The 112203-nt window shown below is 74.1% G+C and carries 109 protein-coding genes and 1 pseudogene (2 of these 110 only partly in view); 62 read left to right on the top strand and 48 right to left on the bottom strand.

Annotated features, from left to right (window positions below; translation table 11 throughout):
• The 3 genes from hflX to BLS70_RS03155 all read left to right on the top strand — a co-directional run.
• Positions 1–1202 carry the 3' portion of a GTPase HflX gene (gene hflX / locus BLS70_RS03165; RefSeq protein ID WP_091764008.1) on the top strand. Its footprint begins 262 nt before the window's first position, so only the last 1202 of its 1464 coding nucleotides appear in the window; the start codon falls outside the window, past its left edge; the stop codon is at positions 1200–1202.
• A gap of 64 nt (positions 1203–1266) precedes the next feature.
• Entirely contained in the window at positions 1267–1989 is a 723-nt protein-coding gene (locus BLS70_RS03160) for a phosphatase PAP2 family protein (RefSeq protein WP_255362200.1), read from the top strand.
• A complete protein-coding gene (locus tag BLS70_RS03155; RefSeq protein WP_255362199.1) occupies positions 1961–3031 on the top strand; it encodes a hypothetical protein in 1071 nt (356 codons plus the stop codon). The genes BLS70_RS03160 and BLS70_RS03155 overlap by 29 nt, the downstream gene beginning before the upstream one ends.
• Before the next feature lie 94 nt (positions 3032–3125).
• Here the strand turns inward: BLS70_RS03155 and lexA are convergent, their stop codons facing one another.
• Positions 3126–3893, bottom strand: a complete 768-nt coding sequence (lexA, locus tag BLS70_RS03150) for a transcriptional repressor LexA (RefSeq protein WP_091764006.1) — start codon at positions 3891–3893, stop codon at positions 3126–3128.
• 187 nt (positions 3894–4080) lie between these two features.
• On the opposite strand from lexA, the gene BLS70_RS03145 reads away from it, so the two are divergent.
• The 4 genes from BLS70_RS03145 to BLS70_RS03130 all read left to right on the top strand — a co-directional run bounded on the left by BLS70_RS03145 (position 4081) and on the right by BLS70_RS03130 (position 9603).
• The gene (locus BLS70_RS03145; protein WP_218122249.1) at positions 4081–4680 is read left to right on the top strand and encodes a LysM peptidoglycan-binding domain-containing protein; all 600 of its coding nucleotides are present in this window, start codon (positions 4081–4083) and stop codon (positions 4678–4680) included.
• Positions 4681–4811: 131 nt separating this feature from the next.
• Positions 4812–5630 carry a hypothetical protein gene (locus BLS70_RS03140; protein WP_143030329.1) on the top strand — a complete coding sequence of 273 codons (819 nt, stop codon included), beginning with the start codon at positions 4812–4814 and terminating at the stop codon, positions 5628–5630.
• Between the two features lie 457 nt (positions 5631–6087).
• The gene (gene nrdR / locus BLS70_RS03135; protein WP_091764004.1) at positions 6088–6576 is read left to right on the top strand and encodes a transcriptional regulator NrdR; all 489 of its coding nucleotides are present in this window, start codon (positions 6088–6090) and stop codon (positions 6574–6576) included.
• A gap of 144 nt (positions 6577–6720) precedes the next feature.
• Positions 6721–9603 carry a vitamin B12-dependent ribonucleotide reductase gene (locus tag BLS70_RS03130; RefSeq protein ID WP_091764003.1) on the top strand — a complete coding sequence of 961 codons (2883 nt, stop codon included), beginning with the start codon at positions 6721–6723 and terminating at the stop codon, positions 9601–9603.
• A gap of 112 nt (positions 9604–9715) precedes the next feature.
• Here the strand turns inward: BLS70_RS03130 and BLS70_RS21185 are convergent, their stop codons facing one another.
• Together BLS70_RS21185 and BLS70_RS21180 are read right to left on the bottom strand one after the other, a co-directional pair.
• On the bottom strand, positions 9716–10279 hold the full coding sequence (locus BLS70_RS21185) for an MmyB family transcriptional regulator (RefSeq protein ID WP_255362198.1): 564 nt from the start codon (positions 10277–10279) through the stop codon (positions 9716–9718).
• Positions 10280–10394: 115 nt separating this feature from the next.
• Positions 10395–10571 (bottom strand): annotated as a pseudogene (locus BLS70_RS21180) (helix-turn-helix domain-containing protein); the annotation flags it as partial.
• Between the two features lie 230 nt (positions 10572–10801).
• Here BLS70_RS21180 and BLS70_RS03120 point away from each other — a divergent pair.
• Positions 10802–11806 carry an SDR family oxidoreductase gene (locus BLS70_RS03120; protein ID WP_091764002.1) on the top strand — a complete coding sequence of 335 codons (1005 nt, stop codon included), beginning with the start codon at positions 10802–10804 and terminating at the stop codon, positions 11804–11806.
• Positions 11807–11815: 9 nt separating this feature from the next.
• Here the strand turns inward: BLS70_RS03120 and BLS70_RS03115 are convergent, their stop codons facing one another.
• Positions 11816–12781 carry a quinone oxidoreductase family protein gene (locus tag BLS70_RS03115; RefSeq protein ID WP_091764001.1) on the bottom strand — a complete coding sequence of 322 codons (966 nt, stop codon included), beginning with the start codon at positions 12779–12781 and terminating at the stop codon, positions 11816–11818.
• A gap of 56 nt (positions 12782–12837) precedes the next feature.
• Positions 12838–14607: an acyclic terpene utilization AtuA family protein gene (locus tag BLS70_RS03110; protein WP_091764000.1), complete on the bottom strand. Its 1770-nt coding sequence runs from the start codon at positions 14605–14607 to the stop codon at positions 12838–12840.
• 119 nt (positions 14608–14726) lie between these two features.
• On the opposite strand from BLS70_RS03110, the gene BLS70_RS03105 reads away from it, so the two are divergent.
• The 3 genes from BLS70_RS03105 to BLS70_RS03095 all read left to right on the top strand — a co-directional run bounded on the left by BLS70_RS03105 (position 14727) and on the right by BLS70_RS03095 (position 19175).
• Positions 14727–15392: a peptidoglycan-binding protein gene (locus tag BLS70_RS03105; protein ID WP_091763999.1), complete on the top strand. Its 666-nt coding sequence runs from the start codon at positions 14727–14729 to the stop codon at positions 15390–15392.
• A gap of 10 nt (positions 15393–15402) precedes the next feature.
• Positions 15403–17832, top strand: a complete 2430-nt coding sequence (locus BLS70_RS03100) for a hypothetical protein (protein WP_091763998.1) — start codon at positions 15403–15405, stop codon at positions 17830–17832.
• Positions 17833–17921: 89 nt separating this feature from the next.
• Positions 17922–19175 (top strand): amidohydrolase, encoded by a 1254-nt coding sequence (locus tag BLS70_RS03095; RefSeq protein ID WP_091763997.1) that lies wholly within the window; start codon positions 17922–17924, stop codon positions 19173–19175.
• A 90-nt stretch (positions 19176–19265) separates the two neighbouring features.
• Here BLS70_RS03095 and BLS70_RS03090 read toward each other — a convergent pair whose 3' ends face one another.
• Positions 19266–19964 carry a hypothetical protein gene (locus BLS70_RS03090; RefSeq protein WP_091763996.1) on the bottom strand — a complete coding sequence of 233 codons (699 nt, stop codon included), beginning with the start codon at positions 19962–19964 and terminating at the stop codon, positions 19266–19268.
• A gap of 251 nt (positions 19965–20215) precedes the next feature.
• On the opposite strand from BLS70_RS03090, the gene BLS70_RS03085 reads away from it, so the two are divergent.
• On the top strand, positions 20216–20920 hold the full coding sequence (locus BLS70_RS03085; protein ID WP_218122248.1) for a class I SAM-dependent methyltransferase: 705 nt from the start codon (positions 20216–20218) through the stop codon (positions 20918–20920).
• Positions 20921–20922: 2 nt separating this feature from the next.
• Positions 20923–21978, top strand: a complete 1056-nt coding sequence (locus BLS70_RS03080; protein WP_091763994.1) for an NAD-dependent epimerase/dehydratase family protein — start codon at positions 20923–20925, stop codon at positions 21976–21978.
• Positions 21979–21982: 4 nt separating this feature from the next.
• Here the strand turns inward: BLS70_RS03080 and BLS70_RS03075 are convergent, their stop codons facing one another.
• Positions 21983–23350 carry a hypothetical protein gene (locus BLS70_RS03075; protein WP_143030328.1) on the bottom strand — a complete coding sequence of 456 codons (1368 nt, stop codon included), beginning with the start codon at positions 23348–23350 and terminating at the stop codon, positions 21983–21985.
• Positions 23351–23425: 75 nt separating this feature from the next.
• On the opposite strand from BLS70_RS03075, the gene BLS70_RS03070 reads away from it, so the two are divergent.
• From BLS70_RS03070 to BLS70_RS03055, 4 genes are read left to right on the top strand one after another with little or no spacing between them, the layout of a single operon-like run.
• Positions 23426–24100 (top strand): glycosyltransferase family 2 protein, encoded by a 675-nt coding sequence (locus tag BLS70_RS03070; protein ID WP_091763992.1) that lies wholly within the window; start codon positions 23426–23428, stop codon positions 24098–24100.
• On the top strand, positions 24097–24771 hold the full coding sequence (locus BLS70_RS03065; protein ID WP_091763991.1) for a TIGR04282 family arsenosugar biosynthesis glycosyltransferase: 675 nt from the start codon (positions 24097–24099) through the stop codon (positions 24769–24771). The genes BLS70_RS03070 and BLS70_RS03065 overlap by 4 nt, the downstream gene beginning before the upstream one ends.
• Positions 24768–26000, top strand: a complete 1233-nt coding sequence (locus BLS70_RS03060) for a molybdopterin-dependent oxidoreductase (RefSeq protein WP_091763990.1) — start codon at positions 24768–24770, stop codon at positions 25998–26000. Before BLS70_RS03065 ends, BLS70_RS03060 begins: the two co-directional genes overlap by 4 nt.
• Positions 25997–26521 (top strand): hypothetical protein, encoded by a 525-nt coding sequence (locus BLS70_RS03055; protein WP_091763989.1) that lies wholly within the window; start codon positions 25997–25999, stop codon positions 26519–26521. Before BLS70_RS03060 ends, BLS70_RS03055 begins: the two co-directional genes overlap by 4 nt.
• Position 26522: 1 nt before the next feature.
• On the opposite strand, the gene BLS70_RS03050 is transcribed toward BLS70_RS03055, so the two are convergent.
• From BLS70_RS03050 to BLS70_RS03040, 3 genes are read right to left on the bottom strand one after another with little or no spacing between them, the layout of a single operon-like run.
• Positions 26523–27653, bottom strand: coding sequence for a phosphotransferase family protein (locus tag BLS70_RS03050; RefSeq protein ID WP_255362197.1), 1131 nt, complete (start codon positions 27651–27653; stop codon positions 26523–26525).
• Entirely contained in the window at positions 27650–28396 is a 747-nt protein-coding gene (locus tag BLS70_RS03045; RefSeq protein ID WP_091763988.1) for an SDR family oxidoreductase, read from the bottom strand. Before BLS70_RS03045 ends, BLS70_RS03050 begins: the two co-directional genes overlap by 4 nt.
• Positions 28393–29217: an SDR family NAD(P)-dependent oxidoreductase gene (locus BLS70_RS03040; protein WP_091763987.1), complete on the bottom strand. Its 825-nt coding sequence runs from the start codon at positions 29215–29217 to the stop codon at positions 28393–28395. Before BLS70_RS03040 ends, BLS70_RS03045 begins: the two co-directional genes overlap by 4 nt.
• 130 nt (positions 29218–29347) lie before the next feature.
• Here BLS70_RS03040 and BLS70_RS03035 point away from each other — a divergent pair, with 130 nt between their 5' ends.
• The gene (locus BLS70_RS03035) at positions 29348–29776 is read left to right on the top strand and encodes a VOC family protein (protein WP_218122247.1); all 429 of its coding nucleotides are present in this window, start codon (positions 29348–29350) and stop codon (positions 29774–29776) included.
• 53 nt (positions 29777–29829) lie between these two features.
• Here the strand turns inward: BLS70_RS03035 and BLS70_RS03030 are convergent, their stop codons facing one another.
• On the bottom strand, positions 29830–31206 hold the full coding sequence (locus BLS70_RS03030; RefSeq protein WP_091763986.1) for a serine hydrolase domain-containing protein: 1377 nt from the start codon (positions 31204–31206) through the stop codon (positions 29830–29832).
• Between the two features lie 152 nt (positions 31207–31358).
• Between BLS70_RS03030 and BLS70_RS03025 the strand changes: the two genes are divergently transcribed.
• Complete coding sequence (locus BLS70_RS03025) at positions 31359–32708, top strand: ammonium transporter (protein ID WP_218122246.1); 1350 nt, start codon at positions 31359–31361, stop codon at positions 32706–32708.
• Between the two features lie 81 nt (positions 32709–32789).
• Here the strand turns inward: BLS70_RS03025 and BLS70_RS03020 are convergent, their stop codons facing one another.
• Positions 32790–33410 carry a helix-turn-helix domain-containing protein gene (locus BLS70_RS03020; RefSeq protein WP_255362196.1) on the bottom strand — a complete coding sequence of 207 codons (621 nt, stop codon included), beginning with the start codon at positions 33408–33410 and terminating at the stop codon, positions 32790–32792.
• A gap of 131 nt (positions 33411–33541) precedes the next feature.
• On the opposite strand from BLS70_RS03020, the gene BLS70_RS03015 reads away from it, so the two are divergent.
• Genes BLS70_RS03015 through BLS70_RS03000 form a run of 4 tightly spaced genes read left to right on the top strand, consistent with a single transcriptional unit; the run spans position 33542 to position 36355 of the window.
• Positions 33542–33901: a cupin domain-containing protein gene (locus BLS70_RS03015; protein WP_091763984.1), complete on the top strand. Its 360-nt coding sequence runs from the start codon at positions 33542–33544 to the stop codon at positions 33899–33901.
• A 5-nt stretch (positions 33902–33906) separates the two neighbouring features.
• The gene (locus BLS70_RS03010; protein WP_091763983.1) at positions 33907–34419 is read left to right on the top strand and encodes a dimethylamine monooxygenase subunit DmmA family protein; all 513 of its coding nucleotides are present in this window, start codon (positions 33907–33909) and stop codon (positions 34417–34419) included.
• Entirely contained in the window at positions 34416–35387 is a 972-nt protein-coding gene (locus BLS70_RS03005; protein ID WP_091763982.1) for a PDR/VanB family oxidoreductase, read from the top strand. The genes BLS70_RS03010 and BLS70_RS03005 overlap by 4 nt, the downstream gene beginning before the upstream one ends.
• A complete protein-coding gene (locus tag BLS70_RS03000; RefSeq protein ID WP_091763981.1) occupies positions 35384–36355 on the top strand; it encodes a heme-dependent oxidative N-demethylase family protein in 972 nt (323 codons plus the stop codon). Before BLS70_RS03005 ends, BLS70_RS03000 begins: the two co-directional genes overlap by 4 nt.
• A 24-nt stretch (positions 36356–36379) precedes the next feature.
• On the opposite strand, the gene BLS70_RS02995 is transcribed toward BLS70_RS03000, so the two are convergent.
• From BLS70_RS02995 to BLS70_RS02985, 3 genes are all read right to left on the bottom strand, one after another.
• Complete coding sequence (locus tag BLS70_RS02995) at positions 36380–36610, bottom strand: hypothetical protein (protein ID WP_091763980.1); 231 nt, start codon at positions 36608–36610, stop codon at positions 36380–36382.
• 186 nt (positions 36611–36796) lie between these two features.
• Positions 36797–37408 carry a hypothetical protein gene (locus BLS70_RS02990; RefSeq protein WP_091763979.1) on the bottom strand — a complete coding sequence of 204 codons (612 nt, stop codon included), beginning with the start codon at positions 37406–37408 and terminating at the stop codon, positions 36797–36799.
• Positions 37409–37490: 82 nt separating this feature from the next.
• The gene (locus BLS70_RS02985) at positions 37491–39086 is read right to left on the bottom strand and encodes an HNH endonuclease signature motif containing protein (protein WP_091763978.1); all 1596 of its coding nucleotides are present in this window, start codon (positions 39084–39086) and stop codon (positions 37491–37493) included.
• A 235-nt stretch (positions 39087–39321) separates the two neighbouring features.
• Here BLS70_RS02985 and glnT point away from each other — a divergent pair, with 235 nt between their 5' ends.
• From glnT to BLS70_RS20675, 6 genes are read left to right on the top strand one after another with little or no spacing between them, the layout of a single operon-like run.
• Complete coding sequence (glnT, locus tag BLS70_RS02980) at positions 39322–40716, top strand: type III glutamate--ammonia ligase (RefSeq protein WP_218122245.1); 1395 nt, start codon at positions 39322–39324, stop codon at positions 40714–40716.
• A gap of 35 nt (positions 40717–40751) precedes the next feature.
• The gene (locus BLS70_RS02975; RefSeq protein WP_091763977.1) at positions 40752–41645 is read left to right on the top strand and encodes a class II glutamine amidotransferase domain-containing protein; all 894 of its coding nucleotides are present in this window, start codon (positions 40752–40754) and stop codon (positions 41643–41645) included.
• Positions 41633–42367, top strand: a complete 735-nt coding sequence (locus BLS70_RS02970) for a GltB/FmdC/FwdC-like GXGXG domain-containing protein (protein WP_091763976.1) — start codon at positions 41633–41635, stop codon at positions 42365–42367. The genes BLS70_RS02975 and BLS70_RS02970 overlap by 13 nt, the downstream gene beginning before the upstream one ends.
• A gap of 13 nt (positions 42368–42380) precedes the next feature.
• Complete coding sequence (locus BLS70_RS02965) at positions 42381–43682, top strand: FMN-binding glutamate synthase family protein (RefSeq protein WP_091763975.1); 1302 nt, start codon at positions 42381–42383, stop codon at positions 43680–43682.
• Entirely contained in the window at positions 43679–44875 is a 1197-nt protein-coding gene (locus tag BLS70_RS02960; protein ID WP_091763974.1) for an NAD(P)/FAD-dependent oxidoreductase, read from the top strand. The genes BLS70_RS02965 and BLS70_RS02960 overlap by 4 nt, the downstream gene beginning before the upstream one ends.
• 41 nt (positions 44876–44916) lie before the next feature.
• Positions 44917–45084, top strand: a complete 168-nt coding sequence (locus BLS70_RS20675) for a hypothetical protein (protein ID WP_176946257.1) — start codon at positions 44917–44919, stop codon at positions 45082–45084.
• A 4-nt stretch (positions 45085–45088) separates the two neighbouring features.
• Here the strand turns inward: BLS70_RS20675 and BLS70_RS20670 are convergent, their stop codons facing one another.
• Entirely contained in the window at positions 45089–45259 is a 171-nt protein-coding gene (locus BLS70_RS20670) for a hypothetical protein (protein WP_176946256.1), read from the bottom strand.
• Positions 45260–45391: 132 nt separating this feature from the next.
• Here BLS70_RS20670 and BLS70_RS02955 point away from each other — a divergent pair, with 132 nt between their 5' ends.
• The 5 genes from BLS70_RS02955 (at position 45392) to BLS70_RS02935 (ending at position 49692) form a co-directional block, all read left to right on the top strand.
• Positions 45392–46558, top strand: coding sequence for a glycoside hydrolase family 26 protein (locus BLS70_RS02955; RefSeq protein ID WP_091763973.1), 1167 nt, complete (start codon positions 45392–45394; stop codon positions 46556–46558).
• A gap of 76 nt (positions 46559–46634) precedes the next feature.
• Positions 46635–47915 carry an esterase/lipase family protein gene (locus BLS70_RS02950; RefSeq protein ID WP_091763972.1) on the top strand — a complete coding sequence of 427 codons (1281 nt, stop codon included), beginning with the start codon at positions 46635–46637 and terminating at the stop codon, positions 47913–47915.
• 93 nt (positions 47916–48008) lie between these two features.
• Positions 48009–48878: a lysophospholipid acyltransferase family protein gene (locus BLS70_RS02945; protein ID WP_091763971.1), complete on the top strand. Its 870-nt coding sequence runs from the start codon at positions 48009–48011 to the stop codon at positions 48876–48878.
• Positions 48879–48935: 57 nt separating this feature from the next.
• The gene (locus BLS70_RS02940; RefSeq protein WP_091763970.1) at positions 48936–49145 is read left to right on the top strand and encodes a DUF4177 domain-containing protein; all 210 of its coding nucleotides are present in this window, start codon (positions 48936–48938) and stop codon (positions 49143–49145) included.
• 10 nt (positions 49146–49155) lie between these two features.
• On the top strand, positions 49156–49692 hold the full coding sequence (locus BLS70_RS02935) for a DUF4334 domain-containing protein (RefSeq protein WP_091763969.1): 537 nt from the start codon (positions 49156–49158) through the stop codon (positions 49690–49692).
• Here BLS70_RS02935 and BLS70_RS02930 read toward each other — a convergent pair.
• The 4 genes from BLS70_RS02930 to BLS70_RS02915 are packed head-to-tail and all read right to left on the bottom strand — an operon-like array spanning position 49676 to position 52222.
• On the bottom strand, positions 49676–50089 hold the full coding sequence (locus BLS70_RS02930; RefSeq protein WP_091763968.1) for an arsenate reductase ArsC: 414 nt from the start codon (positions 50087–50089) through the stop codon (positions 49676–49678). The two genes, BLS70_RS02935 and BLS70_RS02930, sit on opposite strands and share 17 nt — an antisense overlap.
• A 20-nt stretch (positions 50090–50109) precedes the next feature.
• On the bottom strand, positions 50110–50760 hold the full coding sequence (locus tag BLS70_RS02925; protein ID WP_091763967.1) for an arsenate reductase ArsC: 651 nt from the start codon (positions 50758–50760) through the stop codon (positions 50110–50112).
• The gene (gene arsB, locus BLS70_RS02920) at positions 50757–51881 is read right to left on the bottom strand and encodes an ACR3 family arsenite efflux transporter (protein ID WP_091763966.1); all 1125 of its coding nucleotides are present in this window, start codon (positions 51879–51881) and stop codon (positions 50757–50759) included. Before arsB ends, BLS70_RS02925 begins: the two co-directional genes overlap by 4 nt.
• Positions 51878–52222, bottom strand: coding sequence for an ArsR/SmtB family transcription factor (locus BLS70_RS02915; protein ID WP_255362194.1), 345 nt, complete (start codon positions 52220–52222; stop codon positions 51878–51880). The genes arsB and BLS70_RS02915 overlap by 4 nt, the downstream gene beginning before the upstream one ends.
• A gap of 132 nt (positions 52223–52354) precedes the next feature.
• Between BLS70_RS02915 and BLS70_RS02910 the strand changes: the two genes are divergently transcribed.
• Positions 52355–52837 (top strand): ArsI/CadI family heavy metal resistance metalloenzyme, encoded by a 483-nt coding sequence (locus tag BLS70_RS02910; protein ID WP_091763964.1) that lies wholly within the window; start codon positions 52355–52357, stop codon positions 52835–52837.
• Positions 52838–52902: 65 nt separating this feature from the next.
• On the top strand, positions 52903–53856 hold the full coding sequence (locus tag BLS70_RS02905) for a hypothetical protein (protein ID WP_091763963.1): 954 nt from the start codon (positions 52903–52905) through the stop codon (positions 53854–53856).
• 8 nt (positions 53857–53864) lie between these two features.
• Here BLS70_RS02905 and BLS70_RS02900 read toward each other — a convergent pair whose 3' ends face one another.
• Positions 53865–54386 carry a DinB family protein gene (locus tag BLS70_RS02900; RefSeq protein ID WP_091763962.1) on the bottom strand — a complete coding sequence of 174 codons (522 nt, stop codon included), beginning with the start codon at positions 54384–54386 and terminating at the stop codon, positions 53865–53867.
• A gap of 90 nt (positions 54387–54476) precedes the next feature.
• On the opposite strand from BLS70_RS02900, the gene BLS70_RS02895 reads away from it, so the two are divergent.
• A complete protein-coding gene (locus BLS70_RS02895; protein WP_091763961.1) occupies positions 54477–55487 on the top strand; it encodes a helix-turn-helix transcriptional regulator in 1011 nt (336 codons plus the stop codon).
• On the opposite strand, the gene BLS70_RS02890 is transcribed toward BLS70_RS02895, so the two are convergent.
• The gene (locus tag BLS70_RS02890) at positions 55441–56301 is read right to left on the bottom strand and encodes a YihY/virulence factor BrkB family protein (RefSeq protein WP_091763960.1); all 861 of its coding nucleotides are present in this window, start codon (positions 56299–56301) and stop codon (positions 55441–55443) included. The two genes, BLS70_RS02895 and BLS70_RS02890, sit on opposite strands and share 47 nt — an antisense overlap.
• Positions 56302–56465: 164 nt before the next feature.
• On the opposite strand from BLS70_RS02890, the gene BLS70_RS02885 reads away from it, so the two are divergent.
• Positions 56466–56597, top strand: coding sequence for a hypothetical protein (locus BLS70_RS02885; RefSeq protein ID WP_439645377.1), 132 nt, complete (start codon positions 56466–56468; stop codon positions 56595–56597).
• A gap of 7 nt (positions 56598–56604) precedes the next feature.
• Here the strand turns inward: BLS70_RS02885 and BLS70_RS02880 are convergent, their stop codons facing one another.
• Positions 56605–57540, bottom strand: coding sequence for a GGDEF domain-containing protein (locus BLS70_RS02880; protein WP_176946255.1), 936 nt, complete (start codon positions 57538–57540; stop codon positions 56605–56607).
• A 185-nt stretch (positions 57541–57725) separates the two neighbouring features.
• Between BLS70_RS02880 and BLS70_RS02875 the strand changes: the two genes are divergently transcribed.
• A complete protein-coding gene (locus tag BLS70_RS02875) occupies positions 57726–59027 on the top strand; it encodes an erythromycin esterase family protein (RefSeq protein ID WP_091763958.1) in 1302 nt (433 codons plus the stop codon).
• A 127-nt stretch (positions 59028–59154) separates the two neighbouring features.
• On the opposite strand, the gene BLS70_RS02870 is transcribed toward BLS70_RS02875, so the two are convergent.
• Positions 59155–60480, bottom strand: a complete 1326-nt coding sequence (locus BLS70_RS02870) for a DUF2254 domain-containing protein (RefSeq protein WP_255362193.1) — start codon at positions 60478–60480, stop codon at positions 59155–59157.
• An 83-nt stretch (positions 60481–60563) separates the two neighbouring features.
• Positions 60564–61991 carry an NAD(P)/FAD-dependent oxidoreductase gene (locus tag BLS70_RS02865; RefSeq protein WP_091763956.1) on the bottom strand — a complete coding sequence of 476 codons (1428 nt, stop codon included), beginning with the start codon at positions 61989–61991 and terminating at the stop codon, positions 60564–60566.
• A gap of 114 nt (positions 61992–62105) precedes the next feature.
• On the opposite strand from BLS70_RS02865, the gene BLS70_RS02860 reads away from it, so the two are divergent.
• Positions 62106–62753, top strand: coding sequence for an alpha/beta fold hydrolase (locus tag BLS70_RS02860; RefSeq protein WP_091763955.1), 648 nt, complete (start codon positions 62106–62108; stop codon positions 62751–62753).
• A gap of 62 nt (positions 62754–62815) precedes the next feature.
• Here the strand turns inward: BLS70_RS02860 and BLS70_RS02855 are convergent, their stop codons facing one another.
• Positions 62816–64246, bottom strand: a complete 1431-nt coding sequence (locus BLS70_RS02855) for a xylulokinase (RefSeq protein WP_091763954.1) — start codon at positions 64244–64246, stop codon at positions 62816–62818.
• Between the two features lie 124 nt (positions 64247–64370).
• Here BLS70_RS02855 and BLS70_RS02850 point away from each other — a divergent pair, with 124 nt between their 5' ends.
• The 8 genes from BLS70_RS02850 to BLS70_RS02815 all read left to right on the top strand — a co-directional run bounded on the left by BLS70_RS02850 (position 64371) and on the right by BLS70_RS02815 (position 74596).
• The gene (locus tag BLS70_RS02850) at positions 64371–65663 is read left to right on the top strand and encodes an ROK family transcriptional regulator (RefSeq protein ID WP_218122244.1); all 1293 of its coding nucleotides are present in this window, start codon (positions 64371–64373) and stop codon (positions 65661–65663) included.
• 38 nt (positions 65664–65701) lie between these two features.
• Positions 65702–66862, top strand: coding sequence for a xylose isomerase (gene xylA, locus BLS70_RS02845; RefSeq protein WP_091763953.1), 1161 nt, complete (start codon positions 65702–65704; stop codon positions 66860–66862).
• A gap of 69 nt (positions 66863–66931) precedes the next feature.
• Positions 66932–68101, top strand: a complete 1170-nt coding sequence (locus BLS70_RS02840) for an ROK family protein (RefSeq protein WP_091763952.1) — start codon at positions 66932–66934, stop codon at positions 68099–68101.
• A 192-nt stretch (positions 68102–68293) separates the two neighbouring features.
• Entirely contained in the window at positions 68294–69874 is a 1581-nt protein-coding gene (locus BLS70_RS02835) for a sugar ABC transporter ATP-binding protein (RefSeq protein WP_255362192.1), read from the top strand.
• Positions 69871–71043, top strand: coding sequence for an ABC transporter permease (locus tag BLS70_RS02830; RefSeq protein WP_091763951.1), 1173 nt, complete (start codon positions 69871–69873; stop codon positions 71041–71043). Before BLS70_RS02835 ends, BLS70_RS02830 begins: the two co-directional genes overlap by 4 nt.
• Before the next feature lie 153 nt (positions 71044–71196).
• Complete coding sequence (locus BLS70_RS02825) at positions 71197–72246, top strand: substrate-binding domain-containing protein (RefSeq protein ID WP_091763950.1); 1050 nt, start codon at positions 71197–71199, stop codon at positions 72244–72246.
• A 70-nt stretch (positions 72247–72316) separates the two neighbouring features.
• Complete coding sequence (locus tag BLS70_RS02820; RefSeq protein WP_091763949.1) at positions 72317–73501, top strand: Gfo/Idh/MocA family protein; 1185 nt, start codon at positions 72317–72319, stop codon at positions 73499–73501.
• Between the two features lie 87 nt (positions 73502–73588).
• Positions 73589–74596 carry a sugar phosphate isomerase/epimerase family protein gene (locus BLS70_RS02815; RefSeq protein WP_091763948.1) on the top strand — a complete coding sequence of 336 codons (1008 nt, stop codon included), beginning with the start codon at positions 73589–73591 and terminating at the stop codon, positions 74594–74596.
• Positions 74597–74641: 45 nt separating this feature from the next.
• Here the strand turns inward: BLS70_RS02815 and BLS70_RS02810 are convergent, their stop codons facing one another.
• From BLS70_RS02810 to BLS70_RS02790, 5 genes are all read right to left on the bottom strand, one after another.
• Positions 74642–75061: a hypothetical protein gene (locus BLS70_RS02810; protein ID WP_091763947.1), complete on the bottom strand. Its 420-nt coding sequence runs from the start codon at positions 75059–75061 to the stop codon at positions 74642–74644.
• Positions 75061–75549, bottom strand: coding sequence for a cupredoxin domain-containing protein (locus tag BLS70_RS02805; protein WP_091763946.1), 489 nt, complete (start codon positions 75547–75549; stop codon positions 75061–75063). Before BLS70_RS02805 ends, BLS70_RS02810 begins: the two co-directional genes overlap by 1 nt.
• A gap of 158 nt (positions 75550–75707) precedes the next feature.
• The gene (locus BLS70_RS02800) at positions 75708–76055 is read right to left on the bottom strand and encodes a hypothetical protein (protein ID WP_091763945.1); all 348 of its coding nucleotides are present in this window, start codon (positions 76053–76055) and stop codon (positions 75708–75710) included.
• Between the two features lie 46 nt (positions 76056–76101).
• Positions 76102–76614, bottom strand: coding sequence for a hypothetical protein (locus BLS70_RS02795; protein ID WP_255362191.1), 513 nt, complete (start codon positions 76612–76614; stop codon positions 76102–76104).
• A 41-nt stretch (positions 76615–76655) separates the two neighbouring features.
• Positions 76656–78266 (bottom strand): DEAD/DEAH box helicase, encoded by a 1611-nt coding sequence (locus BLS70_RS02790; RefSeq protein WP_255362190.1) that lies wholly within the window; start codon positions 78264–78266, stop codon positions 76656–76658.
• Positions 78267–78626: 360 nt separating this feature from the next.
• Between BLS70_RS02790 and BLS70_RS02785 the strand changes: the two genes are divergently transcribed.
• Entirely contained in the window at positions 78627–79943 is a 1317-nt protein-coding gene (locus tag BLS70_RS02785) for an MFS transporter (RefSeq protein ID WP_255362189.1), read from the top strand.
• Positions 79944–79997: 54 nt separating this feature from the next.
• On the opposite strand, the gene BLS70_RS02780 is transcribed toward BLS70_RS02785, so the two are convergent.
• Positions 79998–80825: a helix-turn-helix transcriptional regulator gene (locus BLS70_RS02780; RefSeq protein WP_091763942.1), complete on the bottom strand. Its 828-nt coding sequence runs from the start codon at positions 80823–80825 to the stop codon at positions 79998–80000.
• Between the two features lie 37 nt (positions 80826–80862).
• Here BLS70_RS02780 and BLS70_RS02775 point away from each other — a divergent pair, with 37 nt between their 5' ends.
• Complete coding sequence (locus BLS70_RS02775; protein ID WP_091764225.1) at positions 80863–81408, top strand: maleylpyruvate isomerase family mycothiol-dependent enzyme; 546 nt, start codon at positions 80863–80865, stop codon at positions 81406–81408.
• A 92-nt stretch (positions 81409–81500) separates the two neighbouring features.
• Here BLS70_RS02775 and BLS70_RS02770 read toward each other — a convergent pair whose 3' ends face one another.
• From BLS70_RS02770 to BLS70_RS02760, 3 genes are read right to left on the bottom strand one after another with little or no spacing between them, the layout of a single operon-like run.
• Positions 81501–83120, bottom strand: coding sequence for a GMC family oxidoreductase (locus BLS70_RS02770; protein ID WP_091763941.1), 1620 nt, complete (start codon positions 83118–83120; stop codon positions 81501–81503).
• Complete coding sequence (locus BLS70_RS02765; RefSeq protein WP_091763940.1) at positions 83120–84673, bottom strand: aldehyde dehydrogenase family protein; 1554 nt, start codon at positions 84671–84673, stop codon at positions 83120–83122. Before BLS70_RS02765 ends, BLS70_RS02770 begins: the two co-directional genes overlap by 1 nt.
• A 44-nt stretch (positions 84674–84717) precedes the next feature.
• The gene (locus BLS70_RS02760) at positions 84718–85200 is read right to left on the bottom strand and encodes an ATP-binding protein (RefSeq protein WP_255362188.1); all 483 of its coding nucleotides are present in this window, start codon (positions 85198–85200) and stop codon (positions 84718–84720) included.
• Positions 85201–85275: 75 nt separating this feature from the next.
• Between BLS70_RS02760 and BLS70_RS02755 the strand changes: the two genes are divergently transcribed.
• Positions 85276–88263 (top strand): sacsin N-terminal ATP-binding-like domain-containing protein, encoded by a 2988-nt coding sequence (locus BLS70_RS02755; RefSeq protein WP_091763939.1) that lies wholly within the window; start codon positions 85276–85278, stop codon positions 88261–88263.
• Between the two features lie 59 nt (positions 88264–88322).
• On the opposite strand, the gene BLS70_RS02750 is transcribed toward BLS70_RS02755, so the two are convergent.
• Together BLS70_RS02750 and BLS70_RS20665 are read right to left on the bottom strand one after the other, a co-directional pair.
• Complete coding sequence (locus tag BLS70_RS02750; RefSeq protein WP_091763938.1) at positions 88323–88691, bottom strand: hypothetical protein; 369 nt, start codon at positions 88689–88691, stop codon at positions 88323–88325.
• Positions 88692–88941: 250 nt separating this feature from the next.
• Positions 88942–89265 carry a hypothetical protein gene (locus BLS70_RS20665; protein WP_176946253.1) on the bottom strand — a complete coding sequence of 108 codons (324 nt, stop codon included), beginning with the start codon at positions 89263–89265 and terminating at the stop codon, positions 88942–88944.
• Between the two features lie 205 nt (positions 89266–89470).
• Between BLS70_RS20665 and BLS70_RS20660 the strand changes: the two genes are divergently transcribed.
• The 3 genes from BLS70_RS20660 (at position 89471) to fabG (ending at position 92007) form a co-directional block, all read left to right on the top strand.
• Positions 89471–89848, top strand: a complete 378-nt coding sequence (locus tag BLS70_RS20660) for an STAS domain-containing protein (RefSeq protein WP_176946252.1) — start codon at positions 89471–89473, stop codon at positions 89846–89848.
• Between the two features lie 166 nt (positions 89849–90014).
• A complete protein-coding gene (locus BLS70_RS02735; protein ID WP_091763935.1) occupies positions 90015–91229 on the top strand; it encodes an acetyl-CoA C-acetyltransferase in 1215 nt (404 codons plus the stop codon).
• A gap of 28 nt (positions 91230–91257) precedes the next feature.
• Positions 91258–92007 carry a 3-oxoacyl-ACP reductase FabG gene (fabG, locus tag BLS70_RS02730; protein WP_091763934.1) on the top strand — a complete coding sequence of 250 codons (750 nt, stop codon included), beginning with the start codon at positions 91258–91260 and terminating at the stop codon, positions 92005–92007.
• 66 nt (positions 92008–92073) lie between these two features.
• Here fabG and BLS70_RS02725 read toward each other — a convergent pair whose 3' ends face one another.
• Together BLS70_RS02725 and BLS70_RS02720 are read right to left on the bottom strand one after the other, a co-directional pair.
• The gene (locus BLS70_RS02725; RefSeq protein ID WP_091764221.1) at positions 92074–92940 is read right to left on the bottom strand and encodes a DUF1206 domain-containing protein; all 867 of its coding nucleotides are present in this window, start codon (positions 92938–92940) and stop codon (positions 92074–92076) included.
• Positions 92941–93007: 67 nt separating this feature from the next.
• Positions 93008–93844 carry a DUF1206 domain-containing protein gene (locus tag BLS70_RS02720; RefSeq protein WP_091763933.1) on the bottom strand — a complete coding sequence of 279 codons (837 nt, stop codon included), beginning with the start codon at positions 93842–93844 and terminating at the stop codon, positions 93008–93010.
• Positions 93845–93944: 100 nt separating this feature from the next.
• Between BLS70_RS02720 and BLS70_RS02715 the strand changes: the two genes are divergently transcribed.
• The 3 genes from BLS70_RS02715 to BLS70_RS02705 all read left to right on the top strand — a co-directional run bounded on the left by BLS70_RS02715 (position 93945) and on the right by BLS70_RS02705 (position 97441).
• Positions 93945–94589 (top strand): hypothetical protein, encoded by a 645-nt coding sequence (locus BLS70_RS02715; protein WP_091763932.1) that lies wholly within the window; start codon positions 93945–93947, stop codon positions 94587–94589.
• Positions 94590–94650: 61 nt separating this feature from the next.
• The gene (locus tag BLS70_RS02710; RefSeq protein ID WP_091763931.1) at positions 94651–96183 is read left to right on the top strand and encodes an SIR2 family NAD-dependent protein deacylase; all 1533 of its coding nucleotides are present in this window, start codon (positions 94651–94653) and stop codon (positions 96181–96183) included.
• Positions 96184–96223: 40 nt separating this feature from the next.
• Entirely contained in the window at positions 96224–97441 is a 1218-nt protein-coding gene (locus tag BLS70_RS02705; RefSeq protein WP_091763930.1) for a cytochrome P450, read from the top strand.
• Here the strand turns inward: BLS70_RS02705 and BLS70_RS02700 are convergent.
• Positions 97438–99750 (bottom strand): helicase domain-containing protein, encoded by a 2313-nt coding sequence (locus BLS70_RS02700; RefSeq protein ID WP_255362187.1) that lies wholly within the window; start codon positions 99748–99750, stop codon positions 97438–97440. The two genes, BLS70_RS02705 and BLS70_RS02700, sit on opposite strands and share 4 nt — an antisense overlap.
• Positions 99751–99833: 83 nt before the next feature.
• Positions 99834–100487 carry an alpha/beta fold hydrolase gene (locus BLS70_RS02695; RefSeq protein ID WP_091763929.1) on the bottom strand — a complete coding sequence of 218 codons (654 nt, stop codon included), beginning with the start codon at positions 100485–100487 and terminating at the stop codon, positions 99834–99836.
• Between the two features lie 125 nt (positions 100488–100612).
• On the opposite strand from BLS70_RS02695, the gene BLS70_RS20655 reads away from it, so the two are divergent.
• A complete protein-coding gene (locus tag BLS70_RS20655; RefSeq protein ID WP_176946251.1) occupies positions 100613–100777 on the top strand; it encodes a hypothetical protein in 165 nt (54 codons plus the stop codon).
• A 10-nt stretch (positions 100778–100787) separates the two neighbouring features.
• Here BLS70_RS20655 and BLS70_RS02690 read toward each other — a convergent pair whose 3' ends face one another.
• Positions 100788–101546 (bottom strand): hemerythrin domain-containing protein, encoded by a 759-nt coding sequence (locus BLS70_RS02690; RefSeq protein ID WP_091763928.1) that lies wholly within the window; start codon positions 101544–101546, stop codon positions 100788–100790.
• Between the two features lie 236 nt (positions 101547–101782).
• Here BLS70_RS02690 and BLS70_RS02685 point away from each other — a divergent pair, with 236 nt between their 5' ends.
• The 4 genes from BLS70_RS02685 to BLS70_RS02670 all read left to right on the top strand — a co-directional run bounded on the left by BLS70_RS02685 (position 101783) and on the right by BLS70_RS02670 (position 107202).
• Positions 101783–102583, top strand: coding sequence for an alpha/beta fold hydrolase (locus BLS70_RS02685; RefSeq protein WP_255362186.1), 801 nt, complete (start codon positions 101783–101785; stop codon positions 102581–102583).
• The gene (locus tag BLS70_RS02680) at positions 102580–104844 is read left to right on the top strand and encodes a SpoIIE family protein phosphatase (RefSeq protein WP_091763927.1); all 2265 of its coding nucleotides are present in this window, start codon (positions 102580–102582) and stop codon (positions 104842–104844) included. The genes BLS70_RS02685 and BLS70_RS02680 overlap by 4 nt, the downstream gene beginning before the upstream one ends.
• 65 nt (positions 104845–104909) lie before the next feature.
• On the top strand, positions 104910–106070 hold the full coding sequence (locus BLS70_RS02675) for an acyl-CoA dehydrogenase family protein (RefSeq protein ID WP_091763926.1): 1161 nt from the start codon (positions 104910–104912) through the stop codon (positions 106068–106070).
• A gap of 79 nt (positions 106071–106149) precedes the next feature.
• Positions 106150–107202 carry an acyl-CoA dehydrogenase family protein gene (locus BLS70_RS02670; protein WP_091763925.1) on the top strand — a complete coding sequence of 351 codons (1053 nt, stop codon included), beginning with the start codon at positions 106150–106152 and terminating at the stop codon, positions 107200–107202.
• Between the two features lie 92 nt (positions 107203–107294).
• Here BLS70_RS02670 and BLS70_RS02665 read toward each other — a convergent pair whose 3' ends face one another.
• The 6 genes from BLS70_RS02665 to BLS70_RS02640 all read right to left on the bottom strand — a co-directional run.
• Positions 107295–108386, bottom strand: coding sequence for a hypothetical protein (locus BLS70_RS02665; protein ID WP_091763924.1), 1092 nt, complete (start codon positions 108384–108386; stop codon positions 107295–107297).
• The gene (locus BLS70_RS02660) at positions 108383–109003 is read right to left on the bottom strand and encodes a hypothetical protein (RefSeq protein WP_091763923.1); all 621 of its coding nucleotides are present in this window, start codon (positions 109001–109003) and stop codon (positions 108383–108385) included. The genes BLS70_RS02665 and BLS70_RS02660 overlap by 4 nt, the downstream gene beginning before the upstream one ends.
• Positions 109004–109103: 100 nt before the next feature.
• The gene (locus BLS70_RS02655) at positions 109104–109835 is read right to left on the bottom strand and encodes an acyl-CoA thioesterase domain-containing protein (RefSeq protein WP_091763922.1); all 732 of its coding nucleotides are present in this window, start codon (positions 109833–109835) and stop codon (positions 109104–109106) included.
• Positions 109835–110572 carry an acyl-CoA thioesterase domain-containing protein gene (locus tag BLS70_RS02650; protein WP_218122243.1) on the bottom strand — a complete coding sequence of 246 codons (738 nt, stop codon included), beginning with the start codon at positions 110570–110572 and terminating at the stop codon, positions 109835–109837. The genes BLS70_RS02655 and BLS70_RS02650 overlap by 1 nt, the downstream gene beginning before the upstream one ends.
• A 94-nt stretch (positions 110573–110666) precedes the next feature.
• Entirely contained in the window at positions 110667–111317 is a 651-nt protein-coding gene (locus tag BLS70_RS02645) for an AAA family ATPase (RefSeq protein WP_218122242.1), read from the bottom strand.
• Positions 111318–111450: 133 nt separating this feature from the next.
• A protein-coding gene (locus tag BLS70_RS02640) for a glutathione S-transferase family protein (protein ID WP_091764207.1) crosses the window boundary here: on the bottom strand, positions 111451–112203 show its 3' portion. 285 nt of this gene lie beyond the right edge of the window; the window shows 753 of its 1038 coding nt (coding positions 286–1038); its start codon lies beyond the right edge, outside the window — the gene reads right to left on this strand; the stop codon is at positions 111451–111453.

Genomic DNA, 112203 nt, shown 5'->3' with positions numbered 1-112203 from the left:
TCGCCGAGCTCGCGGCGCTGGCCGAGACCGCCGGTTCCGAGGTCCTCGAGGCCGTGAGCCAGCGACGGGACAAGCCGGACGCCGCCACCTACGTCGGCTCGGGCAAGGCCAACGAGATCCGCGACATCGTCGCCGCGACCGGCGCCGACACCGTGATCTGCGACGGGGAGCTCACCCCCGGCCAGCTCAACCAGCTGGAGAAGGTGCTCAAGGTCAAGGTCGTCGACCGGACCGCGCTGATCTTGGACATCTTCGCCCAGCACGCCACCAGCCGGGAGGGCAAGGCCCAGGTCGAGCTGGCGCAGATGCAGTACATGCTGCCTCGACTGCGTGGCTGGGGTGAGTCGCTGTCCCGGCAGGCCGGTGGTCGTGTGGCCGGCGGTGGCGGTATCGGTACCCGTGGCCCCGGTGAGACCAAGATCGAGACCGACCGGCGGCGCATCCGGACCCGGGTCAGCAAGCTGCGCCGCGAGATCGCCGGCATGGCGACGGCCCGCGCGACCCAGCGCAACAGCCGGGACCGCAACGCGACGCCGTCCGTGGCGATCGCCGGGTACACCAACGCCGGCAAGTCCAGCCTGCTCAACCAGCTCACCGGCGCAGGGGTCCTGGTGGAGAACGCGCTGTTCGCCACCCTGGACCCCACCGTCCGCCGGGCCGAGGGCCCCGACGGCCGCGAGTACACGCTGACCGACACCGTCGGGTTCGTCCGGCACCTGCCGCACCAGCTGGTCGACGCGTTCCGGTCGACGCTGGAGGAGGTGGCCGCCGCCGATCTGCTGCTGCACGTCGTCGACGGTTCCGACCCCGACCCGCTCGGTCAGATCAACGCCGTCCACGTCGTCCTGCAGGACATCGACGCCTCGTCGGTGCCCGAGGTGATCGTCGTGAACAAGGTCGACGCCATGGACGAGGAGTCGATCCTCACCCTGCGCCAGGCCCTGCCCAAGGCCGTGTGGGTCTCGGCGCGGACGGGTGCGGGCATGGACGAGCTGCGCGAGCTGATCGCGGCCCGGCTCCCGCACCCCGACGTCGACGTCGACGTGCTGGTGCCCTACGACCGCGGGGACCTCGTGGCCCGGGTGCACCGGGACGGCGAAGTGCTCGCCGAGGCGCACGAGGCCGGCGGCACCCGGCTCACCGCCCGCGTGGACGGCGCACTGGCCGCGGCGCTCGAGGAGTTCGGGGCGCCGGTCGGCTGACCGGTCCGCGCGGCGCCCGGCTCGGCCGGATCACAGGCAGGTCACGGACCGGTACGGTGACCCGGTGACGAGCGGCGTGGTGCACGACGCCGGCCCCCGAGGGAGCACCTCGGGGACGCCGGTGGGCCGGCCGTCGTGGTGGGCGATGCTCGCCGCCCTGGTCGTCGGTGGGCTCGTGACCCTGGACCTGCTCACCTACGGCGCCACCGAGCGTTTCGACGTGCGGGTGTCCGACGTCGTCAAGGGCTGGGGTCTCGCCGACTCGGCGGCCTACCCGCTGGTCTGGCTCGTGACCCAGCTCGGTGGGCGGGTCACCATCCTGGTGGTCCTCGCGGGCCTGGTCGGCTACCTGGCCTGGACCCGGCGGACCGTGCTGCCGCTGCTCCGCGTGCTGGTGGCCGTGGTGCTGCTGACCGGAGCGGTGTACGCGCTCAAGTACGGGACCGGCCGCACCGCCCCCCGCTATCCCGGCAGCTACTTCTTCCACGACGACGGCGCGTCGTTCCCGTCGGGGCACGTCGCCAACGCCGTGCTCATGTGGGGCGTGGCCCGGTGGCAGGCCGTGGAGTACGGACTGCCCGCCCGGGTGCAGCGCCTCTTCTGGTGGCTGAGCGTCGTGGGGCCGGTGCTCACCGGGCTGTCGATGATCTCGCTGGACTTCCACTGGGTCACCGACGCCGTGGTGGGCGCGGCCGTGGGCATCCTGCTGCTGGGCGTGGTTCACGCACTGGACGCATTCGTTCTGTCACGCTGGGTCCGTGCCCGAGCAGGCCGGCAGACCGCGTAGCGGCATCGCAGGACGGCGTGCCACCCGGGCGTTCCCCCTCGGCGTGGCGGTCCTCCTCGGCGTCGTGCTGCCCGTCGGTGCTGCCGGTGTCGCGGCCGCCGAGGAGCCGGCTGCACCGGCGGTCCGCTGCTCGATCACCGAGCCGGCGCTGGCCGAGATCTCCGGCCTCGTCGACCTCGGGGAGCGCATGCTCGTCATGAACGACGGCGGCGATCGGGTGAGCGTCACCGTGCTCGACGGCGGGTGCCAGGTGCTGGAGACGCGCACCGCCGATGTCGACCCCTACGACCCCGAGGACCTCGCGCTCGGGGCCGACGGCACCATCTGGCTGGCCGACGCCGGCGACAACAACGCCACCCGCGCGACCGTCGCGCTGATCGCGCTGCGACCGAACGGCTCGGCCGTGGTGCACCGGCTCAGCTACCCCGACGGTGCCCACGACTCGGAAGCGCTGCTGCTGGCCCCGGACGGCACGCCGTACCTGGTCACCAAGGAGGTGCTCGGGTCCAGTGGCGTCTACCGGCCCACCGCTCCTGTCTCGGCCGAGGCGACCGTGCCCATGGAGCGGGTGGCGACGGTCAACATGACGCTCACCGGCACCGCTGGCGGCCCGGTCGGCCGGGCGGGGCAGTTGCTCGTCACCGGGGGAGCGGTGGCGGGGGACGGGCACGCCCTGGCGCTGCGCACGTACACCGACGCCTACGTGTGGCCGCTGGTCGGCTCCGACGTCGTGGGGGCACTGGCCGGCACGCCGGTGCGGACGGCGCTGCCCGACTCGCCGCAGGGCGAGGCGATCAGCTTCACCGCGGACAACGCCCAGCTCCTGGTCGCCAGCGAGGGCGTGCCGGGGGACGTCGTCGTGGTGCCGATCCCGGCCGGCTCGGCGTCGCCGGCGGCCGAGCCGTCGGACGGCCCGGTGCCCAGCCTCAGCGACCTGACCAGCTCGGGTCGGTCACCGGTGACCTCGGCGCTGATCGCAGCCGCGGTGGCGACCGTCGTGGTGTGGCTGGGCGCGAAGTTCCGCAGGCGACCCAAGCCGTGAGTCCTGTGCTGGACGGGCCTGCGACCGGTCCTGGACACCGGTGCCACCGGAGCCCCGTCCGGACGACGGACGGGACTCCGGCAGCTCAAGAGCCCTAGACCCTGCGCAGCACCGAGACGACGCGGCCGAGGACCGTGGCGTCGTCGCCGGGGATCGGCTCGTAGGCCGGGTTGTGCGGCAGCAGCCAGACGTGCCCGTCCCGGCGCTTGTAGGTCTTGACCGTCGCCTCGCCGTCGATCATGGCGGCGACGATCTCACCGTTCTCCGCGGTGGGCTGCTGGCGCACGACCACCCAGTCGCCGTCGCAGATGGCGGCCTCGACCATCGAGTCGCCGACGACCTTCAGCATGAAGAGCGTCCCCTCGCCGACCAGCTCGCGGGGGAGGGGGAAGACGTCCTCCACCGCCTGCTCGGCGAGCACCGGGCCACCGGCGGCGATCCGGCCGACCAGCGGCACGTAGGTCGGGGCCGCGAGCGGCTCGTCGGTGCCGGCCACCGGCTCCGCGAGGGGCGCCGTCGGGCGCGAGGTGTCGCCCGGGAGCCGGACGTCCAGCGCGCGGGGGCGGTTCGGGTCGCGCCGCAGCCACCCCTTCTTCTGCAGCACGGAGAGCTGGTGGGCCACCGACGAGGCCGAGGAGAGACCGACCGCCTCGCCGATCTCGCGCACCGACGGGGGGTACCCGCGCCGGTCGATGGAGTCGCGGATGACCTCCAGGACCCGGCGCTGCCGCTGGGTCAGCCCGTCGCCGTCGGTGCCGCGGTCGGGGAAGGAGCGCACGGACGCGGTGCCGTTCTCCCGGTCCGGTTCCGTCGCCGTGCTGCGCGTCCGCCGGCCACCCGACGTCCCGCTGGTCTCCGCCACGTCTCCTCCTCGCGGGCTGCCGGTGCAGCCGTGCTGGTCGCGTCCCCGGAACCGTAGCGCTGATCACCGCACCTTTCAAACACCTGTTCGAAACCGGGACGCCGTGTCGGGTCGCTTCTGTCGGTGGTCTCCGGTAGACATCGCACAGACGTTCGATTCGAACAGCCGTTCGAAGACGGTGACGACGGTGCAGGTCGGAGGAGTGGTCATGGGTGGCGTGGCGCAGGCCGTGGTGGAGTTCGACGAGGCGGTCCAGGCTCCGTGGCGGCCGCCGCTTGCGAGTGGGTCCGGTCGTGTGCGGACGCTGCGGGCGGTGCCGGACCTGGCACCTCGCACCCCCGCCGCGTCCGCGCGCGCCGGCCGGATGGCGGCGGACGCCGCGGCCTCCCGCCCGCGGCCGTCGGGGAACCAGCTGCGCCGCCCCCTCCCGGCGGGCACGGCGAGCCCCCGCCGCCCGGCCGTCCCCGGTCGCGCCGTCGACGAGCGCAGCGTCCCGGGCGTCCGGCTCACGCGCCGCGCGCGCCGGCTCGGCGTGGTGCTCGGTCTGGCCGTGGGGATCGCGGTGGGGTCCTGCGTGGGGTCCGCCGTCGCCGGGGACGACGAGGGTGGCCTGCGCCTGGCGGGGGAGAGCAGCGTCGTCGTGCACCCGGGCGACACGCTCTGGTCCATCGCAGCAGCCGTCGCCGGCGAGGGGGACGACGTCCGGGACGTCGTCGCCGACATCCGCGAGCTGAACGAGCTGCCGGACGCCGTCGTGGTCCCGGGTCAGGTCCTCCTCCTCCCGTGAGCGAGGGCAGCACGCCTCCCGCCCGGCCGGGCGACAGGGCAACACCTGGCCAAGCTGAGGCGGCGAGTTCGTCAATCATCAGCCCGGGCGTCTTCACCCACAGTGGCCGGTCGAGCGCATACGGTCGTCGCGTGTCAGGTTCCATGGACAGCCGAGCCGCTGTGTTCACCAGTTCCCCCCAGGCCGTCGAGGTCTACCAGGCGGGGACGTGGTGGCGCGGCGAGCTGCTCGGCTGGCGGCACGACGCCTCCGGGACCTGCCAGATGTGGGTGCGGGTGGTCGTCGGCGGTGTCGAGGAGACGGCGTGGATCGATCTCGCCGCCCTCCGCCTGCCGGAACAGCAGGTCTCCCCGGTCACGGCGCCCAACCGGATCGACTCCCGGGTGAAGCAGGAGCTCCCGCCCGCCCAGGCGATCTCCGCCATGCGGGGCCGCCCCCTCACGATCGATGCGGCGACGACCGCTGCGCTGCCGATGATCCGGGACGAGGCCCCGGCGCCCTCGGTGGCAGGTGCCGCCGCCGTGGCGCCCACCGTCTCCGTGTCGCGCCCCGCCGGGCGCCGGCGGGCTCCCGAGGACACCGACGTCCAGGTCGCCGTCGCTGCCGAGGTCGCGGTCCCGCCCGGCCGGCACCGCGCAGACCGTGACGAGGGCCGGCACCGGGCGGCGGACACGGAGATCTTCGCGGCGATCGCCGACCAGGGCGACCGGGACCTTGTGGAGTCGGCGACGACAGCGGAGTCGCGCCGCGCGGCGCGGCCGCACGTCGGCGCCGGGTGGTCGGTCCCGCAGGCGCGCAGCGCCCGGCCCGAGGAGTCCTACGGGCGGTCCGAGGTCTGCGCCGGCCGCGTCGACGCCGAGGCCGACCTGCTGACCCGCCCCATGCGGCTCGGTGACCTGTCCGCGAGCTCGCGCCGGCCCCGGGTCGGCAACTCCGTCTTCGGGGCCTGAGGCCCGCCGCTCCGTCTGCGGGCGCGCTCACTGGTCGCGTCGTCCGCCGGCCCGGCACCCCCGTCGCTCACCGCTGAGGGAAGGGCGGCGTCCGCACCACGCTGACGGGTCAGCACGGCCCTGAGGTGCCGCGTCCGGCACCGGCAGGGGTGGTCGTGAGCGCGCAGCGTCGACGTCCCGGTACACCCTCCGGCGCGCCGTGCGGGCGTGTCGTGTGACGGGTGGGATGCCGTGTTCCTGCGGGTGACAGCCGGGTCAGGGCGGAACACGCCGACCGGTAGATGTCTTGCACATCTAGTGGGGCCAGGCATAGGGTTCCACTAGATCTAGTAGTTACAGAGCTGTAAGACTCGTCCACAGGCCGGTCCTCAGGTTCTCCCCGCGACGTCCACCGGATGTCCCCAGGAGGGTCCACAGGACGTCCCGGACGAGGAGTCGCTGAGGGAGGTGGACCGCGATGCGTTGCCCGTTCTGCCACAACCCGGACAGTCGGGTGATCGACTCGCGGGAGGCCGACGAGGGGGCGACCACGCGTCGCCGCCGTTCCTGCCCGCAGTGCGGTCGGCGGTTCACCACCGTCGAGGAGGCCGTCCTCGCCGTCGTCAAGCGCAGCGGCGTCAGCGAGCCGTTCAACCGCTCCAAGGTCGTCGCCGGTGTCCGCCGGGCCTGCCAGGGCCGGCCGGTCGACGAGGACCAGCTGGCCAAGCTCGCCCAGCAGGTCGAGGACACGATCCGCGCCAGCGGCGCGGCGGAGGTCCCCGCCCACGAGGTGGGGCTCGCCATCCTCGGTCCGCTGCGCGAGCTCGACGAGGTCGCCTACCTGCGCTTCGCCAGCGTCTACCGCGCCTTCACCTCGGTGGCCGACTTCGAGAAGGAGATCGCCGAGCTGAAGGCCCGCCCCACCGGTGCGGCCGCCCCCGCCGCCGGCCCGTCCGACGGCCCCTGAGAACTGTCACTACCCACGGCTAGACAGCACGTCGAGCACTTCGATCGCGGCTCTTCCCCAGCCCTCCGATCCGTCACCGCGCGGCTCCACGGCGCGCGCCGAGCACCACACCGAGCACCACACGACCAGGGAGAGCTCCACACCATGACCGAGACCGACGACCGCTTGGCAAGCAGCCGCGCACGGCGCACCCCCAAGGCGCCCAGCCGGAAGGGCCTCAAGATCAAGCGCGTCTTCACCACCGCCGGTGTGCACCCCTACGACGACGTGACGTGGGAGCGCCGCGACGTCGTCATGACCAACTGGCGCGACGGCTCGATCAACTTCGAGCAGCGCGGTGTCGAGTTCCCCTCCGAGTGGAGCATCAACGCCACCAACATCGTCACGACAAAGTACTTCCGCGGTGCCGTGGGCACCCCGCAGCGCGAGACGAGCCTGCGCCAGCTCATCGACCGGGTGGTGCTCACCTACGGCGCGGCCGGTCGCGAGCACGGCTACTTCGCCAGCGAGGGCGACGCCGAGATCTTCGAGCACGAGCTGACCTGGATGCTCATGCACCAGTACTTCAGCTTCAACTCGCCCGTGTGGTTCAACGTCGGCACGAGCTCTCCCCAGCAGGTCAGCGCCTGCTTCATCCTCGCCGTCGACGACGAGATGGACTCGATCCTCAACTGGTACCGCGAGGAGGGCCTGATCTTCAAGGGCGGCTCCGGTGCAGGCCTCAACCTCTCCCGCATCCGCTCCTCCAAGGAGCTGCTCTCCTCCGGCGGCACCGCGTCCGGCCCGGTCAGCTTCATGCGCGGCGCCGACGCCTCGGCCGGGACCATCAAGTCCGGTGGCGCCACCCGCCGTGCGGCGAAGATGGTCGTCCTCGACATCGACCACCCCGACATCGAGGAGTTCATCGAGACCAAGGCGCGCGAGGAGGACAAGATCCGCGCGCTGCGCGACGCCGGCTACGACATGGACCTCGGTGGCAAGGACATCACCAGCGTCCAGTACCAGAACGCCAACAACTCGGTGCGCGTCTCCGACGAGTTCATGCGCGCCGTGGAGGAGGGCACCGAGTTCGGCCTCCGTGCCCGCATGGACGGCTCGGTCATCGAGACCGTCGACGCCAAGACCCTGTTCCGCAAGGTCACCCAGGCGGCCTGGGAGTGCGCCGACCCGGGCATCCAGTACGACGACACGATCAACGACTGGCACACCAACCCCGAGACCGGCCGCATCAACGCGTCCAACCCCTGCTCGGAGTACATGAGCCTGGACAACAGCTCGTGCAACCTGGCGTCGCTGAACCTCATGAAGTTCCTCAAGGCCGACGGCACATTCGACTCGAAGAACTTCGTCAAGGCCGTCGAGCTGGTCATCACCGCGATGGACATCTCGATCTGCTTCGCCGACTTCCCGACCGAGCCGATCGGCGAGACCACCCGGGCCTACCGCCAGCTGGGCATCGGCTACGCCAACCTGGGCGCCCTGCTCATGGCGACCGGCCACGCCTACGACTCGCGCGGTGGCCAGAGCCTGGCCGCCGCCATCACCTCGCTGATGACCGGCACCGCCTACCGCCGCTCGGCCGAGCTGGCCGGCATCGTCGGCGCCTACGAGGGCTTCGCCCGCAACGCCGACGCCCACGCCCGGGTCATGCGCAAGCACTCCGCGGCCAACGACGCGATCCGCCCGGTAGGTGCCGACGACGCCGACGTGCTCCGCGCGGCTACCAAGGAGTGGCAGGACTGCCTCGAGATCGGCGCCGAGAACGGCTGGCGCAACGCGCAGGCCTCGGTGCTGGCCCCGACCGGCACGATCGGCTTCATGATGGACTGCGACACGACCGGCATCGAGCCGGACTTCTCGCTGGTCAAGTTCAAGAAGCTCGTCGGTGGCGGCTCGATGCAGATCGTCAACCAGACGGTGCCGCGGGCGCTGCGCAGCCTGGGCTACCAGGAGGAGCAGATCGAGGCGATCGTCGAGTACATCGCCGAGCACGGCCACGTCGTGGACGCGCCGACCCTGCGCCCCGAGCACTACGAGGTCTTCGACTGCGCCATGGGCGAGCGCGCCATCCAGCCCATGGGCCACGTCCGCATGATGGCCGCGGTGCAGCCGTTCATCTCCGGCGCGATCAGCAAGACGGTCAACATGCCGGAGACCGCCACCATCGAGGACGTCGAGAAGATCTACTTCGAGGGCTGGAAGCTCGGCCTCAAGGCGCTGGCGATCTACCGCGACAACTGCAAGGTCGGCCAGCCGCTGTCCGGCGGCAAGGGCAAGAACGACGGCACCAAGGACGAGGTCAAGGTCGAGGCGACCGCCCCGGCCGCGCTCTCGCACCCCGTGCGCAAGCGCCTGCCCAAGAAGCGGACGAGCGTCACCACCTCGTTCAGCGTCGCCGGCGCCGAGGGCTACATGACCGCGGGCATGTACGAGGACGGCAGCCTCGGTGAGGTGTTCCTGAAGCTCGGCAAGCAGGGCTCGACCCTGGCCGGTGTCATGGACGCCTTCTCGATCGGCATCTCGCTGGCGCTGCAGCACGGTGTGCCGCTGGAGACCTACATCTCCAAGTTCACCAACATGCGCTTCGAGCCGGCCGGCATGACCGACGACCCGGACATCCGGATCGCCCAGTCGGTGATGGACTACATCTTCCGTCGCCTGGCCCTGGACCACCTGCCCGTCGACAAGCGGGCCGGTCTCGGCATCTTCACCGCCGAGGAGCGGGCCGCCCAGGTCGCCGGCTCCTACGGCTCGTCGGCCAGCACCCCGGCCGTCACCGAGGAGGACGAGGTCGACCTGGAGCAGCTGCGCGGCTCCGCGCCGATCGAGACCGCCAAGGTGGAGGAGAAGGTCACCCCGGCGGGCCCGAAGTCGGTCAAGGAGGCCCACTCCTCGGCCGAGCTGCTGGAGCTGGTCACCGGCACCGCCACCGACGCGCCGCTGTGCATGACCTGCGGCACGAAGATGCGTCCCGCCGGCAGCTGCTACGTCTGCGAGGGCTGCGGCTCCACCAGCGGCTGCAGCTGATGTAGCCCGGGCGAGCGCGGTACCGCTCCGCTCGCCCGGTCCGTCCACCGGCCCGGTCCCTCATCGAGGGGCCGGGCCGGTGGCGTTCCCAGGTGCCCGCGTCGCACGCGCGTCACCGATCCGGGGATGCTCCGGTACCGCTGCCCGACGGCGAGAGAGCGAGGGACTGGGCGCCGATCACCGCGAGCATCTCGAGCCGGTCGTGGCTCTCCGTACCAGGGAGGGCGGTGTAGACCATCAGATGGTGGGCCTGGTGGGGGTCGATCAGCGTCTGGCAGTTGAGTTCCATCCGGCCCACCTCGGGGTGCTGGTACCGCTTCACCTCATCCGGGTGGACGCCGACCTCGTGCGCTCCCCACAAGGTCCTGAACTCGTCGCTCCGCTCCAGCAGCAGGTCGGTCAGCTGCGCCGCCCGGGATCCGGGCCCCCGGAGCGTGACGATGGAGCGGAGCCCGGCGACGTACATGCGCGAGAGGAAGGCGTGGTCCTCCGGCACGTGGCGCGCTCGGGCCGCCGCGTCGGTGAACCACCGGTAACCCCTGCTGCGCGCGGGGCCGGTGAACCGCGTCGTGTCGCCGGTGAGGGCGACGGCGAGCGGAGTCTGCCGGAGCGTCTCGCCGAGTTCGGTGACGATCTCGGCAGCGGTGTCCCCGAGCCGGTCGAAGATCCGCAGCAACCCCGTGCTCGCTGCTCGGCCCGCGGGGCGGGGGCTGCTGGCCGGCCAGCCGGAACAGGTGGTCCCGCTCGTCGAGTGACAGGTGCAGCCCCTGGGCCATCGAGGCCAGCATCTGCTCGGACGGCTGAGGGCCCCGCTCCCGCTCCAGCCGCGAGTAGTAGTCGGTCGACATGTGGCAGAGGACGGCCACTTCCTCGCGGCGCAGCCCCGCGGTGCGACGGCGGGGCCCACGGGGCAGGCCGACGTCCTCGGGCTGGAGCGACTCCCGGCGGCGCCGGAGGAACTCCGCCATCCCGGCTCGATCGACGGCCACGTGTCTCCTCCGGATGCGGTGCGCTGCGCCGGCCTGGTGCAGCGCGTCGAGGACGTGTCTACCGGTGCGCTCACGGCGCAGCCACGGCCCGCCGATCCCCCTCTCGAGCGTCGGCAGAGGGGGATCGACGGGTCCTGCCTCGTGTCGATCGGCGGGGAGACGGTGGTGTCACCGCGCACCGAGCGCCTCGACGACACAGGAGTCCGACGATGGCCAGCACCACGATCGACATCCCCGTTCCCGACCTATCGGGCAAGCGAGCAGTGCTCACCGGAGGCAGCGACGGCATCGGCTTGGTCCTCGCCCGGCGCCTGGCGGCCGCCGGCGCCGACCTGGTCCTCCCGGTCCGCAACCACGGGAAGGGGGAAGCGGCACTCGCCGAGATCCGGTCACGCGTCCCGGGCGCGCGCCTCACCCTCCACCCGCTCGACCTGTCCTCGCTGGAGTCGGTCGCCCGCCTCTCCGACGTCCTGCTCGGCGAGGGCCGGCCGATCGACGTCCTGGTCAACAACGCCGGCGTCATGACGCCGCCGCAGCGGCGGACGACGGTCGACGGGCACGAGCTGCAGTTCGGCACCAACCACCTCGGGCACGTCGCGCTCGTGGCCGGCCTCCTGCCGCTACTGCGCGCCGGCCGGGCGCGTGTCACGTCGCAGGTGAGCATCGCCGCCAACAGAAACGCCATCAACTGGGACGACCTGCAGTGGCAGCGCTCGTACGACCCGTTCCGGGCCTACAGCCAGTCGAAGATCGCTCTGGGCCTGTTCGGCCTCGAGCTCGACCGGCGCAGCACGGCCGGCGGGTGGGGGATCACCAGCAACATCTCGCACCCGGGGGTGGCTCCCACGAACCTGCTCGCTGCCCGGCCCGAGATCGGCCGGGCCGAGGAGACGCGGAACATCCGCGTGATCCGGCGGCTGTCGGCGTTGGGCATCGCGGGGACGCCCGAGACCGCCGCCCTCCCCGCCCTGCTCGCCGCGACGTCGCCGGACGCGTCCGGCGGCCGGTTCTACGGCCCGCGCCGGTGGGGGCACATCAGTGGGCCGCCGGCCGAGCAGACTGCCTACCGTCGGCTGCGGAGCTTCGAGGACGCCCGGAGGGTCTGGGAGCTGTCCGAGGAGCTGACCGGCGTGCCCTTCCCGACCGACCGGCCGGAGGGCGACGCCCAGGCGCCTGCCGTCCGGCCGGCCGTCGAGCGGCCGGCGCCCGCCTGACAGGCCGGGTCAGGGGGTGAGGACGACGCGCCCGATCGCCCGGCGGCTCTCGATGTACTCGTGCGCGGCGGCGGCCTCGGCGAGCGGGAAGGTGCGGTCGACCAGGACGGTCAGCCGGCCGGCGGCGACGTCGTCCACCAGTACCTGCACCATCGCCTGCACCCGCGGGGTGGTGATCTCGCCACCCAGGTAGACGCCGGTCAGCGACTGGTTCTGCCGGCCCAGCACGCCGGCGTTGAACGGCGAGAAGTCCCGCCCGGCGTTCCCGACGGTGATGGCGCGGCCGCGGCGGCCCAGGCAGGCGACGGACTGCTGCAGGGTAGAGCCGCCCACCGAGTCGACGACGAGGTCGACGCCGCGTCCACGGTCGGAGAGGCTCCGCACCTCCTCGACCCAGCCGCTCTGCGAGTAGTCGACGGCGTGGTCGAGGCCGAGCGCGGCGAGGGGCTCGAGCCGGGCGAGGGACGACGCGGTCGCGATGACCGTCGCCCCGGCCCGCTTGGCGAGCTGGATCGCGGCCACGCCCACCCCGCCGGCGCCGGCCTGGATGAGGACCGTCTCGCCCTCCTGCAGCCGCCCGAACTCGAACAGGCAGTCGTGCGCGGTGCCGAACGGGATCGGCACGCAGGCGACGGACGCGACGTCGGCGCCCTCGGGGATCTTCCAGGTGGTCCTGGCGGACACGGCCCAGAGCTCGGCGTGCGAACCGTGGCTATTGGTGGCCACGACCCGGTCGCCGACGGCCCGGTCGGTCACGTCGTCGGCGACCGCCACGATCGTCCCGGCCGCCTGGTAGCCCACGATGTGCGGCTGCGAGAGCAGCGGGCCACCCAGCCGGTTGAGGGTGTCCCCGCCCTCGATCGAGACGGCCTCGACCTGGATGACGACGCCTCCCGGCGCGACGACCGGATCGGGGACCTCCTCGTACTGGAGGACCTCCGGGGGACCGTTGCGGTGGTAGACGGCAGCCTTCATGCATGCGCTCCTGGGCGTCGGGTGGTCTGGGTCACCTGGACCGTACGGGGGCCCGGTCAGAGGTCGGAGGGCGCCGTGACGGTCTTGGAGCGCAGGTACTCGCCGACCGACTTCCCGATCTGGTCCACCCGCAGGTTGGACGAGCCGCCGGTACCGAGCAGTCCCTGCAGCACGAAGTGCACCGCCCGCAGGTGCGGGAACTCGTGCCGCACCACCCCGAGGTCCGCGACCTCCGGCAGGAGCGCCCGGAGTCCGTCGCTCGACAGCGTCGTCCGCAGCCACTCCCAGTGCGCCGGGTCGCTCACCCAGATCCCGACGTTGGAGTTGCCGCCCTTGTCGCCGGCCCGCGCGTGCGCCAGGTCCCCGAGCGGGACCTGCCGACCGCCCGACGGTGCAGCGCAGGCGGCGGGCTCGGGGTGCCGCGGCTGGGCGATCTCGTCGTCGGTCGCCGTCCGGGACGGCGTCGGCGCGTCCAGGACCGTGCCGTCCTCCAGCACCGCCCGGTGCACCAGCACCTCGGCGGGGACCAGCGCCGGCCAGTAGTCGATGCGTGGCCACGGCTCCCGGGCGGCCTGCGCGTGCCCGTCGTGGTGGAAGCCCGGGAAGCCCTGCAGGTACAGGCTGCCCACGGCCGCGTGGAAGCCGCGCAGCCGCTCGCGGTCCCGCGCGGTGGCGATGACGCGGATCGGCACGGTCGCCTCCCACTGGGTGGCCGGGTCCGGGGCAGCGGTGCCGAGCGCGGTCACGTCCAGCTCGTCGACGACGCCGTCCAGCAGCAACCCGAGCTGCTCGCGCAGCAGGGCCACCTTCTCCGGCACGTGCGGCGACGTGCAGAACAGCATCGTGGAGATCTCGAAGCCGATCGGCGCGAAGACGGCGACCTTCGCGGTGACCGGCGGGGGAGACCCGGTCACCGGGCCGATGGCCACCCGGTCCTGGCCGACCTGCGTCAGGTGCACCGTCTCCAGGTGCACCGTGGCGTCCGGGTTGAGGTAGCGCGGCCCCTGGATCTCGTACACCAGCTGGGCGGTGACCGTGTCGACGGTGACCATCCCGCCGTCCCGCGCGTGCTTGGTGATCACGCTGCTGCCGTCGGCGGCGATCTCGGCGATCGGAAAGCCGGGCCGGGCCATGCCGGGCACGGTCAGGAAGCCGGAGAAGTTGCCGCCGGTGGCGTGCGCGCCGCACTCGATGATGTGCCCGGCGGTCACCGCGCCGGCGAGGGCGTCCCAGTCGTCCGGCGTCCACCCGTGCCACCAGGCGGCGGGCCCGACGGTGAGCGAGGCGTCGGTGACCCTGCCGGTGATGACGATGTCGGCGCCGGCCCGCAGCGCCTCGGCGATGCCGAAGCCGCCGAGGTAGGCGTTCGCCGCGATGGGTTCCACGCCCCAGTCCTTGAGCGGGGCGGAGGTGTCCAGGTTCTCCAGGGCGAAGCCGTCGGCGTGGAACTCGTCCAGCCGGCCCAGCAGGTTGTCGCCCTCCACGTGCGCCACCCGCAGCGCGACGCCCGCGTCGCCGACCAGGCCGCGCACCGCGGCGGCCATCCCGGCAGGGTCGAACCCACCGGCGTTGGTGACCACCTTGATCCCGCGCTCGGCGATCACCGGCAGGTGCGGCGCCAGCTGGCGGAGGAAGGAGGGCGCGTACCCGCCCCGCTCCGGGTTCTGCCGGTGCGCGGTCGCCATCCCGGCGAGCGTCACCTCGGCCAGGTAGTCGCCCATGAGGACGTCGACCGGGTCCCCGGCCAGCGCCTCCTCGATGGCGCTGAAGCGGTCACCGAGGTAGCCGGAGAAGTTCCCGATGCGGATCGGGGAGCGATCGGTCATGACCGGACGCTAGGCCACCGGTAACTCGGGGGAGTGACAGCTCGCCCGGGATCCCTGCCTGCGCGTTTGTCCCAGGTCCGACCGGGAAGCCAGCGGGCCGGTCCCACGAAGGAGGAGCTGTGAGCCAGGACGACGCACGCCGACCGCTCTCGCCGGAGGAGCTCGCCGCCGAGACGGGAGCGGCGCTGCCCGACAAGGAGGTCATCTCCCTCCTCGACCTCAACGCCGATCTCGACATCGCTCTCGACGCCGCGGCCCCGATCGACCTCGCGGTGGCTGCGAACGCCAACGTGGCGGCACCCATCGACGCCGCCGTCGGCGCCAACGTGCTGTCGACCGGGTCGACCGCTCAGGCGCTGTCCGACCAGGGCGTGCTCATCGACCAGGGCATCACCGGCGAGGCGGTGGCGAACGCCCCGCAGGACAGCACCATCGACCAGTCCGACGACACGGTGGGGACGTCGGAGCCGGCACCCGCTCCCGACGCGACCACCGGTGGCACCGACGTCGGCGCTGTGCCGACCACGACCGGGGGCATGCTGGACGGCAACCTGCTCAACGTCGACGTCGACCTGGCCGCCGACCTCGACCTGGCGTCGCCGATCGCCGGGGCCGTCGCGGCGAACGCCAACGTCGCCGCACCGATCGACGCCGCGGTGGCGGCCAACGTCGGTTCGGTCGACTCCGCGGCCACGGCCGTCGCGCAGCAGGACGCGATCATCACGCAGGACATCGACGCGAACGCGGAGGCGACCGCCGACCAGCAGTCCACCGTCACCCAGTGACCGGCGCCGCGTGAGCACGCAGGCGGCCGCGCCGGGCGGTCAGCCGTCGGTCGGGGCCGGCATCGAGGTGCCGGCCCGGGCCGACGGCGTTCAGCTCCTCGGCGAGGTGCAGGGCTCGGGCTACCGTCGACCCCCGGCACTGGCCCGTCGCCAGGACGGCCAGGTCGTGCAGCTGACGCCCCTGCTGCACCAGGTGCTCGTCGCCGTCGACGGGCGGCGGACGGTGCCCGAGATCGCCGAGGCGGTCAGCGACTCGTCCGGCCGGCTCGTGGCCCCCGACGACGTGCAGCAGCTGGTCGACTCCTCGCTGCGCCCGCTCGGCCTGCTGCGCCGAGCCGACGGCACCGAGCCGGAGCTCCGCCGCTCGGACCCGTTGCTCGCGCTGCGCTTCCGGCGGGTGGTCACCGATCCGGAGGTCACCCGCCGGCTCACGACGCCGTTCGCCGCGCTCTTCCACCCACTGGTGGTCGTGCCGGTCGTGCTCGCCTTCGTCGCCGTCGCCGGCTGGGTGCTGTTCAGCCAGGGGCTGGCCGCGGCCACCGCCCAGGCGTTCGGCAATCCCGCGCTCTTCCTCGCCGTCGTCGGCGTGACCGTGCTGTCGGCGGGCTTCCACGAGTTCGGGCACGCGGCCGGCGCCCGCTACGGCGGCTCGACCCCGGGCGCCATGGGCTTCGGGATCTACCTGTTCTGGCCGGCTTTCTACACCGACGTCACCGACAGCTACCGGCTCGGCCGGGCGGGCCGGGTGCGGACCGACCTGGGCGGGCTCTACTTCAACGCGCTGGTCGTGCTGGCCTCCTTCCTGGTGTGGTGGCTGACCGGGTGGGACGCCGTCCTGCTGCTCGTGGCCACCCAGGTGCTGCAGATGGTGCGGCAGCTCGCGCCGCTGCTTCGGTTCGACGGCTACCACGTCCTCGCCGACCTCACCGGTGTCCCGGACCTCTACCAGCGCATCGGGCCGGTCCTGTCCGGTCTCGTGCCCGGGCGGTCGCGACCCGAGGCGACCGCGCTGAAGACGTGGGCCCGCGTCGTCGTCGTCGCGTGGGTCCTCGTCGTGGTGCCGCTGATGGTGGTCTCGCTGCTGCTGATCGTCTGGACGCTGCCGCGGCTGCTGGCCACGGCCTGGGCGTCGCTGACCGAGCACGGGCAGCTGCTCGGGGCCGCGTTCGGCGACGGCGACATCCTCGGGGTGCTGGTCCGGCTGCTGGCGATCGTCGCCGTGGTCATCCCGCTGCTCGGCATCGGCTACGTGCTGGCCAGCCTGGTCCGCCGGACCGCCGCCGCGGTGTGGCGGCGCACGGAGGACCGGCCGGTCCGGCGAGGTGTCGCCGTCGTGCTCGTCGCGCTGCTCGTGGCCGGCCTCGGCTGGGCTTGGTGGCCCGACGGTGACCGGTACCGGCCGGTGCGCGCGTGGGAGGACGGGACGCTCCTGGACGTGGTGCCGGCGAGCGCCGGCACGAGCCCGGAGCGCGGCTCCCTGGGCTCGACCCTCACGGTCTGGCCGGCGGAGTCCGGGCCTCTCCCGACGGCGGACGAGCCGTCCCTGGCGCTGGTGCTCACCCCCACGTCGCAGCAGACCGGGGCCGCGACCGACGGGGAGGACGGAGCGTCGACCGCGGGGGAGGAGGGCGCCGGAACGGCGGACCCCCCCACCTGGGTCTTCCCCTTCGACGCGCCCCTGCCTCCGGGCGAGGGCGACAACCAGGCCCTGGCGGTCAACACCACGGACGGGTCGGTGGCCTACGACGTCTCGTTCGCGCTCGTCTGGGTCGAGGACGACACCGCGGTCAACCGCAACGAGGCCTACGCGCTGGCCAGCTGCCGGGACTGCCGGACGGTCGCGGTGGCCTTCCAGATCGTCCTGCTCGTCGGATCGGTCGACGTCGTCGTGCCGGAGAATGTCGCGGTCGCGGTCAATTACGCCTGCGTGGAGTGCGTGACCCAGGCGCTCGCCACCCAGCTCGTCGTCACCCTGCCCGGGGAGCTGAGCCGGTCCGGCACCGACGAGCTCGCGGAGATCTGGGCGGAGCTGCAGTCCTTCGGCGAGGATCTCGAGGGGCTGCCGCTCTCCCAACTCCGCGACCGGCTGACCGACTTCGAGGTTCGCATCCTCGACGTCGTCCAGCGGGACGGGGCGGACGAGCCGGACCCCACGGAGGACGGCGCCACCACAGGGGACAGCGTGACCGATCCCGGGACGGACGGCACCGGGCCCGACGGCGAGGACCCCGCCGAGCCGTCGGACGGCAGCGGTGTCGCGGAGCCGACGACCTCGGCCGGCCCGACCGGGTCCCCGGCGACGAACGACCCTGCCGCGGGCACGACCGGGTCCGCACCGACGACGACGGCCGAGCCGACGTCCGAGGCACCCGCGTCGGAGGAGCCCACGTCCGGTTCTGGCGCGGCCACCTCGTCGGCGACGGCGAGCCCGGCCGGCTGACCGGACGCCCGCGGCCGGGTGCGGTGACGCGCGCAACAGCGCGGGATACGGTCGCCTCCCGCCCGCCGACCACGCTTGGAGCCGCCGCCGTGAGCCCTGCCGACGTTCTCGCCGATCTCGAGAACATCTACCGGGACCTGCACCAGCACCCGGAACTCGCCTTCGCCGAGCACCGCACCGCGGGCATCGTCGCGGAGCGGCTCGAGGCGCTCGGCTACGAGACGGCCACCGGGGTCGGGGGCACCGGCGTCGTCGGCATCCTGCGCAACGGACCCGGCCCGACCGCCCTGCTGCGCGCCGACATGGACGCCCTGCCGGTGCTCGAGGAGACCGGCCTGCCCTACAGCAGCACGGCCACGGGCACCGGCGCCGACGGCGTCGAGACCCCGGTCATGCACGCCTGCGGGCACGACGTCCACGTCACCTGCCTGCTCGGTGCGGCCGCCACGCTGGCCGCCGAGCGGGACACCTGGAGCGGGACCGTGCAGCTGGTCTTCCAGCCCGCCGAGGAGGTCGGCGGCGGCGCCCAGTCGATGATCGACGACGGCATCTTCGACCGCTTCGGCCGCCCGGACGTGGTGCTCGGCCAGCACGTCGGGCCGCTGCCCGCCGGGCTCCTGGGCCTGCGGAAGGGCCCGGCCTTCGCGGGCGCCGACATGCTGCACATCGTGCTGCACGGGCGCGGTGGCCACGGCTCCCGGCCCGAGACGACCGTCGACCCCGTCGTGATGGCCGCAGCCACGGTCATGCGGTTGCAGACCGTGGTCTCCCGCGAGGTGGCCGGTGGCGAGTCCGCCGTCGTCACCGTCGGGGCGCTGCACGCGGGCAACGCCGGCAACGTCATCCCGGAGCGCGCCGAGATGCGGGTCAGCCTGCGCTCCTACGACGCCGAGGTCCGCGAGCGGCTGATGACCTCCATCGACCGGATCGTGCGTGCCGAGGCGGCCGCCTCCGGCGCGCCGGAGGAGCCCGAGGTGAACCTCAAGGAGTCCTTCCCGGTCCTGGTCAACGACCCGGACGCCAGCGCCCGCACGCAGGCCGGCTTCGACCGCGACCTCGGTCCGGGGCTCACGGTCGACCCGGGGCAGGTCACCGGCAGCGAGGACGTCGGCATGCTGGCCACCGCCGCCGGGGTGCCGCTGGTCTACTGGCTGCTCGGCGGTGCGGACCCGGCTGCGTTCGCGGGCGTGACCGACCGGGACGGACTCGCCCGGGTGGTGCGCGAGCTGCCCTCGAACCACTCCCCGCAGTTCGCGCCCGTCATCGAGCCCACCCTGACCACGGGCGTCGCGGCCCTCGTCTCGGCTGCGCGCACCTGGCTGCCCGTCGAGGGCCGGGGCTGAACCGCCCCTCGCACGACGCAGGAGGGGTGGAGCCGTGTGGCTCCACCCCTCCTGTGCGTGCGCGGCCGCGGGGCCGCCGGTACTACGCGATCAGCTGGTCGGCACGGTGATGGTGGCGGTGCCGATCAGGAAGTCGCCCGCGAGGGCATCGGTCATGAACGTCGAGTTCAGCAGCTCGGCGGCCTCGGCGCTGAGCAGCACCTCGGTGCCCTGCAGGACTGCCTCGCCACCCTCGATGGTCGGCGGGTTCAGCGTGCTGCCGTCCAGGTCGAACAGCGGGGCGCTGGGAGCGGCCAGCTGGCCGTTCACGCTGACGTCACCGAACAGGCGCGACGGGGTGCCCGGGTCGATGGTGAAGTTGGTCAGCTCGACCGTGGTGCCGCCGGCGGTCAGGCTCAGGCCGCTGCCCTGGTGGAACAGGGTGCCCTGCACGTAGGGCTTGTAGCCGGACTCCTTGTCGAACACCGTCACGGTGCCGCCGGTGATCGGGAAGCTCACGGAGCCGTCGGCCAGCGTGGCCTCGCCGATGGTGCCGGGGGTCAGGCCGAGGGTGCCGAGGGCGTCGACGAAGCCCTGGTCGAGGGCGACGGCGGTGCTGCCACCAGCGGGGATAGCGGGGAGCGAGGCGACCGGCTCCGGGCGGGCGAACTCCGGGCTCGAGGACGAGGAGGAGGAGCTCGACGAGCCTGCGGCCGCCGAGTCGTCGCTGCCACAGGCGCTGAGGCCGAGGGCCGCGCTGAGGGCGATGCCGGCGACCAGGAGCTTCGCGGGGCGGGAGGAGGTGTTCATGGGAACTCCTTGCGTCGATCGGTCGATGTCACGAGGTCTTCGGCCCCATGCGTCCGATTGGATTGCGTCCTACCGAATCTTTTTTCGGCGGCGGGTTGTGGGTGGTCGGCAGCGGGCACCCGACGACGACCGGAGCCGCGGGTGCGAGCAGGGGACGACATGAACCGATCCGGCGCGCCCGCACGAACGCCACCCGTGAGCCGAAACCGATGCGTCGTCGCCCTCAGCCCCCTGTTCCCGGGCGCCGGTCGATGAGCCTCGCGATCGCCGATCCGGCGCCGGCCGACCTCTACGACACCGCGTTGCGGTCGGCCGGCCGTCCGGAGGAGCGGTGGCGGTGGTTCGCCCGCTACGAGGGCGGCCCGCGGCACTCCCTCGCGGGGGCGCTGGGCCAGTGGGTCGGCCGTGCCGACGACGCCGACCGCCATCTGCTCGCCCGCGCCAGGGGCGCCGTCCTCGACGCCGGCTGCGGTCCCGGCCGGCTCGTCGCCGAGCTCGCCGCCCAGGGCCGTGAGGCCGTCGGCATCGACACCTCCCGGGTCGCCATCGCGCTGACCCGGGCCCTCGGAGCCGCCGCCGTGCGCCGGTCGATCTTCCAGCCGCTCCCGGGGGAGGGCGGCTGGGACACCGTGCTGCTCGCCGACGGCAACATCGGCATCGGCGGCGACCCGGTCGCCCTGCTGACCCGGTGCCGCGACCTCCTGGCCCCGGACGGGCGCGTCCTCGCCGAGCTCGACCGCCCGGGCACCGGGCTGCGCTCCGCCCGGGTGCGCCTGGAGCGCGGCGCAGAGCGGGGGAGCTGGTTCCCGTGGGCGCACGTCGGGGCCGACGCCGTTGCCGGACCGGCCGCCGCCGCCGGGCTCGAGGTGACTGCGACCTGGGAGCAGGACGGGCGCTGGTTCGCCGCCCTGGCCGCCGGCGAACGGCCGGTGGTCCGGCTGGACCGGATGTCCTGACCGTGCGCGTCCTGGTCACCGGCGGCGCCGGGTTCATCGGCTCGCACGTGGTGGAGGCGTTCGTCGACGCCGGCCACGACGTCCGGGTGCTCGACGCGCTGCTGCCGGCCGTGCACCCCGCGGGCACCGTGCCCCGATTGCCCGCAGGGGTCGAGTTCCTCCACGGCGACGTCCGCGACGCGGCGATGGTCGACCGCGCGTTGCGCGGGGTGGACGCCGTCTGCCACCAGGCCGCCATGGTCGGCCTGGGCGTCGACGTCCAGGACATGCCCGAGTACGCCGGCATCAACGGGCTCGGCACCGCGGTGCTGCTGGCGGGGATGGCGCGCGCCGACGTCGGTCGGCTGGTGCTGGCCAGCTCGATGGTCGTCTACGGCGAGGGCCGCTACGAGTGCCCGGTCGACGGCGTCGTCCCGGCCGCCGCACGACGCCGGGCAGACCTCGACGACGGTCGCTTCGAGCCCCCGTGCCCGCGGTGCGGCCGGCAGCTCGCATGGCGGACGGTGCCCGAGGATGCCCCGCTGGACCCGCGCAACACCTACGCGGCGACCAAGCTCGACCAGGAGCACCTCTCGGCCGCCTGGGCCTCCTCGACCGGCGGTGGCGGCGTCGCCCTGCGGTACCACAACGTCTACGGCCCCCACATGCCACGCGACACCCCCTACTCGGGGGTGGCGGCCATCTTCCGCAGCTCGCTGGAGGCCGGCCGGGCACCGCGGGTGTTCGAGGACGGCGGCCAGCAGCGGGACTTCGTGCACGTCACCGACGTCGCGCGGGCCAACCTCGCGGCGCTGACCGCCGACCCGCCGGATGCCGCCCTGCGGGCGTGCAACGTCGCCTCCGGGCACCCGCACACCGTCGGCGACATGGCCCGGGCACTGGCCGACGCCTTCGGCGGCCCGGACCCCGAGGTCACCGGGCAGTACCGGATCGGCGACGTGCGGCACGTCGTGGCCGGCCCCGGGCGCGCTGCCGAGGAGCTCGGGTTCCGCGCGCAGGTCTCCTTCGCCGACGGCATGCGCGCCTTCGCGACGGACCCGCTGCGCCCCGCCCCCTGAGGTCTCACCACGGGGTGCGGACGGTCACCTCCACGGCGATCGCCAGCAGGGCGGACAGCGTCAGCCAGAACCGGTGCGAGCGGGCGGGCAACGAGGCCGTCGCCGGCAGCAACCAGACGACGAAGGGCAGCCAGATGCGCTCCGTCTCGCCCAGGACGAAGCCGGAGAGATCGCTGCCCAGCATCCCCGCCAGTGCCGCCGGCGGGAGCAGGGCGAGCCGCCCGCGGATGCCGGCCAGCCCGGCGACGACCGCCGGCCCGGCCGCCAGGGCACCGGCGGCGAGGTTGCCGGCCAGGAACCAGGTCGACTGCTCCTCCCGGTCGGCGTAGGCGGCGCCGTCGCGCACCCGCTGGGTGACCACCTCGATGCCCTCGAACCACCAGTAGCCGCCCACCGTGTACACCGCCGCGACCAGCGCCACGCCGACGGCAGCCACCGCGAGCACGCGCACCACACCGGCCCAGCCGAGCCGTGACCGCTGCACCAGCACGACGGTCAGCGCCAGCAGCCCGGCGGCGGTCAGCCCGAAGGACAGGTACAGGCTCAGGCCGAGCACGACGCCGCCGGCCAGCGCATGCGCCCAACCGGTCCCGGACGGCGCCCGCGCGGCGGCGAGCGCCAGCAGCGCCACCCCCCACGCGGTCACCCCGGCGAACAGGGCGTCCGCGCTGGTGGCGATCCAGACCGCGCCCGGGAGGAGGACGGCGAAGGGCGCCACGGCGCGGGCGGCCGCCTCGTCCGCGACCACCCGGACGGCGACCAGCACGGCCGGCACGGCGAGCGCGCCACCGGCGATGCAGAGCGCCGCCGCCCACCCCGCGCCGCCGAGGCCGATCCGGTCCAGGAACACGAACGCCAGCAGGGCGCCTGGCGGATGCCCGGACACGTGGGTCACCCACGGGTCGGCCGAGCCCACCGGCACCGAGTCGACGTAGGTGGACAGGAACGTGCCCAGGTCGCCGACCCGGCCGACGTCCGCCACGTACTCGTACTCGGTGGCCATGGGTGCGGCGAGCGCGTCCCATCCGCCGTTCACCGCCAGCGCGACCGCCCACCCGGCGGCCCCGGCGGTGCTCGCGGCGAGCAGCCCCCGCCAGCCCAGCCGCCGGGCCAGCGCCGGACCCCACAGCACGACCGCGGCGGCGAGCGCCACGGGCAGCAGCACCCGCGCCGACAGCACGACGTCGAACGGGCCGACGACGACGTACCCCTCGCGCAGGTGCAGGTCGCCGCCGTCCCGGGTGATCTGCCGCCCCCACAGCCAGACGGCCAGCACGCCTGCCGCGACCACCGCGACGGCGAGCCCGCGGACCACGCGACCCCGCGCGGAGGTCGTCGGCGCGGCAGCGGCCTGGGGAGGGGCGGAGGTCACCCGCCGGAGAGTAGGTGGCCGGGACGGGCGGTGCCCGGCAGTGAACCGGTTCGGCGTCGGGCACGAACACCGTGCGTGGACGACTCTGCCTACGCCCCGACGGTCGACGTCGTCCTGCCCTGCCTGGACGAGGCCGCCTCGCTGCCGTGGGTCCTCTCGCGGCTCCCCGCCGGCTACCGCGCGATCGTCGCGGACAACGGCTCGACCGACGGCTCCGCGACGATCGCCGCGGAGCTCGGCGCGACCGTCGTGGGCGTGCCGCAGCGCGGGTTCGGTGCCGCCGCGCACGCCGGGCTGCTGGCCGCCGACGCGGACGTGGTCTGCTTCTGCGACGCCGACGGCTCGATGGACCCGGCCCAGCTGCCGCGCGTCGCCGACCCGGTCCTGGCCGATCAGGCCGATCTGGTGCTCGGCCGGCGCCGCCCGGCGCGCGGTGCGTGGCCGGTGCACGCCCGGGTCGCCAACATCGCGCTGGCACGCATGCTGCGCCGCCGCACCGGCCTGCGGTTGCACGACCTGGGCCCCATGCGCGCGGCCCGGCGTCACGAGCTCGTCGCGCTGGGGCTCACCGACCGGCGGTTCGGCTACCCGCTCGAGATGGTGACCGCCGCGGCCGACGACGGCTGGCGCGTCCGGGAGGTCGACGTGGACTACTCGCTGCGCACCGAGGGATCGAAATCGAAGGTGACCGGCACCGTCCTGGGCACCGTGCGCACGATCCGCGACATGCGCGGGGTGCTGGCCCGATGACCGGCCTCCTGCGCACCCAGGTTCTGGTCATCACCAAGGCGCCGGTGCCCGGCCGGAGCAAGACCCGGCTCACCCCGCCCTGCAGCCCGGAGCAGGCGGCCGGCATCGCCGCCGCCGCGGTGGGCGACACCCTCGACGCGGTGCGGGCCGCCCCGGTCTCCCGCCGGGTCGTGGCCCTCGACGGCGCGCCGGGCAGCCTGGACCTCGACGGCTTCACCGTGGTGCCCCAGGTCGAGGGTGACCTCGGCACCCGGCTGGCGGCCGCGTTCGCCGATGCCATGTCCGGCACCGTTCCGCCCACGCTGCTCATCGGCATGGACACCCCTCAGGTGACCGCCGACCTGCTCGTCCGGTGCGCGGAGCGGCTCGAGTTCGGGGGTCCGGGCACCGCCGTCCTCGGCACGGCCCCGGACGGTGGCTGGTGGGCGCTGGGCCTGCACTCCGCCGACGGCGCGGCGGTGCTGGCGACCGTTCCCATGTCCCGCGAGGACACCGCCGTCCGCACCCGGGCGGCGCTGGAGGCGATCGGGTTGCTGGTGCTCGACCTGCCCGAGCTGACCGACATCGACCACTTCCCCGACGCCCTCGCCGTCGCCGCGCAGTGCCCACCGGACAGCCGGACGGCCCGTGTCGTCGCGTCGGTGGCCGCGGCCGTGGGGAGCCCGGCGTGAGCAGCGCGCTGGACCGGCTGCTGGGCGCCCGCGTGCCCGGGCCGCCCGAGGCGTTGCGCCGGGGCCCGTTCCGCGCCGGGAAGTTTCCCAGCCCGCTGCACTCCGAACGCCGGTCGGCCCGCGTCGGGCTGTGGCTCGGCGTCGCGTTCGCCATCTGCTTCGTCACCGGGCTGATCAGCCACCTGATCCAGAACCCGTCCGGCTGGTTCGTCTGGCCGGCGTCCCCGGCCTGGCTCTACCGGTTCACCCAGGGGCTGCACGTGGCCGCCGGCCTGGCCGCGATCCCGCTGTTGCTGGTCAAGCTCTGGGCGGTCTACCCGAAGCTCTTCGAGTGGCCGCCGGCAGGCTCGGTCTCCCGGGTGGTCAGCCGGCTGTCGATCCTCGTGCTGGTGGGGGCGGCGGCGATGCAGCTGGTCACCGGCGTCATCAACACCGCGCAGTGGTACCCGTTCGGCTTCTTCTTCACGACGGCGCACTACTGGACCGGTTGGATCGCGATCGGCGCCGTCGCGGTGCACGTCGGCGCCAAGGCGCCGGAGATCCGCCGCGGGCTGGCCCGCCGGGGCACCCCGGGCGCCGCCGCCGGGCTGACCGCGGAGCAGGCCACCGAGCGCGAGGCCGTGGACGAGGCCGCCGAGACCGGCAGCGTGCCGCGCCGTGCCTTCGTGCTGGCCGCGGGGCTGGGCGTCGGCGCGGTCACCCTCACCACCGTGGGGCAGAGCTTCTCCCCGCTGGGGCAGGTGTCGGTGCTGGCCCCCCGGCAGCCCGGCGTCGGCCCGCAGGCGCTCCCGGTCCGGCAGACCGCGCGCGCCGCCCGGGTCACCGACGTCGGCCCGGAGTACCGGCTCGTGATCGAGGGCCCGAACCGGCTCGAGCTCACCCTGGACGAGCTGGCGCAGTTCACCCAGCGCACCGAGCGGCTGCCGATCGCCTGCGTCGAGGGCTGGAGCGCCGACGCGACCTGGACCGGCGTCCGGCTCGGTGACCTGCTCGAGGAGGCGGGGCTCGCGCGGGACACCGAGGTCGCCGTCGAGTCGCTGCAGGAGGGCGGGCTCTACCGGCGGTCGATCGTGGCACCGCCGCACGCGCGCAGCCCGCGCACGCTGCTGGCCACCGGGCTGAACGGATCGCCCCTGGTACCCGACCACGGTTACCCCGTCCGGCTGATCGCGCCCAACCGCCCCGGCGTGATGCAGACCAAGTGGGTCACCAAGGTGACGCCGGTATGAGCCTCGCCGACGAGTCCGACCGGGTGGTCGACGACCGCGCCGCGGCGCTGGTGCCCGGTGATCCCTACGCCTCCGACCCGGCCCGCCCGGCGACGTCGGCGCGCGGCCCGTGGTGGCGCTGGCTGTTCCTGCTGCCGGGCCTGCTGGCGGTCGGCTACGGCGCCTACGGCCTGCTCACCGCCGGCGAGCGGGTGCCGCTGCCCGCCTGGGCGACCTGGTTCGTGGGCAGCGCGCTGCTCAACGACCTGGTCGTCGCGCCGCTCTGGATCGGCCTGGGCTGGCTGTCCGCGAAGATCCTCCCGCGACCGGCGCGGCCGGCCGCCGTCGTCGGCGTCGCGGTGGCGGGCGTGCTCACCCTGATCGCCCTGCCCTACGTGCTGGGCCCGGGCGCCAGGTCGGACAACTCCTCGTTCCTGCCGCACGACATCGGCCGCAACGTGCTGCTGATCGACCTCGCGGTGCTGCTCGCCGCCGCCGTCTGGGGCACGGTCGCGACCGTGCGCGCGCGCCGGGCCGACTGACTCAGGAGGCGCTCCCGACGGGTGCGGCAGCGCGCTCCGCGCTCATCCGGCGGGTGCGGGCGATGATCCGGCGGCAGCGCAGCTCGAGGACGACGACGGCGACGCCGAACAGCCGGAACTGCGGATTCGTCGTCTGCTTCGCCAGGTAGCGCGCGTAGACCTGCTGGGCGATGACGGCGACGCGGAACAGGCCGAAGACCTCGTACCACGCCCACTCGCGGTTGGTCACCGACGTGCCGGTGCGCGCGCAGTAGTGGGCGACCACCTGCTCGCGGGTGAGCATGCCCGGGAGGTGGGTCGGCTGCCGGCGGAAGGCCTGCATGAGGCGGCCGTCGTCGGCCTGCACCCAGTAGCCGAGCGCGCCGGCGAGATCCATCAGCGGGTCGCCGACGGTGGCCAGCTCCCAGTCGAGCAGCCCGATCGGGCGGGTGGGGTCGGCCGGGTCGAGGACGACGTTGTCGAAGCGGAAGTCGTTGTGGACCAGGGTGTGCCGGCGGTCGGCGGGCTGGTTCTCGTCGAGCCAGGCCATCACCGACCCGAACGTGCCGACGTTCCAGGTACGGGCGCGGCGGTAGCGCTGCGACCAGCCGTCGACCTGGCGGCGCACGTAGCCCGGGCCCTTGCCGAGGTCGGCCAGGCCGGTGCCCGCGACGTCGACAGCGTGCAGGCCGACGAGCAGGTCCAGCACGTTGCGGCACAGCGCGGCCACCTGGTCGCGGTCCAGGTCCACGCCGGGCGGCAGCTCCTTGCGGGGGATGGGTCCGGCCAGCCGCTGCATGACGTAGAACGGCGTGCCGATGACGCCGGCGTCCTCGCACAGGGCGACGGTGCGAGGGACGTAGGGCAGGACCCGGCCCAGCTCGGTCTGGATGCGGTGCTCGCGCGCCATGTCGTGCGCGCCCCCGGCGTGGGTGCCCTTCGGCGGGCGCCGCAGGATCAGGTCGCCGTCGGGGAAGCGCAGCAGGTAGGTCAGGTTGGAGACGCCCCCGGAGAACTGCCGCACCTCGGGGACGGCGGTCAGGTCCATGCCGGCGTCCTGCGCGTGGGTGGCCAGCCAGGCAGCCATCGCCTCGACGTCGAAGGCGTCCTCGGACCGGACGTCGCGGGCGCCCCCGGAGTCCGGTGCGGTCACGTCAGCTTCCGGACGACCGACAGGGGCAGCACCTTCATGAGCACGCCGATCGGCACCCACGGCCAGGCGGGGACGTAGGCCTTGGGACGGCGCTTCTCGATGGCCTCGACCATGCTGCGCACGCCGGTCGGGGTGTCGACCATGAAGCGCACCTTCTGCTCGACGTGCGCGTTCATCTCCGACCGGATGTAGCCCGGGTAGATCACCGAGACGTCCAGGCCCGGGATGCGTTCGGACCGCAGCCCCTCGGCCAGCGCGGCGACACCGGCCTTGGTCGCGGCGTAGGTGGTCATGGCCTTGCGCATGCCGCGCAGCGCGGACATCGAGGAGATCAGCACGAGGTGGCCACGCTGCTGGCGCCGGAAGATCTCCAGCGCCGCCTCGGTCTGGGCCAGCGCGCCGACGAAGTTGGTCATGGCGGTCGCCCGGTTCGCGTCCGCGCGGCCGGTGCCCAGGGCGGCGCCCTTGCCGATCCCGGCGTTGACGACCACCCGGTCGATCGAACCGAACGCATCGGCGAACCGGCCGAACACCGCGGGGACGGCGTCGGCGTCGGTCACGTCGAGCGCCGCGGTCTCCACCCTGCGGCCGGTGCGCGCGGTGATCTCCGCGGCCAGGGCGTCGAGCCGTTCGGTGCGCCGGGCGCACAGGGCGAGGTCGTAGCCCAGGTCGGCGAACTGCCGGGCCATCTCCTCGCCGAGGCCGGCGCTGGCGCCGGTGATCAGGACGACGCCGCGGCTCACGCCGTCGCCCCGTCCTGCTGCTCGGCGCCGTGGATGCGGGCACCCATCCGCAGCATCTGCCGGTCGTAGAGCGGCCGGGCCAGCCGCTTGGTCCAGTAGGCGATGCGGGCGTTGCGGTCGGGGAGGATCAGGAAGCGGCCGGCGTCGACGGCGCCCACGACGCGCTCGGCGATCTGCTCGGCGCCCAGCTTCGAGCCCTCGATGAGCCGGGTGGCGACCGTCTCCATCATCGGGTCGTCGCCGCCGAGGGAGGCCGCGAGGTTGGTGCGGAAGAAGGAGGGGCAGACGACCGAGACGTCGATCCCCCACGGGGCCAGCTCCCACCGCAGGCTCTCCGACAGCGCGACGACGGCGGCCTTGCCCGCGTCGTAGGAGGTCATCGCCGGCGGGTGCACCAGCCCGGCCGCGGAGGCGACGTTGACGATCCGGCCCGAGCCCTGCTCCTTGAGCAGCGGGACGAAGGTGCGGCAGCCGGTCACCGCGCCGAGGACGTTGACGTCCAGCACGCGGCGCCAGTGGTCGGCGCCCAGCCGGTCGATCCGGCCGCCGGCGGCGATGCCGGCGTTGTTGACCAGGACGTCCAGCCCGCCGAACCCGGTGCGCACGCGCTCGAGCGCGGCGGACCAGTCCTCCTGCGACGTGATGTCGAGGTGCTGGTAGACCGCACCGTCGGGCACGTCCGCGTCCGGTGCCAGATCGGTCACCAGCACGCGGTCCCCACGGGCGGCGAACCGGGCTGCGAGCGCGGCTCCCAGGCCGGAGGCGCCACCGGTCACCAGGACGCGACGAGGGATTCCGGGCGTGCTGGGGTTGCTGGGCATTCCCCGGACACTAGGAGCGCGCGGGGATCCCCGCGCGAGCGGGTCACTCGCAGCCGACGCCGGTGTCCTCCGAGGTGCGTGGAGGCGCGCGGCACGATCACCCGAAGGCGTCGGGCACGATGATGAGCCGGTGACCGAGTCGCCCGACGTGCGCATCGACTGCCTGACCATCGGGTCCGACGATCCCGTGGGCCTCGCGACCTTCTGGTGCGCTCTGCTGGGCTACCAGCGCCAGGAGAACTTCACGGCGTCCGTACGCATCGGACCGCGTTCCGGCGCCGGCCCGGTCCTGCTGTTCGCGCCGAACGCGACACCGACGAGGGAGAAGAGCAGGTTGCATCTCGATCTCCGTCCTGCGGACCGGGCGGCCACGGTCGAGCGAGCGATCGCGCTGGGCGCGCGGCGTGCACCGTGGGGGAGGGCCGAGTCGCGATGGACCGTGCTCGAGGATCCGGAAGGGAACGAGTTCTGCGTTCTGCAGTCCGAGCACGACTACGCCGACTTCGCGGCCCGGGCACGCGGGGAGTCGAGTCGCCGCCGTGGTGACTCCGGGAGCTGACCCGTCCACCGGGCACGTGCTGGGCCCGCGAGGTCGGCGCGTCGGCGGAGGAGCTACTCGATCGATCGGTGGGTGACCCCGGCCAGCCGGAGGGAGCGCACGCTCCCGTCGGGGGCCCGCTCGAGGTGGACGGCTTCGCCGGTGCCGCCGAACCCCGGCTCGGGGGCCACGCGCAGCGTGTCGGCGGCGACGATCTGCAGCTCCTCCATCCCGGGCAGCGGATCGGGCGCGGTCGGGCGGACCAGCACCAGCCGGCCGCCGAGCTCGACGACGTCGAGCACGCCCCACAGCCCGGCGAACCGGCCGGTGAACGAGTGCGGCGGCGGCGCGTCCACCGGCGGCGACGGCACCGTGGCGCGTGGCTGCAACGCCGCGTCGACCAGCTTCACCAGGCCGTGCGCGAGTTCCTGGGCGGGACCGTCGATGGCGTTGGTGAGCACGCTGACGACCAGTCCCGCGGCCGGGTCGGCGAGCGTCAGGGTGATGTGCCCGGGCCAGCCGCCGCTGTGCCCGACCAGCTTCCGGTCACCGACGGTGCTCAGGTCCACGCCGAGCCCGTACCTGCCGATCTCCGTGCCGTAGGCGGTCACCTCCGACTCGAGCCGCTGCATGATCCGCTGGGCGACGGTGGAGAGCAGCCGCTCGTCCCCGTGCACGAGGGCGGCCTCGGCGAAGGCGCTGAGCTCCTCGGCGGTGGAGAAGAAGCCGGTCGCCGGTGCGTAGGCGCCGGTGCGCGCGTGCCCGAGGGGTCGGCGGGTCCGCTCGCCCAGCAGCAGTGCGGTGTGGCCGGCGGCGTACTCCCCGGCCCGCCCGGGGTCGTGGTCGGCGCCGGTACGGGTCAGGCCCAGCGGCTCGAGGACGGCGCGACGGACGTGCTCGGCGTACGGGACGCCCGTGACGGCCTCGACGGCCAGGCCGACCAGCGCGTAGCCGACGTTGGAGTACTTGAAGCGCTCGTTGCGCCCGTGGACGGCACCGCCCCCGAGCACCGCGGCCACCAGCGCGGCGCGGTCGGGGAACGGCGCCTCCAGCTGCCAGAAGTCGGCGTGCGTGCCGTCGCGGGTGACGCCGGCCTGGTGCCCGAGCAGTTCGCGCACGGTGGCCTGCGCCAGCGGCGATCCGCCGTCGGCGAGCTCGGGGACGTGAACGCCGATCGGGTCGTCGAGCCGCATCCGGCCGGCCTCGACCAGCTGCAGGACGACGGTGGCGGTGAACGTCTTGGAGTGCGACGCGACGTGGAAGAGGTGCTCGGGCGTCAGGGGAGTGCCGGCGGCGTCCGCGACCCCGACCGCGGCGGAGAGCACCGGCTCGCCACCCGAGCGGACGGCGACCTGGACGCCGGGCACCCGCCGGTGCGCCGCCTGCGACTCCAGCCACGTGCGCAGGTAGGTCGCGGCGTCGCGGATGGTCGCGGTGGGGTCGGTCGTCACGGGACCGAGAGTTGCACGGGCGCCCTGGCGCCGCGGACGCGCCGGGCGGACACCGATGTCACCTGAACGTCACGTGGATGGACAGCCGGGGCAACAGAGGAACCGTCTACTCCCGCAGGACAGCGACCACTCTCAGTAGACGAAGGGCTCCCGTGGACGTCGGCAGCACTGCATTCATCCTCGCGGCGACGATGGCCGTCGCGCTCATGATCCCTGGCCTGGCGCTGTTCTACGGCGGCATGGTCTCCTCCCGCGGCATCCTCAACATGATCATGATGGTGTTCGGCGCCGTCGCGGTCGTGGGCGTGCTGTGGACCCTCTTCGGTTTCTCCGCCGTCTTCGGCGACTCCTACGGCGGAGTGGGGCTGCTCGGCAACCTCACCGAGTACGCCGGCCTCGGGTCGCTGGTCGCCGGGGACGAGGAGGCGGCGCTCCCACCGGCGCTGGTGGCGGTGTTCCAGGCGCTGTTCGCGGTGATCACCACCGCGCTGATCGCCGGAGCCGTCTCCGACCGGGTGCGCTTCGGCCCGTGGCTGGTGTTCGCGGGGCTGTGGGCGGCGCTGGTCTACTTCCCGGTCGCCCACTGGGTCTTCGCGTTCGACTCCGCCGACGGCAGCGTCTCCGGTGGCTGGATCGCCAACAAGCTGGCCGCCGTCGACTTCGCCGGTGGCACCGCGGTGCACATCAACGCCGGCATCGGCGCGCTCGCCCTGGTCCTCGTCGTCGGCAAGCGGACCGGCTGGCCGCGGCAGGCCCGCCCCAACAACCTCCCGCTGGTCGCCCTGGGCGCCGGCATCCTCTGGTTCGGGTGGTTCGGCTTCAACGGCGGCTCCGCGCTGGCCGCGGGCAACAGCGCCTCGGTCGTCATGCTCAACACCTTCAACGCCACCTGCGCCGCGATCCTCGCGTGGCTGGTCGTCGAGAAGCTGCGCGACGGGCACGCCACCACGCTGGGCGGGATGTCCGGCGCCATCGCCGGCCTGGTCGCCATCACCCCGGCGTGCGGCGCGGTGACCCCGCTCGGTGCGCTCGCGGTGGGCGCCGTCGCCGGCGTCGTCTGCCCGCTGGCCATCGCGCTGAAGTACCGCTTCGGCTACGACGACTCGCTCGACGTCGTCGGCGTCCACCTGGTCGGCGGCGTCGTCGGCACCCTGCTTGTCGGGTTCCTCGGGTCCGCCGAGGCGCCCAGCGGCCGGGACGGCCTGTTCTACGGCGGTGGCCTGGAGCTGCTCGGCGTGCAGGCGACGGCCACGGCCGCCGTTGTCGGGTACGGGTTCGTCGTCTCGCTGCTCATCGCCCTCGCGGTGCACAAGACGATGGGCCTGCGGCTGACGCCGGAGTCGGAGTCCACGGGCGTCGACCTCGACCAGCACGCGGAGGTCGCCTACGACCTCGAGGGCACGGTGCACACGCCGGGCACCTCGCCGACGCCGCAGGCGGTCATCGCCTCGGCCGAGCGGCTGGTGGCGTCGTCCGCCGCCGAGGGCCGGCCGACGACCTGATCCACCCGCGACGACGTGGGGGCCGGCACCGCGAGGTGCCGGCCCCTGTGTCGTGGAAGGGCTGTCGTGCGGTGCTGCGCGTCAGGCCACGTGGCCGTAGGCGGTGACGGCGAGGAAGCGGATCGGCAGCTCGACCAGCTCGGCCGGGCCGTGCGGGCCCTCCCCGTCGAAGACCAGGGAGTCGCCCGGGTGCATCTCGTAGCGCGCCTGCCCGTGGCCGTAGACCATCACGCCGTCGAGCATGTAGAGGAACTCGGTGCCCGGGTGCTGGAACAGCGGGAAGACCTCGCTGGCCTCCGTGAGCGTCACCAGGAGCGGCTCGAGGCGCTTGTGCTCACCGCGGAGCGCGCCCAGCAGCTGGTAGAGGTGGCCGACGTTGCTGCCGCGACGGGCGATCTGGGCGCCGTGACCGGCCGGCGTGTGCACGGCCTCGCGCTCGGCGTCCAGACCGCGGAAGAGCGCGGTGACCGGGACGGCGAGCGCCTCGGCGAGCCGGGCGAGGCTGGACAGGCTGCACGAGGTCTGCGCGTTCTCGATCTTCGACAGCATCGCCTTGCTCATGCCGGTCAGCCGCGCCAGCTCGGCCAGCGAGATGCCCTTGGCCAGCCGCAGCTCGCGGACCCGCATGGCGATGACGTCCTCGAGATGACCGCTCGGGGTCTCCTCCCGGGGGGTGCCCTCGGGCACCGGCAGAGCCTCCACGCGGCCCAGCTTAGGTGCGGTGAAGGGTCCCGAACGGCGATGCCGCGAGAACGTAACTGCCGGGTAACCCGTCCGGGGGTCCACCCTCCATACCGTCTGTCCACCACCAGTGGACGACCTCCGGAGCGGACATGACCACCAGCGCGACCCGTATCGGACACGTGAGCGGAGCCTTCCGCAACCTGCCGCGGATGGCGGACCCGGGCACCCGCGCCTACATCGGTGACGCCCTCGCCAACCCCGGCGGAGCCGAGATCTGCAGCGGCTTCTTCGAGTTGTTCGCCGGCGCTCCGCTGGACTACGAGTACACGTACGACGAGATGAAGGTCGTCGTCGAGGGCGAGTTCCACCTGACCGACCTCGACAGCGGCCAGCAGGTCGTCGCCGGCCCGAAGGACGTGCTGTTCTTCCCGAAGGGCTCGCGGATCCGGTTCGAGACGCCGGACCGGGCGCTGGGTTTCTACACCGGCCACCGCTCGTTCGCGCCCTGACCGCCGTGGGCGCAGAGCACACCAGCGTGCCGCGCTGGGGCACCGAGCGGCCGGCGCCGGACCCATCGGCCCGCGCACTGCTGCTGGTCGGCTTCGGCGCGCGGGGCTGCGCAATCACCACCGCCTGGGCCGCCGACGTCCCGGCCGGCCGCGCGGTCGAGGTGCTGGCCGCGGACGACGCCGACGAGGCCGTGCTCGCCGTCCTGACCGCCCGGATCGCCGGGGCCCGCGTGGGCTGGCGGCTGATGCTGGCCGGTCCGGAGGCCGACGTGCTGGCCGCCCGCGCCGTCGCGCTGCGGGCGGGGGTGCTGGACGCGGAGATCCGCTGCGCGGTGACCAGCACCGAGCGCAAGCGGGTGTACTGCCCGCACTGCCGCACCACGACGGCGACGACGGCGCCCGTGGCGGGGGAGACCCCGTGCGACGGGTGCGGTCGCCGGCTGCACGTCTACGCCCACGTCTCGCGCCGAGCGGGTGCGTACCTGGGCTTCATGGCCGACGCCGAGGAGGTCGCGTGACCGCCACCCTCCCGGCGCGGACTGCCGCACGCACCGGCGTCCTCGTGCTCGCGGTGGCCGCGGTGGCCGACGACGTCCCCGGGATCCGGACGCTGACCCTCCGCCGGTCCGAGGGCGGACCGCTCCCCGCCTACCCGGCGGGCAGCCACCTCGTCATGGACTGCGGGGACCGGCGCAACGCCTACTCGCTGACCGGCGACGGCTCGCCGGCCGAGGAGTACCGGGTGTCGGTGCTGCTGTGCCCCGACGGGGACGGCGGCTCGGCGTTCGTGCACCGCCTGGCGGTGGGCGACGTCGTCACCGCCTCCCGGCCGCGGAGCGCGTTCGCCCCGGTGTCGACGGCGCGGCACCACCTGCTGGTCGCGGGGGGTATCGGGATCACGCCGATGCTGTCGCATGCGCGCGCCGCGGTGCGCTGGAAGCGCTCGTTCGAGCTGCTCTACGGGCACCGACCGGGTGCCGGCGCCCACCTGGACGAACTCCGGGACCTGTGCGGCGACCGGCTGGCCGCCTACGGGTCGACGCCGGAAATGCTGGCAGCGGTGCGGGCGGCGCTGGCCGACCGGCCGCTGGGCACCCACGTGTACGTGTGCGGCCCGGCGCCGTTGATCGCCTTCGTCGAGGAGACCGCCGCGGAGCTGGGCTGGCCGGCGGAGCGGGTGCACGCGGAGCGGTTCTCGGCGGCCGACCTCGACCCGGGCGAGCCGTTCACCGCCCGGCTGGCGCGCTCCGGCACGCGGGTGCCGGTGCCGTCGGGCACCAGCCTGCTCAGCGCGCTGGAGGAGGCGGGGGTGGCGGTGCCGAACCTGTGCCGGCAGGGCGTGTGCGGGGAGTGCCGCGTGCCGGTGCGCAGCGGGCGGCCGCTGCACCGCGACCTGTACCTGTCCGAGGCCGAGCGCGCCGCCGGCGACGCGGTCATGTGCTGCGTCTCCCGCAGCGTCGACGACGAGCTGGAGCTGGACCTGTGACCACTGCACTCTCTTCCCGGGTTGCCCGCTTCCCGTTCCCGTTCGCGACGGACAGCTACCGGTACTCGACCAACGTCGAGCCCGCGCGCCGGCCGGTCACGACGGCGGCCGGCGGCTGGGGGGCCGGCGTGCTCGACGTGGACGACGACTACGCCGCGGAGCTGGCGGAGCGCCGCGCCGTCCTTGCCGCGGACCCGACCCGCTGCCAGGAGCTGCCGCACATGCGGGTGGCCTCGTGGGACGCGCTGACCACGCTGCTGCCCGAGCTGGCCGACACCTTGCCGGGTACGACGTCGCTGGACCGGGTCGGCGACCGCTGGACGTGGCGCAACGACCGGCTCGGCACCGCGCGCACGTTCACCGTCGGCGACGACGACTCGCTGCCGGAGGGGCCGCTGGCGTTCCTGGGCAGCCAGATCCAGGACGACGTGGTGCTGCTCGACCAGCGCGAGGGCGCGCTGTGGGCCGACGCCGGGCTGGTGACCTTCGCGGCCGACTGGTCGATGGGCTTCGACGTCGGGATGCGGTTCCTGGAGGTGCACGGCCCGGTGCCGCGGGTGCACGAGGCGGGGGTGGTGCAGCGGGCCGAGCAGTTCCTCATGCGGCTGCAGCCGGGGGAGGAGTACCGGCGGACCAACTGGACGATGACCGTCGACCGGCGGTTGGACACCTCCACCGAGACCTACGCCGACTGGGGCCGCGACCGGCGGCTGGTGGTCGACGATCCGGCACTGCCCGACCGGCTGCACCTGCGGGTCGAGGTGCAGCACCTGATCCGGCTCGGCGTCTCGAACGCCGTCTGCTTCCTGGTGCGCACGCACGTGCTGTCGCTGCGCGAGCTGGCCACCGTGCCGGAGTGGCGGCAGCGCTTCGCCGCCGTCCTCGCCGAACTGCCCGATGACATGGCGGACTACAAGGGCCTGACCCGCTTCCGCGGAGCCGCTGTCGACTGGCTGACCTCGCGCTGACCGTTCGCCTGTGGGGAGGCCTGCTCAGAGCCGGAGGGTGCCGAGGACCACCAGGACGACACCGACTCCGAGGATGAGTGCGCCGACGCCCACGATGTAGCGGGGGTAGCCGTCGTTCGGGTCGCTGACCTGAGTTTTGTGCCTGCTCCGCATGGCGTCGGCTCCACGCGCGTTCCATGCGGTCAGCGGGCGGCGGAAGAGGAGCAACCCCGTGCCCAGCGCAACGGCGAACCCGCCCACCCACAGAAGCGTCATGCAGCTCTCCCCGGGTCCATGTCGCCATCCTCCGGGCGGGCTGACTCAGTCGCGAGCCACATTGCCGGGCAGCGGTCGCGGGATGATCTGCGGGCCTGGAACGGGGAGGCTGACTGGGGACGGCCGCGGCACGGTGCGCCGTTGCGTGCCAGGGGTGGCGCCCTCATCGCGGCTGTAGCCGGCCATCTACTGACTCCGGCTACGACCCTTGAGTATCGCGGTCGCCTCGTTGGCGAGGACGGGGTCGGCTGCGACAGATTCGATGACTGCTCGGCCCTGTCCAGCCTCGATCCGATTGCCGATCCTGTTGATCGGACGCAAGAAGTAGATGCGGCACTGGCCGAGGCCGTCATCCCGGATGAAGCCCAGCAGCTCCTCGTAGTGCCCACGGGTCGCGCAGTTGCTCAGCGCCGCTGACAGTCGATCCCGTACGACGTCTCTTTCGGTGTCGAGCATCATGTCGCGGAGGTCACCCCACCATGCGCGAGCCGAGGGGTGGTCGAGTCCCTGGCCGATGCCTTCAAGGACCCGTTCCGGGTAGTCGAGTGCAAGGTGCCGGAGAAGGACCGGTATGGCCTGCGGACGCGAGTCCGGAATCTTGTACAGGTCCCAGACGGAATCCAGGTCGAGACCGAGGGCCTTGAGGTCCGCTACGACGGGTTGCTCAGCAATCCTGTTGAGCCGTGCGCGCTCAGCGCGTTCTGATTCCACGCGCTCCAGTTCGGCGCGGTAGGCAGGGTCCTCGCGCTTTCTCCGCTCGAGTTCCGCCTTCACCTCGGTGGCTGACTTCGCGACCACGCCACGCACCCTAACCGCGCCGTCGGCACGTGATACCTGAGGCATGACAGCGTTGGCGACCTGGGAGGACAGGGCACAGCCATCAGAACGGGGGCGAGTCGTCGAGCGTCGGTGTGGCAACCCGGTGTGCCAGCTCGTCCGCGTGCGCCCGCCAGCCGGGTGGGCGGGTCATCCGGGTGACTCCGCTGGGAGTGGTCACCGAGAGCACGCCGTCCGTGGTCATCGCGTAGCGCCAGCCGCGGGCGTGGGTCTTCAGACGGTGGTGCCGGCGGCACAGGCAGCAGAGGTTGCCGCAGTCGGTGGGTCCGCCGTCGTCGTGCGGGACGACGTGGTCGAGATCTGTCCAGGCTGCGCGGCCGGTGCAGCCGGGTTGGCGACAGGTCCGGTCGCGGGTCCGGGTGAAGCGTTCCTGGGCGGGGGAGTGGCGGTACCGGTCGACCGGCGCGGGGCGGTCGAGGACCGGGCACCCGCAATCGCCGTCGGGGTGGGTAGGGCACCCGCGGCGGACGAGCCGCTCGAGCTCGGCGCGGCTGACGGTGGCGCGCAGGGCTCCGGTCGCGGGATCGGTGAGGGCGATGCCGAGGCTCCCGCCGGTCGGCGCCTGCAGGCCGCCCGGGCAGAGCGAGTCGAGCTGGGTCAGCAGGTCGCGGAGCTGGCCGGCGGTGATGGGGTGCCCGTCCACCTCGCCGGGCTCTACCGGTGCGGGACGGGCGCCCCGCGGCAGGACCTCCGCCGGGTGGTCGCAGCTCGGCCCGCCGAGCGTGGGCAGCGGCGCGATCACAGTGACGTGCGCGCTGACCGTCGACTCGCCGCTGTCCCCGGGCCGGAGCACGGCGTCGGTGAGGAAGGCGGCGCGCAGCATCCCGATCGGGCGCACGTCACCGGCGAGCTTGGCCTCGCGGGCCAGGGCGTCGACGGCGGCGTGCACGGCCGCCGCCTCGGGGGCCGGCAGGAACGCGCGCAGCTCGGCCATGCCGTCCTCGGCTGAGTGCACCGTGACGTCGGCGGAGCGCTCGGCCCGCTTGCGGCGCCGCTCGGCTGCGGACGCGTCGCGGCTGATCAGCTCGCGGCGGAGGAACGCCCGCAGCTTCGTCACCGAGAGCTCCGCGGCCCGCGAGAGCGCCGCGGTTTCCACCTCCGCGACCACCTCGGGGTCGGTGTTCCGGGCCGGCCAGCCGAGCTCCGCGGCGAAGGCCCGTGCGCGGGGACAGTCGAGCGCGCCGTCGGCGAGCGCGGCCCAGGTGGAGGGCAGCCGCTCGACCAGCGTGTGCGCGTGTTCGGCGAGCACCGTCGCGCCGGTGCGCGAGCAGTTGAGGACCAGCGCCAGCTCGTCGGCGAAGAACTCGCTCACCTCGGGCAGCGGCTCGTCGACCTCCTCACGCGCCCACCGCGGCGAGGGGGCGCCAACAGTGCCTGGACGCGGATCGTCGTGGCGGCCTCGGTCGCGAGCCAGGGAGACGACCAGCTCGGCCTTGTAGGCGGCCAGTCGGGCCTCCACCTCGACGACCCGCTCGAGTTCCCGGGCCTTCTCCTGCGGTGTGCGGCGGGCGGCCGGCATCAGACGACCCAGGGGAACGGGGCGTCCGTCGAGATCCGGCGGGGGCATCTCCACGGCGAACGGCAGGGCCACGACCGGGGCGGCCGTGACCGTGACGCCGTAGGAGCCTCCGTCGGACATGCCTCGAAACTAGCTGGGGGGTACGACAGCTTCCGCAGGTCAGCGGCCCGTCGGTAGCAGGAGCGCGCCGGCCCGGCTGTCGACGGCCGGCCCGCCGGCGAGCAGCGACGGGGCGGCCCCGCGGGACTCGCGGCAACACGAACTCAGCGCCGCGGTAACGCCGGCGAAACCGGAGCCCCGTCTACTCACATGCGACAGAGGTTCACGACAGTGAACAGCTACTCCGGAGGTCCCCGTGTCGCTCACCGCCGCCCGTCCCGACGCCCCGCCGGTCCCCGAACAGGTGCCCACCCCCGGCCGTGCAGCGCTCGATGTCGAAGGCCAGCCCACGCCCGACCTGGTGACGAAGGCCCGCGCCGACGGCATCGAGTTCATCCTCGCCCTGTTCGTCGACCTGACCGGCAAGCCGTGCGCCAAGCTCGTCCCGATCGAGGCCGTCGAGGAGCTGCAGACCGACGGGGTCGGCTTCGCCGGCTACGCCGTCGGCGCCATGGGCCAGGAGCCGAAGGACCCCGACCTCATCGCCATCCCCGACCCGTCGTCCTACATGCCGGTGCCCTTCCTCCGGCCGGGGCTGGCGATCGTGCACTGCGACCCGCACGTCGAGGGAACGCCGTGGCCCTACGCCCCGCGCGTCATCCTCCGCGAGCAGCTCGCGAGAGCCGCCGAGCTCGGCCTCGAGCTCAAGGTGGGCGCCGAGGTCGAGTACTTCCTCGTCGAGCGCGCCCCCGACGGCGCACTGCGGCCCGCTGACGCCAAGGACACCGCCGAGCGCCCCTGCTACGACGCCCGCGGCCTGACCCGCATGTACGAGCACCTGACCGCCGTCTCCAAGGCGATCAACTCCCTGGGCTGGGGCAACTACGCCAACGACCACGAGGACGGCAACGGCCAGTTCGAGCAGAACTTCGCCTACGCCGACGCGCTGACCACCGCCGACCGCGTCGTCACCCTCCGGTACCTGCTCTCGGTCATGGCCGAGGAGCGCGGCATGACCGCGACCTTCATGCCCAAGCCGTTCACCGACCGCACCGGCAGCGGCCTGCACATGCACCTCTCGCTGTGGCGCGACGGCGCGCCGGCCTTCCCGGACGCCGACGACGCCCGCGGCCTCGGGCTGAGCCCCCTGGCCTACTCCTTCGTCGCGGGGCTGCTCGACCACGCGTGCGGGATGCAGGCCGTGCTCGCGCCCACGGTCAACTCCTACAAGCGCACCGGCGCCACCTCGACCCGCTCGGGCGCCACCTGGTCCCCGCGGCAGGCGACCTACGGCGGCAACGACCGCACCCACCTGCTGCGCGTCCCCGACGGCAACCGCGTCGAGCTGCGCGGCGGCGACGGCTCGGCCAACCCCTACCTCGCGGCGGCCGCCGCGCTCGCCGCCGGCCTGGACGGCATCCGCCGCAACCTCGACCCGGGCGACCCCGGCGCCAACCGCAGCGACCCGCTGCCGCCGACCCTCCTGCACGCCGTCGAGCAGCTGGAGGCCGACCCGGTCGTCACCGGCGCGCTCGACGCCGCCGGCGCCGGCGTCAGCAGCTACTTCGCCGGCCTCAAGCGCGACGAGTTCTTCGAGTGGCACGGCCAGGTCTCCAGCTGGGAGGTCGACCGCTACGTGACCGCCTTCTGACCCGCCGAGAAGACCGACCGAGAAAGGAACCACCCATGTGCGGGATCGTCGGGCTCCACCTGCGGGAGCCCTCCCTGTACCCCCGGCTCGGCGAGCTGCTGACCGGGATGCTCTGCCAGGTCACCGAGCGCGGCCCCGACTCCGCCGGCGTCGCCGTCTACGGCGACCCCCGATGGTCACCGCCCGGGCACGCCTCGGTCTCCCTGCTCCCGGGGACGACGACGCCGGACGAGGTGGCGACGGCGCTTCGTGCCGCCGTCCCCGGGGTCGCGGTCGTCGACGCCGGTCAGACGCTGGTCGTGCACGCGCCGGTCGACGTCGACACCCTCGTCGCCGCCGTCCGCACCGCGCTGCCCGACCTGCTCGTCATCGGCTCGGGCGAGGAGGTCGCCGTCCTCAAGGGCGTCGGCCACCCGCAGTTGCTGGCCGCCGAGTTCGACCTGGCGCAGGCGCAGGGCTGGCAGGGGGTCGCCCACACCCGGATGGCCACCGAGTCGGCCGTCACCCCGGCGCACTGCCACCCGTTCTCCGTCGGCACCGACCAGTGCCTCGTGCACAACGGCTCCTTCGCCAACCACGCCACCATCCGCCGCGAGCTGGTCGCCGGCGGCGCCGTCTTCGACTCCGACAACGACTCCGAGGTCGGCGCCCGCTTCGTCGCCGCGCAGCTGGCCGCCGGCTACGACCTGGAGAAGTCGCTGAAGCTCCTCTGCGAGCGGTTCGACGGCTTCTACACGCTGCTCGTCTCCACCAAGGACAGCTTCGCGATCGTCCGCGATGCCATCGCCTGCAAGCCCGCCGTCGTCGCCGAGACCCCGGAGTGGGTCGCGATGGCGTCCGAGTACCGCGCCCTCGCCGGCCTGCCCGGCGTCGAGCACGCCCGCATCTTCGAACCCGAGCCGGAGGAGGTCTACGCATGGCAGCGCTGAGCACGCCCCTGGACGTGCACGAGCCCAACAGCACGACCGAGGCGGTGGTCGACCTCTCGGTCTCCGACGTCCGGCAGCTGAACGCCGCGCTGCACGCGCCCGACGTGGCGGAGAAAGTGCCATCGTGGCGGGTCACCCACCCCGACGGGCGGCACAGCATCGCCGTCGGCCTGGACGCCGAGGTGTCGGTCGAGATCGACGGCCACGTCGGCTACTACTGCGCCGGCATGAACAAGAGCGCCACGGTGACCGTCCACGGCAACGCCGGCGTCGGGGTGGCCGAGAACATGATGAGCGGCACGGTGCGCGTGCGTGGCAACGCCAGCCAGTCCGCCGGCGCCACCGCCCACGGCGGCCTGCTGGTCGTGGAGGGGTCCGCCGCCGCGCGGTGCGGCATCTCCATGAAGGGTGTGGACATCGTCGTCGGCGGCGACGTCGGGCACATGAGCGCGTTCATGGGCCAGGCCGGCCGGCTCGTCGTCTGCGGCGACGCGGGGGACGCGCTCGGTGACTCCCTCTACGAGGCCCGCATCTACGTGCAGGGCTCGGTGAAGTCCTTGGGCGCCGACTGCATCGAGAAGGAGATGCGCGCCGAGCACCTGGCCGAGCTCGCCGAGCTGCTCGCCGCCGCCGGCATGTCCGCCGACCCGGCCGGCTTCCGCCGCTACGGCTCGGCCCGCCAGCTCTACAACTTCCACGTCGACAACGCCTCGGCGTACTGAGGGGACGACCCAGATGCTCCGCGAATCAGCCACCTTCGACCGGGCCACCATCGCCGACATCCAGCGCGCGGCCGAGACCGGCATCTACGACATCCGCGGTGGCGGGGCCAAGCGCCGCGTCCCGCACTTCGACGACCTGCTCTTCCTCGGCGCGAGCATGTCCCGCTACCCGCTCGAGGGGTACCGGGAGCGGTGCGACACCGACGTCGTCCTCGGGGACCGCAACGCCAGCTACCCGCTGCACCTCTCCACCCCGGTCACCATCGCCGGGATGAGCTTCGGCGCGCTGTCCGGCCGCGCCAAAGAGGCCCTCGGCCGCGGCGCCAGCGAGGTCGGCACCAGCACCACCACCGGGGACGGCGGGATGACGCCGGAGGAGCGCGGCCAGTCCAAGCACCTCGTCTACCAGTACCTGCCGTCGCGCTACGGGATGAACCCCGACCACCTGCGCATGGCCGACGCCATCGAGATCGTCCTCGGCCAGGGCGCCAAGCCCGGCGGTGGCGGCATGCTGCTCGGCCAGAAGATCACCGAGCGGGTCGCCGGGATGCGAACCCTGCCGATGGGCGTCGACCAGCGCAGCGCCTGCCGGCACCCGGACTGGACCGGGCCCGACGACCTGGAGATCAAGATCCGCGAGCTGCGCGAGATCACCGACTGGGAGAAGCCGGTCTACGTCAAGATCGGCGCCAGCCGCACCTACTACGACGTCAAGCTCGCGGCCAAGGCCGGCGCCGACGTCATCGTGCTCGACGGCATGCAGGGCGGCACCGCCGCGACGCAGGACGTGTTCATCGAGCACGTCGGCATCCCGACGCTGGCCGCGCTGCCCCAGGCCGTGCAGGCGCTGCAGGAGGAGGGCCTGCACCGGCATGTGCAGCTGGTGGTCTCCGGCGGCATCCGGAACGGTGCCGACCTCGCCAAGTGCATGGCCCTGGGTGCCGACGCCGTGGCGATCGGCACCGCCGCGCTCATCGCGCTCGGCGACAACGCGCCGCACCTCGACGAGGAGTATCGGAAGCTCGGCTCCGCGGCCGGCTTCTACGACGACTGGCAGGCCGGCCGGGACCCCGCGGGCATCACCACGCAGGACCCGGAGCTCGCCGACCGCCTCGACCCCGTCGTCGGCGGCCGGCGGCTGGCCAACTTCATCCGCGTCATGACCATGGAGGCTCAGGTCATCGCCCGCGCCTGCGGCAAGGCGCACCTGCACTCGCTGGAGCCCGAGGACCTCGTCGCACTCAGCATCGAGGCCGCCGCCATGGCCCGGGTGCCGCTGGCCGGCACGTCGTGGATCCCGGGGCAGCCGCTGTGACGCCGGGGGGCACCAGCGCGGACGTCGTGATCGTCGGCGGTGGGCTCGAGGGCGCCGCCACCGCCTGGGCCCTGGCGCAGCGGGGAGTCACCGACGTACTCGTCTGCGAGCGGGACACCGTCGGCTCCGGCGGCACCGGCAAGTCCAGCGGGGTGGTGCGCTGCCACTACGGCGTCTCCTCGCTCGCCGCGATGGCCAACGCCGGGCTCGAGGTCTTCGAGCACGCCGCCGACGTGCTGGGGGAGGACGTCGGCTTCACTTCTACCGGCTACGTCGTCGGCGTGGGCCCCGAGAACGTCGACGCACTGCGGGCCAGCCTGGCCAACCAGCGCGCGCTGGGCGTGCAGACGCAGGAGATCGACCGCGACGAGGTCGCCCGCCTCTGGCCGGCGGCGGACCTCGACGACTTCGCCGCCTTCGGCTGGGAGCCGCGCGGCGGCTACGGCGACGCCTACCGGACCGCGCAGGCCTTCGCCGCCGTCGCCCGCCGGGCGGGGGTGCAGATCCGGCAGGGGACGCCGGTCACCGAGGTGCTGGTCGACGGCGGCCGGGCGACCGGCGTGCGACTGGCCGACGGCGCCACCGTCGCGGCGGGCACCGTCGTCGTGGCGGCCGGCCCCTGGTCGGTCGCGCTGCTGGCCCCGCTCGGCATCGACCTGCCCGTCCGGGTGCACCGCGAGGCGATCGTGCTGCTCGACCCGGGCACCGACCTCGGCGCGGTCCCGGTCTTCTCCGACCTGGTCTCGCTGCAGTACATCCGCGCCGAGGGCGGGGGGCAGCTGCTGTTCGGCAACAGCGACCTCTCGGTGCCCGAGCCCGCCGACCCCGACCGCTACCTCAACCGGGCCACCGACGACTTCCTCGAGATGGCGGTCGGGAAGGTCGCGCACCGCTTCCCGGGGCTGGAGAACGCCTCGGTCAGCGGCACCTACGCTGGCTGCTACGACGTGACGCCGGACTTCAACCCCGTCATCTCCGAGACGCCGGTCGAGGGGCTGGTGGTCGCGGCCGGGTTCAGCGGCCACGGCTTCAAGATCTCGCCCGCCGTCGGCCGGCTGGTGGCCGACCTCGTCGTCGACGGGAAGAGCTCGGACCCCGACGTCCCGGAGTCGGACTTCCGGCTCTCCCGGTTCGCCGAGGGGCACCTGCTCACCAGCCCGTTCCCCTACGTCGGGGCGGGGGAGATGCGCTGAGGGGGTGGACGGTCGCGCCGGGAAGCGGCAGGCTCCCGGGCATGGTCGATCCCCGGTACGCCATCCCGCTGGAGGAGTTCGTCGCCGGGGCGCAGGTCGCCCGCGACGAGCAGATCGAGGTCCAGGCGGAGCCTGCCGTCCCTGCGCCCGCCTACGGGGACGGGCTGCGGTACGCCGACGGGATGTCCGGGGACGCCGACGGCGACTGACGCCTCACCAGCGGCGGGGCAGTTCCTTCCGGTCGCGCTTGGTCCAGCCGAGCGCCACGGTCGCGCCGGCGAGCAGCAGCGCGAGGACGGTCAGCCAGAACAGCCCCTTGATGACCGCGCCCAGGATGCTGAGCGCCAGCCAGATCACCAGCAGCCAGCCGAGCAGACGCAGCACGGGAACTCCAGGGGTCGGTGGGCGGGTCCGCCCCGAGCCTAGGCCCGCCGGCAGTCACTCCAGCGGATGAGGACCGCGGTTCCGGGCCGGCTCTCCGCTGCACCCCGGTCCGGTCGCGGCCGAAGAGAGGACGTGCGACGACGGCTGCTGCTCGCCCCGCTGATCACCTCGCTCGTGGCCGCCGGCTGCGGCGCCGCGGCCGAACCCGGATCCCGGCCGACCGCGGAAGCCGGCTGCGCCGCCGGAGCGACGGCCCCCGGCGACGGCGTCTACCTGGGCGTGTACCCGGACTGGGCGGTGGAGCCGCTCGCGGACCTCGCCTCCTCGCTGGGGTCCCGGCCCGCCGTCGTGGGCACCTTCATGCCCTTCCCCCTCGGCCCCGACGACGAGCGGAACCTCGACCTCGCGGTGGAGCAGGTCCGGGCCGAGGGCGGGATGCTGCTGCTCACCCTGCAACCGGACCGGGGCCTCGACGTCGTCACCGACGAGCTCGCCCGTGACCTGGCCGACCGGCTGGCCGGCTACAACGAGTCCGGCGTGCCGGTGATCGTCCGCTTTGCGCACGAGATGAACGGTGCCTGGTACCCGTGGGGCCAGCAGCCGGAGGCCTACGTCGCCGCGTTCCGGCGGCTGGCCGACGCCGTCCACGCCGGAGCTCCGGGCTCGGCGATGATGTGGGCGCCCCACTACGGCGGTGGCTACCCGTATGCGGGCCAGCAGTACGCCGCCGTCGCGGGCGGGGCCGACGCGGCGGTGCTCGACACCGACGGGGACGGCGCGGTGACCGCGGCCGACGATCCCTACGCGCCGTACTGGCCGGGCGCCTCCGCCGTCGACTGGGTCGGCCTGTCGCTCTACCACTGGGGGCACAGCTATCCCTGGGGCGAGAACGAGGTGCCCGAGGAGGGAAAGTTCCTCGCGCAGATGACCGGGGAGTACGCGGGCCAGGGCGGCGACGAGCGGGCGGTGCCGGACTTCCACGCCGTCTACGGGGAGGGCCACGACAAGCCGGTGGCGCTGGCCGAGACCGCGGCGCTGTGGGCGCCGGGGCGCGGTGGAGCCGGCGAGCTGGCCGTCAAGCAGGCGTGGTGGCGTCAGCTGCTGGACCCGGGGGTGCACGACCGGCTGCCGCGGCTGGCGATGGTCTCGTGGTTCGAGTTCGACCGGGCCGAGCCGGAGATCGGTGGCGACCCGGTGGACTGGCGGCTCGCCGCTTCGCCCGAGGTGCGCGACGCCTTCCGGGCGGACCTGCCCGGCAGCGTGCGCTGGGCCGACGACGTGCCCGGCTGCACCGACTGACCCGAGCCCGCTCCGGTTGCCCGCCGGGGGCGTGGCAGGGACCCTCGTCCCGCGGTCGGCAATCGGGGGGAGACGCATGCGGACGGACGAGGTCCAGGGCGCGGCGGAGCTGGCCCGGCTGACGCTGCGGGGCGGCACCGCGCGGGTGCGCGAGGTGCACCAGAGCATCGCCGGACGGGTGTTCCGCACCGTCGGACCGATCGGGCGCCCGGTGCAGCTGTGGCACGACGCCGTCGCCGGGCTGGCCTACGCGAGCGTGGGAGTGGCGCTCGGCCTGGGCGCGCGCGCGGTGGGCCGGGCCGCTGCCGCGCGGGCCAGCGGCCGGGACCTGGACGAGGACCGCCGGGGCCGGATGGTTCTCGGCGTGCTCAACGGCGCCCACGGCGACCTCGTGCAGCGCGCCGCTCCCGGGCTGGACCTGGGCATGACCGTGCGGGTGGCCGGCCGGGCCGTGCCCCTGCACCCACGTTCGCTGGAGGAGGCGTTCCCCGCGGCGAGCGGCCGGATCGTCGCCTTCCTGCACGGGCTGACCGAGACCGAGGACTCCTGGGGCTACGGGGCGGAGAAGCACTTCGGCCGGGCCGATGTCACCTACGGGACCCTGCTGCAGGCCGACCTCGGGCTGACCCCGGTGTACCTGCGCTACAACACCGGGCTGCACATCTCCGAGAACGGCCGGGAGCTAGCCGGGCTGCTCGCCGAGCTGGTCGCCGCCTGGCCGCAGGAGGTGCAGGACCTCGTCCTGGTCGGCCACTCCATGGGCGGGCTGGTCGCCCGCAGCGCCCTCCACCAGGCGCAGGACGGGACGACCGACGCGCTGGCCTGGACGCAGCTGGTGCGCGACACCGTCACCCTCGGCTCGCCGCACACCGGCGCCCCGCTGGAGCGCGGCGTGCACAAGCTCGGCCTGCAGCTGTCCCGGCTTCCGGAGACCCGTCCGCTGGCCCGTGTGCTGTCGCTGCGCAGCGTGGGCATCAAGGACCTCCGCCACGGCACCCTGGTCGAGGAGGATTGGGCCGACCGGGACCTCGACGGCCCCGCGAGCGGCACCCGCACCCACGTGCCGCTGCACGAGGGGGCCCGGCACTTCGTCATCGTGGCGACGCTGAGCACCGATCCCGACGGGCCGCTGGCGGACCTGCTCGGTGATCTGCTCGTCTCTCCGCGCAGCGCCCTCGGCGACACCGGCGACGACGACCGGCTCGCGTTCCCGGCCGACCACGTCGAGCGGGTCGGCGGGCTGCACCACTTCGGGCTGCTCGCCCACCCACGGGTCTACGCGCACATCCGGCGCTGGCTCCTGGACCGGCCCGAGGGTCCGCGGCCCGCTGCTCCCGAGGTGCCGACGGGGGCCTGACCAGGCAGTGTGACGCAGGCCACGTCACCTGGGCGGGGTCCGGCCGTTGTCCTGCACGGAACAGCCGTCGTCCTTCAGAGCCGAGGGAGCAGCATGGCCGAGCACCAGCAGAACCTCCTTCAGCGACTCATCAGCTGGCGCGTGGGCGCCGCGATGGAGCCGCACCCGCCGAACGAGACCCTCATGCGGCTCCAGCAGCCGCTCTGGGACCTCCTCGACAAGTGGTACTTCCGGCTCGAGATCGACGGCTGGGAGAACGTGCCGGACCGCACCAGCCTGGTCGTCGGGGTCCACTCGGGCGGCGCCCTGACGATGGACGCCTGGACCCTGGTCAACGCCTGGCACCACCACTTCGAGGGCCGCCGTCCGCTGCACGGCAGCGCGCACGACGTGCTCATGGCCGCACCGGGACTGGGCGACTACTTCCGCGCCGTCGGTGTCATCGCGGCGAACCGGACGAGCGTCGGCGCAGCCCTGGAGCAGGGCGAGGACGTCGTCGTGTGGCCCGGCGGTGAGGTGGACGCCATGCGCAGCTGGCGCAAACGCGACGTCGCCACCCTCGGTGGGCGGAAGGGCTTCGTGAAGCAGGCCATCCGGTCAGGGGTGCCGATCGTGCCGGTGGCGACCGTCGGCGGGCACGACACAGTCTTCGTGCTCTCCGAGGGAAAGTGGCTGGCCGACGCCGTGGACAAGGTCACCGGCCTGAAGTCCACGCTGCGCGGGGCGAACCTGCCGATCATCGCCGGGTTCCCGTTCCCGCTGGCGGTCGAGATCCTGCCGGCGCACGTCCCGCTGCCGGCCAAGATCCGCACCGAGCTGCTCGAGCCGATCGAGGTCGACGACGACCCCGAGCGGGTCGACGACGAGGCCTACGTCCAGAAGATCTACGACCAGGTCGAGGCCCGGATCCAGGCCGGCATGGACCGGCTGGCGGCCAAGCGGACCCTGCCCGTGCTCGGCTGACCCCTCGACGGGGGACGGCGGTCCGGGCAGTCTGGGCGCTTCCACGAGGAGGCTGGCATGGCGGCACGGTTCGAGTACAAGGTCGAGGAGATCCGCGAGGGGATGGTCGGCGGCAAGATGTCCGGCGGCAAGCTCGAGAAGGTGCTCAACGAGCACGCCCGGGAGGGCTGGCAGCTCAAGGCCGTCACGTCCGTCGAGGTGAAGGGCCGCATCGGGCCCGGCGGTGTGGAGGGCGTGCTGGTGACCTTCGAGCGGCCGGTGGCGTGAGGCCGGTCGCATGAGCACCGACCAGTGGCTGGTCGAGCACGGGGCCGGCGCCTCCTCGGAGGAGGCGCTGGCCTTGTTCGACGGGCTCGACCCCGTGGAGTCCGGGGAGATGCTCGGCCGGTGGCGGGGGAGCGGGCTGCCGACCGGGTCGCCGCTGGACGGTCTGCTCGAGGCCCACGGCTGGTACGGCAAGGAGTTCCTCGACGCGGAGACCGTGCACCCGCTGCTGTTCAGCACCCGCTCCGGGCCCCGGCCGGTGGACCCGGCTTTCGTGCCGATGGCGGTCCTGCGCGACCGGCCCGGCCTGGCGCACTCCCAGGCGGCCCGTGCCGTGTTCCGGCTGGCACGCCCGCTGGTGACGACGCCGCGACCGCGGGCGCGGCTGCGGTCGGTGGAGCACCGCGGCGTGCAGACGGCGGCCATGGTCTACGACGCGCTGCCCATCATCGACGTCTTCCGCCGGGTGTCCGACGACGTCCGGCTCGGGCTCATGGACCTACGCGGCCTGCCCGACCCGTTCTTCTTCCTGCTCACGCGGGAGCGCTGACTCCGAGCTCCGCCAGCAGCCCGCGGATCCGACGCTCGATCTCGTCGCGGATGGGGCGGACCGCATCCACTCCCTGGCCGGCCGGGTCGTCGAGCTGCCAGTCCAGGTAGCGCTTGCCCGGGAAGATCGGGCAGGCGTCGCCGCAGCCCATGGTGATGACGACGTCGGAGGCCTCGACGGCGTCGGTGGTGAGCACCTTCGGCCGCTGGTCGGAGATGTCGATGCCCACCTCGGCCATCGCCTCGACCGCCGCCGGGTTCACCTGGTCGCCGGGCAGCGAGCCGGCCGACCGGACCTCGACGCCGTCCCCGGCCAGGTGCCGCAGCCAGCCGGCGGCCATCTGCGAGCGGCCGGCGTTGTGCACGCAGACGAACAGGACACTGGGCTTGTCGGGCACGGGTTCCCTCTCGATCAGGTTCAGGCGTGGGTCGGCTGGAGTTCGGCGAACAGTGCGCGCACCCGGGAGTGGATGTCGTCGCGGATGGCTCGTACCTCGCCGAGGGTCAGGCCGGCGGGGTCGCGCACCTGCCAGTCGAGGTACCGCTTGCCGGGGTACACCGGGCAGGCGTCACCGCACCCCATCGTGACGACGACGTCGGCGGCACGGACGACGTCGTCGGTCAGCGGCTTGGGGAACTCCGCCGCGAGGTCGACGCCCACCTCTGCCATGGCCGTGACCACCGCCTCGTCGATGGACGCGGCGGGCTGCGACCCGGCCGAGCGCACGTGCACCCGGTCGGCGCCGAGGAGCTGCAGGAGGCCGGCGGCCATCTGCGAGCGCCCGGCGTTCTGGACGCAGACGAACAAGACCTCCGGCACGTCGTGCGCGACGGCGCCCTTCGCCTGGGCCAGTGCGGTGAGCCGTTCGGAGGCGAACCGGGCGGTGAGCGCCGGGAGGTGAGCGGTGACCCGCGCGGTGCGCGCCAGTGCCGTGTAGGACTCGAAGACGTAGCGGTCGACCGTCTCCCGCGCGAAGACGCCGGTGAAGCGGGCCGCGAGGTCGTCGGCGAGCCGGTGCAGCGAGGCCTCGGGGGTCAGCAGGCCGGGCAGGGACTTCTCGGTGGTCATCGGGTCCTCCGGACGAGGTCGGGGACGGTCGGGTCGCCGGGGAACCAGCGGCGGGCCGCCCACAGGGAGACGTAGACGAGACCGACCAGCACCGGCACCTCGATGAGCGGGCCGACGACGCCGGCCAGCGCCTGACCACTGGTCACGCCGAAGGTGCCGATGGCGACGGCGATGGCGAGCTCGAAGTTGTTGCCCGCGGCGGTGAACGCCAGCGTCGCCGTCTTCGCGTAGCCCAGCCCCAGGCGCATGCCGAGGAGGAACGAGCCGCCGAACATCAGGGCGAAGTAGGCCAGGAGCGGCAGCGCGATGCGGGCGACGTCCCACGGGTTCGAGGTGATCGCGTCGCCCTGCAGCGCGAAGAGCATGACGATGGTGAAGAGCAGGCCGTAGAGCGCGATCGGGCCGATGCGCGGCAGGAACCGCTCCTCGTACCAGGCGCGGCCGCGGCGGCGCTCGCCGATCGTGCGGGTGAGGAAGCCGGCGAGCAGCGGGATGCCGAGGAACACCAGCACGCTGAGCAGGATCGCCCAGACGCTGAACTCCGCCGACGTCGTCGACAGGCCCAGCCAGCCGGGCAGCACCTGCAGGTAGAACCAGCCCAGCGCGGCGAAGGCGGCGATCTGGAACACCGAGTTGATCGCGACCAGCACCGCGGCGGCCTCGCGGTCGCCGCAGGACAGGTCGTTCCAGATCAGCACCATCGCGATGCAGCGGGCCAGGCCCACGATGATCAGGCCGGTCCGGTACTCCGGGAGGTCGGGCAGCAGCAGCCAGGCCAGGGCGAACATCAGCGCGGGCCCGAGCAGCCAGTTCAGCGCCAGGCTGGCGAGCAGGAGTTTCCGGTCGCCGGTGACCCGGTCGAGTTCGGAGTACCGGACCTTGGCCAGCACCGGGTACATCATCAGCAGCAGCCCGATCGCGATCGGCAGGCTGACGTCGCCGACCTCGACGGCGGACAGGGCGTCGTCCAGACCCGGCACCCAGCGGCCCAGCGCGAGGCCCAGCGCCATCGCGGCGACGATCCACACCGGCAGGAACCGGTCGAGCGTCGAGAGCTTCTGCAGCACCGGTGCGTCGGCGGGGACGTCGGTGCGGGCGGTCTCGCGGACGGCGTCGCTCATGCCGGGGCCAGCGCGGAGGTGGAGAAGAGGCTGGCGACGGCGGACAGCGCCTCGGGGCGGACGGAGTAGTAGACCCAGACCCCGCGCTTGTCGCGGTCCAGCAGGCCGGCGGAGTGCAGCACCTTGAGGTGGTGGCTGATCGTGGCCTGGGTGAGGTCGAAGGCGTCGTTGAGGTCGCAGACGCAGGCCTCACGGGTCGCGCTGGAGGCGATCAGGCTGACCAGCCGCAGCCGGACGGGGTCGGCCAGCGCCTTGAGCAGCGGGGCGACCTGCTCGGCCTGCTCGGCGGACATCGCCGTACCGGACAGCGGCGTGCAGCACGCCAGGCCTGGGTCGCTCATCGTCGTCTCCTCGTTCGCGAACATCGGTGCCCATCGTAACGACGTCCATCGTATTGACAAGCATCGATGTCAGGTGTTCATTCGGCGTACAGACATCGACGTCCGTCGATGTCCTGTCCTCAGGAGGTCCCCGTGTCCCGTATCCAGCTCGCCCTCCGCGTCGCCGACCTCGACGCCGCCGTCGCGTTCTACTCGCGGCTCTTCGACACCGAGCCGGCCAAGCGCCGTCCCGGGTACGCCAACTTCGCCGTCGCCGAGCCGCCCCTGAAGCTCGTGCTGCTCGAGGGCGAGGCCGGCGAGCCCACCCGCATGGACCACCTCGGCGTCGAGGTGGCCACGACCGACGAGGTCACGGCGGCGACGAACCGGCTCGCCGACGCCGGCCTGGCGACGCGGCCGGAGGAGAACACCACCTGCTGCTACGCCGTCCAGGACAAGGTGTGGGTGACCGGCCCCGGCGGCGAGCCGTGGGAGGTCTACACCGTGAAGGCGGACGCCCGCCCCGACCTCGAGGGGAAGACCGACGCCGCGCCGGCCGCCCTCTCCGGCGACGGCAACTGCTGCACGCCCGAGGGGTCCGCCACCGACGCGCCGCTTGCCGCCTCCTGCTGCTGAGTGCGCCGCCCCGAGGGCCAGGATGGCCATGTCGGCCCTCGGGGTGGACGTGACAGGCTCGGCGCGTGGACCTGGACGAGGTGGCCGACGAGCTGTACGAGGTGCCGCCCGAGGAGTTCGTCGCGCTGCGGACGACCCGACAGGACGAGGCCAAGGCGGAGGGGGACAAGGCGCTGGCCAAGGAGATCGGCGCGCTGCCCAAGCCCTCGGCCGCTGCCTGGGCCTGCAACCTGCTGGTCCGCGAGCACCGCGAGGAGATCGAGAACCTCGTCGAGCTGGGCGACCTGCTCCGGGAGGCCCAGGAGAACCTGGCCGGTGACCAGCTGCGCGCCCTCGACGTCCAGCGGCGGCAGCTGGTCACCGCCCTGACCCGGCAGGCGCGGGGGCTGGCCGCCGCCCGCGAGCACCCGGTGAGCGCGGGCGTCGCGACCCAGGTCGAGGAGACGCTGCGCGCGGCCATGGCCGACCCGGACGCCGGCCGGGCGCTGCTGACCGGCCGGCTCACCTCGCCGATGTCCTACAGCGGCCTCGGGACGACGGTGTCCAAGCCCGACCTCCGGCTCGTCCACCCGGCACCCCGGCCGGAACGCACGACCGAGCGCACCGGGAAGCCGGCGCGGTCGCCGGCCCCCGAGAAGCAGGCGGGGGAGTCGGCGGCCGATCGCCGGGCCCGCGAGCAGGAGGAGCGCCGGCGGGCCGCGGAGGAGAGGCGCCTCCGCGAGCTGGCGGAGGCCCACGCGGCGGAGGAGGAGGCCGCCGCTGCCGCGGACGAGGCCGCCGCCGTCCTCGAGGAACACCGGCAGAAGACCGAGGAGCTCGCTGGGCGCCGGTCGGAGCTGCAGGCGCGGGTGGACGAGCTCGCCGACCAGCTGGCCGAGGCCGAACGGGAGGTCGCCGATGCCGCGGCGGCGCTCAAGCGCGAGGAGCGCCGCCGCGCGGCCGCCGAGCGCGAGGCGGCCGACGCGGCGGAGGCGCGGGACCGCGCCGCCGCGCACGTGGCGTCCCTGAGCGGGGACTGACCCGGACCTCAGCCCATCGTCTTCTGGCCGTCGAGGGACTCCCGCAGGATGTCGGCGTGCCCGGCGTGCTGGCCGGTCTCCGCGGCGATGTGCAGGAACGTGCGGCGCACGGAGCGCTGCGCACCGGGCGGGAACCACGGCGCCTCCGGCAGCGGGAAGGAGGCGTCCAGGTCGAGGGTGCGGACGAGCTCGTCGGTGCGGGCGGCCACCGCCTCGTACTCGGCCAGCGCCCCCTCGAGCGTCTCCCCGGGGAGCAGCCGGTGGCCGTCGGCCCAGTCGGCGTAGCCGGCCTCGTCCTGCGGCGCGGCGACCGCTTCGGGCCCCTCGATGGCGAAGCGTGCCCAGCCGGCCTCGATGCGCGCGACGTGCTTGATCAGGCCGCCGAGGGTGAGCTCGCTGGCCGTCGTCCGCTGCCGGGCCTGCTCGTCGGTGAGCCCCTGGACGGTGAATCGGAGGAAGTGCCGCGAGGTCTGCAGCAGCTCCAGCAGGTCGGCGCGCTCGGCGGTCAGGGTGGGGCTGGTCGTGGTCATCGTGGTGCCTTCCGTCCGGTGGATCGGTCACCCATGACGCTAGGGACCATCGGTGACAGATCCTGACCGCAATGGGGAAGAATCTGAGTCGTGACCAGTCCGGGGAACCGCACGCTGCGGCTGCTCTCGCTGCTGCAGCAGCGCCGGCACTGGCCCGGCGGCGACCTCGCCGAGCGGCTGGGCATCTCGCTGCGCACCCTCCGGCGCGACGTCGAGCGCCTGCGCGAGATCGGCTACCCGGTGGACGCGCAGCCAGGGGTGGACGGCGGCTACCGGCTGGCGCCCGGCGCGGTGCTCCCTCCGCTGGTGCTGGACGACGACGAGGCGGTGGCGCTGACCGTCGGCCTCCAGGCCGCCGCCCAGAGCGCCGTCGCCGGGATGGCCGAGGCGTCGGTGCGCGCGCTGACCACGGTGACGCAGGTGCTGCCGCCCCGTCTCCGGCGCCGGGCGGATGCGCTGCGCGCGGTCACGGTGCCTGCGGCGTGGGGTGCGACCGGCGCCGTGGTCGATCCGCAGGTGCTCGTCGCCGTCGCCGGGGCGTGCCGCGACTCCGAGCGGCTGGAGTTCGCCTACGTCGCGGCCGACGGCGCCCGCACCGCGCGGCTGACCGAGCCGTTCCGGCTCGTCGCGCTGGGCCGGCGGTGGTACCTCGTCGCCTACGACCTCGGCCGCGGTGACTGGCGCAGCTTCCGCCTCGACCGGCTCAGCGCACCCCGGGTCACCGGCCAGCGCTTCGCCCTGCGGACCCTGCCCGCCGAGGACGCCGCGGCGTTCGTCCGCCGGGGGACCGACGCACGCTCGGCGGCACACGTCGTGGAGGCGCTGGTCGAGGCCCCTGCCGACGACGTCCGTCACCGGATCGGCCCCTGGGCGACGGTGACGGAGGAGCCGGGAGCGCGGTGCCGGCTGCGCATGGAGACCCACGACCTGAACTGGGCGGCCCTGGCACTGGGCAGCGTCGAGGCGGAGTTCACCGTGCTGCGCCCGCCCGCGCTGCGCGACCTCCTGGCCGACTGGGCGGGCCGTTTCGACCGCGCCGCGTCGGCGCCGGACGTCAGCGGGTCGCGTGCCCGGAGCGGCGGTCGGCCCGCCGCGACATGAGCCGGTACCCGGCGAGCACGGACGCGTTGGCCAGCAGCAGCCAGAGGCCGAGGAGCACCGCGGTGGCCAGCGCGGTGGGGCCGTAGCGCCGGCTGAAGTCGGCGACCTCGAGGTAGACCAGGTAGCCGGCGGTGACGACGGTGATGAGGCCGACGGCGGTGGCGGCGCCGACGGCGATGTCGTGCCAGCGGGTCTCGCGCAGCTCGAAGAGGCCGTAGACCAGCGCGATGAGCAGCCCGAGCAGCCCTACTGCGCCCACCCCGAGCGTCGCCTGCAGCCAGCCGCCGGCACCCAGCAGGCGCGGGACCAGGTAGAGCGTGGCCAGGCCGGAGAAGATTGCGAAGGGCAACGCGGCGATGATCACGAGGGCCAGGAGCCGGCCCTTCCAGCCACGGATGCGCCGGTCGGCCGCCGGCGCGATGTCGCTGAACGCCCGGGCGAGAGCGGCACCGTAGGTCGTGGCCGGCCAGATGGCGGCCACCGCCGCCAACGGGCCCGTCTGCGCGGCGACGTCGATGAGTTCACGCAGCACATCGGCGATCGGCAGCTGGTCGGGCGCCCGGCTGGTCACCTGGACACCGAGGTCCTGCAGGCTGGCAGCGTCCACGAACAACCCGGCGATCCAGAAGCCGAGCAGCACCATCGGCGGCAGCGAAATCATCGCGTAGAACGCGAGGCTGGAGCTCGTGGTCACGAACTCCGGACTGCGGACCCAGTCGAGCAGCCTTCGCGCCGGCTCGGGCACCCGGCCGTAGCCGCGGTGCATGCGGTCGCGGATCCGCAGGACCCGTCGTCGCAGCCGGTTGTCAGCCATCCGCCCGGGCGCTACCCCGGGCCGCAGGTCCGGTAACCGTGGCGGTCAACCGCAGGAAGGGCCGTCCTCCTCCGGCGAGCGCATCCGGCCCACGCGACCGGTCGCAGTCCCCGGGCCTCGCATTCGGCGCTGACCCGGCCGGGTCCGCCCGGGAGGTCGCCGCCGTGGTGGCGTTCCTCGCCTCGCCCGCGGCCGGCTACGTCACCGGGGCGTCGTGGCCGGTGGACGGCGGCATGCTGGAGATGGGTGCGATGGCCGGTTCCCACCTGACGAGCGACGACTGGCGGCGCGGCTGAGCCGCGGTCAGCGGGTCTGGCGGCCGGCGCGCTTGCGCTGGTAGAGGTCCTCGTCGGCCCGGGCAAGCACGCCGGTCAGGGTGTCGCCCGGCCGGACGGTCGCCAGTCCCACCGACCAGCGGAAGTCGTGGCTCTCCTCGAGGCGGGCGAGCAGCTCCTGCGCTCCCCGCTCGTCCGTGGCCGGCAGGCACAGGACGAACTCGTCCCCGCCGTAGCGGCCGAGCAGGTCGGCGGAACGCAGCCGCTGCGCCCAGCTCGCGGTGAGCTCGCGCAGCAGGGCGTCGCCGGCGCCGTGGCCGTCCCGGTCGTTGACCTGCTTGAAGTCGTCCAGATCGAGGATGGCCACGCTCAGCGGGTCCCCGGTGCGCAGCGCACCGGCGAGGTGGCGCGAGGCGTCGACCTCCCACGACCGCCGGTTGGCCACCCCCGTGAGCGGGTCGGTGTCGGCGGCCTCCCGCAGGCGGCGGGCCAGGCGTCCCTGCGCCTCGGCCAGCACGAGGACGGTCACGGACAGGGCCAGCCATGCGTTGAGGAAGCCCGATGGCTCCGCGGCCGCGGCGCCCGCGCTGGCCGCGGCGACGACGAAGGCGGTGTGCGCGCGGGCCGACGGTAGCGGGAGCACGTGCGCGGCGTAGAGCGCCACGGCGGTCATGGCCGGGCCGAGGCCCACGATCCCCACCGGTGTCGCCGACCGCCAGGCCAGCACGCCGACGAGCACGGAGACCAGGGCCAGAGCGGCGTGGAGGGCCCACGAGGGGAGCCGCTGCCCGAACGCGAGCAGTGCGGCCCCGATGCCGACGCCGGCGACGCCCAGGCCCCAGAGCAGGTCCACCGGGGTCTCGGGAGCCATCGGTGACGCCGCGCCGGCGAAGCACAGCGCCCCGCCGACGAGGTAGACGACGGCCAGCAGCGTGGCTGCCGGTGCGCTCCGATGGCCGTCCATGCCGTGCATCCTCCCGGTGTCGGCCGCCTCCCCGGTACCACCTGGCCACCGGCGTGCCCCGGCGGGGGGAGGCCTCGTGCATCGGCGGGCTCCTACCGGGACGAACGCGCGAGGCCCGCTCGAGGATGCGGCCCATCCCGTCCGGGGTAGGTGTGCCGCCTCACGATGACGGCGAGGGGGCGGCGATGACCGACGGGGAGGACCGACGAGAGGTGCGCGCCCTGGCGCGGCCGTTGCGGCGTGCGGGGGACCTGGACCCGTTGCTGGAGCGGATCGGCGACGCGCGGATCGTCGCGGTGGGCGAGGCGAGCCACGGCACGCACGAGTACTACGCCTGGCGCGCCGCCCTCACCCGCCGCCTCATCGAGGAACGCGGGTTCACCGTCGTCGCGGTCGAGGGCGACTGGCCCGACTGCTTCCGGGTGAACCGGAGCGTGCGGTTGCGGCCGGGTGCCGACGAGGACCCCCGGGACGCCCTCGACGCCATCGCCCGCTGGCCGACCTGGATGTGGGGCAACGACGACGTCGTCGACTTCTGCCGGTGGCTGCGCCGGCACAACGCCGACCGGAGCGAGGAGGACCGGGCCGGGTTCTACGGCCTGGACGTCTACAGCCTGTGGGACTCGATGCACGAGCTCATCGCCTGGCTGGAGGCCAACGAGCCGGAGCACGTCGGCCAGGCGCGGCGCGCGCTGGCCTGCTTCGAGCCCTACGGCGAGGACGGCGCCGAGTACGCCTTCGCGCACCGGCTCTCGCCCACGAGCTGCGAGGACGCGGCGGTCGAGGTCCTGCGCTCGCTGTGCGCGGACCGGGGACGGCGGGAGGCTCGGGCGGAGGACGCGGAGGCCCGCTTCTCCGCCGAGCAGAACGCCGCGGTGGTGGTCGACGCGGAGCGCTACCACCGGGCGATGGTGCAGGGGTCGGCGGCGTCCTGGAACGTCCGGGACGTGCACATGGTCGACGTCCTCGACCGGCTGCTCGAGCACACCGGCGGCAAGGTCGTGGTGTGGGAGCACAACACCCACATCGGCGACGCCCGGGCCACGGACATGGCTCCCGGCGGCATGGTCACGGTGGGTCAGCTGCTGCGCGAACGGCACGGGCGCGGCGACGTGGTCCTGGTCGGCTTCGGCGGGCACCGGGGCAGCGTCATCGCCGGTGCCGAGTGGGGCGCCCAGATGACCCGCATGTCCGTGCCCCCGGCCCGCGCGGGCAGCCTGGAGGCGCTGCTGCACGATGCCGTGGGGGAGGACTCGCTGTTCGTCTTCCCCCGCACGGAACAACCCGGCTGGCTGGACCGGCGGCTGGACCACCGCGCCATCGGCGTGGTGTACCGGCCCGAGCGGGAGCGGTGGGGGAACTACGTGCCCACCGTGCTCGGCGAGCGCTACGACGCGTTCCTCCACCTGGAGCAGACCTCACCGCTGCAGCCGCTGCACCTGGAGCGGGCCGACGAGCACGTGCCGCTGGCCTCGGAGGCGGTCTGAGGTTGCCGCCGCCCGCCGCCCGCCCCCCGCACAACCTCGACGTCGTGGGCGGCCTCGTGATCCGGTCGGGCGTGCTCGTCCTGGCACCGATCACGGCCCGGTGGCGGGATGAGGACACGACCGCCGCTCACATGGACCGCGTCTCCCCCGCCCGGTCGCCGAAGGCCGCCTCCAACCGTCCTTCCAGGGCGGCGCCGACCCGGTCGCGGTGGTCCTGCACCGCTGAGGTGTCGACGTCGTTGCGCTCGGGGGAGAGCTCACCCGCGACCAGGTCGGCAGCCCGCGCGACCTCGGCCCGCTGTTGGTCGTCGCGGCAAGCCACGGCCACGTCCCGGAGCATGCGCAGCAGCGCCATGAGAACGGTGGGTTCGTCGGCACCGAACCGGGACAGCTGGCCACAGGACAGGTCGAGGTAGTAGCGCAGATCGCGGTCGGGCACGATTGCGCGACCGGTCCCGTCCTCGTCCTCGTGCAGGGTCGCGCCGAGCCGTCGGCCGGTCAACCGGACGAGCAGATCGGCCATGTGCCCGGCCGCGGTCGCCGCAGTCACCGGGTCGTTGACCGACGGTGACATGGCCTTCACGGCGATGTCCTCGAGCTGGCGGAACCCGAAGCCGGCGTCCTGGTCGATGGTGCGCTCGTTGTTGAGCACCACCGCCGCGCGGACGGCGTCCGTCAGCTCGTCGCCGGCTCGGCTCCAGACGGTGGCGATCGGCGTGCCCTGGGTGACCTGGTCGCCGGGCCGCACCTGGACGCGGACGACGGCGTCGTGCTGCCGGGCGCTGTCGACCAGCGTGCCAACGTCCACCACCTCCACGAACCCGCTGTCGTGCGCGGTGACCAACGAGCCGGTGGAGGCGTCGAGCTCCAGCTCGTCGGGGGACCGCTGCTGGTCGTCGTCGTAAGGGGGGTAGAACTGCTCGATGGCGCGGCGGGCGTCGGTGTGGACGCGGGTCATCATCGTGTCGACTCGGAGCATGCGCACCATGTGACTGATGAAGACCAGCAGCGCGCCGAGGGACGCGATGCCGAGCAGCGCTGCCGTCAGCAGCACCAAACTGGGTACCGGCTGAGCCGAGTTGAGCCCGCGCAGTCCGGTGATCGAGAAGACGAACGTCGCGGAGAGGATCGACAGCACCCGCTTGGTGACCGGGTCGCGGACGAAGTCGCGGAGCAGCCGGGGCGAGAACTGCTGCGAGGCCAGCTGGAGCGCGACGATCGTGATGCTGAACGTGAGCGTGGTGATGGTGACCGCGGCCGTCGCCACGAGTTGGAGGAGACTTCCCGCTGCGCTGGTGTCACTCGGCCACAGGTCCGCGAGGATGCCGCTGCGAGGTTTCACGTCGCTGAGCAGCAGACCCAGCCCGGCGGCGACCGCTGCTGTCACCGCCGGCCAGACCCACAGTGGTGACTGCGAACGGGCGGCGCTGCGTTGACCCCTGGCACTCGGCACGCCGGGCGGCCTACCCGGGCCGGCGCACCGCAATCGGCGTGCCAGGAAGCATGCGTCAGGCCGCCGTGGCCCGGCGGGACGGGTCAGGCGGAGTCGCGGTTGGTCATGTCCTGGTCGTCGGCGGTCGGGTCCTTGGGGCCGCCGGTCTTGGAGACCTCCCACCCGGCACCCAGCTGCTCGAGCGCCAGCCGGCCGTACACCTGCTGCTGGGTGGCCACGCGCTGCGAGCGGCCCCGGCCGAGGAAGCTGATCAGCCAGTGGAACACCGTGGTGAAGCGGCTCTTGAAGCCCACGATGTACATGAGGTGGACGACCAGCCACAGCACCCAGGCGATGAAGCCCTCGAACTTGAACTTCCCGATGTCGGCGACCGCGGAGAACCGCGAGATCGTCGCCATGGAGCCCTTGTCCTTGTACTTGAACGGGCCCTTCGGCTGCTTTCCGTCAAGCTTGCGCTTGATGGCGTCGGCGGCGTAGCGGCCGCCCTGGATGGCGACCTGGGCGACTCCCGGCAGCTTGGTCAGCGCCATCATGTCGCCGACGACGTGCACCTCGGGGTGCCCGGGCAGCGTGAGGTCGGGCTGCACCGAGATGCGGCCGGCCCGGTCGACCTCGGCGCCGGACTGCTCGCCGAGGAGCCGGCCCAGCCCGGAGGCCTGGACCCCGGCCGCCCAGATCTTGGTGGCGGCGTTGATCCGGCGGACCGTGCCGTCGGCGTCCTTGACGTCGAGGCCGTCGGCGTCCACGTCGGTGACCATGGCGTCCAGCTGCACCTCGACGCCGATCCGGTTGAGGTGCCGGCGAGCGGCGTCGCCGAGCTTCTCGCCGAAGGACGGCAGCACGATCGGGGCGGCGTCCAGCAGGATGATCCGCGCCTGCGTCGGGTCGATGTTGCGGAAGTCCCGCTTCAGGGTGCGCCGGGCGAGCTCGGCGATCTGGCCGGCCATCTCGACCCCGGTCGGGCCGGCGCCCACGACGACGAAGGTCATCAGCCGGTCGATCTCGGCCTGGTCGGTGGCCAGCTCGGCGAGCTCGAAGGCGCCGAAGATGCGGCCGCGCAGCTCGAGGGCGTCGTCGATGCTCTTCATGCCGGGTGCGAACTCGGCGAACTGGTCGTTGCCGAAGTAGGACTGCCCGGCACCCGCGGCGACGATCAGCTCGTCGTAGGGGTGCACCGTGGTGCGGCCCAGGATCGTCGAGGTGACCGTGCGGGCGGTCAGGTCGATGTCGGTGACCTCGCCCAGCACGACTCGCGTGTTGTCCTGGTGCTTGAGGATCTCGCGGGTCGCGGGGGCGATCTCGCCCTCGGAGAGGATCCCCGTGGCCACCTGGTAGAGCAGCGGCTGGAACAGGTGGTTGGCGGTCTTGCCGATCAGCGTCACGTCGAGGGGGGCGCGCTTGAGCGCCTTGGCGGCGAAGAGCCCGCCGAATCCGGACCCGATGATGACGACGCGGGGCCGGCCGCTGTCGGTCTCGCGTCCGGCGGACGTACGCGTCGCTGGTGTCGTCATGCTCACGATTCTCCCACTCCGAGCCCCGTCGGCCCCCCGCGACCCCGGGCGATACGGACCACAGTCCCGGGCTCCGGCTGGCCCGCGGGAGGCCGGTCGGGTAGACCGCTGAGGATGTCCACCGCGCCCGCCCGGGTCGTCGTCGTCCCGGGTCTGGGGCTGGACGAGCGGTCCTGGTCGGGCGTGCTGGACCGGTTGCCGGCGTCGGTGCCGGCAACCGTCCTCCACCTGCCCGGGATGGGCCGGAGGAAACCGGTTCCCGCGCTGGAGACGCTGGCCGGCGAGGTCCGGTCGCGGCTGGGCGACGGGCCGGTCGTGCTGGTCGGGCACTCGCAGAGCTGCCAGGTCGTGGTGGCCGTGGCCCAGCGGGACGAGCGCGTGGCCGCGGTCGTGCTGCTCGGGCCGACCACGGACCCGCGGCTGCGCCGGCTGCCCGGGCTGGTCGCGGCCTGGGTGCGGACGGCGGTGGGGGAGCCGTGGTGGCAGGTGCCGCGCATCCTCGCCCAGTGGCTGCACACCGGGCCGCGGGCGATGCGTGCGCTGTGGCGCCGGACGGCGCCGGACCGGATCGAGCTGCGGCTGCCGGGGGTCGCCGTCCCGGTCACGGTGGTGCGCGGCACCCGGGACGCGCTGTGCCCCGCGGACTGGGCGACGTCGCTGGCGCGCGCCGCGCCCCGGGGCCGGCTGGTCGAGCTACCCGGTGCGGCGCACATGACGCCGCAGACCCACCCCGCCGAGGTCGTTGCCCTCCTGGTGAGGTGATGGAACGGCCTCGTCCAGGGTCCCGCCCCGAGCGGGCGAAGGTGGGGGGCGAGGAAGTCCTCCTACTGGCCGTCGGTGCGGCCGCGCACCTCGGCGTAGCGCTCGCGCACCCAGGGGGCCGGCGGTGCCTCGAACGACCGCAGCCCCGGCTGCGCCCAGTCCGGCGGCGCGTCGGCACCGGACAGCACCCAGGCGGCCTGCCGCGCCGCGCCGTCGGCCACGTACTCGCCCAGCGGCGGCACCAGCACCCGGTGCCCGAGGATTCCCGGGGCCAGCTGCTGCACGGCGGGGGAGCGGGCGGCGCCGCCCACCAGGAGCACCCGTTCGATCCGGACGCCCTGCGCCGCCACCGCCTCGATGCCGTCGGCCAGCCCGCAGAGCAGGCCCTCGACGGCCGCGCGGGCGAGGTGCGCGGGAGTGGAGGTGCGCAGCGTGAGCCCGTGCACCGCACCGGTGGCGTGCGGCAGGTTCGGGGTCCGCTCGCCCTCCAGGTAGGGAACCAGGACCAGCCCGTCGGCGCCCGAGGGGGCGGCCAGGGCCAGGTCGGAGAGGGTGGCGTGGTCGACGCCGAGCATCCGCGCCGCGGCGTCCAGCACCCGGGCGGCGTTGAGGGTGGCGACCAGCGGCAGGTGGTTGCCGGTCGCGTCGGCGAACCCCGCGACGGTGCCGGTGACGTCGGCGACGGCGGTGGGCGTGACGGCCGAGACGACGCCCGAGGTCCCGATGGAGACGACGACATCGCCGGGGCGGGCGGCCAGCCCGAGCGCGGCCGCCGCGTTGTCGCCGGTGCCGGGCCCCAACGCCGCACCGGAGCCCGCGAGCGTGCCGACCCGCTCGGCGGGACCCGCGACCCGGGGCACGGCGGGGCGGCGTCCGCGCATCGCCCGTTCCAGCAGGTCGGGGCGGTACTGCCCGGTGCGCGCCGACCAGTAGGCGGTGCCGCTCGCGTCGCCCCGGTCGGTGGTCAGCGTGCCGAGTGCACGCCCCTCGGAGAGCCGCCAGGTCAGCCAGTCGTGGGGGAGGCAGACCGCGGCGGTGCGATCGGCGTGCGCGGGTTCCGCGTCGGCCAGCCAGCGCAGCTTGGTCGCGGTGAAGGAGGCGACGGGCACCAGGCCCACCGCGTCCGCCCACGCCTGCCGGCCGGCCGCCTCGTCGCCGTCGCCGAGTTCGAGGACCAGGTCGCGCGCGGCGGCGGCCGAGCGGACGTCGTTCCACAGCAGCGCGTCACGGACCACCTCGCCGTCCTCGTCCAGGCAGACCATGCCGTGCTGCTGGCCGCCGACGGCGAGGGCCGCGACGTCGTCCAGGCCGCCGGCCTCAGCCGCGGCCGCCGCGAAGGCCGTCTCCCACGCGCTGGGTGGCACCTCGGTGCCCGGAGGGTGGGGCGCCCGGCCGCTGCGGACGAGCTCCCCGGTCCCGGCGTCGCGGACGACGACCTTGCAGGCCTGGGTGGAGGTGTCGACGCCCGCGACGAGGCGCCGGGCGCCGGTCATCGGGGCCGCCGGGAGGACATCACGGGCGGACTGTAGCGCCGGTGACCTTGACCACACAGGGGTCGGAGCCTAATTTGTTGACCCGACCGACGAATACGCACGACGAGGTGACAGGGGGACGGCCGTGACGGCTCCACGTCCCCTTTCCGACGGCGCCGCCGGCCGCGGAGCGCCCGCCGACCAGGCCGCCGTCCGCCGGGGCAACCTCGGCCGGGTGCTGCGCCTGCTGCGCGACGAGGGTCCGCGCTCCCGGGCGCGGATCGCCGAGGAGACCGGCCTGAACAAGGCCACCGTGTCCAGCCTGGTGGCCGAGCTCGCCGACCGCGGCCTCGTCACCGCCGGCGACGTCCACCGGGGCGGTTCCGTCGGCCGGCCGGGGCTGCTCGTCCAGCTCGACGGCCGGGCGGTCTGCGCGATCGGGGTGGAGCTCAACGTCGATTTCGTCGCCGTCCTGGTGCTCGACCTGCCCGGCGACGTCCTGTTCGAGCAGCGGGTGGCCCTCGACGTCCCCGCCCTCGGTGCCGAGGCCACGCTCGACGAGGTGGCCCGGCTCGTGGAGCAGGGCCGCGCCGCCACGTCCCACGCCGTCCCGGTCGGGCTCACCGTCGCCGTCCCGGGGCTGGTCCGCAGCGTCGACGGCGTCGTCACCCTCGCGCCCAACCTCGGGTGGCACGACGTGCCGGTGCTCGCGGGCCTGACCGCCCGCATCGGGCCGGGCTGCCCGGTCCGCGTGGAGAACGACGCGAACCTGTCCGCCATCGCGGAGTGGGCCACGGGGCCCGAGGCACGCACGCCAGACCTGGTCTACCTGACCGGCGAGGTCGGCGTCGGCGGGGGAGTGATCGTCGACGGTCGGCTGCTGCGGGGGACCGCCGGGTTCGCCGGGGAGGTCGGGCACAACCCGCTGGGCGACCCCGCGGTCGTCTGCGGCTGCGGCCGGCGCGGCTGCTGGGAGACGGTCGTCGGCCTGGGCGCCCTGCTGCGGGCCGCCGCCGACCCGGGGGACCCCGTGCGCGACTCGAGCCGGGACCTCGAGACCCGGCTGGCCGAGATCGCCGCACGTGCCGACGCCGGCGACCGGCGGACCCTCGACGCACTCGCGGGGGTCGGCGCCGCCCTCGGCACCGGCGCGGCCGTGCTGATCAACTTCGTCGACCCGCAGGTCGTCCTGCTGGGCGGTTACTTCGCCGTCCTGGGCCGGTTCCTCGTGGAGCCGATGACCGCGGCGCTCCGCAGGCGGGTGTTCGCCGCCGACCGCGCCGGCGCGCGGGTCGTGCTCTCCACCCTGGGCTTCACCGCCGCCGTCCGCGGTGGCGCACACGTCGCCCTGGAGTCGGTGCTCGACGACCCGGCACTCGTGCCGGTCCGCGAGCCCCGCACCCCTGAGCCCCGCACCCCTGAGCCGTCGCACCCCTGACCCCAGATTCCGAGCAACCCCCCGGACGGAGATCCCGCATGACGCACTACAGCCCGACCAAGGACGACAAGTTCAGCTTCGGCCTCTGGACCGTCGGCTGGCAGGGCGTCGACGTGTTCGGCGGAGCGGTGCGCCCGCTCCTCGACCCGGTCGAGGCCGTGCACCGGCTGGCCGAGCTGGGTGCCGCCGCGGTCACCTTCCACGACGACGACCTGGTGCCCGACGACGCGACCCGCGACGCCACGCTGCAGCGGTTCAAGGCGGCCCTGGACGAGACCGGCATGGGCGTGGAGATGGCCACCACGAACCTGTTCGGTGCGCCGGTGTTCAAAGACGGCGGCTTCACGGCCAACGACCGCGCCGTCCGGCGCTACGCGATCGCCAAGGTGCTGCGCAACATCGACCTGGCCGCCGAGCTGGGCGCGAAGACCTACGTGCTGTGGGGCGGCCGCGAGGGCGCGGAGTCCGGCGGCAGCAAGGACGTCGCCGCCGCCCTGGACCGCTACAAGGAGGGCATGGACGTCCTCTGCGCCTACGTCCGGGACAAGGGCTACGACATCCGCTTCGCGCTGGAGCCCAAGCCGAACGAGCCGCGCGGCGACATCCTGCTGCCCTCCATCGGCCACGCGCTCGCCTTCATCAACGAGCTGGACGAGCCGTCCCGGGTGGGGCTCAACCCCGAGGTCGGGCACGAGGAGATGGCGGGGCTGAACTTCGCGCAGGGCATCGCCCAGGCGCTGTGGCACGACAAGCTGTTCCACATCGACCTGAACGGGCAGCACGGCCCGCGCTTCGACCAGGACCTTCGGTTCGGGGCGGGCAACCTGCGCGGCGCCTTCTGGACAGTCGACACGATGCTCGGCTCCGGCACGGGCAAGGCCTACGACGGCTACGTCCACTTCGACTACAAGCCCCCGCGGACCGAGGACATCGAGGGCGTCTGGGAGACGGCGCGGGCCTGCATGCGCAACTACCTGATCCTGCGCGACAAGGTGCGGGCCTTCCGCGCCGATCCGGAGGTCGCCGAGGCCCTGGAGGCCGCCAAGGTGGGCGAGCTCGCCGTCCCGACCCTGGGGGAGGGGGAGTCCCTCGACGCGCTCCGGAACGAGGCGCACGACCCGGTCGCCCTCGGCGAGCGCGGCCTGCAGTTCGAGCGGCTGGACCAGCTGGCGATGGAGCACCTGCTCGGCGTCCGCTGAGGGAGGACCCCCTGCCCCGATCGGGCGCGAAGCATCTGCGGGGACGCCGCTCCGTGCCACTATGACCGCGTGGCGTCCACCTCCGCGTCGGCCGGCGCACTGCTGCGGCACGTGCGGACCGGGCGTGCGCGGAGCCGGGCCGACCTCGTGGCGCTCACCGGGGCCTCCCGCAACACCGTCAGCGCGCGGGTGGACCAGCTCATCGCCGCCAACCTCCTGAAGGAGGGCGGCCGGGGCGGGAGCACCGGGGGCCGGCCCCCGACGTTGCTGCAGTTCAACAGCCGGGCCGGGTGCGTCCTGGCCGTCGATCTGGGCGCCAGCAGCGTCGACGTCGCCGTCACCGACCTCTCGGCGCAGATCCTGGCCACCGTCGGGCACCCCATCGACATCGCCGACGGGCCGCGGGCGGTGCTGGCCGAGGTCGACCAGCTGGCGCAGAAGGTGCTTGCCGAGGCCGGGCTGGCCCCCGCCGACGTCTGCGCCGTGGGCGTCGGCGTGCCCGGGCCCGTGGAGTTCTCGACCGGCCGGCCGTCGTACCCGCCGATCATGCCGGGCTGGCACGACTTCCCGATCCCCAGCGCCTTCGGCCGGTACGAGTGCCCGGTCTATGTCGACAACGACGTCAACGTCATGGCCCTCGGCGAGATCGGCGTCGCGGGGTCGGTGCAGGACCTGCTCGTGGTCAAGGTGGGCACCGGCATCGGCTGCGGCGTCATCGTCGAGGGCCGGGTCTACCGCGGGGCCCAGGGCAGCGCCGGGGACATCGGGCACATCTACGTCGGCCAGCCTGGCGGCCGCACCGTCAGTTGCCGCTGCGGCCAGGAGAACTGCCTGGAGGCCATCGCCGGCGGGCAGGCGCTGCTGCGCGACGCCCGTGCGGCGGGGCTGCGCGTCGAGACCGTCCGGGACGTCGTCCAGCTCGCCGCCCACGGCGACGGCGCCGCGCTGGAGCTGGTCCGGGACGCCGGCCGCACCATCGGCACGGTGCTCGCGGCCCTGGTCAACTTCTTCAACCCGCACCGCATCGTCATGACCGGTGGCGTGGCGCGGGCCGGGGTGCCGCTGCTCGCGGGCATCCGGGAGGCGGTCTACCAGCGGTCGATGCCGCTCGCGGCCCGCGCGCTGGAGATCACCGTCAGCGAGGCGCCCGACCTGTCCGGCCGCGTCGGTGCGGCGCGCATGGCGATCGAGGAGTTCCTCGACGAGGACTCCGTCGCGGAGCTCGCCGCCGAGCGCTGACCGTCCCGCCGGTCATCTCCCACCCGGAGGGACGCCTCCGGACGTCGTGCGCTCCGGGGCGTCCGTGTTGCGCCCGTATCTCGGTTCGGTAACCACGGCGGCCGTCGCCCTTGACCGCTTGTGACCGCCCTCATATGTTGCTGCCTCAACCGACTAATGATCAATGGTGAGCAAAAGTCTGGAGAACGACGCGTGACCGAACCGGATCGACCGGCCGTGGGGGGCACCCCGCTGCTGGAGATGCACGGCATCGTCAAGACGTTCCCGGGAGTGCGCGCCCTCGACGGCGTCGACCTGGACGTGCGCGCCGGTGAGGTCCACTGCCTGCTCGGCCAGAACGGCGCCGGCAAGTCGACGCTGATCAAGGTGCTGGCCGGTGCCCACCAGCCCGACGCCGGCCGGATCACCTGGCGCGGCGAGGAGGTCACCCTCGGCAGCCCGCAGGCGGCGATGAGCCTGGGCATCGCCACGATCTACCAGGAGCTCGACCTGGTCTCCGGCCTCACGGTGGCCGACAACATCTTCCTGGGCCGCGAGCAGTCGCGGTTCGGCATCACCCGCCCGGCCGCGGCCAACAAGGCGGCGTCCCGGCTGCTCGCCCGGCTCGGCCACCCCGAGATCCGGCCCACCGCCGAGGTGGGCTCGCTCCCGGCCGCCTCGCAGCAGATGGTCAGCATCGCCCGGGCGCTGTCGCAGGACGCCAAGCTCATCGTCATGGACGAGCCGTCCGCCGTCCTCGACAACGAGGAGGTGGAGCGGCTCTTCGCCGTCGTCCGCGACCTCACCGCCAACGACGTCGCCGTCGTCTACATCTCCCACCGGCTGGAGGAGATCCGCCAGGTCGGCGACCGCATCACCGTCCTCAAGGACGGCCGCACGGTCGCCACCGGGCTGCCCGCCCGCGAGACGCCGACCCGCGAGGTCATCACGCTGATGACCGGCCGCGACATCGAGTACGTCTTCCCGGAGCGGCGGGCCGAGGTCGGCCGCGACGAGGCGCCGCTGCTCGAGGTCGAGGGCCTGGGCCTGCGCGGCAGCTTCGCCGACGTCTCCTTCAGCGTCCGCCCCGGCGAGATCCTCGGCCTGGCCGGCCTGGTGGGAGCGGGGCGCTCGGAGATCCTCGAGACCGTCTTCGGCGCCCGTCGGGCGACCACCGGCACCGTCCGCGTCGGCGGCAAGAAGCTGCGCAACGGCGACGTCGGCAGCACGGTCGCCGCCGGGGTCGGGCTGGCGCCGGAGGAGCGCAAGAGCCAGGCGCTGCTGCTCGGGGACTCGGTCTACCGGAACATCAGCATCTCCAGCCTGGCCCGCTTCGCCCGTGGCGGCTTCCTCGCCCGCGGCGCCGAGCGCTCCGCGGCCCAGGAGCTGACCCGCTCCCTGGACGTGCGCCCCGCCGACGTCGACCGCGAGGTCCGCACCCTGTCCGGCGGCAACCAGCAGAAGGTCGTCCTGGCCCGCTGGCTGCTGCGCGACTGCCGGGTGCTGCTCCTCGACGAGCCCACCCGCGGTGTCGACGTCGGTGCCCGCTCGGAGATCTACGCGCTGGTGCGCGATCTGGCCGACCGCGGCGTCGCCGTGGTGGTGGTCTCCAGCGAGATCCCCGAGGTCCTGGGGCTGGCCGACCGCGTGCTGGTGATCGCCGACGGCGCGGTCGTCGCCGAGGAGCGGGCCGACGCGCTCGACGAGCACCGGGTGCTCGACCTGGTCATGGAGGGGACCGCCCACCGGGGCACCCCGGTCGCAACGATGCAGCACGAAGGGGACGTGGCATGAGCAGCAGCACCACGGCGACGACCGGAGGCGCGACGGACGTGTCCGCGGCTCCGGTCGGCGACGGCCGGGACGCCGGCAAGGGGCCGGGCTTCATGTCCGGACCGGTCGGCCGCAACCTCGGCCTCGTCGTCGCGCTGGCCATCCTGTGCGCCGTCGGACTGATCACCGCCGGTGACCGCTTCGCCGACCTCGACAACATCACGACGATCCTGCGCGGAGCGTCGATCGTCGGCGTGGTCAGCATCGGCATGACCTTCGTGATCATCGGCGGCGGGATCGATCTGTCGGTCGGCGCCATCGCGGCGCTGTCGTCGGTGTGGGCCACCACCTTGGCCACGCAGCAGCTCGCCGAGGACGTGCACTGGATCGTCATGGTGTTCACCGCACTCGCCGTCGGCGCGATCGCGGGCCTGGTCAACGGCCTGGTGATCGCCTACGGCAAGCTGGCCGCCTTCATCGCCACGCTGGCCATGCTCACCGCGGCCCGGGGCCTCGCCGAGATCATCGCCAACCGCCGGACGCAGATCGTCCGGGACAGCGCGTTCCTCGACTTCTTCTCCGGCGACGTGCTGGGCATCCCGACGCTGGTGATCATCTTCGCGCTGGTCGCCATCGCGGGCTGGATCCTGCTGAACCGCACCACGTTCGGCCGGCGCACCTTCGCCGTCGGCGGGAACGCCGAGGCCGCCCGGCTCGCCGGCATCCGGGTGCAGCGGCACACCGTGAAGCTCTACGTCCTCTCCGGCATCACCTGCGGCATCGCGGCCGTGATGATCATGGGCCGGACGACGACCGGCAGCTCCACGCACGGCACGCTGTGGGAGCTGGAGGCCATCGCCGCGGTCGTCATCGGCGGCACGCTGCTGATCGGCGGGCGGGGCACGATCGTCGGCACCGTCCTCGGCGTGATCATCTTCTTCACGCTCGGCAACGTCTTCACGCTCAACGACCTGTCGAGCTCCGCGCAGGCCGTGGCGCGCGGCGTCATCATCGTCGCCGCCGTCCTGCTCCAGCAGCGCCTGGCCACCGGCAGCTTCACCTTCCGCCGACCAGGCGACGGCCCCGCCGGTGGCGGCCTCGTCCAGGGCAGCCCCGCCGGCGCGGTCTCCGGCGGCACGAGCGACCCGGGTGGCCCCGGCGGCGCCCGACCCGGCGTCCCCACGACCTGACCGGGGTGCGGTGACCTCTCACCGCCGCACCCCGGCCAGCACCACCCGGCGGGCTCCCGCTCGCCGGACCCCGCACCTCTCCACCCGCACGTCCGACAAGCCCGACGACCTGGCGGTCCAGCCAGGGAGGCGAACACCCCCGAGGAGATCCCCATGTCTGCAGCGAGGCAGCGTCCCTTCCGCCGGATGACCTTCACCGCGGTCGCCCTGATGAGCGCCGGTGCCCTGGTCGCCGGGTGCACCGGCAACGAGCCGGAGAACTCGGGCGGCGGCGGCAACAACGCCGCCAGCAACAACGACGAAGAGGGCGACAGCGTCGTCATCGGCTTCTCGGCCCCGGCGGCCGACCACGGCTGGATGGCCGGCATCACCGAGGCCGCCCGCGCCGTCGACGACGAGTACGACGACGTCGAGCTCCGCGTCGCCGAGGGCACCAACGACGTCGGCGCCCAGATCACCCAGGTCGAGACGTTCATCAACGACGGCGTGGACGCCATCGTCCTGCTGCCCTTCGACGGCGACGCCCTGACCCCCGTGGCGCTCCGGGCGATGGAGGCCGGCATCCCGGTCATCAACGTCGACCGCGAGTTCAACAGCCCCTTCGCCGCCCGCACCACGATCCTCGGCGACAACTACGGCATGGGCGTCTCGGCCGGCACCTACATCTGCGAGGAGCTCGGCGACCAGCCCGACGCCGTCATCGCCGAGATCGCCGGCATCGACTCGCTGCCCCTGACCCAGGACCGCAGCCAGGGCTTCGCCGACGCGCTGGCCGACTGCGGCCTCGAGGTGAGCAACCGCGTCGCGGCCGAGTTCACCGTCGAGTCCGGCGAGGCCGAGGCGGCCAACCTCCTCCAGGCCGCCCCGCAGATCGACGCCATCTGGAACCACGACGACGACCAGGGCGTCGGCGTCCTGGCCGCCATCGAGAACGCCGGCCGCGACGAGTTCTTCATGGTCGGTGGCGCCGGCTCGGCGAACGCGATGCGGGCGATCCAGGAGGGCGACTCCGTCCTCCGGGCGACCGTCATCTACCCGCACACCCAGGCGGCCGACGGCGTCCGGCTGGCCCGCCTCATCGCCCAGGGCAAGGGCGTGGCCGACCTGAACTCCCAGGGCGTGCCGCGCGAGATCGTGCTCAACGCGCCGGTGGTCACCGCCGACAACGTCGACGAGTTCCTCGACGCCGCGTTCGAGTCCTGATCGACTGATCCGGAGCCGCCGGGTGGGTGCACCCACCCGCCCGGCGGCTCCGCTCCACCCAGGAGCCCCCATGACCCGCACGCTCGGCACGCCGGCCCTGAACGTGGCCCTGATCGGCTACGCCTTCATGGGCGCGGCCCACTCCCACGCCTGGCGCACCGCCCCCCACTTCTTCGACCTGCCGCTCCGCCCGGACCTGACCGTGCTCGCCGGCCGCAACCAGGCCGCGGTCACCGAAGCCGCCGCCAAGCTGGGCTGGTCGAGCACCGAGACCGACTGGCGCCGGGTGCTCGAGCGCGACGACGTCGACCTGGTCGACGTCTGCACCCCCGGTGACACGCACGCCGAGATCGCGATCGCCGCGCTCGAGGCCGGCAAGCACGTCCTGTGCGAGAAGCCGCTGGCCAACAACGTGGCCGAGGCCGAGGCGATGGCCGACGCCGCGGCGAAGGCCGCCGCCCGCGGTGTGCGCTCGATGGTCGGCTTCACCTACCGCCGGGTGCCCGCCATCGGGCTGGCCCGGCAGCTGGTCGCCGAGGGCCGGCTCGGGCAGATCCGCCACGTGCGGGCCCAGTACCTGCAGGACTGGATCGCCGACCCCTCCGCCCCGATGTCCTGGCGGCTGGACAAGCAGAAGGCCGGCTCCGGCGCGCTGGGCGACATCGGCGCGCACATCGTCGACCTGACCCAGCACATCACCGGCCAGACGCTCACCGGTGTCAGCGCGCTGCTCGAGACCTTCGTCAAGGAGCGCCCTCTGCCGGCGGCCGCCGGTTCGCTGTCCGGCGTCGCGGGCGAGGGGACCGGCACGGTCACCGTCGACGACGCCGCGGTGTTCCTCGGCCGGTTCTCCGGCGGTGCGCTGGCCAGCTTCGAGGCCACCCGCTTCGCCCTCGGCCGGAAGAACGCCATCCGGATCGAGATCAACGGCTCGCGGGGCAGCCTGGCCTTCGACTTCGAGGACATGAACGTCCTGCACTTCTTCGACGGCGACGAGCCCGACGAGACCGCCGGTTTCCGCCGCATCGTCGTCACCGAGCCCGGCCACCCCTACGTCGGTGCCTGGTGGCCGGCCGGGCACGGGCTGGGCTACGAGCACGGCTTCACCCACCAGGTCGTCGACCTGGTGACCGCCATCGCGGCGGAGGAAGACCCGACGCCGTCCTTCGCCGACGGGCTGCAGGTGCAGCGGGTGCTCGACGCCGTCGAGCGCAGCGCCGCCGCCAACTCTGCCTACACCGAGATCAAGGCATAAGGACCTCGTCCCACCCACCGCTCGCACGCTCGCGGCGGTGCCCTGGACGAGGCCGAACCGCACACCCGAACGAGAGGACCATCGCTGATGCCCCGTCCCGTCACGCTGTTCACCGGCCAGTGGGCCGACCTGCCGTTCGAGGAGGTGGCCCGGCTCGCCTCGGAGTGGGGCTACGACGGCCTGGAGATCGCCTGCTGGGGCGACCACCTCGACGTCGAGCGCGCCGCGAACGACGAGTCCTACGTGCAGGAGAAGCTCGACCTGCTGAAGCGCTACGGCCTGCAGGTCTTCGCGATCTCCAACCACCTCAACGGCCAGGCCGTGTGCGACGACCCGATCGATGAGCGGCACCGCGGCATGGTGCACCCGCGCGTGTGGGGCGACGGCGACCCCGAGGGCGTCCGGCAGCGGGCGGCCGAGGAGATGAAGCTGACCGCCCGCGCGGCGCGCAAGCTGGGGGTCGACGTCGTCGTCGGATTCACCGGGTCGAAGATCTGGAAGACCGTGGCGATGTTCCCGCCGGTGTCCGAGTCGATGATCGAGGACGGCTACCGCGACTTCGCCGACCGCTGGAACCCCATCCTCGACGTCTTCGACGAGGTCGGCGTGAAGTTCGCGCACGAGGTGCACCCGTCGGAGATCGCCTACGACTACTGGACGACGGTGCGCACGATGGAGGCGATCGGGCACCGGGAGGCTTTCGGTCTGAACTGGGACCCGTCGCACTTCGTGTGGCAGGACCTGGACCCGGTGTCCTTCATCTGGGACTTCAAGGACCGGATCTACCACGTCGACTGCAAGGACGCGAAGAAGCAGGTGGGCAACGGCCGCAACGGCCGGATGGGCTCGCACCTGCCGTGGGCCGACCCGCGCCGCGGCTGGGACTTCGTCTCCACCGGGCACGGCGACGTCCCGTGGGAGGCCTGCTTCCGGATGCTCAACACCATCGGCTACGACGGGCCGATCTCGGTGGAGTGGGAGGACGCCGGCATGGACCGCCTGGTCGGCGCCCCCGAGGCGCTGGAGTTCGTGCGCCGGCTGGCGTTCGACCCGCCGGCCGCGGCGTTCGACGCCGCCTTCGCCAGCGGCAACTGACGGCGAGCGGAGTGGGAGGGCGGAGCGCCGGCCCTCCCACTCCGGTCAGGAGGTCCGTCCCCGCCAGGCCAGGGCGGCGAGCGCGGTGAGGACGACGGTGGCCGCGATCTCCACCCAGAACGACTCCCACCAGTACTGCGCCAGGGTCGACTCGACGAACCCGAACAGCCCGACGGTCGTGGACAGCAGCAGCGCGGCCAGGCTGCCCAGCGCGAAGGCGGCGCCCGCCGCGGCGGCCCAGGGCAGCAGCCGGCGCGGTGCCAGCAGGACGGCGGCCGCGCCCAGCGCACCGAGCGCCGTCTGGAGCAGGAACGCCGGCCCGATGACGTCGATGTCGCGGTAGCCCTGCCGCCACAGGTAGCCGTGGATCAGCGCGACGACGACCAGCAGGGCGGCCCCGGCGACGCGGAGCACCGCTGTCGTGGCCCGGGACTGCCTCTGCGGTCGGTCGATGGCGGCGTGCATCAGGCGACCGTCACCGTGATCTCCATGCCCATGGACCGGTGGCCACCGACGGAGCAGTAGAAGACGTACTCACCGGGCTCCAGCGTGACCGCCAGGGTCTCGCCTCCGCCGGGGCTCAGGACCTCGGTGGCGGCGACGTCCTCACCGTCCCGCTCGACCACGAGGTCGTGGCTGGCACCGCCGTCGTTGGTCACCTCGAACTCGTACTCGCCGGCGGCCATCTCGGTCCCGGACAGCTCGATGTCGAAGTCGACGAGCGAGGCGGTGGCGGCGGTGGTGCCCGTCTCCGCCGGCGCCGACGGCGATCCGCCGGCGCTGGACGAGGGTGCGCTGGAGCTGGACGTCTCCGACGAGCTCGCCGCGGGCGTGCCGCTGTCCTCGTCGGAGCTCCCGCACCCGGTCAGGGTCAGGAGGCCGGCCAGGAGGACGGTCGCCCCCAGCCGTGCGGTGGGGCGGGTCAGTGCGGTGGTCCGGAGCGGCTGGGTCACGGGACGTCCTCGCGGGTGGGTGGCTCCGCCGCCGGGGCAGCGGTGCCCGGGAGCCGCCGCTGCACCGTCGCCGCGTCGTGCGCCCGTCCTCGAGCGTTCGTCCCCGCGCGCGATCCGGATTCCCGCCCGCGAGACGGAGTCGACGGAGCAGCCGTGCGTCAGCCGCCGGGTCGGAGGTCGGCGGCCACCCGGGCGGCGTCGTCCGTGCCGATCAGCGCGGTGTCGAAGCGCTGCCCGGTCAGGCGCAGCCGGACGGCCGGCTGGTGCCGCCGCACCGACACGTAGGTCTTCTCCCCGCGGCGGCGCCAGGTGCCGACGGCTCGCACGCCCGGCAGGCCGAGCCCCGGTGCGCGGAGCCCGCGCACCGCGGCCAGCCCGGCGGGCACCGCCTCGACGGAGGTGATCGCCGCGCGAGGCACCTCGAGGTCGCGCAGCAGCCCGAAGAACTTCTCCGCCCGGGTCAGGCGGATGCGCACGGTCTCCTGCGTCGTCTCGATGGTGGCCACGCCCCGACCGTACCGAGGGACGGCGGCCCGGCCCCCGGACCCGCGGTCAGGCGCGGGCGGCCGCCCTGGCCTCGCGGCGTGCGTCCTTGGCGGCCCGCTTGGCCTGCTTGGCGGCCTTCTTGACGGTGACCCGGGGACGACGCTCGATGAGCCCGCGGGTCATCAGCCCGATGCCGATCCCGACCAGCCAGCTGTCCTTGGCGATGGCCAGCCCCTGCTCGGTGGGAGCGAGGCTCCCCCGCTTCCGCATGCCCGGCGTCTTGAGGTAGAGCCCGAGCAGGCCGCCGGAGAAGGCGGTCAGCACGGCGCCCGCGGTGAACGTGGGCACGAACGGGGTCAGCAGCGCGGCGCCGACGGCGATCTCGGCCGTGGACAGACCCTGCACGAACTGCTGCGGCGGGACCTTCTGCAGGAAGGGATAGGTGCCGGCCGCGAAGCCGTGCAGGCCCGCCGCCGTCTCGTCGTCGGCCGCGCGCTTGCCGAGGCCGCTGTTGAGGATGAACGCCCCCGCGCTGATGCGGGGAGCGATCTCGGACAGGGTGATGGGCAGCTTCAGCATGGGGAGCCAGTGCCCATCACCCGTCCGGTCAATCCAACGGGTCAGCGAGCGCCGCGACGCGAGCGCGAGCTGAAGGACGCGGCCGACGACGAACCGGCGCGGGCCGCGAGCTCGGCGCGGGTGCGGGCCGGGCCCGACGCGCGACCGGCGCCCCCGGAACCACCCGAGCCACCGCGACCGCCACCGGACGCGGCCGGCTTGGCCGCGGAGGTCCCGCGGCCGCCGGAGCCGGCACCACGACGACGTCCGCCACCGGAGCCCTGGGGCTGCTGCTCCACCACGGGTGCGGGCTCCACGAAGGGCGCCGGCGGACCGGTGAGCTCCTCGAGCAGCGGCGCACCGGGCTTCACCTGGCTGACCAGCGGGTTGATGCCGGCCTGGCGGGTGAGCGTGCGCACCTCGCCGACCATGTCGGGGGTGGTGATGGTGACGACGATGCCACCGGCACCTGCGCGGGCCGTGCGGCCGGAGCGGTGCAGGTACGCCTTGTGCTCGGTCGGCGGGTCGACGTGCACGACCAGCGCGACGTCGTCGACGTGGATGCCGCGAGCGGCGATGTCGGTCGCGCACAGCACCCGGGTCGAGCCGTTGCTGAACGCCTCGAGGTTGCGCTCGCGGGCGTTCTGGCTGAGGTTGCCGTGCAGGTCGACCGCGGGGATGCCCTGGGCGGTGAGCTGCTTGGCAAGCTTCTTCGCCTGGTGCTTGGTGCGGGTGAACAGCACGCTGCGACCCAGGCCCGAGGCGAGCTGGCGCACGACCTCGCCCTTGTCGGCCGTCTGCACGTGGAAGACGTGGTGGGTCATCGTGCTCACCGGGGCGACGGCGGGGTCGACCGAGTGGGTCACCGGGTTGCTCAGGTAGCGCTTGACCAGGATGTCGACGCCGTTGTCCAGCGTGGCGGAGAAGAGCATCCGCTGACCGACCTTCGGGGTGCGGTCCATGATCCGCTTGACGCCGGGCAGGAAGCCCAGGTCGGCCATGTGGTCGGCCTCGTCGAGGATGGTGACCTCGATCGCGCCGAGGTCGCAGTGACCCTGGCCGATGAGGTCCTCGAGCCGGCCGGGGCAGGCGATGACGACGTCGACACCCTGGGCCAGCGCCTGCACCTGCGGGTTCTGGCCGACGCCACCGAAGATCGTGGTGGTGCGCATGCCCAGCGCGCGGGCCATCGGGTCCACCACGGCGGCGACCTGGTTGGCCAGCTCACGGGTCGGCACGAGGATCAGCGAGCGCGGGCGCTTGGGCAGCCGCTTGCTGTCCGAGGCGGCCAGGCGGGCGACCAGCGGGATCGAGAAGGCGAGGGTCTTGCCCGAGCCCGTGCGGCCGCGGCCGAGCACGTCCCGGCCGCCGAGGCTGTCGGGCAGCGTGGCGACCTGGATCGGGAAGGGCGCGGTGATGCCGCTGCCGGTGAGCACCTCGACCAGCGGCGCGGGGACGCCGAGGGCCTCGAAGGTGGTGTCGGTGGGCAGGACGGTGGCGTCCGCCCCGACGGGGACGACGACCGGCGCGGGCGCGGCGGGCGCCGGGCGGTCCTGCGAGGTGTGCTGTCCCTGCTGCTCGCCGGCCGGGCGGGGGCCGCGGCCGCGTCCGCCGCGACGGCGCCGGGCGCCTTCAGCGGACGAGGAGGGGGTGTGGCTGGTGGGGGAGGTCAATGGAGTCCTTCGACGCTCGGTGGCTGCACTCCACCTCGCGAGCGCGAGCACCGGCACGACTGCACGAGGGCAGGGCGGGCTCGCATCGTCGGCGAGACGTCGGTCAGCCGGGCGCACCAAGGTGGCGCAGCCTCAGCCCGACGTCGATTCCTGCCGCTCAGGTTGAGCGAGGGCGGCGCCGGTACGTAGTACTCAACCAGAGATCACCCCCGGGTGGTCCCACCGCGGGGGAGTCGCCGGTCACATCGGGTGAGTCACCGGGCCGCAACCCGCTGCTGCACCGGTCATGGCCGGATCTCTGCACAGGGTGGCTGTCCGGCCACTGGTCCGACCGCGAGGGCGTCCACCATGCTCTGCGCCGTGACCGTCCCCGCCCCGCCGCGCACCCGCATCCACCCCGCCTGGTGGGTGGCCGCGGTGACCTTCCTGGCGCTGGTGGGCGCGGCGGCGTTCCGCGCCGTGCCCGGGGTGCTCATCGACCCGCTGCGGGAGGAGTTCGGCTGGTCGGTCTCCACGATCTCCGCCGCGGTCGCCATCAACATGGCGCTCTACGGCCTCACCGCACCGTTCGCGGCGGCGCTGATGGAGCGGTTCGGCATCCGTCGCGTCGTCATGTGCGCGCTGCTCGTGGTCGCCGCCGGCAGCGGGCTGACCGTGTTCATGACGGCGAGCTGGCAGCTGGTGCTGCTGTGGGGCGTGCTGGTCGGCCTGGGCGCCGGGGCGATGGCGCTGTCGCTGGTCGCGACGGTGACCAACCGCTGGTTCGTGGCCCGGCGCGGCCTCGTCTCGGGCATCCTCACCGCCGGCGGCGCGGCCGGTCAGCTGGTGTTCCTGCCGCTGGTGGCCTGGATCGACTCCGAGCACGGCTGGCGCGCCGCCTCGCTGGGCACGACGGCCGCCGCCCTCGCCGTCATCCCGCTGGTGGCGTGGCTGCTCCGCGACCGGCCGCGCGACCTCGGCGTCGTCCCCTACGGCGGAACCGCGGCCGACGACCTCGACCCGGTGCGGGTGGGTGCGGGGCGTGCCGCGCTGCAGGGGCTGGCCCTGGCCGCCCGCGCGCGGCCGTTCTGGCTCCTGGCCGGCGGCTTCTTCATCTGCGGCATGTCGACCAACGGGCTGGTGCAGCCGCACTTCATCCCGGCCGCCCACGACCACGGCATGCCGGTGACCACGGCCGCCTCGCTGCTCGCCGTCGTCGGCATCTTCGACATCGTCGGCACGATCTTCTCCGGCTGGCTCACCGACCGGGTCGACCCGCGGCTGCTGCTGCTCGGCTACTACGGCCTGCGCGGGTTCTCGCTGTTCCTGCTGCCGCCGCTGTTCGGCCCCGAGCCGCAGCTGAGCATGGTCGTGTTCATCGTCTTCTACGGCCTGGACTGGGTGGCCACCGTGCCGCCCACCCTGGCGCTGTGCCGCGAGCACTTCGGCGCCCGCGCGCCCGTGGTGTTCGGCTGGGTGTTCGCCTCCCACCAGCTGGGCTCGGCGGTGGCGGCGTTCGGCGGGGGAGTGATCCGCGACGTCACCGGCTCCTACGACCTGGCCTGGTTCCTCGCCGGGGCGCTGTGCATGGCCGCGGCGATCATGTCCGTCTCCATCCGCCGGAACCTCCCGCCGGCCGAGCCGACGGCGCTGCCTCCCGACCCGCAGGAGGCCGCGGCCGCCCAGGCCCACGGCTGAGCGTCCGCTTTTCCGCGGAGAAGCAGGCTGCTCTTCCGCGGGGAAGCGGGGCGGTTAGCCGTACAGGGTGGCGAACTCGCGGGGGGTCATGCCGGTGACGGAGGAGAAGTCCCGGCTGAAGTGGGGCTGGTCGGCGTACCCGAGGGCGGCGGCGACGTCGGCCAGCGAGGTGTCCGAGGTGCGCAGCCGCTCGGCCGCCTCCTGGAGACGACGGCGCTGGATCAGCCACTTCGGGGTCAGCCCGATGCGCCGGTGCACCAGCCGCTGCAGGGCCCGTTCGGAGAGCCCGAACTCCTCGCACACCTGTGCCACGCGGAGGACGTCGCTCCGGGACTCGACGAACTCGACCAGCCGGTTGACCAGCTCGCCCTCCTGGTCGACCGGAAGGTAGGGGCGCAGCGTGTCGGCGAACGCGGCGATCGCCTCGGCGTGCGCGTCCGGTGAGTGCGGGTCGCCGGACATCGCCGTCCGCACCCGGTCGGTGAGCACGCGCCCGGCGTCCCCCAGGACCTCGGCGACGTCGACGGCGCGGTCGGTGTAGCCGGCCATGGGGGAGCCGGCCAGGAGGTACCCGGCCGCGGGTGCGCAGGCGACGCCGACCGCCCAGCCGTCGCCGGTGAGCGTCGTCGTCGACAGCCCCGCGGTGACGCCGTAGAAGCGGGCGTAGTCCTGCGCGACGACGACCAGCGAGTTCGGGTACTGCAGGACCTTCTGCGGCGCCTCCTGCCCCGGCGGCACCGACCACACCGGGATCCAGAACCACCGCACCAGCCCGGCGAAGTCGCCGGGCGCCTCGTACCGGTACATCCGGTGCGAGGCGTCGCGCGGGTCCTTCAGGTGGCCGCGCGCGATGGCGTCCAGGCGCGTGCTGTCGGATTTCATCAAGACCCAGGGTGCCGCACCGGGTCACGCTCGCGGCATGAACGCCACCGCCACCGCGTACGAAGCCGCCGCCACCCCGCTGACCGCCGTCCTCGACACCCTCCCCCCCGGGGCGTGGAGCGCGCCGTCACCGTGCGAGGGCTGGACCGCCGCCGACGTCGTGGCGCACCTGGTCGAGACGCAGCGGGACTTCCTGGGTCAGCGCGGCGTCGACCTGGGCGCGGCGCCCGACGTCGCCGCGGAGCCGGCCGCCGCCTGGCGGGACCACGCGAAGCGCGTCCAGGAAGCGCTCGCGGACGACGTCGTCGCCACGCCCTACGAAAGCTTCTTCGGGCCGAGCACCGTCGGTGGGACCTTCGACCAGTTCTACGTGTGGGACATGGTCGTGCACCGCTGGGACGTCGCCAGCGCGGCCGGCCTGCCCAGCACGCTCACCGACGAGGAGCTCGACCGCATCGAGCGCGGCATCGAGGGCTTCGGCCAGGCGCTGTACATGGAGGGCATCTGCCGGGACGGCGTCGAGCCGCCGGCCGACGCCGACCGCGCCACCCGCCTGCTCGCCCGTCTCGGCCGCCGCCCCTGAGGAAGGACCCCGCTTCTCCGCGGAAAAGCGGGCTGCTCTTCCGCGGAAAAGCGGGCTGCCTTTCCGCGGACAAGCGGGGGGTGGGGACGGCGTCAGCGGGCGGCGGCGAGGGCCGGGTCGACGGTGCGCCCGCGGATCAGGTCGGCCGCCCGCTCGGCGATCATGATCGTCGGCGCGTTCGTGTTCCCGCGGACCAGCGTCGGCATCACCGAGGCGTCGGCCACCCGCAGCCCCTCGATGCCGTGCACCCGCAGCGTGGAGTCGACCACCGCGAGGTCGTCGGTGCCCATCCGGCAGGAGGACACCGGGTGGTACAGCGACTCGAGGGTCTCCCGGACCTTGGCGCGCAGCGCGTCGCGGCCGGTGACCGCAGCCCCCGGTGACCACTCGTCGGCCAGGTACGTCGCCAGCGGGCCGACCGAGGCGATCTCGCGGGCCTTCTCCACGCCGCACACCAGCGCGTCGAGGTCGCGCTCGTCGGTGAGGTAGCCGGCATCGATGGAGGGCGCCCACGTCGGGTCCGCCGAGCGCAGCCGCACCGACCCGCGCGAGTGCACGTCCACCAGCACGATCGCCGAGGTGAACGCATCGACGTCGGGGTCGACCTCGGCCTGCTTCCAGAACTTCACCGGGAGGAAGTGGAACTGCAGGTCGGGCTCGGCGAGGTCCGGTCGGGAGCGGGTGAAGAGCCCCGCCTCGGCCAGGTTCGACGTCAGCGGGCCGCGACGGGCACCGAACCACCGTGCGTACCCGGTCGGGTTCTCCGCCCGGGACAGCGACCGGCCCGACCGCGTGTTCCAGACCACCGGCACCAGCGGGTGGTCCTGCAGCCCGCCGCCCACTCCGGGCAGGTCGTGGACGACGTCGACGCCGACCTCGCGCAGGTGGTCGGCCGGACCGATGCCCGACAGCATGAGCAGCTGCGGGGTGTTCACCGCACCGCCGGAGAGCACCACCTCGGCGTCCGCCCGGGCGGTGTGCAGCGAGCCGTTCCACCGGTACTCGACCCCGGTCACCCGGCCGCTCTCGACCAGCACCCGGGTGGTCAGGGCGCCGGTGCGGACGGTGAGGTTGGGCCGGTTCATCGCGGGGTGCAGGTAGGCGTCGGCCGACGACCAGCGGCGCCCGCGCTTCTGGGTGACCTGGTACAGCCCGGCGCCCTCCTGGGTGGCGCCGTTGAAGTCGTCGTTGCGCGGGTAGCCGGCCGCCACCGCGGACTCCACGACGGCCCTGGTCCACTCGTGCGGGGAGCGGAGGTCCTCCACCCGCAGCGGACCGCCCACCCCGTGCCACCGGTCGGCGCCGCGGGCGTTGTCCTCCATGCGCCGGAAGAGCGGCAGCACGTGCTCGTAGGACCAGGAGGCGTCCCCGGTCAGCGACGCCCACTCGTCGTAGTCGGCGGCCGCACCGCGGATGTAGATCATCGCGTTGATCGACGACGATCCGCCGAGCACCTTGCCGCGCGGCCAGAACAGCTTCCGGCCGTCGAGGCCGGGCTGCTCCTCGGTCGTGTAGTTCCAGTCCCGCCGGGTGCGCCACACCTTGTAGAGGGCGGCTGGGATCTGGACCTCGAGCACCTTGTCCGACCCGCCGGCCTCGAGCAGCAGCACCCGCAGCGACGGGTCCTCGCTCAGCCGGCCCGCCAGTGCGCACCCGGCCGAGCCGGCGCCGACGACGACGACGTCGTACTCCTCCGGGGAGGGGCCGCCCATCAGCGGTGCCGCCCGTGCACCATGCCGATGACCCGGGCCAGTTGGTCGGCGGTGTTGGCCGGGCGGTGGAAGCTCATGACGTTCGTCGGCAGGGCGAACCGCTGCCGGGTGATCGCCTTGGCGCGGGTGAACTCCTTGAGCCCGTCCTCGCCGTGGATCCGCCCGAAGCCCGAGTCGCCGACGCCGCCGAAGGGCAGGGCCGGCACCGAGGCGAAGGTGAGCACGGAGTTGATCGACGTCATGCCGCTGCGCATCCGGCGCGCGAGGTCGAGGGCCCGGGCCTTGGATCCGGAGAAGATCGAGCCGGCCAGGCCGTAGCTGGTGTCGTTGGCCAGCCGCAGCGCCTCCTCCGCGTCGCGCACCCGGGTGATGGTGAGCGTCGGGCCGAAGGTCTCCTCGCGGATCGCCGCCGACTCCTCGGGGACGTCGAGCAGCACGGTGGGCGCGACGTAGCCCTCGCCCGGGAAAGCGTCGTGGTCCGTACCACCGGTGATCACGCGGGCCCCGGCGGAGGCGGCGTCCTGGACGTGGCGGCGCACGACGTCGATCTGGGAGGGCATGGTCATCGGCCCGTAGGTCGCCTCGTCGTCGGACCCCGGGCGCAGCGAGCGCACCTGCGCGGTGACCTCCGCGACGAACCGGTCGTAGACGGCGGCGGTCGCGTAGACGCGTTCCACCCCGATGCAGGTCTGCCCGCCGTTGCTCATCGCGCCCCAGACGGCGGCATCGGCGGCGGCCACCACGTCGGCGTCGTCGTCGACGATCATCGCGTCCTTGCCGCCGAGCTCCATGAGCACCGGCGTCAGGGTCTCGGCGCAGGTGGCCATGACCTTCCGCCCCGTCGGAGCCGAGCCGGTGAAGGCGATCTTGCCGACGCCGGCGCGGCACAGCGCGGCGCCGGTGTCGCCGAACCCGGTGACGACCTGGAAGGCGTCGGCGGCGTCCGGGACGGCGGCCCGCCAGGCCGCGGCCAGCCAGGCGCCGATGGCCGGCGTGTACTCCGAGGGCTTGAAGACGACGGCGTTGCCCGCGGCCAGGGCGTAGGCGATCGAACCCATCGGCGTGAACACCGGGTAGTTCCACGGGCCGATGACGCCGACCACGCCCAGCGGCTGGTACTCCAGGTAGGCGGCGTGGTTGGCGGCCAGCAGGCCGACCCGCACCCGGCGGGGGCCGAGCGCCTTGCGGGCGTGGTGCGAGGCCCAGGCCAGGTGGTCGATCGCGAGGCTGATCTCGAGGATCGCGTCGGCGTGCGGCTTGCCGTTCTCGCGGTGGACCAGGTCGGCGAGCTCGTGCAGGCGGCGGGCGAGGTAGCCGCGGTAGGCGTCCAGCCGCTGCCGGCGGCCGTCGAAGCCGAGTGCGGCCCAGCTCGCGGCGGCCTCGCGGGCCTGCTCGACCGTCGAGCCGACGGCGTCGGCGTCGTGCAGCGGGAAGACGCCGACGACCGCTCCGGTGGCCGGGTCGGTGGACTCGAAGGTGCGCGAGGTGGCGTGCCGGTCGACGCTGCCGGCCGACTCACCGGTGACCGTGTCCATCTCTTCGGCGAGCGACATGGAGCGCAGGTTACCGGTGGGTCACCTGGGGAGCCGGACGACCGTCAGTCGGCGACGACGACGGCCCAGGCGGTCTTCTGGCCGCGGCCCACGCTGGTCCAGCCGTGCGCCAGGGAGAGGTCGGCGACGAGGTAGAGGCCGAAGCCGCCCTTGCCCGGATCGCGTCCCTGCGCCGGGGTGGGCGGCACGTCGGGGGAGGAGTCGCTCACCGCGATCAGCCACTGGTCGTCGACCCGGCTCAGCGCGGCCGCGACGGGGGCGCCGCCGTGGCGGAGGGCGTTGGAGGCCAGTTCGTCGGCGATGAGCACCAGCCGCTCGGACCAGTGGTCCTCCTCGGGCCGCTCGACGGTGGCGCTGCCGGTCATCGTGGCCCGCAGCCGGGAGCGCAGCCCGGCGAGCTCGCCCAGCGAGTTCAGGTTCTGGCACCACAGCTCGGTGAAGCCGTGCGGCAGACGCGTGCACTCCCAGAGCGCCACCGTCACCGCCTTCCCCAGCTCCTGCGACCTGTTCCAGCGGTCGATGCACATCCCGTGCCCGATCCGTGCCGTCCCGAACCCCGGAGTCACCCGGAGGGGTCGGGCGGGACTCTAGGGTCGCGCCTCATGGGGAGCCCGCTCGTCGCCGATCCCTTCGGCACCGCGGAGCTGCGCCGCCGTGTGCTCGCCGCGTGGACCGACTCCCCGGCGCGCTTCCGCGAGGACGCCAACGCCGAGGAGGACCTGGTCCGCGGCGGGTACCGCGACCGGCTGCTGGTCGAGCTGGCGCAGAACGCCGCCGACGCCGCCCGGCGGGCCGGCACACCGGGACGGCTGCGCCTGGAGCTGACCGGCGGGGGCGAGCCGGTGCTGCGCGCGGCGAACACCGGCGCACCGCTGGACGCGGCAGGAGTCCAGGGGCTCGCGTCCCTGCGCGCCTCGGCCAAGCGCGACGACCCGGCGAGCGTCGGCCGCTTCGGCGTCGGGTTCGCCGCGGTGCTGGCGGTGACCGACGAGCCGGCCGTCCTCTCGCGGACCGGCGGGGTGCGGTTCAGCGCCGCGCGCACCCGGGCGGCGGTCGCCGGGGTGCCCGATCTCGCCGCCGAGCTGGCCAGTCGGGACGGCGCCGTCCCCGTCCTGCGGCTCCCCGAGCCCGCCGACGGCGCACCGCCGGAGAGGTTCGACACCGAGGTGGTCCTCCCGCTGCTGCCGGGCACCCGGGACGACGTCGCCGCGGCGCTGACCGGCCTGCGCGCCGAGTTGCTGCTCGCGCTCCCCGGGCTGGAGCGGATCGAGGTGGTCCTCGACGGCTCCCGCCGTGTGCTGGCGCGGGCGGGCGCGCCGCCGCTGCTGCGACTCACCGACGGCGACGTCGTCACCCGTTGGGCGGTCGCGACCGGGACCGGTGAGCTGTCCGCGGAGCTGCTCGCGGGCCGGCCGGTCGAGGAGCGGGCACGGCGGGCCTGGACGCTCACCTGGGCGGTGCCGGTCGACGACGACGGCGTGCCCGTGCCGCTGCCCGGCCGGCAGGTCGTGCACGCGCCCACGCCGAGCGACGAGCCCCTGAGCCTGCCGCTGCGCCTGATCGCGCCCTTCCCACTGGCGGCCGACCGTCGGCACGTGCTCCCCGGCCCGGTCACCGACGTGCTCGTGGCCGCGGCCGCCGACGTCCTCGCCGCGCTCCTGGCCGAGCTGCCGCCCGATCCCGTGCTACTGGCGCTCGTCCCGCGGCTCCGGCTGGCGGGGGCGGACCTCGACGCCGCCGTGTGCGCCGCGGTCCTCGACCGGCTGCGCGTCACCGCGTGGCTGCCCGAGGCCGGGGAGGACGCCCGGATCCCGCCGTCGCGGGCCGTGGTCCTGGCCGACGCCTCCCCGGAGCGGATCGCGGCGCTCATCGGTGTGCTGCCCGACCTGCTGCCGCACGCGTGGTCGTCGCGCTCGGGCGAGGCGGCACGAGCGGCGCTGGGCGTCCGGCGCACCGGGATCGCCGAGGCGGTCGAGGCGGTGCGCGGGGTGGACCGGCCGCCGGGCTGGTGGGCCCGGCTCTACGCGGCGCTGGACGGGGCCGACCGCGAGGAGCTCGGTGCCCTCCCGGTGCCCCTGGCCGACGGCCGGACCGCCCACGGGCCGGCCGGCGTGCTGCTGCCGGGGGAGGGGCTGCCGGTCGCCCGGCTGTCCCCGCTCGGGCTGCGCCTGGCCGACCCCGAGGCGGTGGCGCCGCCGGCGGCCCGCCGGCTCCTGGAGCGACTCGCCGCCCGACCGGCGACGCCCGCCGCGGTGCTGGCCGACCCCGCTGTCCGCGTCGCGGTGGAGGGGTCGCTGGAGGCGGTGGAGGACGTGGTCGCCGGTGCGCCGGATCCGGCCGACCTCGCCGATGCGGTGCTCGCCCTGGTCGCCGCCGCGGGCCCGGCGGCCGAGGGCGTGCCCTGGCTCGCCGAGCTGGCCCTGCCCGACGCCGACGGCGGGTGGGCGCCCGCGGGCGAGTTGCTGCTGCCCGGCTCCGGGCTGGCCGACGTCCTGGAGCCGGGCTCGCTCGGCGCGCTCGACGCCGCCTTCGCCGCGACGGCGGACGCCGGGGCGCTGCGTCGCGTCGGTGTCCTGGGGACCTTCGCCGTCGCCTCCGCGGAGGACCCGGAGGAGCTCGACGTCGACGGCGCCGACGACTGGATCGACACCGCGCTCGACCGGCTGCCCGCCGGCGCGCCGCCGCCTGCGTGGCCGGTCGTGACCGCCGTCCGGGACCTCGAGCTGGTGACCGACTGGCCGGCCGCGCTGCGGCTGCTGGCCGCACTGCCCACCGGGACGTGGGACGACGTCGCGCTGGACGGGGTGGCGGTGCCGGGCTACCTGCGCTGGTGGCTGTCCACCCGTCCTGTCCTCGACGGGCAGCGCCCCGACCGGCTGCGCCGGCCCGGACCAGGGCCGTTGCAGGGACTGTACGAACCGGCGGACGTGGCGCCGCGGCTGCTCGACCTGCTCCGGCCGCCTGCGACCGTGGCCGACGTGGTGGCCGACGTGGACGGCGCCCTGCACCTGCTGGAGCGCCTCGGCGACGGCACCCGCACGGTGCGGTGGTCCGTGCTCCGGACGGTGTACGCGCAGCTGGCCCGGGCCCTGGACGGCGTGGACGTCGAGCCGCCGCAGCGGGTGCGGGTGGCTCCCGACCGGGTCTCGGCCGACGCCGTCGTCCTGGACCAGCCGTGGTTGCAGCCACTGGTGCGAACCGACGTCGTCCCGGCCGGGGGCCTGGCGGTGGCGGTGGCCGACCTGCTGGACCTGCCGCTGGCCTCGGAGGTCGTCAGGGCGTCCGGGCCCGGGGTCCCGGGGGCCGCCCGGCGCTGGGTGGAGCTGCCGGGCGCGGACCTGGCGGCCGCCCGGCTCGACCTGGACGAGCTGCCCGGTGAGGTCGCGGTGGACGAGTGCCTCGCCGTCGGCGGGACGCCGTTGCGGTGGTGGCCGGGGGAGCCGGACCTGGTCGACGGTAGCCCGGACTCGCTCGGCCGGGCACTGGCGTGGCGGACCGGTCGTTGGGAGCTGCGCCAGGCCCTGGCCGAGGTGTTCGCGCACCCCGATCGAGCCTCCGACCTGGCGGCCGAGGACTCGATCGAGGATTGACGCGGCCCCCTCCGGAGGCTCGCCGCGAGCGTGCGAGCGGGGAGAGGGAGGGGGTCCTTTTACTGGCCCCAGCGGGGGATGGCGGCGGCTCCGGGGGCGTGGCCGTGCGTCGACGGCCGGCCGCCGCGTCCCGGTCGCGGAGCTCCCGGGCGGGGCGCCCGTGACGTCCGGGTCCAGCAGTCGAACAGCGATCGCCACTGGGCACTGGTGAGGGCCGTCGGGCGGGCGGTCGGCGGCAGTCCCTCGTGCCGCAGCCACTGGACACCGGCGGTGCCGGGCAGCTGGGCGCGCAGCAACGGCCCCAGCGGCGCCGACGCGGAGGCCAGCACGGCGGAGGCGAGCCGGTCGAACGCGGCGGTCTCGGACTCGGGCAGGCCGGCGCGGGCATCGGCTGCAGGGCCGACGAGTGGGGAACTCGGGCGTGACAAGGGGACCTCCAGGTGAGGCGGTGCGGGCGTCCGCGGGCAGCACGGCGCCCGGCGGACGGGGGAGAGGAGGCGGTGACCGGGAGCGGACGTCGGTCACCGCGGCCGCACGGGACTGGGCCGGGTGCGGCGGAGCGCGACGGCTCGGAAAGGGCCTGGAGAGAGCTCCGGCCCGGATCTCAGGAGGTGCGCAGGCGCACTGAGTGACGCATGCCCGGCAGCGTACGAACCGGTCGGAGAGCCGTCGAGCGGTTTACGCGCCGCTGTCCGGGCGGCCGGCCTGGCGTGCGCGGTGCGCCTCCCACTTGAGGCGGTCCCGCTCGCGTGCGTCCTTGTTCCGGTCCCACTTCTCCTGGCGCCGCCGGGCGCGCGCGAGCTCCCGCTCCTCGTACGTGGAGTGCTGGTCCCAGCCGCTGGCGGCGACGGTGATGCCCACGGCGGTGACCAGCACGGTGGCGACGGCCGCGGCGACGACCACGTCGAGCTCGGCGAAGGCCCAGGCGATGAGGGCGACGGCGACGATCGCCGCGAGCACCGTGCCGACGACCCGTGGTGCGCGCTTCGCCTTCGTCGTCACCGGCCCAGTATCCGCCCGCCGGTCACCGCGCGTGGACGGCCTCCCGACCCCGCGCCCTTGCCAGGAGGGGGCCCCTGCTCCTACCTTGTGGGTGGCGGTTCAACAGCAAGCCGTTACCTGCGCTTCGGTTCTGACGTGCCGCCCCTACCGGGCACGTGCGATCGCCGCTCCGGGTTTTCGGTACCAACCGCCCGAGAGGCCCACCATGGCCGCATCATTCGCAGAACCCCCCGTCACCGATCTGGTCCGCGTCGACGTCGTCGCGCTCGGTCGCACCGTGCGGGTCATCGCCACCGGTGAGATCGACTCCTCCTCCTCGCCCGTCTTCGAGCGCCACCTGGACGGCGTGCTCGAGGGATCGCTCGACGAGCTGGTCATCGACCTGTGCGCCGTCACCTTCCTCGACTCCGCCGGGTTGTGCGTCCTGGCCTCGGTGCACCGCCGGGCCCGTGAGCGCCAGGTCCCCATGCGCGTCCTCGCCTCCTCGCGCGCCGTCGTGCGCCCGCTCCAGATCACCGGCCTCTGGCGGCTCCTGGGCGCCGAGCAGGTCGATCCCAGGACCGGCGACCAGAGCGTCGCCTGATCTCCCGCTGAGCATCCCGGGCGTTCCGCCCGTCCTCCGGTAGCCCACCGCGCCCGCGTGACCGGCGCGTGGGAGGGTGCCTGCAGGCCCAGCTGTGCCGCCGGGCACACTTCCCACGACGTGCGCCGGCCGCTCGGAGGGCCGCGGACCTACCTGGAGGAACCCCGTGCGAGATGCGGTCATCTGCGAGCCCCTGCGAACCCCGGTGGGCGGCTTCGGCGGCTCCCTGCGCGACGTCCCGGTCCAGGAGCTCGCCGCGACGGTCATCCGGGCGCTGATCGAGCGCACCGGCCTCCCGCCCGAGGCGGTCGAGGACGTGCTGCTGGGCCACTGCTACCCGACCATGGACGCGCCGGCGATCGGCCGCGTCGCGGCGCTGGACGCGGGGCTCCCGGTCACCGCCTCCGGTGTGCAGATCGACCGGCGCTGCGGCTCGGGCCTGCAGGCCGTCGTCAACGCCGCCATGCAGGTGCAGTCGGGCGCCTCCGACCTGGTCCTGGCCGGCGGCGCGGAGTCGATGAGCAACGCGCCGTTCTTCTCTACCGCGATGCGCTGGGGCGTGCGGGCCGGCACCGGCGTCCTCCTGGAGGACGGTCTGGTCCGCGGCCGCGTCACGGCCGGTGGCGTCAACCACCCGGTGCCCGGCGGGATGATCGAGACCGCGGAGAACCTGCGCCGCGAGTACAAGATCGGGCGCGAGGAGCAGGACGAGTACGCGGTGCGCAGCCACCAGCGCGCCGCCGCCGCCGTCGAGGCCGGCCGGTTCGCCGACGAGATCGTGCCCGTCACCGTCAAGGGCCGGAAGGGCGACACCGTCGTCGACCGCGACGAGCACATCCGGCCGGAGGCGAACGTCGAGACCCTCGCCCGCCTCCGCCCGATCATGGGCAAGGCCGACGACGAGGCCACCGTCACCGCCGGCAACGCCAGCGGCCAGAACGACGGCGCGGCGGTCTGCATCGTGACCACGCCGGAGAAGGCCGCCGAGCTGGGCCTGCGCCCGCTGGCCAGGCTCGTCTCGTGGAGCGTGGCCGGCGTCCCGCCGCGCACCATGGGCATCGGCCCCGTGCCGGCGACGGCCAAGGCGCTGGCGATCGCCGGGCTGAGCCTGGCCCAGATCGACCTCGTCGAGCTCAACGAGGCCTTCGCCAGCCAGGTCCTCGCCGTCGCCCGCGAGTGGGAGTTCACCGAGAAGGACTGGGAGCGGACGAACGTCAACGGCTCCGGCATCTCCCTCGGTCACCCGGTGGGCGCGACCGGCGGCCGCATCCTCGCCACGCTGCTGCGCGAGATGGACCGGCGAGAGGCCCGGTACGGGCTGGAGACGATGTGCATCGGCGGCGGGCAGGGCCTGGCCGCGGTGTTCGAGCGCGTCGCCTGAACCCCCCCCTGACGAAGAGGAGCACGACATGAGCAAGGTCGCGATCGTCACCGGCGCTGCGCGCGGCATCGGGGCGGCCACCGCCCAGCGGCTGGCGCAGGACGGCTTCGCCGTCGCCGTCCTGGACCTGAAGGCCGACGACTGCGCCGACACGGTGTCCGCCATCGAGTCCGCCGGCGGGAAGGCCCTGGCCGTGGGCGCCGACGTCAGCGACGCCGAGCAGGTGCAGGCCGCCGTCGACCGCATCGCCGCGGAGCTCGGCCCGCCGGTCGTGCTGGTCAACAACGCCGGCGTCACCCGCGACAACCTGCTGTTCAAGATGAGCGACGCCGACTGGGACGTCGTCATGAACGTGCACCTGCGTGGCTCGTTCCTCATGACCCGCGCCGCCCAGAAGCACATGATCGAGGCCAAGTGGGGCCGGATCGTGAACCTGTCCAGCACCTCGGCACTGGGCAACCGCGGCCAGGCCAACTACGCCACGGCCAAGGCCGGGCTCCAGGGCTTCACCAAGACCCTCGCCATCGAGCTCGGCAAGTTCGGCGTCACCGCCAACTCGATCGCCCCCGGGTTCATCCAGACCGAGATGACCAAGGCCACCGCCGAGCGCATCGGCGAGGAGTGGGAGTCCTACGTGGCCAAGCGCGCGGCCGCGATCCCGGTCGCCCGCGCCGGCATCCCCGAGGACATCGCGCACACCGTCTCGTTCTTCGTGAGCGAGGGCGCGGGGTTCATCTCCGGCCAGGTCGTCTACGTGGCCGGCGGCCCGCGCAACTGAAGGACCCCCTTCCCCCCACCCGTCGCGCGCTCGGGGCGGGGCCCTGAAGGGGGCCGTCGAACCACCTCACTCCGACGGATCGCGGTCGGGGTACCGCGCGCGGGCGAGGGCGTAGACCCCGAACGCCGCGAACCCGACCGCGATCCCGGCCAGCAGCCAGGGGCCGGCGTCCACCCCGGCGATCGCCGTCATGGCGCCGTCCAGGCCGGTGGCGTCAGTGACGTCGGCCGAGCTGGCCGCACGCCACAGCAGGACGCCGACCAGCCCGAACGCGATGCCCTTGGCGACGTAGCCGACCCGGCCGATGCCCTCGATGACCGGCTCCCACCGGTCGGGGGCGGCGGGCAGGTCGACGTCCTTCATGAAGCCGCCGGTGAACCCGCGGGCCAGGGTGTAGAGGCCGACGGCGACCACCCCCGCGGCGACGAGGTACACCGCCGCCTCGCCGCCCGGGATCTCCAGCACCTCGTCGGTGAGCTCGGGCAGCCGCTCGTCGGCCTCGTACTCCAGGCCCAGGGCGAACAGCAGCGCCGTGACACCGAAGAACGCGTACACGCCGCCCTTGGCCAGGCACTTCACGCACACGACCGCCGCGCGCCGCCGCCGGGCGGGATCGAGCAAGCCGCGCCACCACAGCAGCACCTCGGCGGCCTGCCAGAGCCCGAGGCAGAGCAGACCCAGGCCGATGAGCCACAGCAGCGCGCGGCCCCCCGGCCCGGAGCCGACGAGCTGCAGCGCGCCGGTCTGGTCGGCGTCGGCACCCCGCAGGCCCAGCGCCATGCGGGCGGCCAGGACGGCGATGAGCAGGTGCATCGCGCCGTAGGCGATCAGGCCGACGCGGGCCAGGTGCCGGAGCACCGGGTGGTCGGTGACCTCGCGCGCCTGCTCGACGGCGGCGTGCACCCGATCGAGCAGGACGCGGGCGGACGGCACCCGCTGATCGTGCGGGACGTCGTCGTCCACGGCGACCCGGCCGGCCGCCCGGCGGGGTTCGATGCGGTCAGGTGCGCTCGGGGTAGCGGGCGCGCACGAAGAGGTACGTCCCGAACGCGGCGATGCCCAGCGCGACCAGCGTCAGCAGGAACTGGCCGAACGGCGCCTCGAGGATCGTCCGCAGCGCGCCGTCGAGGCCGCTCGCGTCGGCCGGGTCGAAGGTGACCGCCGCGTGCACCAGCAGACCGCCCACGACGCCCAGCGCGACGCCCTTGCCGGGGTAGCCGACCTGTCCGAGCCGGGTGACCAGCCGGGTGGCCGTCGGCGGGGCTTCGGCCAGGTCGATCTCCTTGAGGAAGTGCTTCGTGACGCCCTTGTAGACGTGGTAGATGCCCACGCCGATGAGCACGAGCCCGGCGGCGCCCACCAGCCACCGCCCGGCCGGCCAGCCGAAGACGCCGGCCGCCGTGCTCTGCTGCTGCTGGGAACTGGACCCGCCGCCGCCGGTGGCGAAGCGGATGGCCAGCACGGCCAGCGCGGCGTAGACGATCGCCTTGGCCACGGCCTTCGCCGACTTCTTCACCGCCTTGCTGCGGGCGTCACCGGACGCCGACCAGCCGGAGCGCCAGCGCAGCACCTCCAGCGCCTGCCACACCGCCAGAGCGATGAGCCCGAGGGCGATGATCCAGAGCAGCGGCTTGCCGACCGGCGACTCGGCCACGGTCGAGAGCGCGCCCGACTGGTCGGCCGACTCGCTGCTCGTGCCCCAGGCCAGCTGGAGGGCCAGCCACGCCACCAGCAGGTGCACGACCCCGTAGGACACCAGCCCCACGCGGGCCAGGTTCTCGAGGCCGTCGCCGTCGGCGGCCCCCAGCACTGCACGGGTCGAACGCTGCTCGCTCATGGCCCACCTCGATCGGAGAAGAAGATCAACGCCTCAGCGTGGCACGCATGTGGGTGCGGTGCCTGCCGCCGTGCCCGCACGGGTGAGGGACACTGGAGGCGTGTCGAGCGCCGGAACCGTCCTGACCGCCCAGCCGACCCGCGAGGTCGCCCGACGGGCGTGGCCGCAGTGGCTCGCGCTGGGCGTGGCGATGCTCGTCGTCGCCGGGATGTCGATCGCGTGGTCCGACGGCGGCGCACGGCTGCTCCTCGGCGCGCTGGGTCTTTTCCTCGCGGTCCGCGGCGGCGTGCTGCTGCGCAGCGCGCCGGGCCTGGACGGCGAGCTGGCCGGCCGCGCCCGGACCCTCGGTTCGGTGGCCGCCGTCGCCGGCGTGGCGGCGCTCGTCATCGCGCTGGTGTCCGGCGTCGCGGCCGCCCGCGTGCTGCTGGTGGGGGTGCCGGTGCTGCTCCTGGGCGGTGCGCTGGCGCTGCTCACCCGCAGCGGCACCGCCCGCCGCGCCGGTCAGGCGTTGCTCGTGTGGGGCGTGCTGGTCACCGGCCTGCTGGTCGTCACCGGCGTCGCGAAGGACTGGGACCGCGCGGCCGACGCCGCGACGGTGGTGGCCGCCCTGGCCGTCGCCGTCCTGGCGGTGCCGGTGCTGGTCAGCGCGGTGAACCTGCGCGCGGTCGCCGCCCAGCCGGCACCCGCGCCGACCGGCGGTGGGTGCGGCGGCTGCGCCTGCGGAGCGGGTGGCTGCGGCGCCTGAGCGCCGGAGGGTCCGGCACGGAACCGTGTCGTCGGGGCGGCCCGGCGGGTAGGGGCAGGACGTGAGCGGACACGTCTTCGTGGTGGGTGCAGACCTCACCCGCCTGTCCTGCGACGACGTCCTGGTGCCGACCGGACGCAGCCTGCGGGTCTCGCCGGGCTGGTGCCCGCTGCTGCCCGCCGAGCTGGTCTCCGACGCCGACGACGCCGGAGCGTGCGTGGGGCTGGCGTGGGAGGCCGGCGAGCGGGTGCTGGAGGTCCCGGGGGACGGCGCCCGGCGGACCTGGCTCGTCGACACGGTGGACGACGAGGGCCGCGGGCTGCCCTGGCTGCTGGAGGGCGCCCGCGAGGCGCTGGACGCGGTCGCGCGACGAGCGGTGCCCGAACCGGCGCACGGACGGGCGCGCCGGCTGGTGGGGCTCCCGGCGCTGGGTACCGGCTGGGGCGGCGCCGCCGGCATGCGCGGCGCGCTGCTGCAGCAGCTGCTGCCGGTGCTCCGCGAGGCCGCGCACGAGCACGGCTTCGACGTGGCCCTGGTGCTCAAGCGGCCCAGCGACCTGGCCGCGGCGCAGCGGGTGCGACGCGGCGAGGACGGCGGCTGGGACCTGCCGGAGCACCTGCAGGAGCTGGCCCGGCAGCTGGGGGACCGGGCCGGCCGCGGTCAGCTGGCCGTCTTCCTCGGCGCGGGGGTCAGCGCGGCGGCGGGGCTGCCGACGTGGGAACAGCTGGTCGACGAGCTGGCCGGGCGCACCGGGCTGGACGACGAGGTGCGGGCCGGGCTGACCGGGCTGCCGCCGCAGGACTCCGCGGCGCTGCTGGCCCGTGAGCTGGGCAACGAGGCGCTGGAGGCCTACGTCAAGGAGCGGTTCGGGCCCGGGCCGTACGCGCTGGCCCACGCGCTGATCGCCGACCTGCCCGTGCAGGAGTTCGTCACCACCAACTACGACCCGCTGCTGGAGCAGGCGGCCGCCGACATGGGCCGCAGCCTCCGCGTGCTGCCCTTCGAGGAGGCCCGGCCCGGGGCACCGTGGCTGCTCAAGCTGCACGGGGACGCCGCCCGCCCCGAGAGCATCGTGCTGACCCGCGAGGAGTACCTGCGCCACGGCGACTCCCGGGCAGCCCTGGCCGGGGTGCTGCACTCGCTGCTGCTCACCCGGCACGTGCTCTTCGTGGGCACCTCGATGCTCGACGACGACCTCATCCGGATCGCCCACGAGGTGCGCAGCGCCCTGCGGCTGGAGGGGTCCGGCCGCGTGCACCGCAGCGGCACGGTGCTGACCCTGCGGCGGGACGTGGCGCGCGCCCGCCTGTGGGAGCGGGACGTGGAGACCGTCGCCATGGCCGACGACGACGTCCCGGCAGCGGAGGCGGCCCGGCGCCTGGAGGTGCTGCTGGACCTCATCGGCTGCCTGTCCACACCGCCCAACGGCTACCTGCTCGACCCCGCCTACCGGGGGCTGCTCGACGAGGAGGAGCGCGCCCTGGCCGACGCCCTGGCGACCGTCGCCGACCTCGTGCCCGACGACGGGTCCTCCGGCGCCGGCCGGCAGGTGGCGGCGCTGCTGCGCCGGCTGGGGCTGCAGCGGGGGGACTGACCGCGGTTGCGGCGGCGACCACCGGGGAAACCGCCCAGGCATGGCGCGACTCGAGAACGGTCTGCAGTTCCTGACCCGGGGGTACGGTTGGCTGCCCGACAAGCGGCGGCAGCTGGGCCGGCGCACGGTCCCGACCCGGCTGGGCGGCCTCAAGGTGCTCGGCATCGAGGGTCCCGACGCCGCGCGCTTCCTCTACGACGAGGACCACGTCCGCCGGGCGCACGCCATCCCCGAGCCGGTGCAGGGCACGCTGTTCGGCAAGGGTGCCGTGCACACCCTGGACGGCGAGATGCACCGCGTGCGCAAGGCGATGTTCGTCGCGCTGCTCATGCGCGAGGACGGCATCGCAGCGCTGGTGGAGCAGGCCACCTCCGCCTGGGACGACGCCGCCGCGGGCTGGCACGGCCGCCGCATCGTGCTGCACGACGAGTCCGCGCAGGTCATCGCGGGCACGGTCTGCCGCTGGGCCGGCGTGCCGATCCCCGACGACGAGGTGCCCGCCCTGGCCCGCGACCTGGTGTCGATGGTCGACGGCTTCGCGACCGGCGGCCCCCGGCACTGGCGGGCGCGGAAGGCGCGCGGGCGGCGCGAGGCCTGGCTGTCCCAGCTGGTGACCGACGTGCGCAGCGGGACGGCGACCGTGCCCGAGGGCAGTGCGGTCGACGTCGTCGCCCGGCACACCGACGCCGACGGCGAGCAGCTGGACCCGCGCGTGGCCGCGGTCGAGCTGCTCAACATCATCCGGCCGACCACCGCCGTCGCCTGGTTCATGGCCTTCTCCGGCCACGCGCTCATCCGCTGGCCGGAGTACCGCGACCGGCTGGCCTCCGGCGACCCGTCCTTCGCCGAGGCCTGGGCGCACGAGGTGCGCCGCTACTACCCGTTCGCACCGTTCATCGGTGGTCGCGCGCCGCAGGAGACGTCGTACGACGGCGAGCGGATCCCGAAGAACTCGGTGGTGCTGCTGGACCTCTACGGCCAGAACCACGACGCCGACCTCTGGCCCGACCCCTACGAGTTCCGCCCGGAGCGGTTCCTCGGCCGGGAGATCGGCGAGTTCGAGCTCGTGCCGCAGGGCGGGGGGGATCCGCGCACCAACCACCGCTGCCCGGGCGAGCAGCTGACGGTGGCCCTCCTGTCCGCGCTCGCCGTCCGGCTGGCTCGCCTCCAGTTCGACGCACCCGAGCAGGACCTCGCCATCGCGCTGCATCGCATCCCGGCCCGGCCGGACAGCGGCGTCCTCCTCGACGTCCGCTAGGAGCGCTGTTCGAGCCCGGACAGCTCGGCCGGCAGGTCGCCGGGGTGCAGGACGCCGAGCCGCTGGGTCGCGCGGGTGAGCACCACGTACAGGTCGTTCCAGCCGCGCACGCCCTCGCTCACGATCGCGGCCGGGTCCACCACGAGCACCGAGTCGAACTCCAGGCCCTTGGCGCCCTCCGGGGGCAGCACGACCGGGGCGTCGGCGCGGCCGGGGTCGGCGGGAAGCCTCGCGGCGACGGCGGCGCGGACGGCGTCCAGCCGGCTGTGCGGCACCAGCACGCCGAGCGTGCCCTCCTCCTTGTCCAGCTCGAGCGCGGCCTCGGCGACGGCGTCGGCCAGCTCGTCCCCGTCGGCCCGCTGGGCCCAGGGCTGCACCCCGGTCGAGCGGACCGAGGTCGCGGCGGAGGCGGGCGCCCCGGTCGCGGCGAGCACCTCGGCGGCCACGGCCATGATCTCGGCCGGGGTGCGGTAGTTGACGGTGAGCTCCTCCAGCTGCCACCCGCGGCCCAGGTGCGGCTCGAGCACCTCCGCCCAGCTGGTGGCCCCGGCGAGCGTGCTGGTCTGGGCGACGTCGCCGACCACCGTCATCGAGCGGGTGGGGCAGCGGCGCACCAGCAGCCGCCAGGCCATCGCCGAGAGCTCCTGCGCCTCGTCGACGATGATGTGCCCGTAGGTCCAGGTGCGGTCGGCCGCCGCCCGCTCGGCGGTGCTGCGGTAGTCGGTCTCCTCCTGCCGCTGCGCCAGCCCCTCGGCGTCGAGCAGGTCGCCGGCCAGCAGCTCCTCGGCCTCGTCCTCGGTCTCGGCGTCCGTCGAGCGGGACCCGTGCAGCATGTCGAGGGTCTCCTGGGCGTCGCGGAGCCGGCGCTGCCGGTCGCGCTCCTCGGCCCGGCGCTGCGCGGACTCGTCGATGCCGAGCAGCTCGTCGACCTCCTCCAGCAGCGGGACGTCGGCCGGTGTCCACGGCGAGGACGGGGGGCGGTGCAGCAGCCCCCGCTCCGCCTCGGTGAGGCCGGTCGCGACGGCGTCGAGCTGCCGGCGGGACGCGAAGAGTTCGCGCAGCACCCGCTCGGCGGTCAGCCGCGGCCAGAGCCGGTCGATCAGGGCGTGCACGGCGGGCTCGGCCGAGACCTCGCGGCGGAGCGCCGCGACGTCCCCCTGGTCGAGCAGGTTGGCCCCGCCGAGCACGTTCTCGCCCAGCTTGTCCGCGTACTTGCGGGCGATCAGCTCGATCACCGTCCGCGCGGCGGCGGGGCGGGCCTCGTTGTGCACGCGGGACGCCGACCGGGCGCGGCTGCGCACGCGGGCGGCGTCGGCCTTGGTGAACCGCACCGTGATGCCGTCGATGGTGATCTCGGCGGGGCGGTCCAGCACCGCCTGACGCTGCTTCACGGCCGCGGCGACGACGTCGGCCATCGCCAGCCGGCCCTTGACCTCGGCCACCTCCGGCGCCTCCGGGGCGTGCGCCTGCAGGCCGGGGCGCAGTCCGCCGAGGTCGGCGAGGACGACGCCGGTCTCGCCGAGGGAGGGCAGCACGTCGGCGATGTAGGTGAGGAAGGTCGGGGAGGGGCCGACGACGAGCAGACCGCTGCGGGCCAGCCGCTCGCGGTGCGTGTAGAGCAGGTAGGCGGCGCGGTGCAGCGCGACGGCGGTCTTCCCGGTGCCCGGACCGCCCTGCACCACCAGCACGCCGCGGACGTCGGCGCGGATGATCCGGTCCTGCTCGGCCTGGATGGTGCGGACGATGTCGGTCATCCGGCCGGTGCGCGAGGCGTTGAGCGCGGCGAGGAGCACCGACTCGCCGGCCAGCCCACCGCGCTCGCTGCCGCCGCCCTCGAGGGCCGCCGCGCTGATGTCGAGGGTCTCGTCGGCGACGCTGACGACCGTGCGGCCTCGGGTGCGGATGTGCCGGCGCCGCCGCACGCCCTGGTCGTGCAGCGGTGTCGCCGTGTAGAAGGGCTGGGCGGCCGGTGCCCGCCAGTCGACCAGCAGCGGCTCGTCGGCGCCGTCGGCGAACAGCCCGATCCGGCCGATGTACCGCGGCGTCCCGGAGTCGTGCCGGTCCAGGCGCCCGAAGACCAGGCCGCTCTCGGCGGCGTCGAGGGCGACGATGCGCCGGCTGTGCAGCTCGACGGAGGCCTCGCGCTCGCCGACCGCCTGCGGGTTGTGCGGCACCAGGGCGAGCGCGTCGGCGAGCCGGCCCACGCTGCGCTCGCGCACCTCGTCCAGCCGGTCGAACAGCGCGGTCACGTAGGGCTGCTCCGCGGCGATCCCGGAGTCGGGGGTGCCCGCGGTCGGAGCTGTCGACAAGTCGTGCCGCTTTCGGTCGGACGTGCACTACATCCCGGGAGGGAGCGCCGGTCGGGGCGGCCGCCCATTATGCGCGCGCCAGGTCAGCCGGCCAGGTAGGCGACCAGCCGCTCCGCGAGCTCGACCGGCCGGCTGAGGGCGACCAGGTGCCCGCCGGGGACCTCGTCGACCGGGAGGCCCAGCCGGTCGGCGGCCACCCGGCGCTGGAACTCCAGGGGGAAGAAGCGGTCGTCGCGGCCGGCCAGCACCCGCGTGGGCACGTCGGGCCAGCGGTCCAGCGGCCACGGGTCCTCGAAGGGGCGGCCGGTCTGCTCGAACGGCTCGTCCTGCACGGCGGCGACGACGTCGGCGGGCACGTCGTGGAAGAACGCCTCGGTGGTGTCGCCGGGATCGCGGTGACCGGTGTTGGCCCACCATGCACCCCCGGTCTCGCCCGGGCTGGGCACCATCGCGTTGACCAGCACCAGCAGGCGCACCGGCAGCCGGTCGCACACCAGCGGCGCGGTCAGACCGCCCAGCGAATGCGCCACGAGCACCACGGGCTCGGGGGAGTCCCCGAGCTCAGTGCGCACCGCATCGACGACGGCGTCGGCGTAGACGGCGAGTCCGGCCGACGGATCGGCGGCGGGCAGGCCGACGGCGAGGGCGCGGTGCCCGAGGCGCTCCAGCTCGGGCAGCAGCCGGTGCCAGTAGGAGGCGCTGCCGCCGGCCCCGGGGACCAGCACGAAGGACGTCACGGGGGGACAGACCACGGCGGGTGAGCCAACTCATCGCCGCCCAGGCGATTGGCAACTCCGTGGACACCTTCCCGACACAGCGGCTGCCTAGCGTCGTCTGCGTCCGCTAGAGGAGGAGAACCACCATGACCACCAGCACGCTGGAGCGACCGGACGTCCGCACCGCTCCCGACGGCCGCACCGCTCCCGACGGCTCCGCCCACGCCGACACCTGGACCTGCGACAACTGCCGGACCGAGACCAACGCCGTCCGCAAGCGGTGCGCCGACTGCGGCACGTCGCGCTACTGACCCCGTCCGCCTACGCCGCCGGCGGCGCACCCCGCAGACGCACGACGGCCCCGCGGTAGCGGCGGGCCCCGGCCAGCCGCCACGCCCAGCGCTGCCGCCGGGGCAGGCCCACGAGCAGGCGGGCCCGGTCGTGGGCGCACGAGTCCTCGAGCGCCAGCCCGAGGACGAGCCGCCGCTCCCGGCCGGTCAGCCGGCAGGCGCCCGCCGAGGCGACGGCGGCCCAGCGGCGGGTGTCCAGGTAGGCGTCCAGCAGCGGCACAAGGTCGCGCTCCTCGGCCGCGGTGTGGGCGTCGACGGCGTCGGCCAGCCGGAGGCAGCCCCTCGCCACGACGTCCCGGGCGGCGGGGGTGCCCGCCACCGCCCACTGCCGCGCAGCGGTGGCGAGGTCGCGCACCTGCGCATCGATGCGGGCGGACCGGACCGACCAGTCGGCCACGGCGGCCCGCACCGCGGCGGCGTGCTCGTCCGGTACGGCGTCCACCAGCGCGGGCCACAGCGCGTCGCGCTCCAGCCGGTGGTGCGCGAGCAGCAGCCGGCCGACGAGATCGGCGTGGCCGGTCAGGGTGCGCGTGCGCCGGGGCTCCGCCGCGGGTGCCCAGCCCAGCAGGTCCGCGAGCAGGCGCAGCTCGCGGCGCACCACCTGGTGCAGCACCCGCTGGTGGGCGCCGGCGCGGCTGCCCGGGGCGGGCGGCGCGGGGAGCACGTCGTCAGCGGCTCCCCTCGGGAGGGGCAGCGCAGGGGTGCCGGTACGGACCTGCACGGCGGTCATGGCGCACCTCGCTCGGCGTCGGTCCGGTGGTCCGGTCGGCTCCGGATCAGGACGACGCGGCGAGGGTAGGACGGTGCGGTCGCCCCACGACAGGGACTTCCGGAACGGATCGGTCGAGCCGGTACCGCACGCCGGGTGGGGCTGCCTGTGCGCGCACGGCACGTAACCCCACGTCACCGGAGCCGGAACGCACCGGGACGCAGACAGGTCTGACGTCCTCCCATAGGGTTCAGCGCGTGGAGAACGTCCTGCAGCGGAACTGCGTGCGCCTCGGCGGATCGCCCGAGGGCCGGCCGATGATGTTCGCCCACGGGTTCGGCTGCGACCAGGAGATGTGGCGCCTCGTCGTCCCGGAGTTCGAGCCCGACCACCGGATCGTGCTGTTCGACCACGTCGGCTCCGGCAACTCGGACCTGAGCGCCTACGACCGCACCAAGTACAACTCGCTGCGCGGCTACGCCAGCGACATCGTCGAGATCTGCCGGGAGCTGGACCTCTCCGACGTGGTGTTCGTCGGGCACTCGGTGAGCGCGATGATCGGGGTCCTCGCGCTGCAGGAGGCGCCGGAGATCTTCGGCGGGCTGGTGATGATCGGGCCCAGCCCGCGGTACGTCGACGACGGCGACTACGTGGGCGGGTTCAGCCGCACCGACATCGCCGGGCTGCTCGACGCCCTCGACGCGAACCACCTGGGCTGGTCGGCCCAGATGGCGCCGGTGATCATGGGCACGCCCGACCAGCCGGAGCTGGCTGCGGAACTCACCAACAGCTTCTGCCGCACCGATCCCGACATCACCCGGCACTTCGCCCGCGTGACGTTCCTCTCCGACAACCGGGCCGACCTGCCCGGCGTGGCCGTGCCCACGCTGGTGCTGCAGTGCACCCAGGACGTCATCGCGCCGGAGGTGGTGGGCCGCTACGTGCACGAGCACATCGCCGGCAGCGTGTTCACCCAGCTCGCGGCGACCGGGCACTGCCCGCACCTGAGCGCCCCGGAGGAGACGGCGGCGGCGATACGGGCCTTCCTGCCGGGATGAGGGTGCCTCGCCTGTCGGACTCCGGCGAGTCCGGCCCCGAGGAGCACGGCCGGCTGGACCACCTGCTCGAGGACGATCCCGCCGATCTCTACGAGAACGCCCCCATGGGCTACCTCTCGACGCTGCCCGGCGGCCGGATCGTGAAGGTGAACCGGACCTTCTGCGACTGGATCGGCCGTCCGGCCGGCGAGGTGCTGGGCGCGAACTTCCAGGACCTGCTGAGCATGGGCGGACGGGTCTACTACGAGACCCACCTGATCCCGCTGCTGCGCATGCAGGGAGCCGTGCGCGAGATCGCCCTCGACCTGGTGCGGGCCGACGGCACGCCCCTGGCCTGCCTGGCGAACGCGGTCGAGCTCAGGGACGACGAAGGCGCGCCGCTGCTGATGCGGGCGACCCTGTTCGAGGCCACCGCGCGGCGCCGCTACGAGCGGGAGCTGCTGACCGCCCAGCGGAACGCCGAGGAGTCCGAGCTCCGCTCGCTGACGTTGCAGATGGTGGTGTCGGACCTCGCTGCCGCCATCTCGGTGAGGGACGTCGCCTCGGTCATCGTGGAGCGCAGCCGCGAGGCGCTGCACGCGCGCGGCGCGGCGCTGGTCCTGGTCGAGACCGACGCGCACGACCCCGAGGCGCTGCCCGCGTTGCGGCCGGTGCGGTCGCACGGACTGCCGGACAACCTGTTGCCAGAGCTCCGGGACGCGGCGGGCAGCCAGCTCGCCGTGGAGCTGGCGCGCGGGGTCCGGTCGATCGTCCTCGGAGACCGGCTGCGGAGCGGGCAGCCGGCGCTGTCCACGGCCATGGCTGCGGGCCGGTTGACGGAGCTGGTGATCGTGCCGGTGACCGCCGACGGCCGGCGGCTCGGTGTGCTGGTGCTGGCCCTGGGGGAGGGCGTCGACGACCTGATCAGCCTCGAGCAGCCGGGCTCGGCCCCGACGCTCGCCACGGCCGAGATCAACTTGCTCTCGACGATCGGCCGCCAGGCGGGGCAGGCGCTGGAGCGTGCCCGCCTGCACGAGGAGACGGCGCGACAGGCGGAGCGGGCGTCCTTCCTGCTCGAGGCGGCCCGGCTGCTGGCCGAGGCCGCGGACGTCGCGGAGACGGTGGACCGGCTGGCCGGTCTGGTCGTCACCCAGCTGGCCGATCTCTGCGTCGTCGATCTGGACACCGACGGGGGGCTCAGTCGGCCCGCGGTGCGGCACCGCGACCCGCAGCGCGCGCACCTGGCCGAGCAGCTGCGCACCCACCACCTGCCGCGTCGTTCCACCGCGCATCCCAGCGTCCGGGCCCTGCGCACCGGCCGGACGGAGTGGATCCGGACGGTCGACGACGAGTTCCTGCGGTCGGTCGCGGTCGACGACGCGCACCTGGAGGTGATGCGAGCCCTCGATCTGACCGCCGTGGTCGCCGTGCCGCTCATCGCGGAGGGGCGGCAGCTGGGCGTGCTGACGATCGCGGCCGACGCCCGGCGCGGACCGTTCACCGTCGCCGACGTCGAGGTGGCCGAGCAGCTCGCCTTGCAGGTGGGGCTGGTGGTCGCCCGGGCCCAGCGCTTCGACCTCGCCGTCCGCACCTCGCACGCGCTGCAGGCCAACCTGCTCCCGCCGCCGCCTCCGTCGCTGGAGGGTCTGGCCATCGCGGTGCGCTACCTCCCGGCGACCTACGGCGTCGACGTGGGAGGGGACTTCTACGACGTCGTCCGGCTGCCCGGGGTGGAGGTGGGGCTGGCCGTGGGTGACGTCGTCGGCCACGACATCACCGCGGCCGCGACGATGGGCCAGTTGCGCAGCGTCTACCGCGCCCTGCTCGCCGACGGCCCCGCTCCCGGTGACGTCATCGACCGGCTGCAGGCGGGCTGGCCGCTGCTGAGCCTGCGGCGGATGGCCACGGCGTTGTTCGCCTCCCTCGAGCCGGCCTCCGGCCGTCTGCGCATCGCCTCGGCGGGCCATCCGCCGCCGGTGCTGCTCAGCGACGGGCGGGCCGGGTTCCTGCCGGTGCAGCCGAGCCGGATGCTGGGCGCGCCGCCGTCGCAGGCGCTCGAGTGGGACGGCGTCCTGCCGCGGGGGGCCAGCCTGCTGCTGTTCACCGACGGGCTGGTGGAGAGCCGTTCGGCCGACATCGACGAGGGGTTCGACCTGCTGCTGGCCGCCGCCGAGTCGGCCAGCACGTCGGATCCCGACGCGCTCTGCGACCACCTGCTGTCCGAGCTCACCGGCGCGCACCGTGCCGACGACATCGCGCTGCTGGTGCTGACCCGGCTCTGAGACGCGCGGACGTCCGGGCCACCCTGTACAACCGAGGCAGGAGTCCACCTGGAGCTGGGAGTCGCATGAGCAACCCGTTGACACTGGCGCCCGCGCCGCGGTCCGAGGCCGCCGAGCGCGTGCGCGGCGAGGTCCGGGACTTCCTCGCCGAGGAGCTGGCCGCAGGCACGTTCAGCACGCACGTGGACACCTGGCTCTCCGGCGTCGACCCGGAGTTCTCCCGCAAGCTCGGAGAGCGCGGCTGGCTGGGCATGACCTGGCCGAAGCAGTACGGCGGCCACGAGCGCACCGCGATGGAGCGCTACGCCGTCACCGAGGAGCTGCTGGCCGCCGGCGCACCGGTCGCCGCGCACTGGATCGCCGACCGTCAGTCCGGCCCCAACCTGCTGCAGTACGGCACCGAGAAGCAGCGGCAGGAGATCCTCCCGCGCATCGCCCGCGGTGAGTGCTACTTCGTCATCGGGATGAGCGAGCCGGACTCCGGGTCGGACCTCGCCTCGATCCGCACGAAGGCCACGCGCAACGAGGCCGGCGACTTCGTGGTCAACGGCGCGAAGGTGTGGACGTCGAACGCGCACGTCTCCCACTACGGGATCGTCCTGGTGCGCACCTCTCCGGTGGACACCACGAACCGGCACGCGGGCATGTCGCAGCTGCTGATCGACCTCTCGCTGCCCGGCATCACGATCAACCCGATCCGCATCCTCGACGGCGGGCACCACTTCAACGAGGTCGTGTTCGAGGACGTCGTCGTCCCCGGCGACATGCTGCTCGGCGAGGAGGGCAACGGCTGGCACCAGGTGACCGCTGAGCTGGCCTTCGAGCGGTCCGGACCCGAGCGCTTCCTCTCGACCTACCCCCTCATGGCCGAGTTCGCCCGCCGCGTCGCCGCCTCGGGAGATCCGGCCGGTCTGGTGGCGCTCGGCCGGCTCTCGGCGCGGGTGCTGGCGCTGCGGCAGATGTCGCTGCGCATCGCGGCGGCCCTCGACCGCGGCGAGCTGCCCAACATCCCGGCGGCGCTGGTCAAGGACGTGGGGACGACGTTCGAGGCCGACGTCATCGAGGAGGTCCGCCGGGTGGTCGACGTGCTGCCGTCGCTGGACTCGCCCGACCCGCTGGCGCGGGCGCTGGCCGAGGCGCAGCTGCACCAGCCCGGCTTCACGCTGCGCGGCGGCACCAACGAGATCCTGCGAGGGATCGTGGCACGTGGACTGGGCCTGCGATGACCACAGCGAGCGAGCATCGCAGCGAGGAACGAGCGAGGAGCGGAACGAGCGCGGCGTCGAGTGAGGGAGTGGAGCGCTGATGGCAACCGATCAGGACCTGGTGATCGAGACCGTCCGCGGTCTGCTGGCGAAGCACGAGCCGTTCGACCCGACGCCGGAGCGGCGGTGGGACGAGGGGCTGTGGAGCGCGCTGGCCGAGAACGGGCTGACCGGGGTCGGTCTGCCCGAGTCGGCCGGTGGCTCCGGCGGTGACCTGGCCGACGCCGTGGCGATCGTCCGGACGCTGGCCAGTGGTGCGGGCGCCGTGCCGGTCGCCGAGCAGCTGCTGGTGGCCGGCCCCGCGGTGGTCGCGGCCGGCCTGCCGCTGCCACCGGTCGACGAGCCGCTGACCTTCGGCATCGCCGATGGCGTCGCGGCGTCGCCGTCCGGCGACGCCTGGACCCTCACCGGGACGGCGACCGACGTGGCGTGGGCGGGCGTGGCCGCGCACGTGGCGCTGCTCGCGACCGGGCCCGAGGGCGAGGTGCTGGCGCTGCTGCCGACGGCGGACCTGCCGGCGTCGGGCGCGGTGAACCTGGCCGGCGAGCCGCGCGGGTCGCTGACCCTCGAGGGCGTGCCCGCGCTGGTGGCGCCGCTGACCGCGGCCCAGGTGCGCGAGCTGCGGGCCGGTTTCGCCCTGGCGCGGGCGGTGCAGCTGGCCGCCGCGCTGGAGCAGGTGCTGGCGTGGACGGTGCAGTACGCGGGGGAGCGGCAGCAGTTCGGCCGTGCCCTGGCCAAGTTCCAGGCCATCCAGATGGAGCTCGCGGAGATGGCCGGCGAGGTGACGGCGGTGACCGCGCTGACCGACGCCGCGGTGCAGGCGCTGGGCCACGGCGACGAGAACTTCTCGCTGGCGGCCGCGGCGGCCAAGGTGCGCGCCGGGGCGGCGGTCGAGGTCGTCGCTCGTCTGGCCCACCAGGTGCACGGCGCGATCGGGTTCACCCAGGAGCACAAGCTGCACCACCTGACCAAGCGGCTGTGGTCGTGGCGGGACGAGGCGGGCAGCGAGCTGGTCTGGTCGCGCGTGCTGGCGCAGGGGCTGCTCGCGGAGGGGCCGGACGGTCTCTGGCCCGCGCTCACCCGGGCGGTCTGACGCGCCCCTTCCTCAGTTGATCATCGCCTGGGTGCGGGCCCCCGCGGCGAGTCGCACGGTGTCGCGGGCACGCAGGCGATGATCAACTCCGCTCAGTCGGCGAGCTGCCGCGGGACGCACGCGGGCGGGGCGAGGCCGGCGGCGGCGCACCACTGCTGGGCACCGGCCTCGTCGTCGAACCCCTGCGCGGCGACGGTGAGCCACCAGCTGTCGTCGAGGTCGTCGGCGGTCACGTCGTCGCCCCGGACGAGCAGGACCGGGAGGAGTGCGGCCCGGTCGCGGTGCCGGGCCGAGTAGCCGGTGGCCGCCGCGTCGTCCGCGATCTGGGCGGCGTCCAGCTGCGGCACCCAGGGACCGGCGAGGTCGTCGGCCGCAGCGGCGTCGGCGGCCCGGATGCTGAGCAGCCCCGCGACGTCCTGCGGCGGTCCCGCGGGGCCCAGGCCCTCGGCCTGGACGTGGGCGACGGTCGCGCCGCCGACCAGCAGCACCACGGCCAGCCCCGCCCCGCCGAGCGCGGCGCTCGCGGCGCCCCCGGCACCGGAGCCCGCGTCGTCGCCGTCAGGAGCCCGGGACTGGGCGGTACCGGCGACGGCGAGCCCGAAGGCGAGCAGGCAGATCAGGCACACCGGGATCAGGTCCCAGAGCCGGCCGTTGACGACCTCGAGGGTGGCCCACGCCGCGCGGGCGGTGGTGACCGCCAGGACCAGGCCGAGGCCACCGACGACGACGTCGGGGAGCCGGACACCGGCGAGGGCCACCACGACCAGCACCACAGCGACGGCACCGGCGAGGAGTGCCACCCACGACGGCCAGAACCACGGCTCGCCGTTGCCGGGCCAGGCGGTGGCGGCGCTGCGGGCGGCCCGGGCGGCCCGGCGGGGGATGTCGTAGTCCAGCTGGTCGAGCAGGACGGGTGCGAGGAAGAGCCCGGTCAGCAGCCCGGAGGCCAGCAGCAGCGGCCCGCCGGCGCGGTGCCGGCCCAGCGGGTGCCCGCCGGTCGGCACGAACCGCGACCGCTTCGGCGCGGCAGGCGCCTCCTCGACGGCGGTCGCCGTGGCTCCCTCGGGCTTGCGGGCGCTCTCGTCGTCGGCCGGGCGGCCGGGCCGGCCCGGCTCGTCGGTGGTGGGTGCGGGCTCCGGCGCGGATGCGTCCTGCTCCGGGGTCCGCGGCTGGTCGGCGCTCACACCGTCTCGGGCACGCGGAGGTGGGCGAGGACGAGGTCGAACGTCGCCTCGTCGGTGACCTCGCCGCGGTGCTGCCGGCCCAGCTCCTCGAGCAGCGGGGCCAATTGCTGCATCGCTGCGTCCAGGGATGCGTCGTCGGTGAAGGTGACCGCGGTCGCGCTGCGGCCCTCCAGGGGATCGGCCATGACGCTGACGCTGCAGAAACCGGGCAGGTCGGCCAGGCGCGGCACGATGCTCTCGGCGTAGGCCTCCAGCATGGGGTCCAGGCGGGACGGCTCGGTGCGGCACCAGGTGACGTGGGCACGGGCGCCCTCGGGCGCGCTCCGCTCGCGGTGCAGGAGGGCGATCTGCCACTCGTGGAGAGCCGCTGGGCTCTGCAGGACGTCGGCGATCCGGGCGCGGATCCCGCGCATCTCCGAGGCGCTGCGCCGCAGGGCGGCGAGGTCCTCGAACGAGCTGGTGACGACCGACCGGCCGGAGCCGCGGTCGGCGAGCATGGAGATGCCGACGAAGCCGTCCATGCCCATCAGTGCCGGCATCGCCTTGGCGCGGACGTAGTGGACGGCGTCGTCGATCCGGTGCGGATCACCGTGGAAGCTGCTCGAGCGTGCGTACATGCCGTATCCCCCTCGGACACCGGCGAGAGCCCGGGAGGCACTCGCCGCCGCGCCCACTGTGACGCAGCGCACCCCTCCGGGGCCAGTCGAGCGAGCGCGGTCAGACGGCCCGGATGTTGGCGACGGCGACGGCCATGCTGAAGCCGATCGGGCCCTCGGCGTCGTGCATGGTGCAGTGCCCGACCGCGACGCCGTCGTCGCTGGCGTGGCCGCCGGACTCGAGGCCGATGTGCTGGCCGACCGGGTCGCGGCTGAGGACCAGCGTGTAGTCGGCGTTGATGAACTCGAGCTCGTCGTGGCTGCGGTGGGCCAGCGGGCTGGCCATGTCGGCGGCGAGCGCCGCGCGGACGAAGGGCGAGAGCGTCTCGCCGTCGACCAGCGGGCTCAACTCCTGGATCCACATCCGGCGCCGGGACGGGTCGTCACCGAACTCGGAGACGGAGCGGCGCATGGTGGCGGGGTCGGGCGCGTCCCAGGCCGACGTCCTGGTGGGGACGGGGCCGGGCGGCTGCTCGCCGCGGCGCAGCTGGACCGCACTCGCCCGGGCGACGACGCCGACGCTCGTGGTGACGGTCGCCTCGGCGACGCGGATGCGGCGGCCCTCCCGGACGACGACGCTGCTCACCTGCACCGGCTCGAAGGGGGCGTTGCGGAACATGTCCACGGTGAGCCGGCTGAACTGGAACCCCGGCTCCCCGTACGTGTCCTCGAGCTGGCGTGCCATCAGTCCACCCAGCAGGCGGCCGTGGATCATCCCGGGCACCCACCAGCTCTTGGCGCTCTCGCCGGGGGCGAAGCCGTCGTCGGTCAGCGTGAAGTAGGCGGGCCGCATCAGACGGTCCGGACGTTGGCGACGGCGACGCTCATGCTGAAGCCGATCGGCCCCTTCTCGTCGTGCATCGTGGCGTGCCCCACCGCGACGCCGTCCTCGCTGACGTGGCCGCCGGCGGACAGGCCGATGTACTCGCCGACCGGGTCGCGGCTCAGGGTGAGCGTGTAGTCGGCGTTGATGAACTCGAGCTCGGTCTCGCCCCGGTGGGCCACGGGGCTGCCCTCGTCGGCGGCGAGCGCGACGCGGACGAAGGGGGTGAGCTCCTCGCCGGCCACCAGCGGGCGGTCCGCGCGGATCCACATGCCCCGGCGGGAGTGGTCCCCGTCGGGGACGACGTCGGTGTAGGGATCCGTGATCCCTGTCGGGTCGGGGGCGTCCCAGGACGGCGTGCGGGTGGGCACGGGGCTGGGCGGCTGCTCACCACGGCGCAGCTGCACCGCGCTCGCCCGGGCGACGACGCCGATGCTGGTGAGCACCTTCGCTTCGGTGACGCGGATGCGGCGGCCCTCGCGGATGACCTCGGTGATGACCTCGATCGGCTCGAAGGGAGCGTTGCGGAAGAGGTCGACCGTGAGCCGGCTGAACTGGAACTCCGGAGCGCCGAACTCGGTGTCGAGCGCGCGGGCGAGCAGGCCGCCGAGCAGGGGGCCGCTCAGCATGCCGGGGGTCCACCAGCTGCGGGCGTCCTCGTCGGGGACGAAGCGGCCGGCGGTCAGCGTGAAGAAGGCGGGCCGCACGAGCAGGCTCCTCAGGGTGTTGCGAGGACCTGGTCTGGCCCAACGGGGAACGGGATGGGGTCCCCAGCCTATCGCCGGGCTGCGGCGGCGCCGGTCACCGCAGGTGGCGCAGGAAGTCCTCCGGTCGGCGCAGGAACGCCCGCCACGACGTCACCAGGTCGCTGTCGTCGTAGGCCACGGGGGTGATCCCGCGGTCGTCGAGCTGCAGCAGGGTGGCGCCGGGCAGCGCGGCCAGGACGGGGGAGTGCGTGGCCAGCACCACCTGGCTGCCCGCGGCGAGCATGTCCTGCAGGATCGTGAGCAGCACGAGGCTGCTGTCGAAGGACAGGGCCGACTCCGGCTCGTCCAGCACGTAGAGGCCGGGCTCGGCGGCCATGCCGGCGAGCACCTGCAGGAAGCCCTCGCCGTGGCTGCGGCCCAGCAGCGGGCCGTCGATCCGTTCGCTCCAGCGGCCCCGGCCGGAGAACTGCCCGGCCTGCTCGTGCAGCCGTTCGGCGCGGAGGAAGAGCCCACCGGTCGGCCCGCCCCGCGTGCAGGTCAGCCGCAGGGAGCGGTGCAGGTCGGAGTCCTCGGCGGCCGGCTCGGCGATCGACCGCTGCAGCCAGTCCTCGCGGAAGGCGGTGATCCGCCGGGCCCAGGCGGCGGCGATCGCCTCGACGAGCGTGGACTTGCCGGCCCCGTTCGCGCCCACCAGCACCGTGGCACCCGGCGTGAGGTCGAGACCGCGGTCGTACACCTGCCGCACGGCCGGCACCGTGTAGGGCCACCGCTCCGGATCCGACCGTCCCCGGTCGATGGTCAGGGAGGTGACCGGTGCACCAGGCTGACGACCACCGGGAGCCACAGCCCCATCCTGGCAGCGGTGGCTCAGCTGTGGGTCAGCGGTGCGGGATGCCCCCGGGGCCGTGGCCCTCGGGCACGCGCTCGCCCTCCGGCACGGGACCGGGCGGCGTGCCGTCGCCGAACGGGGAGCCGCCCAGCTCCTCGCGGCCGTGCGGGGTCAGCCAGACCGAGGTGTCCGGGCCTGCCGGGATGATCTGCGTCGGGTTGATGTCGGCGTGGACGACGTAGTAGTGCTCCTTGATCTGCGGGAAGTCCGTCGTGTCGCCGAACCCGGGGGTCTGGAACAGGTCGCGGGCGTAGCCCCACAGCGCGCGGAACTCGGTCAGCTTCTGCCGGTTGCACTTGAAGTGGCCGTGGTAGACGGCGTCGAAGCGGGCAAGAGTGGTGAACAGCCGGACGTCGGCCTCGGTGATGGTGTCGCCCATGAGGTAGCGGCGGTCGGTCAGCCGCTCCTCCAGCCAGTCCAGCGCGGTGAACAGCCGCTCGTAGGACTTGTCGTAGGCGCGCTGGGAACCGGAGAACCCGCAGCGGTACACCCCGTTGTTGACCTCGTTGTAGACGCGCTGCATGACGTCGGCCATCTCGTCCCGCAGGTGCTCGGGGTAGAGGTCGGGTGCGCCGTCGCGGTGGTGCGCGGTCCACTCGGTGGCGAAGTCGAGGGTGATCTGCGGGAAGTTGTTGGTGACGACGGCCTTGGTGGGGATGTCGACGACCGCGGGCACCGTGATGCCCTTGGGGTACTCGGGGTCGCGGGCGAAGTAGGCCTCCTGCAGCCGCTCGTAGCCGAG

The sequence above is a fragment of the Blastococcus aurantiacus genome (assembly GCF_900102425.1).
Taxonomy (GTDB): Bacteria; Actinomycetota; Actinomycetes; order Mycobacteriales; family Geodermatophilaceae; genus Blastococcus; species Blastococcus aurantiacus.
The sequence above is the reverse complement of the archived record's forward strand: the minus strand, read 5'-3'. Positions and strand labels throughout refer to the sequence as shown.

Bases quoted from the DNA above. Each gene is read 5' to 3' on its own strand.
- BLS70_RS02975 (WP_091763977.1), top strand. From the start codon at position 40,752: ATGTGCGGGATCGTCGGGCTCCACCTGCGGGAGCCCTCCCTGTACCCC.
- BLS70_RS03040 (WP_091763987.1), bottom strand. From the start codon at position 29,217: ATGCCCAGCAACCCCAGCACGCCCGGAATCCCTCGTCGCGTCCTGGTG.
- BLS70_RS02965 (WP_091763975.1), top strand. From the start codon at position 42,381: ATGCTCCGCGAATCAGCCACCTTCGACCGGGCCACCATCGCCGACATC.
- BLS70_RS02660 (WP_091763923.1), bottom strand. From the start codon at position 109,003: ATGTACGCACGCTCGAGCAGCTTCCACGGTGATCCGCACCGGATCGAC.
- fabG (WP_091763934.1), top strand. From the start codon at position 91,258: ATGAGCAAGGTCGCGATCGTCACCGGCGCTGCGCGCGGCATCGGGGCG.
- BLS70_RS02670 (WP_091763925.1), top strand. From the start codon at position 106,150: ATGGCAACCGATCAGGACCTGGTGATCGAGACCGTCCGCGGTCTGCTG.
- BLS70_RS02940 (WP_091763970.1), top strand. From the start codon at position 48,936: ATGGCGGCACGGTTCGAGTACAAGGTCGAGGAGATCCGCGAGGGGATG.
- BLS70_RS02815 (WP_091763948.1), top strand. From the start codon at position 73,589: ATGCCCCGTCCCGTCACGCTGTTCACCGGCCAGTGGGCCGACCTGCCG.
- BLS70_RS02755 (WP_091763939.1), top strand. From the start codon at position 85,276: ATGGGGAGCCCGCTCGTCGCCGATCCCTTCGGCACCGCGGAGCTGCGC.
- BLS70_RS03085 (WP_218122248.1), top strand. From the start codon at position 20,216: ATGAGCCTCGCGATCGCCGATCCGGCGCCGGCCGACCTCTACGACACC.
- BLS70_RS02705 (WP_091763930.1), top strand. From the start codon at position 96,224: ATGGCGCGACTCGAGAACGGTCTGCAGTTCCTGACCCGGGGGTACGGT.
- BLS70_RS02880 (WP_176946255.1), bottom strand. From the start codon at position 57,540: ATGGACGGCCATCGGAGCGCACCGGCAGCCACGCTGCTGGCCGTCGTC.
- BLS70_RS02855 (WP_091763954.1), bottom strand. From the start codon at position 64,246: ATGACCGGCGCCCGGCGCCTCGTCGCGGGCGTCGACACCTCCACCCAG.
- BLS70_RS02915 (WP_255362194.1), bottom strand. From the start codon at position 52,222: ATGAGCGACCCAGGCCTGGCGTGCTGCACGCCGCTGTCCGGTACGGCG.
- BLS70_RS02945 (WP_091763971.1), top strand. From the start codon at position 48,009: ATGGCCGAGCACCAGCAGAACCTCCTTCAGCGACTCATCAGCTGGCGC.
- BLS70_RS02795 (WP_255362191.1), bottom strand. From the start codon at position 76,614: ATGCTGAAGCTGCCCATCACCCTGTCCGAGATCGCTCCCCGCATCAGC.
- BLS70_RS02655 (WP_091763922.1), bottom strand. From the start codon at position 109,835: ATGCGGCCCGCCTACTTCACGCTGACCGACGACGGCTTCGCCCCCGGC.
- BLS70_RS02985 (WP_091763978.1), bottom strand. From the start codon at position 39,086: ATGTCCGACGGAGGCTCCTACGGCGTCACGGTCACGGCCGCCCCGGTC.
- BLS70_RS03115 (WP_091764001.1), bottom strand. From the start codon at position 12,781: ATGAAGGCTGCCGTCTACCACCGCAACGGTCCCCCGGAGGTCCTCCAG.
- BLS70_RS03120 (WP_091764002.1), top strand. From the start codon at position 10,802: ATGGCCAGCACCACGATCGACATCCCCGTTCCCGACCTATCGGGCAAG.
- BLS70_RS03055 (WP_091763989.1), top strand. From the start codon at position 25,997: ATGAGCCTCGCCGACGAGTCCGACCGGGTGGTCGACGACCGCGCCGCG.
- BLS70_RS02680 (WP_091763927.1), top strand. From the start codon at position 102,580: ATGAGGGTGCCTCGCCTGTCGGACTCCGGCGAGTCCGGCCCCGAGGAG.
- xylA (WP_091763953.1), top strand. From the start codon at position 65,702: ATGACGCACTACAGCCCGACCAAGGACGACAAGTTCAGCTTCGGCCTC.
- BLS70_RS20660 (WP_176946252.1), top strand. From the start codon at position 89,471: ATGGCCGCATCATTCGCAGAACCCCCCGTCACCGATCTGGTCCGCGTC.
- BLS70_RS02775 (WP_091764225.1), top strand. From the start codon at position 80,863: ATGAACGCCACCGCCACCGCGTACGAAGCCGCCGCCACCCCGCTGACC.
- BLS70_RS02820 (WP_091763949.1), top strand. From the start codon at position 72,317: ATGACCCGCACGCTCGGCACGCCGGCCCTGAACGTGGCCCTGATCGGC.
- BLS70_RS02900 (WP_091763962.1), bottom strand. From the start codon at position 54,386: ATGACCACGACCAGCCCCACCCTGACCGCCGAGCGCGCCGACCTGCTG.
- BLS70_RS02780 (WP_091763942.1), bottom strand. From the start codon at position 80,825: ATGAAATCCGACAGCACGCGCCTGGACGCCATCGCGCGCGGCCACCTG.
- BLS70_RS02875 (WP_091763958.1), top strand. From the start codon at position 57,726: ATGACCGACGGGGAGGACCGACGAGAGGTGCGCGCCCTGGCGCGGCCG.
- BLS70_RS02925 (WP_091763967.1), bottom strand. From the start codon at position 50,760: ATGACCACCGAGAAGTCCCTGCCCGGCCTGCTGACCCCCGAGGCCTCG.
- BLS70_RS03130 (WP_091764003.1), top strand. From the start codon at position 6,721: ATGACCGAGACCGACGACCGCTTGGCAAGCAGCCGCGCACGGCGCACC.
- BLS70_RS03015 (WP_091763984.1), top strand. From the start codon at position 33,542: ATGACCACCAGCGCGACCCGTATCGGACACGTGAGCGGAGCCTTCCGC.
- nrdR (WP_091764004.1), top strand. From the start codon at position 6,088: ATGCGTTGCCCGTTCTGCCACAACCCGGACAGTCGGGTGATCGACTCG.
- BLS70_RS02890 (WP_091763960.1), bottom strand. From the start codon at position 56,301: ATGGCTGACAACCGGCTGCGACGACGGGTCCTGCGGATCCGCGACCGC.
- BLS70_RS02995 (WP_091763980.1), bottom strand. From the start codon at position 36,610: ATGACGCTTCTGTGGGTGGGCGGGTTCGCCGTTGCGCTGGGCACGGGG.
- BLS70_RS03110 (WP_091764000.1), bottom strand. From the start codon at position 14,607: ATGACCGATCGCTCCCCGATCCGCATCGGGAACTTCTCCGGCTACCTC.
- BLS70_RS20655 (WP_176946251.1), top strand. From the start codon at position 100,613: ATGACCACCAGCACGCTGGAGCGACCGGACGTCCGCACCGCTCCCGAC.
- BLS70_RS02760 (WP_255362188.1), bottom strand. From the start codon at position 85,200: ATGTGCATCGACCGCTGGAACAGGTCGCAGGAGCTGGGGAAGGCGGTG.
- BLS70_RS20675 (WP_176946257.1), top strand. From the start codon at position 44,917: ATGGTCGATCCCCGGTACGCCATCCCGCTGGAGGAGTTCGTCGCCGGG.
- BLS70_RS02935 (WP_091763969.1), top strand. From the start codon at position 49,156: ATGAGCACCGACCAGTGGCTGGTCGAGCACGGGGCCGGCGCCTCCTCG.
- BLS70_RS03090 (WP_091763996.1), bottom strand. From the start codon at position 19,964: ATGAACACCTCCTCCCGCCCCGCGAAGCTCCTGGTCGCCGGCATCGCC.
- BLS70_RS02825 (WP_091763950.1), top strand. From the start codon at position 71,197: ATGTCTGCAGCGAGGCAGCGTCCCTTCCGCCGGATGACCTTCACCGCG.
- BLS70_RS02830 (WP_091763951.1), top strand. From the start codon at position 69,871: ATGAGCAGCAGCACCACGGCGACGACCGGAGGCGCGACGGACGTGTCC.
- BLS70_RS02770 (WP_091763941.1), bottom strand. From the start codon at position 83,120: ATGGGCGGCCCCTCCCCGGAGGAGTACGACGTCGTCGTCGTCGGCGCC.
- BLS70_RS02720 (WP_091763933.1), bottom strand. From the start codon at position 93,844: ATGAGCGAGCAGCGTTCGACCCGTGCAGTGCTGGGGGCCGCCGACGGC.
- BLS70_RS02950 (WP_091763972.1), top strand. From the start codon at position 46,635: ATGCGGACGGACGAGGTCCAGGGCGCGGCGGAGCTGGCCCGGCTGACG.
- BLS70_RS02860 (WP_091763955.1), top strand. From the start codon at position 62,106: ATGTCCACCGCGCCCGCCCGGGTCGTCGTCGTCCCGGGTCTGGGGCTG.
- BLS70_RS03065 (WP_091763991.1), top strand. From the start codon at position 24,097: ATGACCGGCCTCCTGCGCACCCAGGTTCTGGTCATCACCAAGGCGCCG.
- BLS70_RS02810 (WP_091763947.1), bottom strand. From the start codon at position 75,061: ATGCACGCCGCCATCGACCGACCGCAGAGGCAGTCCCGGGCCACGACA.
- BLS70_RS02765 (WP_091763940.1), bottom strand. From the start codon at position 84,673: ATGTCGCTCGCCGAAGAGATGGACACGGTCACCGGTGAGTCGGCCGGC.
- BLS70_RS02970 (WP_091763976.1), top strand. From the start codon at position 41,633: ATGGCAGCGCTGAGCACGCCCCTGGACGTGCACGAGCCCAACAGCACG.
- BLS70_RS02675 (WP_091763926.1), top strand. From the start codon at position 104,910: ATGAGCAACCCGTTGACACTGGCGCCCGCGCCGCGGTCCGAGGCCGCC.
- BLS70_RS02865 (WP_091763956.1), bottom strand. From the start codon at position 61,991: ATGACGACACCAGCGACGCGTACGTCCGCCGGACGCGAGACCGACAGC.
- BLS70_RS02690 (WP_091763928.1), bottom strand. From the start codon at position 101,546: ATGACCGCCGTGCAGGTCCGTACCGGCACCCCTGCGCTGCCCCTCCCG.
- arsB (WP_091763966.1), bottom strand. From the start codon at position 51,881: ATGAGCGACGCCGTCCGCGAGACCGCCCGCACCGACGTCCCCGCCGAC.